The following is a 115,343-nucleotide window of genomic DNA, read 5'->3' as shown; positions in this document are numbered from 1 at the left end:
GGTGACGAGTAACCGATGACAGATGACAGCTGACAGATTTCAACATCTGTCAGCTGTCATCTGTTTACCGTTGGCTGGCTTCCGTTCGCGGGCTCCTGTTCGCGGACTTCCCTTCGCGCGAGCAGTCGTCCGGCCGCCCGCCCGCCCCCTGTCAGCCGCCCACCGCCCGCATCCGCTCCGGCCGGCACAACGCCAGGTAGGCCGCCGTCGCCAGCACCCCGCAGACCAGGACCACCAGCGCCAGCAGGACCGCCGACGGCCGCCCGCCGAGGCTGCTCAGCGGCGCGACCACCGCACCGCACAGGAAGTTGCCCGTCCCCAGCAGCGCCGCCGCGGTCCCCGCCACCTGCGGCTCGACCAGGCCGAGCGCCTGGGCGGCGGTGTTCGGCAGCAGCACCCCCAGGCTGCCCATCATCACGAACAGCGGCGGGCAGAACCCGGCCAGCCCGAAGTCCCACACCGTGGTCAGCAGCACCAGCGCCACCCCCGCCGCGACCGCCGCCGCGAGGCTGCCCAGCATCAGCGCCCGCTGGGTGAAGCGCGGCGCCAGCAGGCGCCCGTTCACCTGGGTCATCACCACGATCGCGAACGAGTTCAGCCCGAACAGCAGGCTGTAGGTCTGCGGCGAGACCTGGTACACGTGCTGGAGCACCGTCGACGACCCGCTGATGTAGCCGAAGAGCGCCCCGAAGGCCAGGGAGCTGGTCAGCGCCAGGCCGAGGAACGGCAGGTTGCGCAGCAGCCGCCCCATCGTCCGCAGGGCCGCGCCCACCCCGCCGCGGTCCCGGGTCTCCGGCGGCAGCGTCTCGCGCAGCATCCCGAACGAGACCAGGGTGAGCAGCAGCCCGAGCGCCGTGAGCACGCCGAAGGTGCCGCGCCACGAGGTGAACCGCATCAGCTGCGCACCGATGATCGGGGCGAGGATCGGTGCCAGCCCGGATATCAGGGCGATCGAGGCGAGGAAACGCAGCAGCGCGACGCCCTGGAAGCGGTCCCGGGAGACGGCCCGTCCGATCACCAGACCGGCGGAGCCCGCCGCACCCTGGACGAAGCGGGCGGCGATCAGCACCGGCAGGTTCGGCGCGACCACGCACACCACGCTGGACAGGGTGTAGAGGACGAGCCCCGCGAGCAGCGGCAGGCGGCGCCCGTAGCGGTCACTGAGCGGCCCGAAGAACAGCTGCCCGACCGCGACCCCGAACATCGAGAAGGTCAGGGTGAGCTGGACGGCGGCCGGCTGGGCGGCCAGGTCGTCGGCGATCGCGGGCAGGCTCGGCAGGTAGAGGTCGGTGGTGAGCGGGCCGAGCGCGGCGAGGCCGCCGAGGACGGTGATCACGGCCCCGCCGGTACGGGCCCGGCCGACGGCGGGCGCGGGTGCGGGCTCGCCGGGTGTGTCGGAGGCGGCGGAGGTTGCGGCAGTGGCGGCGGACGCGGGGGCGGCAGCGGCGGCAGCGGTCGACGTGTCGTCGGTGGGGCCGACGGTCGGGCCGGGCATGGTTCTCCTAACGGACGGGCGGGCGCGGGGTTCGTTCGCGCTCCGTCCTACCGCAGCACCGTCCGGTTCCGACAGCGGGGGTGCGTGCTGTTCGACCGTGCGGGCGTGTACGGGCGGCTCGACCGCCGCCGGTTTCCCGCCCGCGCACGACGGCGGCCCGCCCGCACCCTCCGGTGCGCGACGGGCCGTTCGCTTCCCTGCCGGGAGTGCCCGGCAGTGCCCCGCCGTGCCCGGCACTGCCCCGGGGTGCCCCGGCGCACCCAGGCGTGCCCCGGAGCGGGCAGGGGCCGCCGGGGCGGGTCGGCCGGGCTCAGCGCTTGGCGACCTGCTCAGCGCGCAGCGCCGCCTGCACCGCCGCGCCGTCCTGCCAGGCGTAGAGCTGGTTGCCGCTCAGTGCGACGTTGTAGTGCCCGCAGGTGCCGGTGGCCTTGGAGGCGACGTTCTCGGGGAACCAGCCGGCCTTGAGCGACTCCGGCACCGGGTGCGCGCTCTTGCCCGGCAGCCCCGCCGTGCAGCCCACGGGCAGCCGCCCCTCCGGGAGGGTGGCGCGCAGCAGGCGGTCGTCGCCCGTGGTGGACATCAGGTACTTCACCCCGGAGGCGTTGTCGGGCAGCCAGTCCGGCATCGACCGGCGGTCCGCCTTGGCCTGGGTGCCGGTCTCGTAGGAGGCCTGCTGCTGGTGGTGCTCGTCGTACCAGTCGGACACCCGCGGGCCGATGGCCACGGCCGCCACGGCGACGGCCATGCCGGTGCCCGCGACCCCCAGCGCGACCTTGCTCACGATGCCCTTCATGCCCGACTGTCCTCTCCGTGTCGTGACGGGTGCGGCCGCGGCCGCTCGTCTCCACTGTCGGCGGCCACCCCCACGGCGCCACCGGGCCGGGCGGCGGCTTCCGCCGTCCGGTGTAACCATCGTGGCCCGTCCCGACCCGTCGGATCGTCACCACCAGGTCGAGATCTCGTCTCCGACCCACGGGGTATCTCCTCCACCTTCAGGCGTACGTCTTTCGGCGGAGACCCCCGGAGACCCCCAGAACCGCGGCTCCGGGCCCCTCGGGTTCGGGTACGTGCCACTCCGGCGCTCAGGTTGGCATGCCCGGGTCGAGCACGGCCCGAGCCCCGATCGAGCCTCGCTCAAGCCCGGCGGTACCGCAGCCCGGCCTGCTGCACCCGGAGCACCGGCGCACGGCTCGCGCCCGCCGGCACCGCTTGCGCACCGGAGCCTCCCGCACGGCTCGCGCCCGCCGGCACCGCTTGCGCACCGGAGCCTCCCGCACGGGTCGCCTCCCGCGCCGGGCCGTTCCGCGCCGGGCCGTTCCGCAGTGGTCGCCGCCCGGAGCGCCCGGGGTCAGTGCGACGCCGCCACCACGGGCCGGGCCACCGGGAACGGCCGGCCGTCGAGGGTCCAGTGCGGGTCGATCGGGCGCAGCAGGGAGGCGTACACCTGCGCGGCGACGTCCGGGTGGCGGATCTCGCCGGCGGGCGGACCGGCCGGGATGTCGTGCCCCGCGCAGGCGACCCAGGCCGTCCGCTCCTCGACCGTACGGCCGCCGTGGCCGCCGGCGTCCACGTGCCCGTGGTCGGTGACGACGATGACCGTCCACTGCTCCTCGGCGTGGGTCGACCGGCCGCGGACGGCGTCCAGCAGGCGGCCGAGGCGCTCGTCGGCGGTGCGCATGGACGCGCGGTACTCGTCGCCGCAGCCCAGGAAGTGGGCGGTCTCGTCGACGGCGCCGAGGTAGACGAAGGAGGCCTCCGGGTCGGCGGTGCCGAGGACGTGGACGGCCTCCCGGGTGACCTCCTCGTCCACCGCTTCCCAGGCCTCGGGGGTGTCCTCGGCGGGGGCCACGTAGGACAGCCGGCCGGGGGCGCGGAACAGCGGGCCGCCGGACTCGTTGATCATCAGCGGGTCCCAGCCGGCCGCGACGAAGGTGCGGCGGCGGTCGCCGCGCGCGAGGCGGGTGGCGAAGTCGGGGAACACGTCGAGCCGGTTGCCGCCCAGGTGGTTGCCCCAGACCCCGTGCTTGGCGGGCTCCACGCCGGTCACGATGGTGGCCCAGCACGGTCCGGACATGGTGGGCGTGGTATCCGCGACGGTGACCGGCACCAGGAACCCGGCCTCGGCGACCTCCCGCAGGCGCGGCATCGGCACCTGCGCCAGGTAGTCGTGGCGGACGCCGTCGATCCCGACGACGAGCACGCGGGGGCGGGGCCACTGGGCAGCGGACATGGCGGGGGTTCCTTTCGGTCGTGCACACCCGGCCGCGCCCGCCGAGGGCGCCGCCGACCGCGCCATGCTTCACCTGCCGCCGTACCGGCCGGCGTCGCACCGTCGAACGGAAGGTGTCCGCGGGGTGTCGGAAGCGGAGGGTCCGCAGGTGGGCTGCCGGTGCGGGGCCGACGGGGTCAGCCCGCCGCCGGGCGGAACTCGTGGACGACCTCGATGCGGCCGACGAGGTGCCGGTTGAACTCCTCCAGCTCCTCGGCGGGCACCCAGAGCTCGAGGATCGTCCGGCCGCCGGCCTGCCGCACGGGGTAGCGGGCGAGGAAGGCGGTGTCGACCTCGAAGCGGGTGACGTAGCCGACGCCGGAGGCCGGCACGTTCCAGTCCCGGGCGATCCGGATCGCGTAGTCCTCGTCGAGGACGGGGTAGAAGATCGGCTGCTCGGGCAGGCGGGGCGGCCAGGCACGCCGGTCGGCCGCCACGACCAGCGCCAGCTCCTCGGGGCCGGTGGGGCGCCAGAGGGTGGTGGTCGGGGGCGGCGTGGGGGTGTACGGGCCGGTGGACACGACGGGGACGGTAGCCGGGCCGCGACGGGCCCGGCCACCGGTTTTCCCGGCCGGGCGGTCCGGGCGGCGGCCCGTCAGCGGTAGGCGGCCTCGCCGGTGATGGCCTCGCCGAGGACCAGGGTGTGGATCTCGCTGGTGCCCTCGTAGGTGAGCACCGACTCCAGGTTGTTGGCGTGCCGCAGCACCGGGTACTCGGTCGTGATGCCGTTGGCGCCGAGGACGGTCCGGGCGCTGCGGGCGATCTCCAGCGCGGTGCGGACGTTGTTGAGCTTGCCGAAGCTGACGTGCGGCGGGCGGGCCGCGCCCTTCTCCTTGAGCCGGCCGATCCGCAGGGCGACCAGGTAGGCCTTCTCGACCTCCAGCATCATCTCGACCAGCTTCTGCTGGGTCAGCTGGAAGCCCGCGATCGGGCGGTCGAACTGGATCCGGCTCTTGGCGTAGTCCAGAGCGGCGGTGTAGCAGTCGCGGGCGGCGCCGACGGTGCCCCAGAGGATGCCGTAGCGGGCCTCGTTGAGGGAGGAGAGCGGTCCGCGCAGGCCGACCACCCCGGGCAGGACGGCGTCGGCGGGCAGCACCACGTCGTCGAAGGCCAGCTCGCTGGTGACGGAGGCCCGCAGCGAGAGCTTGCCGTGCACGTCGGTGGCGGTCAGGCCGCGGGTGCCGCGCTCGACCAGGAAGCCGCGCACGCCCTCCTCGGTCTGCGCCCAGACCACGGCGACGTCGGCGATGCTGCCGTTGGTGATCCACATCTTGGTGCCGGACAGCACCCAGTCGCCGCCCTCGCCGCCCTTGCGCACCGCCCGGGTGCGCATGTTGGCCGGGTCCGAGCCGAAGTCCGGCTCGGTGAGGCCGAAGCAGCCGATCAGTTCACCGGCGGCCATGCCGGGCAGCCAGCGCCGCTTCTGCTCCTCGGAGCCGAAGGCGTGGATCGAGCGCATGGCGAGCGAGCCCTGGACGGAGACGAAGCTGCGCAGCCCCGAGTCCGCCGCCTCCAGCTCCATGCAGGCCACCCCGTACGCCACCGCGTCGGCGCCCGCACAGCCGTAGCCGTCGAGGTGCATGCCGAGCACACCCAGGGCGCCGAGCTCGGGGGCGAGCTCGCGGGCCGGGAAGGCCCCGCGCTCGAACCACTCGCCGATGTGCGGGCGGATGCGCTCCTCGGTGAACCGGCGGACGGTGTCGCGGACCAGCCGCTCCTCGTCGGAGAGCAGGTCGCCGACGGCGAGCAGGTCGGCCGGGTCGATCCGGGTCGGCTTCGCCATGGAGACTCCTTGTACGGTCGGCGGAACGCGGAATACCGGCGAGTATTCCGCACCCGGCCATCTGGCGGACCGGCACGAACGAGTGAGGATGACGACATGTCCGACGGCACGTACACGGTCGCCGAGGCGACGGCCCAGGAGTTGGACGGAGCGGCGGAGGAGTTCGCCGGGCTGCTGGTGGAGACCGTGCACGACGGTGCCTCGGTCGGGTTCCTCGCCCCGTTGCCACCGGACGAGGCGGCGGCGTGGTGGCGGACGCTCGGCCCGGACGTCGCGGCCGGCCGGCTGGTGGTGTGGACCGCCCGGCACCGGGCCGACGGACGGCTCGCCGGCACCGTGCAGCTGCGGCCGGCCACCGCCGCGAACGGCCGCCACCGGGGCGAGGTCGCCAAGCTGATGGTGCACCCGGCGGACCGCGGGCACCGGCTGGCCGGGCGGCTGCTGGCCGCGCTGGAGGAGCGGGCGGTGGAGCTGGGCATCCGGCTGCTGGTGCTGGACACCGAGACGGGCAGCCCGGCCGAGCGGCTGTACGAGGGGGCGGGCTGGACCCGGGTCGGCTCGGTGCCGGACTTCGCGGCCGACCCGACGGGCGCGCTCCGGCCGACCACCATCTTCTTCAAGTCGCCGTCGGGCCAGGGGCAGGAGAAGGTCTGAGACGGACCGCGAAGCCACGGGAGCAGGAGCAGCACATGGCACGTTGGGCGCTGGTCGTCGAGGAGACGGTGGGTACCGGCAACGACCGGACCTGGGGCAGCAAAGTGCTCGCCGAGGTCGAGGGCAGCCGCGAGGAGGCCGTCGACGAGCTGAGGCGGCTCGTCCCCTCCTACACTCCGCAGCACCCCTTCAACAGCCGTCGGCGGACGCTGCTCCGGGACGGGGACACCTACCTGCTGATCTCCCAGGGGAGCCTGCGCGACTACCACTGCGTGTTCAGGGTGTGGGAGCTGCTGTGGGACAGCAAGCGGCCGGAGGTGCAGGCGGATCGGCTGGCCGAGGGGGACGGGGAGTACGGGGGCGCCGCGAACGGATGACGGCCGACGGGGCCACGGCTAACGGATGACAGCTGACAGATTTCAAACTCTGTTATCTGTCATCCGTCGGCTGTCCGCTGTCATCCCTCGCCCCATCCCGCCCAGGCGCGCCCTACGTCAACAGGCCGTCCAGGAAGGGGTTCCCGAACACCCGGTGCGGATCGTGGCGGTCCAGCACGGCGACCGCCTCGTCCCAGCCGGGCCCGCCGCCGGCCCGCAGGCTGTCGGGGATGACCCGGCCGATCAGGTCGGGATCGGCCCAGCCCGCGGTGTCGGTGTAGGCCCAGCCCTTGGACCATTCGACCCGCAGCCCGGCCCGGGTGCCGTCGAAGGTGCGCAGCAGCCACTGCTCCGACTCCCTGGCGAAGCGCTCCAGCCCGGGCGTGCCGGGGAAGGCGAGCACGTCCAGCCAGACGGCCGTGTCCCACGCGGGGCGGTCGGCGCGCGGGCGCAGCGCGGACAGCAGCGGGGGCCGGGCGCCGGGGACGCCGCAGGAGGCCGGGTCGTCCAGGCCGGTGACCCGGATCTCCACCGCTCCGTTCACCGGGAACTCCCCCCTGGCACGGTAGGCGGCGAGCAACTCGCGGTAGTAGGCGGCGAATTCGCTCACCACCCACTGGAGGTCGGCGCGCCTGGTGAGGATCGCGTAGCCGTTGGCGGTGACCCGCAGGGTGGTCGGGCGGACGTAGTGGAGCAGGGCGCGGGAGGGGCCCCAGAGGTCGGAGTGGAGTCCGCCCGCGAGCAGGTGGGTGAGCACGTCGCCGCCGAGCAGCCCGCGCAGCAGGTCGCCGGAGAGCAGGAGGTCGGTGAGGTCGCCGGTGAGCCCCAGCTTCGCGACCAGGTACTGGAGTTGGCCGAACAGCGGGGCCGAGGCCCAGGCCCCCTTGACGATCTCCCCGGCGAGCCGGGCGACCGGTTCCGGGATGCTGTCCGAGAAGGGGTAGTTGTAGGGGTGGTCGACGGCGAGGGAGGCGATCGGCTTGGTCGGGGTGATGGTCCAGGTCTTGAGCCAGGGGTACTCGGTGTAGGCGAACCAGATCGCCTCGACCCGGCCGTCGCGGTCCACGAAGTCGGCGAGGGTGCGCGGGCCTCCCCCGCCGCCGGGGATGCCGCCCAGCACTCCCCCGGGGACACCGCCCCCACCGGTGCCCGGCCCGGCACCTGCCCCCGGGCCCGGGCGGGCGAAGAGCTCGCTCGCCGGGATGTCGAGCCGGCTGACGCAGCGCAGCGGGCGGTCGGCGCCGGCCCGCAGCACCACCTCGGTGAGGAAGGCGCGGCCCAGGTGCACGAGGAAGGCCGCGCTGTCGGCCTCGGAGCGGTCGAGGGTGCGCAGCGTGTAGCGGCCGGTGGACGGGTCGAGGACGACGGCGGTGAGCCGGACCACCTGGTTGCTGACCGAGCCGTAGCCGTGCCCCTCCGGCCGGACCTCCCCGGCGGCCGGGACGGCGGTGCCGTGGCCGCCGATGGCGAGCACGCCGCCGACGGTGATCTCGCCGGGGGCCGGGCAGGCGGTCAGGCCGAGGCCGCGGTCGGCCAGGTGGGCGAGCAGGGCCTCCATGGTGGCGCCGGTCTGCACCCGGACGGTGCCGGGCGAGTCGGCGCTGATGGCGGTCAGGTGCCGACTGGTGTCCAGGAGCAGGACCCTGGCGCTCTCCGGGGTCCCGGCGGCGACGGTGAGCGGCGCCCAGGTGTGCCGGTAGCCGGAGGCGCGCAGCCGCCAGCCGTTGGCGTGCGCCCAGTCGGCCAGGGCCGGGACCTCCTCCGGGGTCCGGGGCGCGCAGGTCCACAGCTGGTCGGTGCGGATCTCGCCGGACCAGTTCTGGAAGACCCGCTGGTAGAGCTCGGTGCCGGCGGGCAGCCCGGGCGGTACGGGCGCGGCGGCCGCGGCGCTGTCCGGGCCGATGGTGCCGCGCAGCAGCCAGGCCGCGCCGCCGAGCAGCGCCGACGCGCCCAGCAGTCGGCGCCGGGTGAGGCCGCCGGGGGTGCTCCGCCCGGCTCCCTCCGGGTCTTCCGGGCCATCCGGGCCTTCCGAGGTGGCGGCGGCCTCCGTACGGGCGTCCGCCCGGGTCCTGGTGGGCGCCACCCCCTCCGCTGCCGCCCCGACGCCGGTTCCGCCCGTCGGACCGCGTCCTGTGGTCATCCGTCCGTCCCCCTCGCACTGGTCGCCCGGAGCCGGGCTGCGGCGATCCGGGCCGGCCGGATTCCGCCCGGCCCGGTCTGGAGCGTAGGGAGGGGTGCACGACCGTTTGAGGCGCCTGCCGCCGATCTCACTCCTTCGGGTGAGATCGGCCCGGTCTTCGCCCGGATCCCCCTCCAGGCCCTGCTCTTCTCCGGGGCTCGCTTGCCCACGTCCTCGGCGGTGCATAGGTTGATCATGGTCGTCCCGCTCCGCCCCGCTTCGCGCCCGCCCAAGCCCGTCCCGTTCCGTTCCGCCCGCCGCTGGAGGCCCTGCCGTGCCCTCGTCCGCGAACCCGCCCGTGCCCGCGCCCCCGGCGCCCCGGGCGGCCGGAGGCCCCGCGACCGGACCGCTGACGGTCGCCGTCGCCCAGCCCGTCTGCGCCCCCGCCGGCCGTCCGGAGACGGTGTCCGACAACGTCGCCCGGCATGCCGAGGCGGTGCGGGAGGCCGGCACCCGGCTGGTGGTGTTCCCCGAGCTGTCGCTGACCGGCTACGACCTGGCCGCACCGGCCGTCGACCCGACGGACGACCGCCTCGCGCCGCTGGTGCGGGCCTGCGCCGAGGCCGGTGCCGTCGCCCTGGTCGGGGCACCGGTCGTCGAGCCGGACGGATGCGAGTCCATCGCCACGCTGGCGGTCTCCGGGGACGGCGCCGAGGTCGTCTACCGGAAGATGTACCTGCACGGTGCCGAGGTGAACCGTTTCACCCCCGGCGGGGAGCCGGTCGTCCTGGAGCTGGACGGCCTGCGGCTCGGCCTCGCCGTCTGCGCGGACGCCTCCGAACCGGCACACGCCGAGGCGACGGCCGCGCTCGGCATCGACGCCTACGTCGCCTCCACCCTCTACGGCCCCGGCGCCGCGCAGGCCGAGCGCCGGGACGGCCACGTCCGCGACCGGGCCGCCGCCCACGGGGTCTGGTGCGTCCTGTCGACCTGCGCCGGGGCCACCGGCGAGTACCCGGACAGCTCGGGCGGGTCGGGCGTCTGGGCCCCCGGCGGCAGCCGCGTCGTCCAGGCCGGTACCGCCCCGGGCGAGCTGGTCCGTGCCGAACTGGTCCCCGCCGGGTCGGTCCCTGCCGGGTCGTTCCCCGCCGATCCGGTGCGCGCCCAGCCGGTGCACGCCGAGCCGGTCCGGCAGTAGCGGCGGGCCCGCGGCCCGCCCCGACGACGGGTGATCCGGCCCCGGCTCGGAACCGGATCACCCCGATCGGAAATACCCGGGCCCCGCTCGCGGCTGTGGTGGTCGAAGATCCGTCCCGGGCCCCGTCGGGGCCGTACAGGAGGTGCAGCGCGCGATGGGTGGCGAGCGGGAGCAGTCGCAGGAGTACCGGATCGAGCACGACTCGATGGGCGAGGTCCGGGTGCCGGCCGACGCGAAGTGGCAGGCGCAGACGCAGCGGGCGGTGGAGAACTTCCCGGTGTCCGGACAGCGGCTGGAGCGGGCGCACATCGCCGCGCTGGCCCGGATCAAGGCCGCCGCGGCCCGGGTGAACGCCCGGCTCGGGGTGCTGGAGGAGGACACCGCGGAGGCGATCGCCGCAGCGGCCGAGGAGGTCGCGGAGGGGCACTGGGACGACCAGTTCCCGGTGGACGTGTTCCAGACCGGCTCGGGCACCTCGTCCAACATGAACACCAACGAGGTGATCGCCACCCTGGCCGGGGAGCGGCTGGGCCGGCCGGTCCACCCGAACGACCACGTCAACGCCAGCCAGTCGTCCAACGACGTCTTCCCGTCCTCGATCCACATCGCCGCCACCGCCGCCGTCACCCACGACCTGGTCCCGGCGCTGGAACACCTCGCCGAGGCGCTGGAGCGCAAGTCCGCCGAGTTCGCCCGGGTGGTCAAGTCGGGCCGCACCCACCTGATGGACGCCACGCCCGTCACGCTCGGCCAGGAGTTCGGCGGCTACGCGGCGCAGGTGCGGCACGGGCGGGAGCGGCTGCTGGCCACCCTCCCCCGGGTCGCCGAGCTCCCCCTCGGCGGGACGGCGGTGGGCACCGGCATCAACACCCCGCCCGGGTTCCCGGCGGCCGTCATCGCGGAGGTCGCCCGTGCCACCGGCCTGCCGCTGACCGAGGCCAGGAACCACTTCGAGGCGCAGGGCGCCAGGGACTCCCTGGTCGAGCTGAGCGGCCAGCTGCGCACGGTGGCGGTCGGGTTCACGAAGATCGCGAACGACCTGCGGTGGATGGGCTCCGGTCCGCGCACCGGGCTCGGCGAGATCAACCTGCCGGACCTCCAGCCCGGTTCGTCGATCATGCCGGGCAAGGTGAACCCGGTGCTGCCCGAGGTGGTGCTGATGGTGGCGGCCCAGGTGGTGGGCAACGACACGACGGTCACCCTGGCGGGCGCGAGCGGCAACTTCGAGCTGAACGTGATGCTCCCGGTGATCGCCCGCAACGTCCTGGAGTCGGTGCGGCTGCTCGCCAACAGCGCCCGGCTGCTGGCCGACCGGACGGTGGACGGCATCACCGCCAACGTCGAGCGGGCCCGGGAGTACGCGGAGTCCTCGCCCTCGGTGGTGACCCCGCTGAACCGCTACATCGGCTACGAGGAGGCGGCGAAGGTCGCCAAGCAGGCGCTGGCCGAGCGCAAGACGATCCGTCAGGTGGTGCTGGAGCGCGGCTACGTCGAGCAGGGCAGGCTCACCGAGGAGCAACTGGACGAGGCCCTGGACGTGCTGCGGATGACCCACCCGTAGCGGGAGCCCGGCCGCAGGACGTGCACCGGGGCGCGGGTCCAGGACATGCGCCGGGGCGCGGGCACGGCACCTCGTCGGGGCGCGGGCCCAAGGCGTGCGCCGGGGCGCGGCGGGCGGTCACGCCCTCCGCGCCCCGACACGGGCTGCGGGGAAGATCAGCCCTTGGCGCGACCGGCCCGGCCGCGCCGCATCGATGCTCCGTTCGACGTCATGGTCGCCATCGAGAGCGCCGCGAGACCGAGCAGGAACATCACGGCGCCCACGATGATGCAGGTCACGATGTTCTTGCCGTGTGCGACGGACCCGGAGACGACCCACGGGGAGATGATCGTCCAGACTCCGAGCGCGGCGGCCGCCCAGGCCCGCGCATGGGTGCGCTCGTAGGCCGATCCGTAGCCGGCCATCAGGGCCGTGTAGGCCAGACCCACGATCAGGCAGGTCACGGTGAGGGTGCTGTAGGCGGTGAAGCCGACGATCCATGGCGATGCCGCCAGGAAGAGGCCGGCCAGGACTGCCAGGGCTTCGACGCCCTGGGCTCGGGGGGTCGAGGTGACCCGCTCGTAGCGTTCGCGCAGTTCGACGATGTCCGGATGGTGCTCCATGCCCGTGGTCGGGATGTGGGTTGCCACCGATACCACCTCCTGTGGTCGGGACCCGGTAAGGCGCTTGTCCCGTACCCATTCTGGCGCTTATCGACCGTTTTGCACCTGATGGTACGGATTGCGCGATAACCATCCGATCACGCCGGTGAGCTGCGTCTCAACCGGCCGGGTCGCCATTGCCTATGCAACTCGTTGCATAGCAGGATGCGGGCCATGGCACTGGAGCACGCGATCCTCGTCTCGCTGCTGGAGCAGCCCGGCTCCGGCTACGAGCTGGCCCGGCGGTTCGACCGCTCGATCGGTCGCTTCTGGACCGCCACCCACCAGCAGATCTACCGGGTGCTGCGGCGGATGGAGGCGGACGGCTGGGTGGCCGCGCAGGAGGTCGCCCAGGACGGGCGCCCGGACAAGAAGGTCTACTCGGCGGCCGAGGCCGGACGGGCCGCGCTGGCCGACTGGCTGCGCGAACCGGTCGAGCCGGAGACCGTCCGGCACGAGCTCGCGGTCAAGATCCGGGCCGCCGCCTTCGACGACCCGGCCGCGCTGATCTCCGAGGTCGAACGGCACCGCGAGGGCCACGCCGCCCTGCTCGCCCGCTACCTGCACGGCGAGCGGCGCGACTTCCCCGACGACGACCCGCTCGACGCCCGGCAGCAGCTGCAGCACGTGGTGCTGCGCGGCGGCATCGAGTACGAGCGGATGACCCTCGCCTGGCTCGACGACGTGCTCGCCACCCTGCGCCGCCTCGCCGCCGCACCGCCGACGGGCTGACGGCCGACCGGCAAGCCACCGCGACGGCTGACCCACGGCCGACCGGCTGGCGGCCGGCCTCCGCTGCCCGCCCGCCACTCCTCACACCCTCGACCCCGGGAGTCCCTCGATGCTCTTCAACCCGCGCAGCTACGACCCCGCCCAGTTCGACGAGCCGACCCGCCGGCTGCTGCGTGCGACGGTGGACTGGTTCGAGTCCCGCGGCAAGAAGGCGCTGATCGACACCTACATCGACCGCAGCTGGTACGCCGACTTCCTGGACTTCGCCGCGAAGGAGGGCCTGTTCGCGGAGTTCCTGACCCCCGCCGCGGCCGACCCCGACAAGCGCTGGGACACCGCGCGGATCGCCGAGCTGAACGAGATCCTCGGCTTCTACGGCCTCGGCTACTGGTACACCTGGCAGGTCACCATCCTGGGCCTCGGCCCGGTCTGGCAGAGCGGGAACGAGGCCGTCCGCGCCCGCGCCGCCAAGCTGCTGGCCGAGGGGCACGTCATGGCCTTCGGCCTCTCCGAGCGCACCCACGGCGCCGACATCTACTCCACCGACATGATCCTCACCCCGGACGGCGAGGGCGGCTTCACCGCGACCGGCTCCAAGTACTACATCGGCAACGGCAACGTGGCCGGGCTGGTCTCGGTGTTCGGCCGCCGCTCCGACGTCGAGGGCCCGGAGGGGTACGTCTTCTTCGCCGCCGACAGCCGGCACGACGCGTACCACCTGGTCAAGAACGTCGTGAACGCGCAGATGTACGTCAGCGAGTTCCGCCTGGAGGAGTACCCCGTCCGCGCCGAGGACGTGCTGCACACCGGCCAGGCCGCCTTCGACGCCGCGCTCAACACCGTCAACGTCGGCAAGTTCAACCTCTGCACCGCCTCGATCGGCATCTGCGAGCACGCGATGTACGAGGCCGTCACGCACGCCTCGAACCGGGTGCTGTACGGCAAGCGGGTCACCGACTTCCCGCACGTCAAGCGGGAGTTGACCGACGCGTACGTCCGCCTGGTGGCGATGAAGCTGTTCAGCGCGCGGGCCGTGGACTACTTCCGCACCGCCTCCCCCGAGGACCGCCGCTACCTGCTGTTCAACCCGATGACCAAGATGAAGGTCACCACCGAGGGCGAGAAGGTCATCGACCTCATGTGGGACGTCATCGCCGCCAAGGGCTTCGAGGCGGACACCTACTTCGACAAGGCCGCCAAGGACATCCGGGGCCTGCCGAAGCTGGAGGGCACCGTCCACGTCAACCTGGCACTGATCCTCAAGTTCATGGGCAACTACCTGTTCGCCCCGGCCGACTACGCCCCGGTGCCGACCCGCCTGGACGCCGCCGACGACGCCTTCCTGTTCCGGCAGGGCCCGGCGCGCGGCCTCGGCGCGATCCGCTTCCACGACTGGCGCGCCGCCTACGACCGCCACGCCGCACTGCCGAACGTCGCCCGCTTCCGCGAGCAGGCCGACGGCTTCTGCGCGCTGCTGCTCGAGAACGCGCCGAGCAAGGAACAGCAGGCGGACCTGGACTTCCTGCTGGAGATCGGCCAGCTGTTCGCGCTGGTCGTCTACGGCCAGCTGGTGCTGGAGCAGGCCGAGCTGACCGGCCTGGACGCGGACGACCTGGACCGGATCTTCGACGCGCTGGTCCGCGACTTCTCCGCGCACGCCACCGAGCTGCACGGCAAGGCCTCGGCCACCGAGGAGCAGGCTGCCTGGGCGCTGGCGAACGTCCGCCGCCCGGTCGCCGACCCGGCGCGGGACGCCCGGGTGTGGGCGCGGGTCGAGGCGCTCTCCGGCGCGTACGAGATGCGGCCGTAGGGCGGGCCACAGGACCCCGGGGGTGCCGGTCGGCGGGCCGGCACCCCCGGTTCACCTCTCCGGGGAGGCCCGGCCGTCGCCGAGGCCCGTGTCGCGGGCCCGGGCGACCGCCTCGGCGCGGTGGCGACGTGCAGTTTCTCCAAGATGTGGGTGATGCGGTTGCGGACGGTCTTTTCCGCGACCACCAGCTCCCGGGCGATCCGCCGGTTGTCCAGCCCGCTCCGGCGGTGACGTAGAGGGCGTGCTCGACGCCGTCGGCGGCCACCTCGGCGCTCCGGCCGGGGGGCGAGTCGTTGCAGGCCGACGCCGCCCAGCGGCCCGGCGAGCAGGCGACCCGGCAAGCAGGCGGCCGGGGTCGACGGCGCCTCGGCGGTGCAGGTCGGTGAGGACGGTGCCCGACATGACGGGCGCTCCTTCCGGTCGCGGGCGGGCTCTTCGGCCCGCCGCCGGTTCCACCGTGCGCCGCCCCGCTCCCGTCCGCGTCCCGGCCCCGCCCCGCCCCCCCACTGCTCGACGCCCCGTCCCCGTGCGCGCCGCCCCCTCCCGGCGCCCGAGGCGGCGCTCTCGGCGACGACCGCCCCGAGCCGGCCGGAAGGACGTACGGTGGAAGCGGAGGCCGTGTCATGCACGTCACCGGAACCCACTTCACCCGTTTCTCCGACCGCACCGACGCGGGCCGACGGCTGGCCGCGCGCCTGGGCCACCTGGGCGGTCCCGACACCGTGGTCGTGGCGCTGCCGAGGGGCGGCGTGCCGGTGGCCGCCGAGGTCGCCGCGGCGCTCGGGGCGCCGCTGGACATCTGCGTGATCCGCAAGCTCGGCGTGCCCCGCCAACCCGAGCTGGGCATGGGCGCGATCGGCGAGGACGGCGTCCGGGTGCTGAACGAGCAGGTCATCCGGCTCGCCTCGGTCACCGACCGGCAGCTGGCCGAGGTGGAGCGGAGCGAACGCGCCGAGCTGGCGCGCCGGGCCCGCCGCTACCGGGGCGACCGCCCGCCCACCGACCTGCGCGGACGCACGGTGGTCGTGGTGGACGACGGCATCGCCACCGGATCGACCGCCCGGGCGGCCTGCCGGATCGTCCGGGAGCGCGGCGCGGCGAGGGTGGTGCTCGCGGTGCCGGTCGCGCCCACGGACTGGGCCGAGCGCCTGGAGGAGGTCGCCGACGAGCTGGTCTGCGTGGACACGCCGTCCCCGTTCTACGCGATCGGTGAGTTCTACGCCGACTTCTCGCAGACCGAGGACGCGGAGGTGCTGCGGCTGCTGGCCGCGGCCCGTCAGGACCCGCCCGAAGCCCCCGCCGGGGTCGACCGCGAGCTGCCGCTGCCCGTCGCCGGGGTCCGGCTCACGGGCCGGCTGACCGTCCCGGCCGGCGCGCGCGGGGTCGTCCTCTTCGCGCACGGCAGCGGCAGCGGCCGGCACAGTCCGCGCAACCGGCACGTCGCCGAGCACCTGAACCGCACCGGGCTGGCCACGCTGCTGTTCGACCTGCTCACCGAGGCCGAGGAGCCCGACCGGCGGAACGTGTTCGACGTGGCGCTGCTGGGCGGCCGGCTGAGCGCCGTCGCCCGCCGGCTCGGTGCGGCGGCCGACGGCCCGGACGCCGCCGTGCCCGAGACCCGGGGCCTGCCGATCGGCCTGTTCGGCGCCAGCACCGGCGCCGCGGCCGCGCTGCACACCGCCGCCGAACTGGGCCAGGAGGTGCGCGCCGTGGTCTCCCGGGGCGGCCGCCCGGACCTCGCCCCGTCCGAGACCCTGGCCCGGGTGCACGCCCCGACGCTGCTCGTCGTCGGCTCGCTGGATCCCGCCGTGCTCGACCTCAACCGGCAGGCCCGCAGCCGGCTGCGGTGCGAGACCGGGCTGGCGGTGGTGCCGCACGCGACCCACCTGTTCGAGGAGCCGGGCGCCCTGGACCGGGTCGCCGAGCTGGCCGCGGACTGGTTCGTCCGCCACCTCCCGCGCCCCACCGGCCCCGCGAGCGCGTGACCGCCCCATTGCGCATACGTCGTGCTCCACCCCCGGTCGGCAACGCATTTTGCCCAGCGGGAGGCGGGATTTCCTGACCAGCTTGTACACATTGAGCAGTCAAAAACCGACCTGTTGCCCAACCCCTCCGACAGGAGCAAGCTCTCCGCAACCACACCGCCCACCCGTTCGCGGTGCGGTCGCGATCCAGCGGAAGCCTCGACGGCGAGGCCCGAAGTGGAGGAACGAGCGATGACCCCGCAGACCCCCGCCCTTGAGTTGACCCCCGAGGAGCGCGAGGCCGGTCTTGACGCCGACCAGCTGCGCCGCCTCGTCGGCCTCGTCGAGCACGACGCCGCCGCCGACCCGTTCCCGGTGACGGCGCAGGACGCGGTCGTCTTCGTGGTCGGCAACGCCACCCAGACGGCCCAGTTCTACCAGGTCGTCTTCGGCATGGAGCTGGTCGCCTACTCCGGCCCCGAGACCGGCCGCCGGGACCGCAAGGCCTACGTGCTCCGCTCCGGCTCCTGCCGGTTCGTGATCAAGGGCGGCGTCCAGCCGGACAGCGCGCTCCTGGACCACCACCGCCGCCACGGCGACGGCGTCGTCGACCTCTCCCTGGAGGTCCCGGACGTCGACAAGTGCATCGAGCACGCCCGGGCGGCCGGCGCCACCGTGCTGGAGGAGCCGAACGACGTCTCCGACGAGAACGGCACCGTGCGCCGCGCGGCGATCGCCACCTACGGCGAGACCCGCCACACCCTGATCGACCGCTCCCGCTACCACGGCCCGTACCTGCCGGGCTACGTCGTCGCGGAGAGCCGGGTGACCCACCCGGAGGGCTCGCCCAAGCGCCTCTTCCAGGCCCTCGACCACGCCGTCGGCAACGTCGAACTGGGCCGGATGGACGAGTGGGTGGCGTTCTACAACCGCGTCATGGGCTTCGTGAACATGGCCGAGTTCGTCGGCGACGACATCGCCACCGAGTACTCCGCCCTGATGTCCAAGGTCGTCGCCAGCGGCAACCACCGGGTGAAGTTCCCGCTCAACGAGCCGGCCATCGCCAAGAAGAAGTCCCAGATCGACGAGTACCTGGAGTTCTACACCGGCCCCGGCTGCCAGCACATGGCGCTCGCCACCAACGACATCCTCACCACCGTCGACGTGCTGCGCTCGCGCGGCGTGGAGTTCCTCAACACCCCGGACGCGTACTACGACGACCCGGAGCTGCGGGAGCGGATCGGCAAGGTCCGGGTGCCGATCGAGGAGCTGAAGAAGCGCGGCATCCTGGTCGACCGCGACGAGGACGGCTACCTGCTGCAGATCTTCACCAAGCCGATCGGCGACCGCCCCACCGTCTTCTACGAGTTCATCGAGCGGCACGGTTCGCTCGGCTTCGGCAAGGGCAACTTCAAGGCGCTCTTCGAGTCCATCGAGCGCGAGCAGGACCGACGCGGCAACCTGTGACCCTCGGAGAGCTCTGACGAACGGTCGAGGAGGACCACGGAGATGGCGTACTACCGGCAGCTGGGCAGCATCCCGCCCAAGCGGCACACCCAGCACAGCACCCCCGAAGGCGGGCTGTACTACGAGGAGTTGATGGGCGAGGAGGGGTTCTCCTCGGACTCCTCGCTGCTCTACCACCGGGGCATCCCCTCGGCGGTGGTCAACGCGGTGCCGTGGGAGCTGCCGGACCAGTCCACGGTGCCCAACCATCCGCTCCTCCCCCGTCACCTCAAGCTGCACGAGCTGTTCGCGGACCAGGACTGGAAGTCCGCGGACGTCGTCGGCAGCCGCCGGCTGGTCCTCGGCAACGGCGACGTACGGATCTCGTACGTCGCCGCCGGGGCCCCGAGCGAGCTCTACCGCAACGGGCTCGGCGACGAGTGCGTGTACGTGGAGTCCGGCTCCGGCACCGTCGAGACGGTGTTCGGCTCGATCGAGGTCGGACAGGGCGACTACGTGATCGTCCCGCGCGCCACCACCCACCGCTGGGTGCCGGCCGGGGACGAGCCGCTGCGCGCCTACTGCATCGAGGCGAACAGCCACATCACCCCGGTCAAGCGCTACCTGTCCAAGTACGGGCAGCTGCTGGAGCACGCGCCGTACTGCGAGCGGGACTTCCGCGGGCCGGTCGGGCCGCTGGTCGTGGACGCCCCCGGGGACGTCGACGTCCTGGTGAAGCACCGCGGCCCGAACGGCATCGCGGGCACCCGCTACACCGTGCCGCACCACCCCTTCGACGTGGTGGGCTGGGACGGCTGCCTGTACCCGTACGCCTTCAACATCAGCGACTTCGAGCCGATCACCGGCCGGGTCCACCAGCCGCCGCCGGCCCACCAGGTCTTCGAGGGCAACGGCTTCGTGATCTGCAACTTCGTGCCGCGCAAGGTGGACTACCACCCGCTGTCGATCCCGGTGCCGTACTACCACGCCAACGTGGACAGCGACGAGGTCATGTTCTACTGCGGCGGCGACTACGCGGCCCGCAAGGGCTCCGGCATCGGCCAGGGCTCCGTCTCGCTGCACCCGGGCGGGCACACCCACGGGCCGCAGCCGGGGGCGTACGAGCGCAGCATCGGCGTGGAGTTCTTCGACGAACTGGCCGTCATGGTGGACACCTTCCGCCCGCTTGAGCTCGGCGAGGGCGGCCGGGCGAGCGAGGACGCCGGCTACGCCTGGACCTGGGCCGGTCGGGGGCCCGGGCGATGAGCGCGCTGCCTCCGGGGGGCATCGTCCCCGAACTGTTCCGCGGGCTGTTCGACGACGCGGCGGTGTTCCCGCCCGGGAACCTGCCGGTGGCCCAGGCGGTGCCCGCGCACCGGGCGCACCGCGCGGCCTGGTACGCCGAGGCCGTCGGCCCGTTCCTCTGCGGGGCGGGCCGGCTCGGCGAGTTGGCCGCGGTGGTCGCGAACTCCCCGGCGGCCGCAGGGGACTCCGCCGACTCGGGCGCCGCCCGGGGCGCCGCGGCGGTGACGGCCGCCGCGGCCGAGGGGGGCCCGACGGGGGCGAACGGCGAGGCGGCGGCGGGCGACGGACCGCTCAGGGTCGGGCTCGTGCTGCCGGGGGGCAGCGCCGAACTCGCCCCGGCGCTCGCCGCCGCCGCGCCGTTCGAGCTGGCCGGTGTCGAGCTGGCCGCCCGGGACGCCGCCGAGGCCGTGGCGGCGCTGGACCGGCTGCTGCCGCCGCACGTCCCGGCCGCCGTCGAACTGCCGCGCGAACTCCTGCGCGGGGACGGGCTGGACGCCGCCCTGGACGTGCTGGTGGACAGCCCGTACCGGGCGAAGTTCCGCACCGGCGGGCTGGTCGCCGAGGCGTTCCCGGACGAGGACGAGCTGGCCGCCTTCCTCACCGGCTGCGCGCGGCGCGGACTGCCGTACAAGTGCACGGCCGGGCTGCACAACGCCGTCCGGCACACCGACCGGGAGACCGGCTTCGAGCACCACGGCTTCCTCAACGTGCTGCTGGCCGCCCGGGAGACCGACCGGGCCACCGCCGCGGCGGTGCTGGCGGAACGCGACGGCGAGGTGCTGGCCAAGGCGGCCCGCGAACTGACGGAGCATCAGGTCGTGGCGATCCGGAACTCCTTCACCGCGTTCGGCACCTGTAGCATCGCCGAGCCACTGGGCGACCTGGCCGCGCTCGGCCTGCTGTCGCCGCCCAGTCAACCGCACCAGGAGGACCGTTGAGCACCACCCCCAGCAGCCCGAGCAGCTGGCTCGCCGGCGCGCAGGACTCGCCGTTCGGCGTGCACAACCTGCCGTACGGCGTCTTCACCTCGGCCGACCGGCCCGGACAGCGCCGGATCGGCGTGCGCGTCGGGGACTTCGTGCTGGACGCCGGGGCGGCCGCCCGCGCGGCCGGCGCGCCGTCGGCGCTGCTGGACGCGGACTCGCTCAACCCGCTGATGGCGGCGGGGCGCCCGGTCTGGACCCGGGTGCGCGCGGACCTCACCACCTGGCTCACCGACGAGTCCTACCGCGAGGCGCTGACGCCGGCGCTGCTGCCGGTCGGCGAGGTGGAGCTGCACCTGCCGTTCGAGGTCGCCGACTACGTCGACTTCTACGCCTCGGAGCACCACGCCACCAACCTGGGCCGGATCTTCCGCCCGGGTTCGGAGCCGCTCACCCCCAACTGGAAGCACCTGCCGATCGGTTACCACGGACGGGCGGGCACCGTCGTGGTCTCCGGCACGCCGGTGGTGCGGCCGCACGGGCAGCGCAAGGCGCCCGCCGACGCGGCGCCGTCCTTCGGGCCGTCGCGCCGGCTGGACATCGAGGCCGAGGTGGGCTTCGTCGTCGGCACGCCGTCCGAGCTGGGCCGGCCCGTCGTGCTGGACGACTTCCGCGAGCACGTGTTCGGCGTCTGCCTGCTCAACGACTGGTCGGCGCGCGACATCCAGGCCTGGGAGTACGTGCCGCTCGGCCCCTTCCTCGGGAAGTCCTTCGCGACCTCCGTCTCGCCGTGGATCGTGCCGCTGGACGCCCTGGAGCACGCCCGGGTCACGCCGCCGGAGCGGGACGTCGAGCCGCTGGCGTACCTGGACGACCGTGGCCGCGAGCCGTGGGGCCTGGACCTCTCGATGGAGGTCCGGCTGAACGGGCACCCGGTCTCCCGGCCGCCGTTCGCCACCATGTACTGGACGGCGCAGCAGCAACTGACCCACATGACCGTCAACGGGGCCTCGCTGCGCACCGGTGACCTGTTCGCCTCGGGGACGGTCAGCGGGCCGGAGCGGGACACCCGGGGTGCGCTGATCGAGCTCACCTGGAACGGCGAGGAGCCGCTGAAGCTCCCGGACGGGACGACCCGGACCTTCCTGGAGGACGGCGACGAGGTGACGATCACCGCCACCGCGCCCGGGCCGGACGGTGCCGTGATCGGCTTCGGCGAGGTCACCGGGCGGATCCGGGGCTGAGGACCCGGAGGCCGCGGGCCCAGGAGCACTGCTGACAGGCGACAGCCGACAGATCACAGCCGACAGCTGACAGATTTCATCATCTGTCAGCTGTCGGCTGTCGCCTGTCAGTCGTTCCCCCGCCGCCGTCCGCGATCCACCCGCCCCGCCCGGCCCTGCCTACAGCCGAGACCCGCCGGTGGCGTCGACCACCCGCCCGGTCATCCACCGCGCGTCGTCCGAGGCGATGAAGGCGACGACGTCCGCGATGTCCTCCGGCGCCCCGACCCGCCCGAACGCGGAGACCGAGGCCGCCTTCGCCCTCTCCTCCGGATCCCGCAGCCACTCCGCGTTGAGGTCGGTGTCGATGATTCCCGGCGCCACGGAGTTGACGGTGATCCCGCGCGGCCCGAGCTGCTGGGCCAGGTTGAGCGAGAAGGTGTCCAACGCACCCTTGGTGGCGCCGTAGGCCATGATCTCCGGCATGGCGATCCGGGCCAGCCCGCTGGAGACGTTGATGATCCGGCCGCCGTCGCGCAGCCGCTCCAGCCCGTGCTTGACGACGAAGAAGGGCGCGCGGACGTTGACCGCGAACAGCTCGTCGAACTCCTCCTCGGTCAGGCCCGCGAGGTCGGAGCTGCGCCCGATCCCAGCGTTGTTCACGATGATGTCGACGCCCCCGGCCGGCTCGTACTCGGCTATCCGTGCGTCGAAGGCCTCCCACAGCGCGACGGCGTCGCCGTGCCGCCCCAGCGCGGCCGGCAGCGCGAAGGCCCGACCGCCGTCCACACGGATGCCCGCCACCACCTCCTCCGCCGCCGCGACGTCCCGGGCGTAGCCGACGGCGACGGTGGCACCGTCCCGCCCGAGTCGGCGGGCGATGGCCCGCCCGATGCCCCTGCTGCCGCCCGTGACCAGCGCCGTCCTGCCCTGAAGCCTGTGCCCACCCATGGCCGATCCCCTCCTGCTGCACTCCGGATATTTCTTGAGCGGCCGCTCAAGAAAGACGCTAGCACACTCTTCTTGAGTGAATGCTCTAAAATTCGACGCATGACAGAGCCACGCACGGCGCCGACGGCGTCCGGAGACGGGGCGGGCACCGCGCCTGCGGCCCCCAGGCGCGGCCGACCGCCCGCCTTCGACCGGGCCGAGGCGCTCGCCGCGGCCACCCGGTTGTTCTGGCAGCTCGGCTACGAGGCCACCTCCATCGCCGACCTCACCGCCGCCATGGGCATCCGCCCCGGCAGCCTGTACGCCGCCTTCGGTGACAAGCGCGCCCTGTTCGAGGAGGTGGTCCGCCACTACGGCCACTCCCCCGCCGGCGCGTTCGCGGCCGTCGCCCTGGCGGAGGAGCCCACCGCGTACGGCGCCTTCGCCCGCATCCTGCGCGAGGCCGCCGCCGTCTACGCCGACCCGTCGCATCCGGCCGGCTGCCTGGTGATCTCCGCGGCCACCAACGTCACCCCGCAGGACGCCGCGGTCCAGGACCGGCTGCGCGAGCGGCGCAACCGGAACCTGCGGACCTTCGAGGAGCGGCTGCGCCGGGCGCAGCAGGACGGCGAACTGCCGCCCGAGGCCGACCCGAAGGCGCTGGCCGCCTTCGTCGGCACGGTCCTCCAGGGCATGTCCCAGCAGGCCAGGGACGGCGCCACCGTCGCCGACCTGACCCGGACCGCCGAACTCGCCCTGCGCGTCTGGCCCTGAACTGCGAACCACGGAGCACGGAACCACGGACCACGGACCACGGACCACGAACCGCAGAGCACGAACCGCGGACGTCGATCGGGGACGCCGATCGGGGACCGGGAACCGCAGCCGCGCACCCGCCCCGGCCCGCGCGGCCCGGTGATCCGAACGCCGCGCCGCCCCCGGTACGGTGGACGCCAGGATTCCGGCAGGGTCCAGGTCGAGCATCACCGAGGAACGGGAGCGGGCCCGATGAGCACAGGGACGGCGGAGGTCCAGGCCTTCCTGGACGGTGGCGTCGGACGGCTGGTCCTGAACCGCCCGCGGGCGCTCAACTCGCTGACCCACGGCATGGTCAACGCCCTGCGCACCGCCCTGGAGGACTGGGCCGCGGACGACCGGATACGCGCCGTCGTACTGACCGGCGCCGGTGAGCGCGGCCTGTGCGCGGGCGGCGACATCCGTGCGATGCACGACCAGGCCAAGGCGGGCGGGGCCGACGCCCGCGCGTTCTTCCGCGACGAGTACCGACTGAACGCGCTGATCGCCCGCTACCCGAAGCCGTACGTCGCGGTGATGGACGGCATCACCATGGGCGGTGGCGTCGGTGTGTCGGCCCACGGCGCGGTGCGGATCGTCACCGAGCGCTCCGTCGTCGCGATGCCCGAGACCCGCATCGGCATCGCCCCGGACGTCGGCGGCAGCCGTCTCCTCGCCCGCGCCACCGGCGAGTTGGGCACCCACCTGGGGCTCACCGCGGCCTCGATGGGCCCCGGCGACGCCCTGCTGTGCGGGTTCGCGGACCACTTCGTACCCTCCGCGCGCATCCCGGACCTGCTCTCCGCCCTGGGCGGGGACGGCGCCATCGGCGCCGGTGCCGCCGCCACGGCCGCCGCTGCCGTCACCGCGGTCGTCGGCGCCCACGCCGAGCCCGCGCCGCCCGCCGAACTGGAGGCCCGGCGCGCCTGGATCGACGCCTGCTACGCGGCCGACACCGTCGAGGAGATCGTCGACCGGCTGCTGGACTCCGGTGTCCCGGAGGCGAAGGAGGCCGCCGAAGCCGTCCTGGCGAACTCCCCCACCGCCGTGAAGACGACCCTGGCCGCACTGCGCCGCGCCCGTACGCTCCCCTCGCTGGAGGCCGTGCTCGACCAGGAATACCGGATCTCCTGCGCCATGCTGGAGGGCCACGACATGGTCGAGGGCATCCGCGCGCAGGTGATCGACAAGGACCGCACCCCCCGCTGGAAGCCCGCCACGCTCGCCGAGGTGACGGAGGCGGACGTCGCCCGCTTCCTCGCCCCGCGCGAGGGCGACGAGCTGGGCCTCGCCTGATCCCCGCCCCCGTACGCCACCGGCACCCCCGCACCCCACCGGCACCCCTGGAGCCCGCATGAACGTCCCTGCCCCGCAGCCGTCCCCACCAGCGGCCCCGGACCCGCTGTCCCGGGTGCCGCTGGGCGAGCAGGTGCGCGGACTGCTGCTGGAGGGGTTGCTGAACGGCCGCTGGCAACCCGGGGACCGGATCGTCGAGCGGCGCCTGGCCGCCGAGTTGGACGTCAGCCAGGCGCCCGTGCGGGAGGCGCTGCGGGCGCTCCAGGCGCTCGGGCTGCTCGACGCCGAGCCCAATCGCGGCGTGCGGGTGCGCGAGATCGGCCCGGCCGAACTGCACGAGGTCTACCAGGTGCGCGCCTCACTGGAGCGGCTCGCCGCCGAGTCGGCGGTGGTCCGACTGGCCGGGGACACCAGCGCGTTGGAGCGGCACGCCGAGCGGATGGCGGCGGCCGCGGCGGCCGGCGACGCGCTCGGCCAGGCCCGGCACGGGGTGGCCTTCCACCGCGAGATCGTCGCCGCCTCCGGCAACGGGACGCTGCTGCGCACCTGGGAGGGCCTCGGGGTCGAGGTGTGGACGGTGCTGTCACTGCACCGGATCCGCCCGGAGCTGCACGAGAACGCCGCCGACCACGGGCCTTTGATCGACGCCTTCCGGCGGCAGGATCCGGGGGTCGGTCGGCTGCTCGCCGAACACGTCCTGGCGTACGCCCGAAGCGAGGACGACCTCCGGACCACGACTGACGGCTGACGGCTGACGGCTGCGCCTCCCGCGCGGCCGCCCGGCCCTGGCATGAAGTTCGTACAACAATGATCGATCATCGCTCAAATTACCCGCCAGTAGCGGTTGACGCACCGTCCACTCGCTCTCTACCGTCCAGATAGTTCCATGAAGAGGAATGCTATTCCGCATCTCGGAATTAGCACCCTGAAGCGCACCGTGAAGGGGAACGACCCGTGTCCCAGCTCGACCAGCTTCCCGACCACGACCCCGAAGAGGTCGCGGAGTGGCGCGCGTCCCTCGACGCCGCCCGCGACTTCGGTGGTCCGAACCGCGCCGCCCACCTCCTGCGCCGCCTCGTCGAGCACGCCGAGTCGCAGCGGCTCGACGTCCCTCCGCTGCTGGACACCCCGTACGTCAACACCATCCCCACCGCCGCCGAACCCGAGTTCCCCGGGGACGAGGAGATGGAGCGCCGGATCACCGCGTGGAACCGCTGGAACGCCGCCGCCATGGTGACGAGGGGCAACCATCGCGGCGGCCTCGGCGGCCACATGGCCACCTACGCCTCCGCCGCCTGGCTGTACGAGGTCGGCTTCCAGCACTTCTTCCGCGGCAAGGAGGCCGACGGCTCCGGCGACCAGCTCTACGTGCAGGGCCACGCCGCCCCCGGTGTCTACGCCCGCGCCTTCCTGGAGGGCCGGATCTCCGAGGCCCGGCTGGACCGCTTCCGCCAGGAGGCCGCCGGCGACGGCCTGCCCTCCTACCCGCACCCGCGCCGACTGCCCTGGTTCTGGGAGTTCCCGACCGTCTCGATGGGCCTCGGCCCGCTCTCCGCGATCCACCAGGCCCGGTTCAACCGGTACTTGAGCGCACGCGGGATCAAGGACACCTCCGGCTCGCACGTCTGGGCCTTCCTCGGCGACGGCGAGATGGACGAGCCCGAGTCCACCGCCGCACTCGCGCTGGCCGCCCGCGAGGGCCTGGACAACCTCACCTTCGTCGTCAACTGCAACCTCCAGCGCCTGGACGGCCCGGTGCGCGGCAACGGCAAGATCGTGCAGGAGCTGGAGCGCCGGTTCCGCGCGGCCGGCTGGAACGTGGTCAAGTCGCTGTGGGGCCGGGCCTGGGACGAGCTGCTCGCCCGCGACACCACGGGCGCGCTGGTGCGCCGGCTGGGCGAGGTCCCGGACGGGCAGTTCCAGACCTACGCCGCCTCGGACGCCGGGTACGTCCGCGCGCACCTCTTCCACGGCTCGCCCGAACTGCGGGCGCTCGCCGACACCGTGGACGACCACCTGCTGATCGAAGCCGTTGCCACCTCCCGCGGCGGTCACGAGCCGCGCAAGGTGTACGCGGCCTACCGCGCGGCGCTGGAGCACCGGGGCGCGCCCACGGTCGTCCTGGTGCAGACCGTCAAGGGCTGGACGCTCGGCCCCGGCTTCGAGTCCCGCAACGCCAACCACCAGATGAAGAAGCTCTCCGGAGCCGAGTTCCGGGCCATGCGCGACCTGCTGGAACTCCCCATCCCGGACAGCGCGTTGAACGATCCGCTGCCGCCGTACGCGCATCCCGGCCCGAACTCCCCGGAGGCCCGCTACCTGCGCGAGCGCCGCGCCGCCCTGGGCGGGCCCGTGCCCACCCGCCGGGTGCGCTTCACCCCGCTGCCCACGCCGCCCGCGAAGCCCTTCGAGACGCTGTTCAAGGGCTCCGGCGCGCAGGAGATCGCGACCACCATGGCCTTCGTCCGGCTGGTCAAGGACCTGATGAGGGACGAGGCGACCGGCCACCGCTGGGTGCCGATCGTCCCGGACGAGGCGCGCACCTTCGGCATGGAGTCGCTCTTCCCGAGCGCCGGGATCTACTCCCCGCTCGGGCAGACCTACGACCCGGTCGACCGCGACCAGCTGCTCCACTACAAGGAGTCGGCGACCGGCCAGATCCTCAACGAGGGCATCACCGAGGCCGGTTCGATGGCCTCGCTGACGGCCGCAGCGACCTCCTACGCCACCCACGGCGAGCCGGTCGTCCCGTTCTACATCTTCTACTCGATGTTCGGCTGGCAGCGCACCGCCGACCAGATGTGGGCCCTGGCCGACCAGTTGGGCCGCGGCTTCCTGGTCGGCGCCACCGCCGGGCGCACCACCATGACCGGCGAGGGCCTGCAACACGCCGACGGCCACTCCCCGTTGATCGCCTCCACCAACCCGGCCGCACTCTCCTACGACCCGGCGTTCGGCTTCGAGGTGGCGGTGATCGTCCGCGAGGGGCTGCGCCGGATGTACGGCTCGAACGAGCGGCACCCCGACGGCGAGGACGTGTTCTACTACCTCACCGTCTACAACGAGCCGCTGCCGCAGCCCCCGCTCCCGGCCGGCGAGGAGGTGACGGAGGGCATCCTGCGCGGCCTCTACCGCTACCGCACCGCGGACACCGCGGGACTGTCCACCGACCTGCCCGCCGACCCGCCGCGGATCCAGCTGCTCGCCTCCGGCACCGCCGTGCACTGGGCCCTGACCGCACAGCGACTGCTCGGCGAGGAGTGGGGCGTGGCGGCCGACGTCTGGTCCGCGCCGTCCTGGACGGAGCTGCGCCGCGAGGCGCTGGACTGCGACGCGGCCAACCTGGCGCAGGCGGCCGCCGGCACCGGTGAGGCCGCCCGCGTCCCGTACGTGACCAGGGCACTGGCCGGGGCGCCCGGCCCGGTGCTGGCGGTCAGCGACTGGATGCGCGCCGTCCCGGACCAGATCCGCCCCTGGATCGAGCAGGACTGGACCTCGCTGGGCACCGACGGCTTCGGCCTCTCGGACAGTCGGGCGGCTGCTCGGCGGCACTTCGGGGTGGACGCCGAGTCGGTGACGGTCGCGGCGCTGGCCGCGCTGGCCCGCCGGGGCGAGGTCAAGGCGGAGACCGTACGGCTGGCGGCGGAGCACTACGGCGTGCGCTTCTGACCCGCCCGGCCGCCGCCCCTCCGCCGGCTGGTGACCGGTGTCTCGCACACCGAGACTGGCGCGAGGCGGGGCGCGTCGTAGATCGTTGGGTGGTCAGGGCGCGCCCACGGGCGCCGAGCAGCGGAAATGGGAGTCGACGGCGATGACCGACACCGAGACCTACGAGACGATCCTGGTCGAGCGCAAGGGCCGGGTGGGGCTGATCACGCTCAACCGGCCCAAGGCGCTCAACGCGCTCAACACCCGGCTCATGAACGAGGTGGTCGCCGCCGCGACCGCCTTCGACCGGGACCCGGAGATCGGCTGTCTGGTGATCACCGGCTCGGAGAAGGCCTTCGCGGCCGGCGCCGACATCAAGGAGATGCAGGACAACCGCTTCCCGGACGTCTACCTGGACGACTGGCTGGGCCCGTGGGACCGGCTCGGCGCCCTGCGCACGCCGATCGTCGCGGCGGTGGCCGGGTTCGCCCTGGGCGGCGGCTGCGAGCTGGCGATGCTGTGCGACATCCTGCTGGCGGCGGACACCGCGAAGTTCGGGCAGCCGGAGATCAAGCTCGGGGTGATCCCCGGCATCGGCGGCTCCCAGCGGCTCACCCGGGCCGTCGGCAAGGCGAAGGCCATGGAGCTGTGCCTGACCGGCCGGATGATGGGCGCCGAGGAGGCCGAGCGGGCCGGGCTGGTCTCCCGGATCGTCCCGGCGGACCAGCTGCTGTCCGAGGCGCTGGCCACTGCTGAGACGGTCGCGGCGATGTCCGCCCCGGCCGCGATCATGATGAAGGAGAGCGTCAACCGCGCCTTCGAGACGACCCTCGCCGAGGGCGTCCGCTTCGAGCGCCGGCTCTTCCACGCCGCCTTCGCCACCGCGGACCAGAAGGAGGGCATGGCCGCCTTCGCCGAGAAGCGCGCGCCGGAGTTCCGCAACCGCTGACGGCGGCGGGCGGCAGGTGGGCAGGTGGGACAGGTGGCGAGCGGCTGACCGCTGAATGACGGGTGACGGATGACAGCTGACAGATTTCAGATGATGAAATCTGTCAGCTGAATTCCTCCCCCACCGCGACCGTGTTCAGCCGGGCGAGCCCGCTGCGGGTCGCGGCCACCACGATCTGGTCGCCCGGGGCGAGCCGCCGGGTGCGGTCGGGGAAGTTCCACTGGAGCTGCCCGCCGTGGGCGGCCCGCAGCGCGATCACCCGAACGCCCCCCGGGTCCTCCAGGTCGTGCCGGTTCAGCCCGATCAGCCCGCTGCCGTCCTCCACCCCCAACTCCGCGATCAGCAGCACGTGCCGGAGCACCGACAGCGTCCCGCGCACCTCACGCCCCATCAACGCGGCCGCGAAGGCGGGCGCGGCCAGGTAGGACACCGACCGGGAGGCCGCGTTGTCCAGCGTCCGGTAGAAGTGGCTCGCGAAGTCGTCGTCGAACAGCCGCACCACCACCCGGACCTCCGGGTTGCCGTGGCGCGCCTCCAGGGCCGCCTCCAGGTTGGTGGCGTCGTCGCCGCTGACCGCCACCACCGCCCGGCTGTGCTTCAGCCTGGCCCGGCGCAGCTGCTGCTCGAACGGTCCGTCGCCGATCACCACCGGGATCCCCAGCGCCCGCACGGCGGAGATGCCGCGCGCCTGCGGGTCCCGCTCCATGCAGACCACCGGTACGCCCATGGCGTGCAGTTGGGTCGCGACCCGGGTGCCGACGTTGCCGAGGCCGACCACGATCACGTGGTCCCGGGTGCCCGCCCCGGGGTTGCGCGGCTGCCCGCGCCGTCCGGATGCCAGCACCTCGACCGCGATGGCGGTGGCGACCGGCGCGAAGGTGATCCCGCAGATGGTGATCACCACCTGTGCGACCCGTTGCCAGAACCCGCCGGTGCCCGTCCCGGCGGAGATGTCGGCGAGCTGGTCGGGTTGGGCGGCGCCGGCCAGGTCGAGCAGCGCGATGTAGACGGTCCAGCCGAAGTTCCGGTTGAGGTACCAGAGGACGCCGAAGGCCAGCAGCACCGCCGCGGTCGCGGTGAGCAGCACCAGGCGCATCCGGGCGCTGGTGAAGAAGCGCATGGTGTCGAGCAGCCGCCAGCGCAGCCGTCGCGACCAGCCGATCGGCTCCCGGGGCTCGATCGGCAGCACCTGGAGCGCCGCCCTGCTCCCCGACTCCGGTGCCGGGGCGGCCTCGGCCGACGGCGCCGGATCGCGCCGCGCGGCGCCGGGCCGCACCGGCCCCTGGTCTCCGAACTCGGCGGCGAGCCGGACGAATTCGGCCGAGTCGCCCTGCTGCTCGGGCAGCAGCCTGATCCTGCCGAGGTCCTGGCGGTCGATCTGGTCGGCGACCACGCAGAGCCGGTCGGAGGTGATGTCGTCGTCGAACGCGACGTGCAGGTAACGCCCCTCGATCTCCACCGAGTTGGGCCGACCGAGCGCCGCGGCGGCGAAGGCCGGGGCGGCGGTGGCGGAGCCGGAGAGCGCAGCGCCGTTCCTGAGCAGCAGCTCGATGTTCTCGCCGAGCCGCTGGTTGAACATCCGGAACACGATGCGGATGTCCGGGTTGTGGTTCTGGGCGCTGAGCGCGGCGTGGATGTTCTCCTGGTCGCTCCCCTCGACCAGGGCGAGGCCGCGTGCGGTGCCGACGGACACCGCGCGCAGCGCCTCCTCGGTGATGCCGGCGTACTCCACGACTGCCGCGACGCCCGGGAGTTGCTCGATCCGCGGCGCGTGGTCGCGGGTCCGGTCGGCGACCAGGACGACGACCGGGACCTCGTAGTGCTCGACGAGTTCCAGGACCAGTCGGTGCGCCAGCGCGTTGCCTCCGCAGACGACGTAGTGCTGGCTGATCGACTCGACCGGAGGGGTCCCCCACCCTTCAGAAGTCATACTGACGGAAGATATCGACGGCAGATGTCCGGGGGATGACGTTCCGGCGACCGCGGCGGATCCCCCGAACGGCCGTATCCGCCGCGCCGTCCGGCCGTGGCCCGGCGAGGCTGGGGTACGTTCCCTGCCCGCCAGCCGGCCGACCCGACCTCACGCGTCCTGCGTCGTCACCCGACCAGCCCGCCCCGGTCCCCCGTCGCCCGGCATCACCCCGAGGAGTACGCCACCGTGGCCCCTCCGATCATCACCCCCGACGGCACCCCGGTCCAGGGCCCGCTCGGACTGCTCGCCAAGGCCGCCTGGCAGGTCCTGCTCGTCGCCGGACTCGCCTCGCTCGCCCTCGGGATCGTGGTCTTCGCCTGGCCACGGGAGACGCTCCTGGTGGTGGGCGTGCTGTTCGGCCTCTACCTGCTGGTGATCGGCATCGTGCAGCTGGTCGCCGCGTTCGGCACCCACTCCACCACCGCACTGCGGGTGCTGGCCTTCATCAGCGGCGCGATCTGCGTGCTGCTGGGCCTGCTCTGCTTCCGCAGCGCCGTGCAGTCCCTGCTGCTGCTCGCGCTCTGGATCGGGATCGGCTGGCTGTTCCGCGGCATCACCCAGCTCGCCGCCGCACTCTCCGACCCCCTGATGCCAGCCCGCAGCTGGCAGGCCTTCACCGGTGTGGCCAACACCCTGGCCGGCGTGCTGCTGATGGTGTGGCCGGTCGGGTCGGTCACCGCGCTGACCGTGCTGGCCGGGTGCTGGCTGGTGATCCTGGGCCTGGTCGAGATCGTGACGGCGGTCCAGGTCCGCGGCCGGGCCAAGCAGATCCCCTCGGGGGTCTGACGACCGGTGCGCCGAGGCCGGGCCCCGCCGGGGCACGGCCTCGTGGCCGCCCGGGCCGGCTCACGGACGCGGGGCGTAGCCGATCCGGAAGGTGGCGGCCTCCAGCCGCTCCGGGCCGAGCCGGACGTCGGTCAGCCGCTCGGCCAGCGCGAACGCGGCCGCGCCGCACAGGTCGTGCGTCTCGGTCTCCAGGTCGAAACCGCAGGCGGTCAGCAGCTCGGGCACGCCCGGGGCCTGCGCGTCCGTACCGTCCCGCTGACCGGGGAAGAGCGGCTCGAAGTGGAGCCGCCTGGTGCCGTGCTCCCACCAGTGGAAGTGGTCGACCGCCATGGAGTTGCGGAAGTGCGAGACCAGCCGGGTGCCCTCGCCGAGACGGGGGACGAGCTCGTCCAGGGCCCCGAGGTAGCCGAACGGTTCCACGCTGAGCGCCCAGCCGTCGAGCTCGGTGACGGCGACGAACAGGCGGTCGTCGCCCGGGGCCGACGACGGCCCGGCCGCCCCTGCCGCCCCGGCCGCCCCGTTGTCGGACGCTTCCTGGTCCCGGTCCTCGCCGTCCTCCTCGCCCTCCTCGCCCTCCCCGTCCTCGAAGGACTCCCAGGCCGCGACCACGGCGTCCAGCCCGGTGACCTCGCGTCCGGGCAGGGCGTCGAAGCGGCGCAGCAGCTCGCCGGCGGAGATCCCCTGGACCTGGGCGAGGCAGTAGGCCTCGCCCAGGACGGGGTAGCGCTGCTCGAACCAGGTGTAGTCGGTGGCGTGTGCGGTCATGGCGGTGATGCTGCCAGACGCCTCGGACAGTGCCCGCCCGCGGTCGTCACAGCCAGACCGGCTCGTCCGTTCCCCAGCGGCCGGGCGGACGCGACCAGTCGGCGGGCGCCCCGTCGTACCCGATCGGTGGCAGGGCGTGGCGCAGCCGCCCGTACGCGGAGTCGGCCACGGCCAGCCACCGGGCGGGATCGTACGGCTCGGTCGGGGCCTCCTGCGGCACCTCCGGTTCGATGCCGTGCAGCAGCCAGGAGGCCGTGCCGGCCAGGGAGAAGCGCAGGTGGCGGCCGCCGGGGCGACGGGTGCGCTGATCGGTGAGGGCGCGCAGGACGGCGGCGGCGACGAGGTAGCCCGTGCCGTGGTCGAGGGCCTGGGCGGGCAGCACGCCGGGGCGCCCGTCGGCGGCGGCCTCGTGGACGGCGATGCCGACCCCCGCCTGGACCAGGCTGTCGAAGCCGCGCCGTCCGGCCCAGGGGCCGGTCCAGCCCCAGGCGCAGAGCTGGGCGAGGATGAGGTCCGGCCGACGGGCGAACAGCGCGTCGGGAGCCAGGCCGTGGGCGTCGAGGGCGCCGGGGCGGTAGCCGGAGACCACGACGTCGGCGGTGGCGAGCAGGTCCTCGAAGGCGGCGCGGTCGGTCGGCACGGCGAGGTCGAGGCGGGTGGAGCGCTTGCCGAAGCCGGTGTCGGCGTGGGCGTCGTCGGCCTCGGGCAGCCGGGGCGAGTCGACGCGCAGGACGTCGGCACCGAGCAGGGCGAGGGTACGGGTGGCGACCGGTCCGGCGATCACCCGGGTGAGGTCGAGCACCCGGACCCCGGCGGCGGGTCGGTCCGCCGGCGCCGCACCGAGCGCCCGGACCGGCGCGCCCCCGGCCCCGGCACCGGTCTCCAGGTGCTCCACGAGGGGGAGCTCGGCCGGACTCACCGGCGCGACGGCCACCGCGAGCGCCCCCGCCGCATAGGCGCGCTCCTGGATCCGCTCGGCCGGCAGCCCGCCGAGCACCTCGGCGAGCTGGTCGGGCCCGGCATCCGCGGCCAGCCCCAGGGCGGAGAGCAGCCGGGCGCGGTGGTGCGGGTAGTTGGCGTGGGTGCGCACCCAGCCGTCGGCTGCCCGCCAGAAGCCGGAGTGCGGGGCGAAGGCGACGGGCGTACGGCCGTCGACCGTCAGGTGCCGCTCGCTGACGAAGGCGGTGGCGACGGCGCCCTGGTCGACCCGGACGGCGGGAACGGGCCCGCCGGAGCGGTGGGCGGCGAGCTCGGCGGCGGCCAGCGAGCAGACGGCCACGGTGGCCCGGGCGAGCCGACGCACCGGCAGGCCGGAGGGCAGGACGTCCTCCGGCCCCTGGAAGGCCACCCGCTCCACCAGCTCGGGCCGTCCGCCGAGAGCGGCCCAGGCGTGGGCGGTCGGGTGGTCGTCGGCTCCCGCGGCTCCCCCGGTCCTACCGGCGGTGCTCCCTGTGCTCCCTGTCGTTCCGGTGGTGCTCCCGGTGCTCCCGGTGCTCCCGGTGCTCCCTGTCGTTCCGGTGGTGGCCGCCGGCAGCGAACGATCAGTCATGTCCGGCATTCTGCTCCCGTTCTCAGGCGCTCGCCGTGACCCCCGCCACCAGCATCAGCAGCACCGCCGAGACCACGGTCATCCTGCGGGCCGCCCGCGGGGTGCCGCCGAACCGGCCGCCCAGCCGCCCGCTGGCGTGCGCGACCAGCCCGTACACCACCGCACAGGCCAGCACGTTGAGCGAGCCGAGGGCGAGCACCTGCCCGCCGACCGGCAGGGCGGCCGCCGGGTCGACGAACTGCGGCACCAGGGAGAGGTAGAGCAGCAGCCCCTTGGGGTTGAGCAGCGCGGTCAGCATGCTCTGGCGCAGCACCGTCGCGGTGGGCTGCGGCCTGGGCTCGGCCAGGGCGGCGGCGCCCCCGTCCTTGCGCAGCGCCAGCAGCATCATGACGGCCAGCACCAGCAGGTACGCGGCGCCGGTCAGCCGCAGTACGGGCAGGGCGGCCGGGACGGCGCGCAGCGCGGCGGCCAGGCCGGCGCTGGAGAGCAGGGTGTGCACGGCGTACCCGGCGCAGACCCCGCCGACCGCGGTCAGCGCGGCGCGCCTGCCCTGGCCGAGGCCGCGGGCGGCGATGTAGAGCCAGTCGGGGCCCGGGGTGCAGACCAGCAGCAGGTCGACTCCGAGGAAGAGGAGGAGGGAGTGGGTGTCCATGGGCGTGGGCGTGGCCTGTCGTGCTCGTCGCGGTAGGGGGGGTCCGGCGGATGCCGGCCGGGTGGCCGACGGAACCGCCGGGGCGCCCGGCGGTGGGCCGGGCCGACGGATCCGCCGGGGTGCCCGGCGGTGGGCCGGGTGGCCCCGACTCGGGGCACGGGCGCCCCGGCGGCCGGTGCGGTCACTGAAGGTAGTCGGAGGGGGCTGGCACGCGATGGCGACTTTTCGCTGGTCGGAGCGGCGGTTTGGCAGGATGTTGCGCCATGGACCGAATCGACCGCAGAATCCTCCGCGAGCTCCAGCAGGACGGGCGGCTGACCAACACCGAGCTGGCCTCCCGGGTGGACCTCACCCCGTCCCCCTGCCTCCGGCGGGTGCGCCAACTGGAGCAGGACGGCGTGATCCGCGGCTACCGGGCGGTGCTGGACGGCGCGGCGGTCGGGCGCGGGTTCCAGCCCTTCGTGACGATCACCATGCGCCACGAGGACCAGGTGACGGTCGCCGAGTTCGAGCACCGGGTGGCCGAGCTGCCGGAGGTGGTGGAGGCCCACCGGCTGTTCGGCGAGCCCGACTACCTGCTGCGGATCGCGGTGGCCGACATCGCCGCGTACGAGCGCTTCATCACCGACGTGCTCTCCGGCCTGCCGGGCATCGCCCAGGTCAACTCGCACCTGACGATGAAGCAGGTGAAGGCCGACCGAGGCCTGCCGGTGGGCGGGTAGGGTGCGAACGGGGGCCTGCGCGGCCGCCCGTACGGGGGCAGAGCGACGCGCTGCGACATGGGGGCTGAATTGCGTGTGATCCGCCGTCTCGACCTGGGGTACTTCGTCCGGCCGGCCGCCGAAGCGGGCAGCCCCGAGCCGCGCGTGGAGCCGGTGCTCGCGTACCTGGTCCGGCGTCCGGAGGGGCTGTTGCTGTTCGACACCGGGATCGGCGGCGGCGAGCCGCAGACCGAGGCGCACTACCGCCCGGTGCGCCGCCCGCTGACGGAGGCGCTCGCCGCGGCCGGGGTCGCCCCCGCCGACATCGACCTGGTGGTCAACTGCCACCTGCACTTCGACCACTGCGGCGGCAACCCGCTGTTCGCCGGCACGCCCGTCCTGGTCCAGGCCGAGGAGCTGGCCACCGCCCGGCGCGGCGGGTACACCATCGACGGGCTGGTCGACTTCCCCCGCGCCGAGTACCGCGAGCTCGACGGCGAGGTCGAGGTGTGGCCCGGTGTGCGGGTGCTTCCCACCCCCGGCCACACCGGGGGCCACCAGTCGCTGCTGGTCGACCGCCCGGGCAGCGGTCCGGTCCTGCTGGCAGGCCAGGCCTACGACTTCGCCTCCGAGTACGGGCAGGCGGTGCTCGCGCGCCGGGCGGCGCGCGAGGGCGTGGCCGCGCCGCTGCCCGGGTACCGGCCCTGGCTCGACCGGGTGGCCGAGCACGAGCCGCACCGGGTGCTGTTCGCGCACGACCACGCCGTCTGGGAGCCGACCGGCCGGTAGTGCTTCACCGGGGGGCCGGTCGCACCGGGTGGCCGGTCGGGGCCGTCCGCGGGGCCTGCCGCCGGAGGGCCGCCGCACGTCGACGCAGCCCGTGGCCGAACGGCTCGGGGGCGGTCACCTGCGGTTGCGGCGGTTCATGACGTCCGGGCGAAGTAGTGGCCCTCGTCCAGGTCCTCGATGAGGCCGGGGCGGGTCGGCCGCCAGTCGAGCAGCTCGCGGGTCAGGGTGCTGGAGGCGGGCTGGTCCACGGCGAGAATCCGGCCCAGGAAGCCGAAGTCCTCGGCCGGGACGGAGGCGGTCGGCAGGCCGAGGTGGCGGCCGATCACTTCGGCGATCTCGCGGACCGGGACGCCCTCGTCGGCCACGGCGTGCAGCGTCGATCCGGCAGGGGCCTGTTCGAGTGCGAGGCGGAACAGGCGGGCGGCGTCCCGGACGTGCACCGCGGGCCAGCGGCCGGTCCCGTCGCCGACGTAGCCGGAGACCCCCTTCTCCCGTGCGATGGCGACGAGTTGGGCGATGAAGCCGTGGTCGCCGTCGCCGTGCACGGTCCGGGGCAGGCGCACGACGGACGACCGCACGCCGCGTGCCGCGGCGTCGAGTGCGGACCTGGCGTTGGCGTCCCTACCGGCCGCGGGTGAGCCCGGGGCGGAGGTGTCGTGCTCGGTCGCGGTCCGTCCGGGCACGGCTGCGGTGCCGGCGGTGACGACCAGGGGTTTGCCGGTGCCTTCCAGTGCGGCGGCCAGCGCGTCGATGGCGCGGGCGTCGGCCTGTACCGAGGCCTCGAACCGGGTGAAGTCGTGGATGAACGCGAGGTGGACGACGCCGTCGCAGTCGGCGGCCCCCGCCCGCAGGGTGTCCAGGTCGTCCAGATCGCCGCGCAGGACCGCGGTTCCAGCGGAGGCGAGGGCGGCCGCCGAGGAGTCGGACCTGGCGAGAGCGAGCACCTGGTGACCTGCGCCGATGAGTTCGGGGACGACGGCCGAGCCGACCCAGCCGGATGCGCCCGTGACGAATACCCGCATGGCGGGACCTCCCAAGAGTGATGACAGGTTCTGTCATCACCATAGCGGTGACGACAGGCTGTGTCATCACATAGACTCGCGGCATGGGTCGATGGGAGCCGAACGCGCGGGGCCGACTGGCCCAGGCGGCGCTGGAGCTGTACGCCGAGCAGGGGTTCGAGCAGACCACCGTCGGGGAGATCACCGCGCGGGCCGGGCTGACCGAGCGCACCTTCTACCGGCATTTCGCCGACAAGAGGGAAGTGCTGTTCTCCGGTTCGGAGACGGTCAAGGAGCTGCTGGCGCAGACCATAGCCGACGTGCCCGCCGTGGCCTCGGCGATGGACGCGGCGTGCGCGGCCCTCGAAGCCTTCGGCGCCCGGCTCCAGGAGAGTCCCGAACGGGTCAGGCTGCGGAATTCCGTCGTGTCGGCCAACGCGGAGCTGCGCGAACGCGAGCTGATCAAGCTCGCCCACCTCGCCGAGACGATGGCCGCCGCGCTGCGCGAGCGCGGCACTCCCGAGCCGGCTGCCAGCCTGGCCGCCGAGACGGCGATCGCCGTGTTCAAGGTCGCCTTCGCACGCTGGACCGACGAGCCGGACCGATCGGACCTGCCGGGCGTCCTCCGGGCATCGAGGCAGGAGCTCGGGAACGTCCTCGCGGAACGGGCGAGGGCCTGAGCCGCCGGTGCACGCCCGGTGCGAGCGGCCCAGGCCTCGCCTCCCCGCACCCCCGGCGTCCCGTCCTGCTGTGCCTCCGGCCCGGCCCCTTCGAGGCCGGATCCGGCGACGGATCCGTGCGGGCCCGGCCGCGTCCCGGTGGGCCCGCACGATCGTCGACTCGACCACCGGTCCGCACCCGGTGCGCAATCCCGTCGATCACCTGCCGGCGCTCGCCCACCGGCCACAACGCCTGAGGGTGACCGGCGGGAACGGCCGCAACCGTTCCCGGCTCGGCACCCGTCAGGTCTCCCCGCCCCGTGCCCGGACCGGACCAGGACCCGGACCAGGACCCGGACCAGGGCCAGGAGCAGCGAGCACGCCACGTCCCAGCCGGCCGGTTCCCCGGCCGCATGACCGCATGGTCGTGCGGCCGGAGCCGCGCGCTCCAGGACCAGACGGGACCAGCTGGAAGGGAACCAGCTAGAAGGTGAAGCGCAGGGAGCGGACCCGGTGGTCGAAGCTGGACGGGACGAGCTCCGGCTCGCCGACCGACCGCACCTCGGGCAGCCGGGTGAACAGCTCGCGGAACAGCGTCGTCATCTCCTGCCGGGCCAGGTGCGCGCCGAGGCAGTAGTGCGGGCCACCGCCGCCGAAGCCGAGGTGGGCGTTGGGCGTGCGGGTGATGTCGAACGCGTCCGGGTCGGGGAAGACCTCCTCGTCCCGGTTGGCCGAGCCGTAGAAGAGGGCGACCTTCTCGCCCGCGCGCAGCAGCGGACCGCCCGGACCGCCCAGCTCGTGGTCCACGGCGAGGGTCCGGTTGAACTGGATGATCGGCGTGGCATGGCGGACCATCTCGTCCACCGCGCCGCCGAGCCGCCCGTCGAGGTCCTCCAGCAGCAGGGCGCGCTGCTCGGGGTGGGCGGTCAGCAGGTGCAGCCCGTGGGCCAGCGCGTTGCGGGTGGTCTCGACCCCGGCGACCAGCAGCAGGCTGAAGAAGGCGCCCAGCTCGCGCCCGGTCAGCCGACGGCCGTCCACGTCCGCGGTGACCAGCGCGGAGATCAGGTCCTCCTCCGGCCGGCGCCGGCGCCGGCGGCCGATCCCGGCGACGATGCCCTGCATCCGGGCGAGCGCCCTCAGCCCGCGCCCGGGCCCCCGGAGCCGACGGCGCAGCGGACGGGCCACGCCGATGTCCTCGGAGCTGCGGTTGACCAGGTCGAGGATGGTGCGGCGGGGCTGCTCCGGGATGCCCATCATGGTGCAGATCACCTGGAACGGAAGCTCGGCGGCGACCGCCGTCACGAAGTCCTCCGGCCGCTCCCGCTCGATCCGGTCGACCAGCTCGGTGCTGATCCGCCGCACGTCCTCCTCGACCCGGTCGAGCAGCCGCGGAGTGAAGGCCCGCGAGACGATCCGGCGCAGCTGGGCGTGGCGGGGGTCGTCCAGGTTGACCATCGAGTCGCCGAACAGCACCCGGACCCAGCGGGCGGGGACGGGCGTGGTCACGCCGGGGCCGCTGAGGAAGACGGCGGGGTTGCGGCTGGCCTCGACGACGTGGGCGTGGCGGACCAGGGCGTGGAAGCCCCGGCCGGTGGCGCGGTCGCCGAAGTACACCGGGGCGGGGCGGCTGCGCAGTTCGGCGAACGCGGCGGCGCGCTCGGGGGCGGGCAGCTTCCAGAAGCCGGGAGCGGCGAGGTCGACGGAGGCGGGCCCGGTGGCGGAACCGGCGGACTCGTCGGACCCGGCGGCGTCGGCAGCTTCGGGAGCTTCGGCGGAGTCGGTGGCTTCGGCTTCGTCGGCTGTCTCGGTGTCGTCGGCCGTCTCGGTCTGGGCAGTGGCGTCGGTCGGGTCGGCCGAGCCGGCGGGCTCGGCGGGCTCGGTCTGCCCGGCGCCGTCGGTCTGCTCGACGGCCCCAGCGGCACCGGTGGACTCCGTGGACTCGGCAGGCCCCGCGGATTCGGCTGCTTCGGCGGCCTCAGCCGGCTCCGCGCTTTCGGCCTGTCCGGTGGCCTCAGCCGGCTCGGCGGGCGCGGTCGCCTCCGCCGGTCCGGCGGGGCGGTTAGGTTCGGCGGCTGCGCCCTCGGCGGTTCCAGCCGCCTCGGCTGCCTCGGCCGCCTCCGCAGCTTCGGCCCGGGCCTTCACCCGCCTCGGGGCCGTCGCCTGCTGTGGGACGGTCGGCTCCGTGGGGGCAGCGGACTCGACACTGTCGGCAATGGGCGCCGAGGTATCCGTCGGGGTCTCCAAGGCCGGACCTCCCTGCTTCTGAACGGCATCGTCCCGATACGTACCGTACGGGGTGGTGCACATTAAGTGAGCGCGGGGTGCGTGCTGTCAAACCGCCCCGATGGTCGTACGAGCCGTTGTTCCGTCCGGCAGGACGGGCTTCGGGGACGGCGGCCGGGCATGGTCTCACGGCACGGATCCGGCCATCACCGGAGGGTGCGGTACGGCCCGGGCAGGGCGGGTGCGACGATGAGTGCCATCGTGACGACCGACCGGATCCGCCTGCTGCGCGCCGTGGTCTTCGCCGCGCTGTGCGTGGCGATGGCCGCCACCGCGCACGTCGCCATGGCCGGGGCCGGGGTCTCCCCCGCGGTACTGGCCGGCGGGTTCGGGGCGGTGCTCGTGTTGACCTGGCTGCTCGCCGGGAAGCGGCGCGGGCTCGGGGTGATCAGCCTCTGGATGGTCGTGGCGCAGACCGCGCTGCACCAGCTGTTCGAACAGGCCGGGATGGCCTCCCGAGGGGGCGGCGGCCTCGGCCGGCTCGCCACCACGGACTGGGCGGCCCTCCTGCTCTGCAACCCCGACCGGGCGCCCGGCGGCCTCTCCCCGGTGGAGCTGGCCCGGATGGCCGGCATCGACCCGGACGTCCCGCCGGCCACCGACCACGTGCGGCCGACGGCCGGGGCCCACCACGCGGCACCGGACGCGACCGTCCTGGACACGGGGCTGCCCGGGATGGCGGGGATGCCCGCCGGCCCGCACGTGATGCCCGACGGGACGGTCCACGGCGCCCTTTCGTACGGCACGGCGCAGGACCTGACGGGCACACCGGCGCACGGACCGGCGCACGACATGGCGCACGGAATGGCCCACGGCATGTCCGCGGGGATGGCCGCCGCCCACGTGCTCGCTGCGCTGGCGTGCGCGCTCCTGCTCTGGCGCGGTGACGCGGCGCTGGTGCGGCTCTTCGACCTGCTCGGCGCGCTGGGCTCGGTGGTCGCGGGGGCGCTGCTGCTCCCGCTGCTCGCACTGTTCGCGCGCCCCGTGGGCTTCCGGGCGCCGGCACCGCCCCGCCCGGCCGACAGCCGGGCCCGACCGCCCCTGTCGGTACTGCTGACGCATGCCGTGGTCCGGCGCGGGCCGCCGGTGTTCGCCCCCGCCTGCTGACGCGCCTGCCGCTCCTACGCCTCGATCCGGTCCTTCCGGCCAACGGGACGCCCGCGGCGGGCAGGTCGCCCTGCCGTACGGCCGCGCCCCGCGCCGCCGTGCCGCCAGGGTGCGGGCCCCGCGTCCGCCGCCGCGCCTCCTCCGGGGGGTGGCGTGCCGCGCCGGTGCCCACGGACGCCGACGGTGCCGCGCTGCGCGGCGCCGCTCCCCGCCTTCTCCCGGGACCTTTCCCATGCCTGACTTCGACGGCGCACCGGCTGCGGCCCGCGCCACCCTCCCGCCGTTCCCGCTCCCCCGGACGCTCCGACCGCGTCCGCCGCACCCCCCGCGTCCGGCGCATCCGGCGCATCCGGCGCTTCCGCTACGGCTGCCCCGCCTCCGGCCCGACAGCCCGTGGACCTTCCTGGGCGCCGCCTTCCGGCCGGTCCCCGTCCAGCCGGGCCAGCAACCTGGCCGACCAGGCGGGCGAGGGCCCGTCGGCGGCACCCGCCCGCACCTGGTCGCGCAGCCGTTCGGCCCGGGCCAGCCACTCCCGGCAGCCGGCGCAGCGCGCGACGTGCCCGTCCAGCCGGGAGCCCGGCAGGCCGCTCGGTTCGCCGTCGAGCCGGGCCGACAGAGCGGTACGAAACTGCGCGCATCTCATATGACCATCGTCCCGCACGCCCGGATTGCCGGGACCGACCGGGTGGGGGGCCGCCGTGGATGACGAACAGCTCACCGCGCTGGCCCTGACCGCCCGCTCCGGCCGGGCGACCGACGTCGAGGCGTTCGTCCGGGCGACCCAGCGGGACGTCTGGCGCTTCGTCGCCCACCTGACCGACGTGCAGTCCGCCGACGACCTCGCCCAGGAGACCTTCCTGCGTGCCCTGCGCGCCCTGCCCGCGTTCGCCGGGCGCTCCTCGGCCCGCACCTGGCTGCTGTCGATCGCCCGGCGAACGGTGATCGACCGGTACCGGATGGCCGCCGCCCGGCCGCGCTGCGCGGCGCTGCCGGACTGGCAGGAGGCGGCGGAGCGGCAGATCGGTGCACCGCCGGCCGGTTTCGAGGACGGCATCGCGCTCGACGACCTGCTCGACCGGGTGCCTGCCCAGCGGCGGGAGGCCTTCGTGCTGACGCAGGTGGTCGGCCTGAGCTACGCCGAGGCGGCCGAGGTCGCCGGCTGCCCGGTGGGGACCGTCCGGTCCCGCGTCGCCCGGGCCCGGGAGGAACTGGTGGCACGCCTGCGCGCCGCCGAGGCCGGGGAACTCGCGGCCGCCAGCTGAGCGGCCGGAGGGGCGGGGGGCTGCGGACGGTCGGCAGCCCGTCAGTCCGACAGCCGCGACAGCGCACGGCTGACGGCTGACGGCTGACAATCGACGGCGAACAGGTGACAGAGGACAGAGGACAGAGGACAGAGGACAGATAACAGATGACAGATTTCGAAATCTGTCATCTGTTCGCCGTTCGCTGAACCCCGCCCCCCGATAAATTCCCCCACCTGTTCGGAACCGGATCCCCCGCGCCACCGACTGCTGTACCGGACCCCGCCGCCGAGGCGGCATCCGGTCCGGCAGCTCGGGAGACGGAGGGACTTCATGACGGCGCAACCCGGTCCGCCCGCCCCACATCTGACAGAACGTCAGCAAGCGACGGTCGACCGCTGGAGCCTGGTCGTCGCCGCCGGCCTGCTGTCCTTCGTCGCGATGCTCGACATGAACGTGGTCAACCTCGCGCTCACCGACATCTCGGCCGGCCTGCACGTCTCCCCCGGAGTCGCCCAGTGGGCCGCCCTCGGCTACCAACTCCCGCTCGTCGCCCTGCTGCTGCCCGCCGGGCGGTGGCTGGACCAGGTCGGCACCCGCTCGGCCCTGCTGCTCGCGCTCGGCTGCTTCGCCCTGGGCAGCGCGCTGGCCGCCTGCGCCCCGTCGGCCGGCTGGCTGATCGCGGCCCGGCTGTTCCAGGGCGCTTTCGGCGCCGTGCTGTTCGTCCTGATGCCGGTGCTCGCCGCGACCTCCGTCCGGCCCGAACTGCGCGGCCGGGCGATGAGCGTGCCCGCGACGCTCGGCCCGCTCGGCGCCGTCACCGGGCCGGTGGTCGGCGGCCTGCTGCTGGACCACCTGGGCTGGCGGGCGGTCTTCCTGGTGAAGCTCCCGGTCTGCCTGGCCGCCGTCCTCATCGTCCGGCGCCACGCCCCGCGCCGGGGCGGGCTGCGGCCGCCCGACCGCTCCTCGCTCGGCGACGCCGCGCTGATCGGTGCCGCCGTGGCCGCCGTCCTGCTCGGGCTCACCCTGGCTCCGCAGTCCCCGTGGTGGCTGCTGCTGCTCCTGCCCGCCGTACCGCTGGTGCCGCTCTGGCTGCGCCGCCCGGGCGGGCGGCCGGTGGCCGAGGTGCTGCGGGCCGCCGGGACCACCCGGGCCAACGCCTCGGTGCTGGCGCTCGCCGCCGGCTTCGCGGCCTGCCACTACCTGCTCGCCCAGCACCTGCGCGGCCCCCGGGGCGAGAGCGCCACCACCACCGCGCTCACCATGCTGGCGTTCCCGCTCGGCATGGTGCTGGCCGGACGGCTCGGCGGCCGACTGGCCGACCGCTGGGGCGCCCGCCCGACCGCACTCACCGGCGCCGCCGTCACCACCCTCGGCCTGGCGCTGCTCGTCCCGCTGGACGCCGGGTGGTCCGCCCCCGAGGTCGCCGCGCGGCTCGCCCTCGCCGGTGCCGGGATGGGCCTCAACGGCGGCCCCACCCAGGCCCTGGTGATGTCCGCCTCCCCTCCCGGGAAGCTCGCCACCGCCGGCTCCGCCGTCCAACTCGCCCGCAGCCTCGGCTTCGCGCTCGGCCCGGCCCTCGCCACCGCCGCCGCGCTGGGCGGGACCCGCGACACCGCAGCCGCCCGCGCCGGGATCGGCCTCGCCGTCCTCGTCGCGGCCACCGCCGTCGCCCTCCTCGCCCTGCACCGGCGGCCCCGCCCCCGCCCCCGTCCCCGCCCGGACAGCGGTTCCTGACGGCCCGCCCGCCCGAAGACGCACCCACGCCTGACCCGACCCCCGCACCGCCCCCTGCCCCCGCACCGCCACCCGACCCCGCACCGAAGGACCTCCTCGGATGACCGACACGATCCTCCCCGCCCCGGCCGCCACCGACGGCGCCCCGCGCTGCCCGTACGCGCACGGCCCGCTCCCCTCCCCCGTCCCGCTCCACGGCCCGGAGTACAAGCGCGACCCGTACCCGCTCTACCAGCGGATGCGCGAGGCCGGGCCGGTGCACCGGGTGGAGTTCCCGAGCGGCATCCACGCCTGGCTGGTCACCGGCTACCAGGCGGCCCACGCGACCCTCAACGACCCGCGCCTGGGCAAGAACCACGCGCTGGGCAACGACAACTGGCGCCGACTCGCGTCGATCATGCCCGAGCCGCAGCGCTCCCAGCTCCAGGTCCACCTGCTCCACCAGGACCCGCCCAAGCACACCTCGATGCGCCGGCTCGTGCTGGACGCCTTCGCCCCGCGCCGGGTGGAGTCGCTGCGCCCCCGGTTCCGGGAGCTGGCCGACGCGCTGGTGGACGCCCTGCCGGAGTCCGGCGGGGCGGACCTCGTGGCCGGCTTCGCGGCCCACTACCCCTTCCGGGTGCTCGCCGAGGTCATCGGCCTGCCCGGCGACCTGGCGGCGCGCTTCGACCGGGACTGGGGCAAGGTGGTCCAGCCGGTCGGCCCGCAGGACCCGGGGCGCCCCGCCTACGAGGCCCGGCTTCGCGGCCTCCAGACGTACATCGCGGACGTCGTCGCCCGCAAGCGCGCCGACTGCCGGGACCCCGGCTGGGTGGCGGAGGAGGACCTGCTGGGCCGGCTAGTCGCCGCCCACGACGCCGGGGAGTTGAGCCGCGCCGAGCTCGACTCGATGGTCTTCCAGCTGCTGGTGGCCGGGCAGGAGCCGGTCACCAACCAGATCACCACCATGCTGGTCACCCTGCTGCGCCACCCCGAGCAGCTCGCCCGGCTGCGCGCGGCCGTCGACGAACCCGGGCGGCTCGCCCGGGCGGTCGAGGAACTCCTGCGCCACGACGCCGCGTTCGAGCTCACCACCTGGCGGTTCTTCGCCGAGGACAGCGACCTCTTCGGCACCACCGTCCCGGCCGGTGACTCCGTGATCGTCTCGCTCTGCGCCGCCAACCGCGACGAGGCGCAGTTCCCCGGCGCCGACCGCCTCGACCTCGACCGCTCGCCCAACGCCCACCTGGCCTTCGGCCACGGCGTCCACTACTGCCCCGGCGCCGCGCTGGCCCGGGCCGAGCTCCAGACCGCCCTGGCGACCCTGCTCACCCGGCTGCCCGGCCTGCGCCCGGCGGAGGCACCCGGCGACGGCCTGGCGGACCTGGCCTGGATCCCCGCCGTCCTGGCCCGCGGGGTGAACCGGCTGCCGGTCGCCTACGACCACCGCCGCTGACTGCGCCCGGGCACCGGGAGCAGCCGGCACCGCCCGTCCGCAGCCCCTACCGAACCACCTTCCGTGGAGGACCCACCATGCCGCCCGTCGGCACCGCCCCCGCCGCCGTCACCGACGCCACAACGGCCGTCGCCACCACCAGCAGCACCGCCACCAGCACCGCCACCAGCACCGAGGCGGCGGCCCGGACCGACCGGCCCTCGGCCGAGCGGCTCGCCGCCCGTGTCCTCGGCCTGCTGCTGCCGCACCGCCGCGCCTCGGACCCGGAGTTCGACGCCCGCCCGGAGCACTTCCCGCTCCAACTGGCCCAGCTGGCGGACTTCATCGCCGTCGGCGAGCCGATCGTCCTCACTCTGCCCGGCTTCCCCTGCAAGTCGCCGAACCCGGCGAAGGTGCTCGGCCACCTGCCCGACGAGGGCGAGCGGCTGTCGCTGACCTTCCTGGACGGGCTGTGCGCCGGGATCGGCCGCCTGTACGCACCCGGCGCCCGCATCCTGATCTGCTCGGACGGGCACGTCTTCGGCGACCTGATCGGCGTCCCGGACGACCGCATAGACGCCTACTCGGACGCCCTGACCGCCATGATCGCCCGCGAGGGCCTGCACCGCCTCGACACCTTCGACCTGCGGGCCGTCCTCGGCGACCTCCCGTACGACGAGAAGCGGGCCCGGGTGCACGCCCGGTACGCGCCGAGCGTCGCGGAGCTGCGCGAACAGGTGCTGACCGAGGAGGAGACGTTGCGGCTCTACCGGGGCATCACCCGCTTCCTCACCGAGGACACCGTCGGCTTCCCCGGCACCCGGTCCGCCCTCCAGCGGGAGTGCCGCCGCCGCGCCTACGGGGTGATCCAGCGCAGCCGGGCCTGGGGCGAGCTGATCGCGGAGCACCACCCGCGGGCCGTCCGGCTCTCCATCCACCCGCAGCCGGCCGGGGCGGCCAAGTTCGGCATCCGGCTGCTGGCGGCGGCCGACTCGTGGACCACCCCCTGGCACTCCGCCGTGCTCCACCGCGCGGACGGCGGGCGGGAGTTGCTGCGCAGCGACGAGGCCGCCCGGCTCGGCCGACTGGTGCTGCGGGACGGCCGGCCGAGCCACTACGAGGGCTGCTGAGGCCCAGGCCCTGCCGCCCTGCCGGGTGCCAGAGCGGCACGGCGGCAGGGCGGCGGGACGACGGGGCGGCAGGTCAGCGGACCGGAGCGGTGGCCGCCTCCGCCACCGGGGCACGGTGGTCGAAGGCGATCAGCGGGTCCCCGGTCAGCGGGTGGTCGACCACCGCCGCCCGCACGCCGAAGACCTCGGCCAGCAGTGCGGCGGTCAGCACCTCGCGCGGCGCCCCGGAGGCCACCAGGGCGCCGCCGTGAAGGACGTGCAGCCGGTCGCAGACGGACGCGGCGGCGTTGAGGTCGTGCAGGGCCACCAGGGTGGTGCGGCGCTGCTCCCGGAGCAGGGCGAGCAGTTCGACCTGGTGGCGGACGTCCAGGTGGTTGGTCGGCTCGTCCAGCACCAGGACGTCCGGCTGCTGGGCGAGCGCCCGGGCGAGCAGCACCCGTTGCCTTTCGCCGCCGGACAGTTGGGCGAACCGCCGGTCCACGGCCTCGGCCATGCCGACCCTGGCCAGCGCCTCGGCGGTGATCCGCCGGTCCTCGGCGTCGTCGGCCGCGAAGGCCCGCTTGTAGGGCGTGCGGCCCATCGCGACCACCTCGCGGACGCTCAACTCGAAGTCCCCGCCGCGCTCCTGGGGCAGCGCCCCGACGTGCCGGGCGGACTCGGCGGGCCGCAGCTGCGCCAGGTCCCGCCCGGCCAGCAGCACCCGGCCGGCGCTCGGGCGCAGGTGGCGGTAGACGGTGCGCAGCAGGCTGGACTTGCCGCTGCCGTTGGGGCCGACCAGTCCGGCGATCTCCCCCTCCTCGGCGATCAGGTTGGCCCCGGCCAGCACCGTCCGGCCGGCCAGGGCGACACTCAGGTCCTCGACGGCGATCCTCAACTGCGCTCCAGTCGTCGGTCCAGCAGGTAGAGCAGGGTGGGGGCGCCGAGGACGGCGGTGACCACGCCGATCGGCAGCTCCTGGCCTTCCAGGGCGGTGCGGGCCACGGTGTCGACGACCACCAGCAGCAGTGCGCCGGTCAGCGCGGACAGCGGCAGCAGCCGCCGGTGGTCGGCGCCGACCAGCAGCCGGCACACGTGCGGCACCATCAGCCCGACGAAGCCGATCGCCCCCGAGACGGCGACCAGCACCCCGGTGAGCACGCTGGTGACGACGAAGACCTCGCGGCGCAGCCGGGCGACGTCCACACCGAGTCCGGCGGCCGTCTCGTCGCCCATCAGCATCGCGTTGAGCCCCCGGGCGCGGGCCTGGAGCAGGGCCAGCCCGAGCGCCACCGCCGCGACAGGGACGGCGAGTTGGGCCCAGACGGCGCCGCCGAGGCTTCCCATCAGCCAGAACAGCACACCCCTGGTCTGCTGCTCGTCGCGGGTCTGCAGGACCAGGTAGCTGGTGAGGCCGCCGAGGAACTGGGCGATGCCGATGCCGGCGAGGACCAGCCGCAGCGGGGAGAAGCCGCCGCCGCGCCGGGCCATCAGCCAGACCAGCGAGAACGCGGCGAGCGCGCCGGCGAACGCCGCCAGCGAGACGGTGAGGCCGAACGCGCTGCCGAAGGAGAGCGGGAGGCCGAGGGTGGTGCCGAGGACGATGGCGGCGACCGCTCCGAGCGAGGCGCCCGAGGAGATGCCGAGCAGGTAGGGGTCGGCGAGCGGGTTGCGCACCAGGGCCTGCACGGCGGTGCCGACCAGGCCGAGCCCGGCGCCCACCACGGCCGCCAACAGGGCGCGCGGGACGCGCAGTTGCCAGACGATGAGGTCGCGGGTGCCGGGTTCGGGAGCCCGGCCGGAAAGCCGGCGGACGACCACCGACCAGACCTCGGCGGGCGGGACGTCGACCGAGCCGAGCGAGACGGCGGCGGTCAGCGCGAGCACCAGGGCGGCGGCGAGGACGGCGGCCAGCGGCCCGGCCCGCAGAATGCGGGCCGGGCGGGCCTGGCGGACTTCACCGCGCTCCGTACGGGCGGCGGCCGAGGTCACCGGCTACTGCCCCTTCTCGGCGAGGCCGGGGGCGTTGACGAGGTCCGGGTGGACGGTGGCGGCGATCTGCCGGACGGCGTCGGCGTTGCGCACGCCCGCGATGGTCGTCACCTCGGAGCCGAGCCGCACGAAACGCCCCTCCTGGACGGCCTTCAGCCCCTGGGTCGCGGGGAAGCCCTTCAGGAAGGCCTCGGCCTCGTCGAAGGCCTTGCGGGTGGCCTCCTCGCTGCCCCGGTTGCGCACGGCCAGCTGGATCCAGTCCGGGTTCCTGGCGACGACCTCCTCCCAGGAGCCGGGCTTGAAGTCGGCGTCGCAGTCGGCGAACACGTTGCGCGCCCCGGCCTGGGCGATCACCGCGTTGGCGACCTGCCGGCCGCAGACCGCCACCGGCTGCTTGGTGCCGGCGTCGTAGTCGAAGACGAAGTAGCTCGGCCGCTGCGCCTGCGGCACGGCGGCGAGCGCGGTGCGGACCTCGCCGAGCTGCTTCTCCATCCCGGCCACCAGCTCCTCCGCCCGGGCGGCGGTGCCGGTGACGGCGCCGAGCCGGCGGACGTCCTCCTCGATCGCGGCGAAGTCGGTGCGCGGCGCCTTGGCGGCCTTCGGCGTCCCGGCGCAGGCGGTGGAGAGCAGGTACACGTGCTGGATGCCGGCCGCCGCGTACTCCTCCTCGCTCGGCCCGGTCGCACCGCCGCCCATCATCGGCATCGCGCCGAAGGTGTCCACGTACAGGTCGGCGCCGGAGCCGAGCAGCTTCTCCTTGGGGATGCCCTTGTCCCCGAGCGCCGGCACCCTGGCGCCCTGCTCGGCGAGATCGGCGGGCAGGGTTCCCTTGCCGGGCGGGAAGCCGGTGCCTATCACCCGGTCGCCCGCGCCGAGCCGGAGCAGCAGCTCCAGGCCCGCGGCGTTGCTGGTGACGATCCTGGCGGGCGCCTTGGCGACGGTGGTCTCCCGGCCCGCGCAGTCGGCGACCTTGACGGGGAATCCGCCGCCGGGCTCGGGCCGGACGGAGACGGCGCCGCTCGGTCCGCCCCCGGCCCCGCTTCCGCAGGCCGTGGCGAACAGGGCGACGGCGGCCGCGATTCCGCAGACGACGCGAGGACGCATGACAAGTCTCCTGGTCGGTGGTGGTGCTGGGGGACGGCACCGGGTGGTCGTGCCGGGGCCCGTGCTGCGGACCCGGACCAGGTAGTCGGACGGCCCCGGCGACGGGTTCCCGACGATCCGTGAGCCGTCCCGTCTCCTGCCCCGTCCCCGGTCCTGTCGCCGGTCCCGCCGCTGCGCGCCCGGCTGCTCGGGCCGGGCCGGGCCGCCGGCCGTAGGCTGGCCCGATGGCCGACCCCACCGCCCCGCGCGACGACCTCGACCACCCCGTCCGGCTCGGGCCGCGCCCGCCCCGCCGGGTGGTCTCGCTGGTGCCCTCGCTGACCGAGGCACTCGCCGCCACCGCCCCCGGGCTGCTGGTGGGCGCCACCGACTGGTGCAGCCACCCCGCCGGCCTGTCCGTCGCCCGGATCGGCGGCACCAAGAACCCGGACGTCCCGCGCGTCGTCGCGCTCGCCCCGGACCTCGTCGTCGCCAACGACGAGGAGAACCGGCGCCCCGACCTGGACGCGCTGCGGGCGGCGGGCGTCCCGGTCTGGGTCACCGACATCCGTACCCTGGACGACGCCTTCCGCTCCCTGCACCGGCTGCTCACCACCGCCTGCGGGCTGCCCCGGCCGGGCTGGCTGGACGAGGCCCAGGCGGCCTGGGCCCCCGTCGGGCACGGCGGCGCGGGGGCGGCGGCCGAGGGGCCCCGGGCCGTCGTGCCGATCTGGCGCCGCCCGTGGATGGTCCTCGGCCGCGACACCTTCGCCGGGGACCTGCTGCGCCGCCTGGGCCTGCGGCTCGTCCACGCCGACCACCCCGAGCGCTACCCGGCCATCCCGCTGCCCGAACTGCTCTCCTGCCGGCCGGAGTTGGTCGTCCTCCCGGACGAGCCATACCGCTTCACCGCCGAGGACGGCCCGGAGGCCTTCCCGGACACACCGGCCGCGCTGGTCAGCGGACGGCACCTGACCTGGTACGGGCCCTCGCTGGTGACCGCCCCGACCGTGCTGCGGCAGGCCCTCGCCTGGCCGCTCGGCCCGAGCGGCGGCCCGGGCGGCGGCCGGGGCCGCACCTAGGGTCCGTCCGGTCGAGCGGTCGGCGCAGGATCGCGGATCAGGAAGGACCGGCCCCCGCGTACTCCAGCGGCGGCGCGATCGCCTGGGCGTCCGCGCCCTCGCCCACCCACAGGCCGATCAGGAACGCCGCCGTCGCCTCCAGCAGGCCCGCCCGATCGAGCCCTCCTCCGTCGACCGGCACGCAGCCGAGGTCGCGGACGAGCTGTCGGACGGTCTCGACCGCCGGTGCGTCGTCACCGCAGAGCGGCACCAGGAGCGGGCGTCCGTCGAAGACGGGCGGGGTCCTGCCCCACACGCTCTCGTGGCAGAGGTTGAACGCCTTGACCACCGACGCACCGGGCGCCGCGGTCGCGATCCGCTCGGCGGCCGAGGGCCCGCCCCTCGTCTCGAGGGCGAAGCCCGGCGCCACCGGGTTGGTGCAGTCGACCAGCGTCCGCCCCCGTACCGCGTCCGCCAGAGCGGACACCACACCGACCGCGGCCGCGTACGGCACGGCCAACAGCACCGCGTCCCGGCCGTGCTCGGCCGCCTCCCGCAGCGTTCCCGCCCGTCCGCCGATCCGGTCGGCGAGCGCGGCGGCGCGGCCCGTGTCGCGGCCGCCCACCAGCACGTCGTGGCCGGCCCGCACCCACTGCGTGCCGAGCGCCCGCGCCATGCTTCCCGTGCCGGCAATCCCGATCCTCATCCTGTCCGCCCTCCGTGCGACGACCTGTCCGTCAGAATCGGGACGACACTAGGAAACCGCTCGGGCACCATCTGGTAAGTGACCACTGACCACGGCTTCATCGCCGACTGCCGAGCCCGGCTCGCCTTCGATCTGCTCGCCAACACCTGGAACGCCGTCGTGGTGTGGGCGCTGCGCGAGGGGCCCTCGCGGCCCGGTGACCTGCGCGAGCGGATCGGTGGGATCAGCCCCAAGGTGCTCACGGAGACGCTGCGTCGGCTCCAGTTCAACGGCCTGGTGGAGCGCCGCGCGTACGCCGGGTCGCCGCCGCGCGTGGAGTACGCCCTCACCGGGCTGGGGCGGACGCTGCTGGAGCCGGTGGAGGCGTTCGGCGTCTGGGCCTTCGAACACGGCGACGACGTGATGGCGGCCCGGGAGCGGGCGGAGGCTGCGGAGGACCCCCGCGGTTGACGCCCCCGGCGCGCGGCCCGGCGACCGACCGACCAAGGACACGCCGGGAACGCGGCAGGGCCCGGGACGCGTGCTCGCATCCCGGGCCCTCGGCCGTGCGGCCGTACGGCGTCAGCCGCGCGCGGCGGTGACGGCGGCGCCCAGCGCTTCCTTGATCCGGGGGCCGAGGCGGGCGAAGCCCAGCTCCTTCATGGCCGCCCGCAGCAGCTCCTCGTCGGTCCGCCCGACACCGTCACCGTCGACCCAGCGCACGACGGCGAGCAGTTCGTCGGCGGAGTAGGCGGTCACCGGCCGACCGGGCGTGAAGTCCGGCTTGGCGGGACGGGCATCGGCCTCGGGCTCGGGCTCGGCTGCGGGGGCCTCGGCAACGGGCTCCTCGGCAGCGGCCTGGGGCTCGGGCTCGACCGCGGGGGCTTCGGGCTCGACCGCGATCTCGCCGGCAGGCTCAGCCGCTCCGGTCACCGACTCGACGGCCTCGGCAGCCGCCTCCTCGACGGCGGGCTCCGCCACGATCGTCTCGGGCTCGTCGACAACGGGCTCCTCGGCGACGGCCTCGGCCTCGGCCTCGGCAACCGGCTCCGCGATCGCGTCCTCAGCGGCAGGCTCCTCGGCTTCGACGGCTTCGACGGCTTCGACGGTCTCCGCGGCCGGAGCGGTCTCCGGCTCCGCCTCCGCCGGGGTCTCGATCTCGGCCTCGGCCTCGGCCAGGGCGGCGGTCGCGGCGGCCACCAGGTCGTCGGCTGCCGGGGAGGGGGCCGGGAGGGAGACCACGGCAGCCGGGGCCTCCTCCTCGGCCGGCGCCACCGCCGACTCCTCGTCAACGGCACCCGCGTCCGACGCCGACCCGGTCTCGGCCTCGGGCTTGTCCTCAGCCACGGGCTTGTCCTCAGCCTCGACCTCGGCTGTGGCCTCGGTCTCCGCAGCGGCCGCCCCGGCCACCTCGGCCTCCTCGGCGTCCTCCACCGGAGCCGTCACCGCGGCCGGCGCCTCCTCGACCGACCCGTCCCGCTGTCCGCCGGCCAGTGCCTGCAGAGCGGCGGCCTCGGCGTCGGCCCCGTCGGCCTCGGCATCGGTCCCGATCCCCTCGACCGTGGACTCCCCCGCCTCGGGCTCCTCGACCGCGGGCTCCTCCGCACCGCTCTCGCCAGCGGTCTCGACCACGGCGTCAGCCGCGTCCTCGACGGCCTCTGCGGCGACCTCTACGGCGGTCTCCTCGGCAGCCGCCTCGACGGTCGCCTCGGCAGTCGCCTCCTCCGGCGCCGCCTTCTCCGCAGCGGGCGCCTTCGCCGCCAGCCCGTCCCGCTGCCCGGCCGCCAGCGCCTGACGCGCCGTGTACGCGGCCTCGGCGGCGCGGCGGTCGGCCTTGGCGGCGGCGAGCTCGGCGAGCAGGTCGGCGAGGCCGGCCTCCTCCAGGCCGGTGCGCAGCCCGCGGATGGTGGGCAGGCGGTAGAGGGTGCCCTCGTCGGCGGCGAGCCGCTCGACCAGGTCGATCAGCTCGGCGAAGGGCAGCCCGTCCAGGTCGTGGTCGGGCAGCAGGCGGGCCAGGCCGCGCAGGCCGGTGTTGATCGTCTCGAAGGCCTGGGCGGTGCGGTCGACCAGGGCGCCGTCGGTGGGCACCCTCGGGAGGGTGCCGGCCGGGGCGAGCGCGGCCCAGGCGCGGCGCTCGACCTCGGCGGAGGCGAGGGCCTCGTGCAGGTCCTCCCGCCGGACGCGGCGGTCGGTGGCGAGCGCGAGGGCCTGCTTGCGCAGCGAGCGGCCGCGCAGCCAGGAGAGCTTGACGCCGTGCTCGCGGCGCCAGGCGCTGTCGGCCGTGGCGGCGGCGAGGGCCTCGAGGTCGGCCTCGTACGCGACGGGGAGGAGGACGGCGGACGTCCGGTGCACCCGCTGGAGCATTTCCACCAGCAGCGCGGTCTTGGCGACGGTGCCGGGCTCGTCCAGCTTGACGTCGGCGACGAGGGCGAGGACGGCGTCCCAGGTCTGCTGGAGGTCGCTGCCGCGCAGTTCGGCGAGGGCCGTGGAGGCCGCGCGGGCGTCCTCCGGGGTCGCGACGGTGTCGACGGCCGCATACCAGGCGTGGGTCTCGGCGGTCAGCGTGAAGGCCCCGAGCTCGGCGTAGCGGCCGAGGTCCTCGCGGAGGTCGGGCTCCGCGGCGGCGTCCTGGGGGTCCTTGACGTCTGCGGCGTCGGCGACGTCCGCCGGGTCGGCTGCGTCGGCGTTGCGCGAGTGAAGCACTGTCATGTGAGGTCCGGTTCTGGGCGACGGCGGCGGGGCTGGCGGCGAGGGGGCGGCGGACCGGTTGCGCGGGGTCGTCCCTGGGCGGGGCGGGGGGCGCGCGGTCGGGCTGCCGGTTGTGGAGGCCCAGAATACGGGTGCCCGTTCGAGCCTTGCACGCACCCACCGCCGCGACGGGCGGGTGTCGTGTGCCATACCGCCCGCCCGGCCGCCAGTCGGGCGGTCCACCCGGGTGGTCCGGCGTTGCGCCGGTCGCGCTCCCGGATTGGTCCGGACGGGTGGCTCCGGCGCTCTCCCGGCCCCACCGGCCCCGCCTGTCCCACCGCGCCCTGCCCTCACCCCGGCCCCTCCCGCCGCGCCTCGCCGGGCGGCGGCCCGGGGCGCCGCCCGGACCGGCGGCCCCGCTCCGGCGGCGCCTCCCGGCCGCCGAGCCCCCGCGCCGGGTGCCGCGCCGGGTGCCGCGCCGGCCGCGTCCTGCCGAGCGGCGGACGGTGCCCGGCCCGGCCGAGGGCGTGCAGGTCGACCGGCGCGAGGTACTCGCCGAGCGCGGTGCGGTGCCACCACGCGCCGGTTTCCCGCAGTTCGCGCCAGGAGGTGAACCGGTAGAGGTAGAGGGTCGCCCGGACGTGGGTCGGCGGGGCGTCCGGGAAGGGGTTGTGGCGCAGCAGGCGCAGGGTGGCGCGGTCGCCGGACAGCAGGCGGGCGACGAAGGGCAGGAACCAGGGGCCGGCGTAGGCGGGCGAGATGCCGGCGAACCACATCAGCCAGTCCAGCCGCAGGTGGTAGGGCGCGAACTGGCGCGGGCGCCGGCGGACGTCGCCGGGCTTGCCCTTGAAGCCGTACTCGCGCCAGACGGTGTGCGGGGTGAGGACCGTCTCGTCGGTGCCCTCGACCACCACCTCCTGGCGGATCCGGTTGATGCTGCCGAAGGCGCCGTAGGTGTTGACCAGGTGCAGCCGGTTGAAGGAGCGGTTCATGGCCTGGCCGCGCGAGACCATGTTGCGCACCGGCCAGTAGCTGAGCACCACCACGCCGACGGTCAGCGCCGTCACCAGCGCCTCGTACCAGAGCGGCGCGCCGGGGTACGCGCGGGCGTGGACGGGCAGGCCGAGGCGCGCCGGCTGTACGGCGGCGAGGGCGAGGACGATGGTGAGCCAGTTGAGCCACGCGAAGTTGCCGGAGGCCACCAGCCAGAGCTGGCTGACGAGAACGGCGCAGGCCGCGTAGCTCGCGACCGGCTGCGGCAGCAGCAGGCCCACCGGGACGACGAGTTGGACGACGTGGTTGGCGGCGGCCTCCACCCGGTGGAGCGGGGCGGGCAGGTGGTGGAAGAACCAGCTGAGCGGTCCGGGCATCGGCTGGGTCTCGTGGTGGTACCGCAGGCAGGTGAGGTCGCGCCAGCAGCTGTCCCCCCTCAGCTTGATCAGTCCGGCGCCGAACTCCACCCGGAAGACCAGCCAGCGCATCAGCCACAGCACCGGGGCGGGCGGGGCGGTGTCGGCGTTGCCCAGGAAGGCGGCGAGGGAGCCGGCTTCGAGCAGCAGGGACTCCCAGCCGAAGGAGTACCAGGTCTGTCCGACGTTGACGATGGAGAGGTAGAGGGCCCAGAGCACCGCCCACAGCAGGATCGAGGCCCAGAGCGGGACGGCGTCGCCGAGCCCGGCCGCGACGGCGGTGGAGAGGGCGGCGCCGCTCCACGCGACGGCGGCGAAGAACCGGTCGCTGTAGTGGAGGTGGAACAGGCCGGGTGACCGGCGGAACGGGACCCGGGCGGTGAACCGGGGCACCGGCAGCATCCCGTCGGCGCCGATCAGTGCGCGGAACTGGGCGGCGGCGGCCAGGAACCCGATCAGGTAGAGGGCGGCGAGCAGGCGTTGGACGAGCAGCCGGCTCAGCCAGTAGTCGGGGGCGGCGAACCAGTCCATCCAGTCCATGCGGCCCATGCCTACCATCCGGCGCCCCGGGCGCGGGCCCGGCGGGGGCGGCAGGACGGGGACGGTTCACCCGCTCGGCCCGGGCCGCGGGCGCGGGAACGGCGTCGGGGCGGGCCCCGGCGCACCCCCGGCAGGCTCTCGGCAGTTCTCGGCAGCCCTGCGGTGGGGCTACGGCGGCCCTGCGGTGGGCCTGCGGCAGCCCTGCGGTGCGGCTGCGGCGGCCCTGCGGTGAGGCTGCGCGATCCGGGGCGGGGCCGGCTCCGGGGCGGGGCCGGCTCCGGGGCGGGGTCCTCTCCACGGGGGTGAGAGGCGCCCCGCCGCGGCGGTGGTCGGTCCGCACCGGCGGGGTTCAGCCGGGCAGGCCGGGACCGGCCTCACCGGCGAGGGCCGAGCGGCCGGGCACCGGGGCGCCGCTCTGCTGGAGCCGGTCGACGAGCAGGGCGGCCAGCGTGCCGAGCTCCTCCTCGGTGCGGGACTGGGCCGTGATGTCCATGCCGACGGTGAGGACGCCGTTGATCCGGCCGGTGAGCGCGGCCCGCAGCGGGGTGCAGGTGAAGCTGAAGACCTGCCGGCCGCGCTGGACGTCCGGACGGGCGGCCTGCATCCGGACGTCGTCGAGGACGGCGGTGCGGCCGGTGCGGTACGCCTCCACGACGGTCTGTTCGAGGCCGGCGGCGCCGAGCTGCGGGTACGCGGCGCCGATCGTCCCGTACGCCGCGGGCGCGCCGAAGGTGTCGGTGTGCTGGGCGTTCGCGTAGCGGATCTCCTGGCTCGGGCCCTCGGTGAGCATGATGGGGTACGGCGAACCGTCGAAGGCGGCGAACATCTCCTGGCGCTGGGCGAGCAGGCTGTCGCGCAGCCGGATCTCGGAGAGCAGCGCCTCGGCGAGGTGCTGGATGTCGCTCAGCCGTTCGCGCCCCCACTGCCGGGGCTCGCGGTCGAGCACGCACACGGTGCCGATGACGGTGTTGGTGTCGTCGACGAGCGGGGCGCCGAGGTAGGCGCGGACGCCGAGTTCGTCCACCACCGGGTTCCCGGCGAACCGGGGGTAGGCGAGGATGTCGTCGAGGGCGAGGGGAGAGCGCTGGGCGACCACGTGCGGGCAGAAGCCGTGGCTCAGCGGCATCTCCCGGGTGGGGAGGTCGAAGGCGATGCCGCGGTCCGCCCAGGACGATCCGTTCTCGGCCGTGGCACCGGCCGAACTTGGCGGGATGTAGAGCCCCCGGAACATCTGGCGTTCGTCATTGATGAAGTTGACCATCGCGATGGGAGCGCGCGTGATACTGGCTGCCAGGTGGGCGAAGCGGTCGAAGGCCTCGTCCGCGGACGGGTCGTTGAGCCCAAGGCCGCGCAGCCTGCGGGTTCGCGCGGACTCCCCGGAGGCACCCGGGAACTGGCCTTGAGTGCTCATCACATCTGTCATGGCGCACATGTAACCAGACATCAGAACGGCCGGGCGGTACCGATCGAGCGTTCTTCCGTCTTGCCGATGGCCCGTCAAAACCGCACGTGAACGACCGGTCGACGGACCGTCACGGAAGCGGAGATCGATTCCCGTCCGGGGCCCGGGCGAAACCCCCTCCGGCCGGGATGGGCCGAATCGCGCCAATCCAAGATCGACTCTGGGATGCCCCGGTACCCCATACAACAATGAGCCCTGCCGAAGACACGGACGGTGCCCGTCGCCGGGACACCGCCCGGTGACGCATGCGCCGATCGCACCGGGGCGACCGGCCGGAACTCCGCACCCCCACCGCCACCCCCGTGGGGGCCGCCGGAGCGGCATCGACGGCACGGACGGAGGCACGGCACCGCACGCATCGAGAGGACCGGAGCAATGGCGATGGACTACTTCACCGACGACCGTCACGAGGGCCTTCGTGCCGAGGTCCGTGACTTCGCGGAGAAGGAGGTGCGTCCGCGGGTGGCCCGGATGGAGGCCGAGCGGACGATCGAGTTCGAGCTGGCCCGGGAGATCGCCCGCCAGGGCTGGATCGGCGTGACGATCCCCCGGGAGTTCGGCGGCCTCGGCCTGGGGCACGTCGCCAAGACGGTGATCATCGAGGAGCTGGCCCGGGTCAGCGGGGCCGCGGGCTCGATCGCCCAGGCCTCCCAGCTGGGCGTGGCCAAGGTCCTGCACTACGGCTCCCAGGCCCAACGCCGCACCTGGCTGCCGAAGTTCGCCTCCGGGGAGTGCCTGCCGACCATCGCCGTCACCGAGCCGGAGTCCGGCGGGCACGTGCTCGGGATGACCGGCACCGCGGTCCGCGACGGCGACGAGTACGTGCTCAACGGCCGCAAGTGCTTCGTCGGCAACTCCCACATCGGCGACGTGCACGGCGTGGTCCTGCGCACCGGCCGGGGCAGCCGGGGCCTGTCCGCCTTCCTGGTCGAGAGCGACCGCCCGGGCTTCCGCACCGGCTCCCCCGGGTCCCAGAGCGGGCTGTACGGCTTCAGCTTCGGCGAGATCCTCCTGGAGGACTGCCGCGTCCCGGCGGCCAACCGGCTGGGCCGGGAGGGGCAGGGGCTGGACGTCGCCTACTCCTCCTCCACCCTCTACGGCCGGATCAACCTCGCCGCCGTCGCGCTCGGCATCCACACCGCGATCGTCGAGGACACCGTGCGGTTCGCCGAGGGGCGCGTGCTGTACGGCCGACCGATCAACCGGCTCCCGAACATCATGCTCAAGCTGGGAGAGATGCAGTCCCGGCTGATGACCGCCAGGCTCGCCGCCTACCACGCCTCCCACCTGCTCGACCACGGCCGCGCCTGCGACGCCGAGCTGATGAACGCCAAGCTCGTCAACACCGAGTACGCGCTGGACTCCGCGCGCAACGCCATGGAGATCCACGCCGCCCGCGGCCTCCAGCCCGAGTTCTCCGTCGAGCGCTACCTGCGGGACGCCACCCACGTCTACCCGCCGGCCGGCACCTCGGACGTCCAGCGGCTGCGGCTCGGGCAGTTCGCCTCGGGCACGTACGGCAAGCAGTGGTCGGCCGAGCTGTCCGCCCTGACCAGCTGGGCGTGGAACGAGCTGTCGGCCCAGCGGGAGGCTCCGGCGGAGAAGCCACCGGGGTTGGGCGGACGGGTGCTGCCGATGCCGCTGGCGGGCTGACCGCCGCTCCGCCGCCGCACTTGACCTGTTCCTGACCGGTCTTCCGGGGGTGCCTCCCGGCCGCCGAAGGCCTTCGGACCGGTCGGTCCGGCGGCCGTGAGCTGCGGCGATGCGTCGGCGAACGGTCGGACAGGCGGGCCGCGCCGGAGCCACCGGCCGTACCCGCGCGGGCAGTTGATGTTGCGCCCACGGCCCCCGGGGCTGGTAGCGTGCCAGCCGTCGGCGGCCGTGCCGCACCCCGCCGGGGCCGAAAGGCAGCACGCCACCGGCTCCGGCAGATCCCGGCCCCGACTCCCTGAAGCCCGGCCGCGCCGTACGGGCCGGCCCGCCGTACGGACCCGCCGGTCCGGACCGGCGGGCCGGTCCCCGCGGGGCGGCCCTGCAGCAAGGAACCAGATGCCAGGCATACCGGCCCCCCGCCCGGGCCACCGCGCCGGCCGGTCCGGCTCGCTCCGCAGCCCGCTCCTCGGCCTCGTGCTGCTCCCCAGCCTGGGCCTCGCCGCCGCCTGGGGCTACGCCGTCTACCTGCTGCACGGCACCGGGCAGCGCACCGCGCTGCTGGCCGGCAGCGCGGCCGTCGCGGCGGTGCTGCTGACCAGCCTGGTCCGCGGCGTCCGGACGGCGTGGTCGCTGTCCGCGCGGCTGTCCGAACTGCGCGCCGGCACCGTCGCCCTCGCCCGGCGGGAGATCCCCGAGGTCGTCGAGCGGCTGCGGGCCGGGGTGCAGGTGCCCGCCCCGGCCGCCTGGGCGCCGCCCGGGCGCACCGGCGACGACGTCCAGCAGGCCTCGGAGGGCCTCGCCGCCGCCCGGCAGGCCGCGGTCGCCGCGATCGTCCACCAGGCCCAGGGCCGCGAGGGCACGAAGAAGGTCTTCCTCAACATCGCCCGGCGCACCCAGATCCTGATCCACCGGCAGATCAGCATGCTGGACGCGCTGGAGCGCGAGCACGAGGACCCGGAACTGCTGCGCGAGCTGTTCAAGGTCGACCACCTGGCGACCCGGATGCGGCGCAACGCCGAGAACCTGGTCATCCTCGGCGGCGCCCTGCCCGCGCGGCGCTGGCACAAGGCCGTACCGGTGGTCAACGTGCTGCGCAGCGCCGTCTCGGAGACCGAGAACTACTCCCGGGTCGTCGTCCAGGCCGTGCCGCGCGTCTCGCTCGACGGGCAGGCCGTCGCCGACGTGATCCACCTGGTCGCCGAGCTGATCGAGAACGGCACCACCTTCTCCCCGCCGTACACCCAGGTGCAGGTCTGCGCGAAGGCGGTCCCCGAGGGCCTGTCGGTCGAGGTCGAGGACCGCGGGCTCGGCATGACGGAGGAGGAGTACCGACGGCTCAACGAGTACCTGGCCGACCCTCCTGAGCTGGACGTCTCCGCCCTCGGCGACGACCTGCGGCTGGGCCTGTTCGTCGTAGCGCGGCTGGCTGCCCGGCACGAGCTCCGGGTCGCCCTGCACCCGTCCCCGTACGGCGGCACCCGGGCCGCGGTACTGGTGCCCTCGGCGCTGCTGGAGCAGGCCGGGCAGCCGTCCGCGGTGCCCGGCCTGCCGTCGGGGGCCCGGATCACCCGGGCTCCGGCGGCCGACGGGCCCGCGGGGGCGGGTGGGGGGCCGGTGCCCGGGGGCGGGGGTGGCGCCGGGGCCGACGGGCTCGGCCGGGGCCCGGCGGCTCCGGGACCCTTCGGCGCGCCGGGGGCACCGGCCGTCCCCTACGGCGCGGGCGGGGCGGCGGGCCCGGGCGGCGCGGGGGCCGACGGGACGGGCGGTGCGACGGACGGCGGGACGGGCGGCGCGACGGACGGAGGTGGCGGCGGTAAGGGGGCCGGCGGGCAGGCCGGGGCACCCGCCGACGGGGGCCTGGCGGTCGGTGCCGAGATCCCCGGACTGCCGGGCGCCGTGGTGGTGCCCCGGCCCGTGCCGCCGCGCATGTACGACCTGTCGGGCGGCCCCGCCGGGGGCCGCGGCACGGCGGCGCCGCCCGCCGAGGGCCGGGGCTGACGCGGCGGGCTCACCGGTCCGCCGGACCGGCGCCTGGGCCCGCCTCGGGCCTGGGGTCTGGGGCGCCGGGCCTCAGGCGCCGGCGTGGACCGGGTGCAGGTCGGCGAGCGACTCGACCAGCGGGGCCAGCTCGGGCACCTCGGTGGCCTCGGCCAGCGTCGCCTCCAGGGCGGCGTCGTGCACCGGGCGGGCGGACGCCAGCAGCTCGCGGCCCTCGGCGGTCAGCTCGGTGTAGATGCCGCGCCGGTCGTCCACGCAGAGGAACCGGCTGAGCAGGCCGCGGTCCTCCAGGCGGCTCACCAGGCGGGTGGTCGCACTGCTGCTCAGCGCCGCGGCGCGGGCCAGCTGCTGCATCCGCATGTGCCAGCCGTCCTGACGGGAGAGCGCCTCCAGCACGGTGTACTCGACCACCGAGAGCTTGAACTCGGCCTGGAGCGCCTTCTCCAGGGCGGTGTCGATCATGGCGTGCAGCGCGGCGAGCGTCCGCCAGCCCCGGGCCCGGATCTCGGCCGCATCGTCGCGGATTCCCATGACTCGCCTACCCTTCCGTCGCGTTGCTCGTGCCGTGTGCCGGACGAGGCGCCGCGTGCGCCCTCGGGGAGGCTCTCCCGGCAGGTCCCGCCCCGTGGGTCGTCCTCCCCCAAGTATGCCAGCAAACGCCGAATACCGGACTGTACAAGTAGTTCGGCTTATGGTCGGCGGCTCCTCACCCCTCCCCGGACCAGGCCGACGCGCACAGCGCCGTGCCCAGTTCCTCCAGGTAGCAGGCCGCGGTCAGCCAGGCGGCGGCGAAGCCCTCGTGATCGTCCGTGACGACCCGGCCGAAGACGTCACGCCGCCGGTTGCCCGCGGCGCCCCGCAGACCGTCGAGGAGCTCCGCGGCGGTGGCCAGGCCCGCGGCGTGCAGCAGGCCGCGATCGGCCACGGCCGACGCCTCGCTCGGGGCGAGCGCGTGCCGGCCCGTGGTGACCGTCTGCTCGACCCGGCGGCCGAGCACGTGGACCGGCGGGCGGTACGGCACCGGGGCGGTCGCGCCGTGCACCTGACCGTCCGCCTGGTCGGGGGCCGGGCCCGGCGCGGTACCCGGTGCCGGGCCCGGTACCGGGTCGTCCGGTGCCTCCGGCCCGGCGGCGGAGGCCGTCGCGGGCGCCGCGAGGTCGGCGGTCTGGAGGCGTTCGAGGCCGAGGTTGACCCGTCCCGCCCGGTCGGTGCGCGGAGCCAGCGGGTCGGGGGCGTCCGGCGGGGTGCCGATCGCCAGCAGGCGCAGCTCCGGACGGTCCGCCCGCTCCAGGCGCCCGACCACCCGCAGCCGCAGGCCCGGCACGGTGGCGAGCAGCGCGAGGTTCGCCCGGAACGGCAGGTCGGGGTGCTCGTGGGCCGGGCGCAGGACGATCACCGGCCCGCCCGTCGTGCCGCGCGCCAGCAGCTGCGGCGCCCCGTCCGGCCCGGGGGCCGTGCCCAGCAGGGTGACGTCCAGGAACAGCAGGTCGCTGCCGGCCGGGCGGCTCTCGTACGGCAGCTCCTGCACCGCGAGCGCCCGGGCCACCTGGACGGCCACCGGCTCGGACCAGAGCCGGGTGGCCGGCTCCGCCGTCCAGGCCGCGCCCGTCGCGCTGACCGCCCGGACCGAGGCCCCGGCGCCCAGGCGGCCACCGGTGGACCTGGTGGCTCCCTGGACGACCAGGCCGGCCCGGCTGAACTCGCGGTGGCTGAGCGCGGTGTCGCCCAGCCGGACCGTCCGGTTGCCCGCCCGGACCGCCTGCGGGGCGGCCGCCGCCGCGTCCTCGTGCGGCATCACCTCGGCGATCGTGCTGAGCCTCCCGTCCGCGTCCACCGCCCAGCTGACCGCACCCGCGTGGGTGGCCGTCAGCACCGGCTCGGCGAACAGGCCGTAGAGCCGCAGACCGCCCTCCTCCCGGTAGGCCTGGCGCGCGGTGCCGCGCAGCTCGGGGGCCGGCGCCTGACCGGCGGCCAGCGCGGTGGTGAGGACGAGCAGTTCGCGCAGCCCGTCCACCAGGTCCGCCAGGCGGTGGTCGGGAGCACCGGAGCGCGCCGCCCGGATCCGGGTCGTGACGGTGACCGCCGCCGCGGCCGGGCGGTGCAGGCCCGCCAGCCGGGCCCGGTGGGCGGCCCGCAGCAGCTCGGCCTGGGAGACGGCCCCGGCCCCGCTCACCCCGGCGGCCAGGACGGCCGACGCGGCCCGGTGGAGGTGGCGGACGGCGGCGAGTTCGGCGGCCGTGAGCGGCTCGGGCGCTTCCGGGGTTCCCGGGGCCTTCCGGGCTTCCGGGGCTCCGGGCGCTGCCGTGCCGTTGCCCGTCCCGTTCTCCTGCCCGGGCGCGGGGCGGGCAGCGGACCGGGGGTCGGGCCCTGGCTCGGGCTCGGGCTCGGGCCCTGGCTCGGGCCCGGCATCGGCGTCGGCGAGCGGGCAGAGCGTCACGGCGGCGGCCCGGTGCACACAGGCCGGGGCGAGCAGGCACCCGCAGCGGACGTCGGCCGCCGCGGCGACCACCCCGCCCGGAGCGTGCAGCACCAGCACCGTCTCCTCGTCCACCTCCACCCGCCAGGCGTCGCCCTCCCGGGCCCCCGGGCGCTGCGCCAGTTTCTCCGCCGCGGTGTCCAGCCGCTTCTGCAACCGGGCACTCAGCCCGGCCACCACCTCGGCGACCACCTCGGGCCGCACGCCCGGCCAGTCGTTCGTCCGCGCCGTCACGCTCATCGCACCTTCTCCCCCACCCAACGGGCCAGTTCCAGCGGGCTCAACGCCGCCACGGGCATGCCGGCCGCGACCAGCCGGCCCGCGACCGCCTTCGAGTAGCGGGCCGTCCCGGTGTCGTCCAGCGCCGCGCAGCCCAGGACGTGCACGCCCGAGTCCACCAGGGCCCTGGTCTGGGCCAGCAGCCCGCCGACCGGCCCGCCCTCCTCGAAGTCGCTGACCACCGCGACCAGCGTGCGGGACGGCACCGTCACCAGCTCCCGCGCGTAGCGCAGCCCGCTCGCGATGCTGGTGCCGCCGCCCACCCGCACCTCCAGCAGCAGGCCCAGCGGGTCGTCCACCCGCTCGGTGAGGTCCACGACCTCGGTGGAGAAGGCCACGAAGTGGGTGCTCAGCGAGGGCACTCCGGCCAGGATCGCGGCCGTCAGCGCGGCCCACACCGTGGAGGCCTCCATCGACCCGGACACGTCCACGACCAGGATCAGCCGCCAGTCGTTGGCCTGCCGCGCCCTGGTCCGGAAGACCGGGCGCTCGGGCACGATGAGGGTCCGGCCGTCCGGGCCGGGGCGGGCGGTGGCGAGGTTGGCCCGGATCGTCCGGTCCAGGTCCAGCCCGCCGCCCGGGCGGCGGGAGGGGCGCGGCACGGCGATCCCGGTCAGGGCCGGGCGCAGCCGCGTGGCCAGCTCCCGGCTCAGCTCGTCCACCAGGCGCCGCACCAGCGGGCGCAGCCGGGCCAGGCGGGCCTCGGGCAGCCCGCCCGCGTGGTCCAGCACGGTGCGCAGCAGTTCGACGGACGGGCGGACGGCGGACGGGTCGATCGTCTCCAGGACGTCGGTCCGGCCCTGGGCGACGGCGGCGGCCAGCACCTCCTCGCGCACGCCGGGGCCGAACAGCGACTCCAGCTCCTCGGCCCACTCCCGCACACCGGGGTAGGGCGCCTCGCGGCCGCCCCGGCTGCCCCGGCTCTCCAGGCCCGGGCCGGAGCCCTCGCCGTGGCCGCTGCCGTACAACTCGTCCAGCGCGGTGGCGAGTCGGGCCCCACGGCCGGTCAGGCCGCCGGGGCCGGGGCGGCCGAGCAGCAGCCGCCAGCGCTCGGCGGGGGCGAGGGCCGGGGCCGCGTCGGCGGCCTGACCGCCGGCGCTGGTCGCGGGGGCGGGGGCGGGTGCGGTCGCGGGGGTCGGCCGTCCCGGGGCCGCGGGCACCGGAGTCGGCGTCGTACTCGGGCTCGGGTCGGGGGTCGGCGTCGGCGTCGGCGTATCGGCCGGGGGTGCCGCGGGTGCCGGGACCGGCAGGCCCCGGCGGGCGAGTGCCGCACGCGCCACGAGGTCCGCGCGCACCCAGCCGGCGAGCACGGCGGGGCCGGCCTCCTCGGGCAGGGCGGCGAGCCGGGTGCCCAGGCGCTCCTCGACCAGGGCCAACAGCCGGTCGCGGGCGGCCGGGCTGAGCGTGTCGAACCCCCCGCGCAGCGCGGGCAGGCGGTCCAGGAAGGCCTCGTCGGGCAGCGAGGTGACCCTCTCCAGCACCGGCTCCAGCGCCTGCGGCGCGGAGTCGAACAGGCCCTCCGCGGCCGTCAGCAGCCCGACCAGCGACCGGCCGAGCGCCTGCCGCGCCTCCGGTGCCGTGGCGCCGTCCACCCAGGAGGCGGCCCGGCCGCCCAGGGCCTCGGCCGGCTCCTGGCCGAGCAGCACCCGCACCGCACCGGCCGCGCCCCGCACCAGCGGGCTCCCCCGCTCGGCGAGTTCGGCCAGCACGTACGCCAGCCGCACCCCGCCGAACCGGTCCGCCCGGCGCACCAGTTCCACCAGGGCCCGCGCGTCCTGCGGGTCGTCCGACCCGCCCAGGCCCTCCAACTGCCGTACGGCGGCGACGGTGAGCAGCTCACCGGCGGCGGCGAGCACGGGCGGGCCCTGGGGTGCGCGGAGCGGGCGGGGGCCGCCCTCGATGGCGTGGCGGCCTTCGTCGGTCGACTCGTCGGCCTGCTCGCCACCGGGGGCGTTCTCGCCACCGGGAACACCGGGAACGCGGAACTCCGTCGCGAAGCGCTGGTGGGCTGCCGACGCCTCACCGGCAGCGGGGACCACGGGCGGCTCCGCACCCCGCGCGGCGGGGCCGGCGTCACCGCCACCGGCAGCCACCCCGCCATCCGGAACACCGGGAACACCCTGCGCCGCGAAGCGCTGGCGGGCGGCCGACACCCCGGGAGGAGCCGAGCCCGCGTCACCGGCAACCGGGGCGCAACCGGCCACAGGACCGTCACCACCCGACACACCCGGGCCGCTCTCACCGACCACCGGCCCCTGACCCGACCGGACGTCGCCCACGGAAGCGTGACGGCCGTCATCAACCGACCCCTCGGCCACCCCGCCACCGGAAACACCGGGAACACCGGGAACACCCGGCGCCGCGAAGCACTGGCGAGCTGCCGACACCCCGCCACCGGCGGCCCCGGCCTCCTCCCCTCCCGCCGGGGCGTGGCCCGGGAAGTGGCCGGCGGCCAGCCGGTCGAGGAGGGCGAGGGCGTCCAGGAGCTCGGGGAGGGTGGCGGCGGCGGGAAGGACGGTGGTGAGCTGGGCGAGCCGGGCCTCGGTGAGGGCGGGGAGCGCGCAGGAGGCGGCGGCGGCCAGGCCGTCGATCACCTCGCGCGGGGTCGGCTGGTCGGTGAGCCGGGCGCGCAGCGCGCCCTCCGCCGCCTGGGCGGGGGTGACGCCGCGGGTGCCGGCGACGGTGAGCATGGCCGCGGTGGCGGGCGTCCAGTGCAGGCGCCAGCGGGTGCCGAGGGTCTCGGTGCCGCCGGCGCCGGTGCCCGCGACGGGCTCGCCGTAGGGGACCTCGCAGGCGGCGAGGCGGTGTAGGAGGACCTCACGGCGGCGGTCGAGGCCGCTGCGCAGCGGGTCGAGGCGCAGGTCGCGCGGACCGGGGTCGGCGGGGCCCGGGAGGCCGAGGCCCGCCAGCAGGGCCTCGACGGCGGGGGCGAGTCCGCTGCGCGGGGCGGCGGGGGTGGGGCGGCCGGTGCGCGTCCCGACCAGCACCTGTTCGAGGGCGCGGGCGACGGCCCGGCCGCGGCCGAGGGGCTCGCCCTGCGCCAGGACGGTCTGCACCGCTTCGAGGAGTTCGCCACGGCCGGGTGCGGCGTGCCCGCGCAGCCGGGCGAGGTCGCCCGCGAGGCGGACGATCTCGCGGGCGTCGGCCGGGCCGCTGGGGTGGTCCTGGGCGCGCAGCGCGGCGCAGATCCGGACGGCGGTGGCGGTGAGCGCCTCGGCGAGGCGTTCCGGGTCGCCGCCGGCGTCCAGGACGGTGTGCTGCCACTCCGGGTCGCGGATGCCCGCCGGGTAGCCGGAGCGGGCGTCGAGCAGCGGGTAGGTGTACGGGATCAGGGACAGGACGTGCCTCGGGTCGTCCGGGTGCGGCGGCTCCTCGGTGGAGAGCGGACCCTCCAGCAGGGCGGGGGCGTGGAAGGCGCCGACCACGGCGGCGACCCGGCGCCCGCCGGCCGCGGCGTCCCGGATCCGGGCCCGCATCCAGGCCTCGCGGCGCAGGTCGTACGGGTCGACGCCGGGGCCGTTCTCGGCGTCCCGGCGCAGCGCCCAGCCGACCAGCAGGGCGGCGCGCCGGACGGCCTCCGGGGTGGAGCCCGGGGCGGCCGTCTCGACCAGGCGGTCCCACAGGTCGTCGTCGGAGTCCCGGCCGGTCAGGCGGCGGCGCAGCGCGTCCGCGACGCCCGGCCGCTCCGGGCCGCCGTCGGTGCGCCCCCGCTGCCCGGCCCGGGCGGCGCGGTGGGCGAGCGGGAGGTCGCAGGCGACGGCCTCCACCCCGTTGCGCCGGGCCCAGCGCAGGGCTGCGAGCTCCGGGGAGAAGTCGGCGAACGGGTAGAAGGCGGGCCCGGCGGCCTCCTCGGCCCCGGCGGGGGCCGCCGCGAGGGCGACCGGGGCCGAGGTGGCCTCCTCGGCGAGCCAGCCCAGCCAGGGCTGGAACTCGGCGGGCAGCTCGACCAGGACGGCGTCCGGCCGGGCGGCGTCGAGCAGCGCGGGGACGACCGCGCTGAGGGACGGCGCGTGGTGGCGCACGCCGATCAGGTGGGGCCCGGGGCCGCCGGTGCCGGAGGCGGCCAGCCGGCCGGCCTCGGCCCTGAGCGTCCGGTCCGCGCCGTCCGGGCGGGTGGTCTCCGCGCTGCTCATCGGATCAGGCCTCCAGTGCCGAGCGGAGGTCCCACAGGGTGCGCCAGGTGGCGGCGCCCTGTTCGGCGCGGCGGCGGACCGGGCCGTCCCAGTAGCCGAGCAGCCGGGCCGCGTCGGACGGCTCGTCCTTGCGGACCACGCCGAGGAGTTGGCCGGGCAGCCGGCCGAGCAGGTCCCCGCCGTCGGGCAGGTAGGCGGCGCTGACGCCGAGCGCGGTGGCGACGGAGACCGCCTCGGCGGTGCTCATCACGGTGGACGGGCGTTCGACGTCCCAGCCCTCGGTGGAGCGGCCGGTGCGCAGGTCCCGGAAGGCGGTGACCAGCGCCTCCAGGACGGCGTCGTCCACCGCGTAGGCGGCGCCGGCCCGCGCTACCGCGGCGGTGGACTGCCGGCGGACCAGCTCGACCTCGGCGGCGAGGCTGCCGATCGGGCCGACCGTCTCGAAGTTGAACCGCCGCTTGAGCGCCGCGGACATCTCGCTGACGCCCTTGTCCCGCAGGTTGGCGGTGGCGATCAGGGTGAAGCCGGCCGCGGCGTGCAGCTGCCCGTCCGGGGTGCCGGCCAGCTCGGGGACGGCGATCCGCCGCTCCGAGAGCAGCGAGACCAGGGCGTCCTGCACCTCGGGCAGGCAGCGGGTGACCTCCTCGACCCGGGCGACGGCGCCGGTGGTCATCGCGGTGAGCACCGGCGAGGGGACGAGGGCCTCGCGGCTGGGCCCCTTGGCGAGCAGCAGGGCGTAGTTCCAGCCGTACTTGAGCTGGTCCTCGGTGGTGCCGGCGGTGCCCTGGACGGTGAGCGCGCTGCTGCCGCAGACGGCGGCGGCGAGCAGCTCGGAGAGCATGGACTTGGCGGTGCCGGGCTCGCCGACGAGCAGCAGGCCGCGCTCCCCGGCGAGGGTGACGACGCAGCGCTCGACCAGGGCGCGCTCGCCGACGAACTTCGGCTCGACGACCAGGCCCCTGCGCCCGGCCTTGAGCTTCTCCCCGCCGCTGCCCATCACGAAGGTGACCACGGCGCGCGGGGTGAGGCGCCAGCCGGGCGGGCGCGGGCCGCTGTCGTGGGCGGCCAGGAACTCCAGTTCGGCGGCGTACTTCTCCTCGGGCGGGACGGTCTGCCGGGTCGCGACCGGGGGGACGGGGGTGGTCGTGCTCATCGGCGGGCCTTCCTGCGCGTGCTGGTCTGGAGCTGTTCGTAACCGGGGGCGTCGCCGTCGACCGTCCGCTGCCAGGCCCGGGCGAACAGCTCGGGGACGGGCATCGGGACGGACACGGGCCGGTGGGTGTGCACCTCGTACAGGCCCGCCTTCCATGTCTCGACCGGCAGGGCGGGCGCCTTGGCCTCCTGCCAGCCGCCGGGCAGGAAGAGGCTGCGGCCGGCCCGGGCCCGCTTGGCCTCCAGCACCAGGCCGCTGGCGGCGAGTTCGACGCGGGCCTTCTTCAGCCGGGCGGGCTTCCAGCCCGTCCAGCGGGCGGCGTTGCGGTCCGTCGGGTCCGGCAGGGCGAGCAGCTGGAGGTAGAGCGCGGCCGCGTCCTCGCCCAGGCCGTGCCCGCGGGACACCTCGGCGACCAGCTCGGGGACGGACAGCTGCGGGTTCTGCAGCCAGGCCGGGCCCTCGCCGGGGGCGGCCTCGCCGGGGGTGACGGTGACCGCCGCCGCCAGCCGTTCCGGCTCGCCGCACAGCACGGCCTCGATGGCGGGCCGCTCGGCGTGGTACCAGTAGCTGTCGGTGAGGCCGCCGATCAGGTCGAGCAGCGGGTCGTCGGGGCCGGTGAGGACCGCCGGGCGCAGCCAGATCCGCTCGTACCTCTGGTGCTGGGGCATCAGGACGAGCGCCGGGCCGCAGCGGACCATGCCGTCCGGGTCGGCGCCGCCCTCGGCGGGCAGGCCGAAGCGGGTGCGCAGGACGGGGGCCAGCGGCTTGCCCTTGACGGTGGTGGTCACGTGGAGGTCGAGCAGCAGCTCCGGGTCGGCGAGGCGCTCGCGCAGCGCGGTGGCGGCGGCGGGCAGCAGCGGGCGCAGCGGGCTGTCGGCGGGCAGGTGGTAGGCGAGCCAGCGCAGTGCGGCGACGGTGGAGCCGATCCCGCCGGTCTCGGGGACGGCGGCGCCGTCCTCGGCGAGCAGCCGGGGGCCGGAGCCGTCCTCGTCGGTGACCCGGAAGCGGGTGCGCCCGGTCAGCCAGGGGGTGCGGGCGGGGTTGAGCACCGACTCGACGGCGTCGATGGACACGCCCTGGACGGTGGTCAGGGCCTCCTCGGGGAGGGTGACGAGCCGTCCGAACCGCCGGATCCACTCCTCGGCGCCGGCGGCGAGGTCGGGGCCGTCGGTCCACAGGGTCTCCGGGTCGGCGGGCAGCAGCGCGCCCCAGACGGCGAGGAGCCCCTCGTGGTCGTGCCCGCGCAGCCACGTCCGGGCGGCCTTGAACTCGGCGGACCTGAAGCCGGATCCGGCGGGCGGTGTCGGGTCCGTCCAGTACAGCAGGCCGGCCGGCGGGCTGAGCACCAGCGCGGAGCGGGCCGTCCCGATGCCGGTGAGGTCGCTGAAGGCCTCGGCCCTGGCGCGGTCCCACGGGAGGGCGCCGCGCAGGGCGGCGAGCCGCCCGAACCGCTCCGTCCAGGCGGTGTCGACCAGTTCCTCGGTGCCGCGCTCCGCCACGGTCGTGAAGTGCGCGACCGGCCCGAACCGGCCGCTCGGGTCGTGGTCGACGGCGCGCCAGTACACCGTGCCCTGGGTGTGCTCGCGCAGGTACCCGACGATGACGACGGTGCGCTCACCGTGCCGCAGCACCTGGCCCTGGCGGCGCGGGACCGCCCGCCCGCCGCTGGCGTTCACCGCCGTGGGGACCTGCTCGGCGAGGGCGATCTCGCGCAGGGTGGCGCCGCGGTCGGCCAGCGGGCCCTTGGTCAGCTCGTCGATCAGCAGGACCAGCGAGGAGCGGTGGGCGGGCTCGGTGAACGGCGCGGCCACCGCGTGGGCCAGCGCGTGGACCCGGCCGAGCAGGCTCAGCCAGCCGTGGCTGCCGTCGGCGCCGCGCAGGGTGACGGTGGCGGGGGTGCTCCAGCCCTCGCCCTCGGCGGCGGGCGGGGCGGCCAGCACGGCGCGGACGGTGCGCAGGTTGTTGAGCACCCGGTAGTCGTCCCCGGAGCCCCAGCTGCTGCCGAAGCCGACGGTGTCGGCCAGTACGGCGCGGACGGCGTCGCGCAGTTCGTGGTCGCGGCCGTGCTCGGGCCGCCACTCGGCTTCCGCGGCCGGCGTCGGGCGCGCGGCCTCCGGCTGCGGGAGGAACCGGGCGGCCCTGGCCAGCAGGTCGGCGGCGGTGCGGGCGAGCCCCGCGACGCCGGCCAGCAGCCGGGGGTGCCCGATGCCGGGCAGGATCGCGCCGACCTCCGGGACGGGCAGGGCCCGGTGCGCCCTGCTGTCCTGGGCGAGCGGGCGGCGCACGCCCTGGACGGTGAGCCAGCACCGCTCGTCCTCGGGAGCCGGCTCCGGGTCGACCGGCCAGGCGGCGTCGATCAGCCGGGCGGCCTGCTCGGCGGTGACGGCGCGCAGAGCCGCCGAGCCCGCCTCGTCGCGCGGCCGCAGGGCGTGCCAGTGCGGGTAGGGCGGCACGAGCGGAGTGCCGGCGGCGGCGAGCTCGCCGGCCCGGCCCGGGTGCAGGTCGGCGGTGCGGTCGGCGCGGCCGGTGGAGTCGGGCAGGTTGAGCGAGAAGTGCTCGTCGCCGGTGCGGCTGACCATCGGGGCGGCCGCGCCGGGCAGGCGCAGCCGGCCGACCGGGACGGTGTCCGTGTGCTCCTCGGTCGGTGCCTTCACGATGCGCTCGCCGTCCGCCGTGAAGGTGGTGACGGCCTTGCCGGGCTCCGTCCTGACCCAGTTGCCGAGCACCGTGCCGTCGGTGCCCAGCGGTGTGCCCTCCAGGCCGGGCCGGAGCGGCAGCAGCCAGGTGCTGCGCTGGACCAGGCGGCCGGCCGCGGCGGTGGCGGCGATCACCGGCGGCTCGGAGGCGCGGCCCAGGGCGCCGGTGGCCGGGTCGAGTTCGCGCAGCACGGGGGTGCCGTCGGAGGCGTGGCGCAGCGTCCAGTAGCCGGTGCCGTCGCCGAGGACGCGGTGCTCCTGGGGCATCCGGGTGTCGCCGGCGTGCACCGGGCGTTCGCCGGTGGTGCGCCCGCCGCCGGGCAGTTGGAGGGACGGCGCCTCGGGCCGGCGGTTGCGGTAGTAGTAGCCGACGATGGTCTGGCCCTCCAGCTCGAACCGCTCGTCCGGGCGGCTGGACCAGTACGCGAGCTGCTTGCCGTCCTCCGGCCAGACGACCAGCAGTTCGCCGTCGACCAGGCGCAGCCTGGTCCGGGGCGCGGGCCCGGTCACCCGCAGGGTGTGCTCCAGCACGATGCCCTCGGGGCCGACCACGACGGCCCGGTCGCGGCGGGCGAGGATCAGGTGCGGCCAGGCGTCCTCGACGATCAGCTCGCCGAGGCCGGTGTCCAGGCGGGGGACGGAGTACTGCGGGGCGTCCTCGGCGGGCGGGTCGGCGAGCTTCCCGAGCGCCTCCTCCAGGGCGGGCCAGCCGAGTTCGTCCAGGATGCCGGCCCGCAGGGCGTCGGCGAGCAGCGTGGCGACGTCGAGGGCGGCGATCCGCTCGGCGACGGCCGGGGCGACCTCCCGGACGGCGTGGCTGTACTGGCCGAGGGTGCGGAGCAGCTCGGCGGCGCCGGCCAGGCCGCGGGCGGCGGACAGTTCCCCGGCCCGCTCCTCGGCCCACTCGGCGAGCAGCTCGTTCAGCAGCGGCAGGGCGGCCGCCCCGCGCTTGACGGCGGTGTCCCACACCACCGGGGTGGCCCGGCGCAGCAGCGGCCGGTAGCGCTCGTCGGCGGTGAGGGCGGGGCTGTCGGGGCCGCACTGGGCGACCCACGGGCGCAGGTCGAGGCCGAAGCCGGCGGGCGGGTCGGCGACCGGGACGCCCGCCGTCAGCAGGAGGTCCAGCAGGTCGATCCGGGTGTTGCTGGCGCGGATGCCGGTGTGGAGGTCCACCGGGACGGCGTCGGCCTTCAGCCGCTCGACCATCCGGCCGGCCAGGGCGAGGGTGTCCGGGCAGGTGGGCCGCGGGCCGCGCCAGCCCCGGCCGTGGTGGTTGCACCAGCGCTGGAGCCAGGCGGCGGCCGGTTCGGCGCCCTCGGGCCGGGGGCCGGTGAGCAGCTCCTCGGCCCCCGTCTCGGCGAGCAGCGCCAGCCAGGCGGTGTCGTGCGCGGCCGGGTCGGCGGAGTTCGGGTCGGGCAGCAGCTCCAGCAGGCGGGCGCGGACCGCGGTGTCGGCGCGGCCGAGCTCGACGAGCGCGCCGTGCCAGGACTTCCAGAACGCGGCGGGGGCCCGGTTGACCGCCGGGGAGTCCAGCAGTTCGGCGAGCAGCGCCCGTTCGTGCTCGGCGCGGTCCAGCCCGGCGGCCCTGATCAGGGCGCGGGCGTCCTCGGCGACCCCGGCGTACGGGGCCATGCCGGCCGCGGAGCGCTCGGTGCACAGCTGGCGGAAGCGCTGCCAGGCGGTCAGCGGGTCGAGCCGCTGGGCGAGCTCCTTGACGTACTGGCGGAGGGACTTGACGGTGAGCGCGCCGGCCAGGGCGAACTCCAGGAAGACGGCGCGCAGCCGCTCCTCGTCGACCGCCAGGCCGTGGGCGCGCTCGGCCTCGCGGGCCTTGCCGAACCAGGCGGCGGCGTACGTCCGGTTCCCGTGGCCGAGGAAGATCCGGCCGACCTCCTCGCAGAAGGTGGGCAGGAAGTGCGGGACGGCGCGGCCGAGGCGGCCGGCCAGCTCGTCGAAGCCGTCCTTGGCGGCGCCGGGCTTGGCGGCGGCCTGGCGGGCCAGCCGCTCCATCTCCTTGACCAGGGCGAGCGCGTGGTGGCCGTTGGCCGGGTCGTGGACCAGCGCCCAGGCGGGGAAGCCGAGCGCCTCCTGACGGACCTGGCCGACCTCGGCGGGGGCGCCCTGCGGCGCCAGGCCAAGGAAGTCGAGGGCGAGGTCCTCGGCCGGGCCGAGCGCGCCGGGGACGAGCCGGACGATCCGGCGCCCGTCGAGTGCGGGGTGGGCGTAGCCGCGGGCGGTGAGCACGTCGGCGGCGCTGTCGGGGCGGCCGGCGTCGGGCAGGGTGCCGGCCGGGAGCACCGCTCCGGCGTCGAGCAGCTCCTGCGGTGTCGCGGTGCGGCCGGCGCCGGCGGTGGTCGTGGTCGTGGTCAGGCCGGTGGCGGTCATTCGGCGTCCTCCCCCTGGATGGTGCGGCCGGCGTACAGGGCGGCGGCCATCCGCATGCCCTCGGACCAGGCGACCGGTCCGACCTCGGTGAGCGGCAGGGCGCGGCCGTCGGGGCCGGCCCAGCTGAGCGCGCCCGTCTCGCACGCGTCGTACTCGTAGTAGTCGCCGACCCAGACCCGGGCCTCGACGGAGCGCCCGCCCTCGGTGACCGACTGGACGGCGGAGCCGCCGCGGACCCGGCAGCCGAGCCGGGTGCAGCGCCCGACCAGCTCGCGCAGCTCCCGGTAGCGGCCGCCGGCGTAGGTGGTGACCTCGGTGCCGACGGGCGGCTGCGCGGGCCGGTGCCAGACCTCGCGGTAGAGCTGCTGGACGCGCTGGGAGACACCCAGCTCGACGGCGAACTCGCGCAGCTCGTCGAGGTCCTGGAGCAGGACGGGGTGCGGTATCAGCACCTCGCCGTCGGTGAGGCGCACGGTGTCGCCGTCGAGGTCGACCAGGCCGAGGCCGCGCTCGGCGTCGGCGCCGCGCAGGAAGCCGGCCACCGAGCCGTCCGTCGCGGTGACCACGCGGTCCTTCAGGACGCCCTGCCAGGCCTCGTCCGCCCAGACGGCGGTGAGCACGGCGGCGGGCACCGGCAGCGAGCGGACCATCCAGCGCTCGACGTCCTCCAGGCAGTCGCGCTCGTGCGCGGCCAGCCACTCGGCGAGCTGCTTGAGCTGGAGGACCACCCGGTCGTCGCCGAGCTTCGACGGCAGGGACCTGAGGTCGCGGCCCGCCGCGTTGCGGCACACCACCCTGCCCTCCCCGTCGAGCGCGACGCGGTACCCACCCGCGTCCGTCTCCACCCATGCCACGGCCGTACTCCTCCCACCGGGAAACACCTGTCGATCGCCTGCTGACCAGCGATGCGAGGAACGTAGCGAGGCCCACTGACAACGCGAGGGGCGCGGTGAAGTCGAGCCGGGACATGGAGAATTCAAACCCCTCGAACGAGTGAGCGAAGGAATGGAAAAGGGCGGGGCGGCTGCCCCCACGCAGCCGCCCCGCCCGCCTTCTCCGCTCCGACCGCCCCGCTCGCCCCTCCGCCCCGCTCGTCCCTCCGCCGCGTCGTCAGCCCAGCGGCGCCCGGGGCACGATCACCGGCGCGCCGTCGCCCGGCGCCGCCAGCACATGGCTGTCGATGTCGTACAGCGCCCGCACCAGCGGCGCGTCCACCACCTCGCGCGGCGGCCCGCAGGCCACCACCGCGCCGCCGCGCAGCGCCACCAGCAGGTCCGCGTAGCGGGCCGCCGCCGCGAGGTCGTGCAGCACCATGACCACGGTGCGCCCGCCCGCAGCGACCCGGCGGACCAGCTCCAGCACCTCCACCGCGTGCCCGAGGTCGAGCGCGCTGGTCGGCTCGTCCAGCAGCACCACCGGGGTGTCCTGGGCGAGCACCATGGCGAGCCAGCAGCGCTGGCGCTGGCCGCCGGAGAGCCGGTCGAGCCGGCGGTCGGCGAGCTCCTCCACGCCGGTGGCGCGCAGGGCCTCGGCGGTCAGCCGCTCGTCCTGCGCGGACCACTGGCGGAACAGCCCCTGGTGCGGGTGCCGGCCGTAGCGGACCAGCCCGGTGACGGTCACCGCCTCCGGCGCCTGCGGGCTCTGCGGCAGCAGCGCGACCCGGTGGGCGGCCTGGCGCGGACGCAGCCGCCACACGTCCTCGCCGCCGACCAGCACCCGCCCGCCGTCCGGCCGGTGCAGCCGCGCGACGGACCGCAGCAGGGTGGACTTCCCGCAGCCGTTCGGGCCCACCACCGCCACCACCTGCCCGGCCGGGACGGTGAGGTCGACGCCGCCGAGCACCGGGCGCCCCGGCCCGTAGCCGGCGCTGAGACCCTCGATCGTCAACTCCATGGCAGCTCCCCCTGGCCGGTGCGCGCTCAGTTCCCGCCCAGCGCCTTGGTGAAGTCGCCGATCACGACGTCCGCGGCGAGCGGGCCGCCCCGGGTGGACCAGACCGAACCGTCCACGGTGACGGTGTGGTTGTTCTTCACCGCGCCGAGCTCCTGGTAGGCGGGCTTGGACTGGACGTCCTTGAGGGCGGCCTTGCCGTCGTCGGTCAGGGTGGACAGGAACAGCCAGTCGCCGTCGATCTCGCCCAGCTTCTCCAGGCTGAGCGCCGGGCTGTGCGCGTTGCCGTCCTTGTCCTGCGCGGCCGGTCGGGTCAGGCCCATGTCCAGGGCGACGCCGCTGGCGAACTGCTTCTTCTCCATCCAGCTCGGGCCGGTGGGGTTCCAGCGCACGATGGAGACGGCGGCGCCCTTGTTCGCGGTGAGTCCGGCGCCCGCCTTGGCGGCCTTGGCGTCGTAGTCGCCGATCACCTTGTTGGCCTGGTCGAGCTTGTTGACGGCGTTGCCGATGCCCCGGAAGGCGAGCTTCCAGTCGTCGGTGGGGGCCATGGTGACCAGCGTGGCGGGGGTGATCTCGCGCAGCTGCTTGAGCACCTGCTCGTCCTGCATGTCGCCGGCCAGGATCAGGTCGGGCTTGGCGGCGATCACCTTGTCCATCACGGGCTGGAGCAGGTTCCCCACCACCGGGACGCCCTGCACCCTGTCCTTGAGGTACGCGGGCGGCTCGGCCAGCCCCTGGCCGTTGGTGATGCCGACCGGCTTGACGCCGAGGGCGAGCACCGCGTCCAGGTCCTCCTGGGTCAGGGTGACGACCCGCTTGGGCTCGACGGGGACCTCGACGGCCTTGCCCGTGGCGTCCTTGACGGTCCGCTTGCCGCCGGCCGCGCCGCCGCCCGCCGCGTCCGCCGCCGGGGAGGAGGGCGCGGAAGAACCCGAGGACGAGGAGCCGGAGGAGCCGCAGCCGGTGAGCAGGAGCGCGGCCGCCCCGGTGACGGCCAGCGCCTGGGCCGCACGGCGGCGGACGGGGCTGAGCGGGCGACGGGCGAACGGCATGGGTGCCTCCGGGCAATGGTGGTACGGGAGTTGAGCGGCGTCCGGGCGGACCGGCGGGACGGGGGTGCCCCGCGGGACGGGCTCGGCCATTAGGTTAGCCTTACCTTATGACATTGTCGCAAGCCGGCGTCCCCACGGCGCCCCCCGACAGCGCGCCGGACTCGCCGCCACCGGGCCGCGGCCGGCGCCCCGAGGGCGCCCGCCCCACCTGGCCTGCCGTCACCGCGGCGCTGGTGCTGCTGCTCGCCCTGGCCGCGCTCTCGCTGTCGGTCGGCGCCGGGGAGGTCGGCCCCGGGCGGGTGCTGGACTACCTGCTGAACCGCGACGGCGCCCGCGCCGACGGCCGGCTGGCCCTGGTCGTCGGCGACCTGCGACTGCCGCGCACCCTCACCGCGCTGCTGGTCGGCGCCGCGCTCGGGGTCGCCGGGGCCCAACTCCAGTCCGTCACCCGCAACCCGCTGGCCGAGACCGGCCTGCTCGGTGTCAACGCCGGCGCCTCGCTGGGCGTCGTGCTCGGCATCGCCGTGCTCGGGGTGCAGACCTCCTTCGGCTACCTCGCCTTCGCCTTCGGCGGCGCCGTGCTCGCCAGCACCGTCGTGCTGCTGGTCGCGAGCACCCGCGGCGGCGGCTCGCCGATGCGGCTGGTGCTCGCCGGCTCCGCCGTCGCGGCGATCTTCCGCGGGCTCACCGACGTCCTGATCGTCAACTCCCCCGAGGCGTACGAGCGCTACCGGGTGTGGGTGCTCGGCTCGCTGGCCGGGGTGGAGGGCTGGACGACGCTGCGCCAGCTCGCCCCGGTGCTCGGCGCCGGCTTCCTGCTCGCCGCCCTCACCACCCGGCCGCTCACCGCGCTCGCCCTCGGTGACGACCTCGCCCGCGGCCTCGGCCACCGGCCCGGCGCCATCCGGGCCGCCGTCGCCGTCGCCGTCACCCTGCTGACCGCCTCTGCGGTGGCGCTGGCCGGGCCGGTCGCCTTCCTCGGCCTGCTCTCCGGGTTCCTCGCCCGCACCCTCGCCGGGCCCCGGGTCGGCCGGCTCACCGTGCTCGCCGCGCTGTTCGGCGCCGCCGTGCTGACCGGCTCGGACGTGCTCGCCCGGGTGGTGGCCCGGCCCTTCGAGGCGCCGGTGTCGGTGATCGTCGCGTTGATCGGGGCCCCGGCGCTGATCGCGATCGTCCGCTCCCGGCACTCCGCCGCCCTGGCCATGGGCGACCGGACCGAGTCCGCGCCGCCCGCCGCGCGCCGGGCCGAGCCCCCGCCCCCCAGGCCCGACGTGACGCTGCGCTACGGCGCCTGGTCGCTGCTGCTACCGTACCGGGCCCTGCTCGCCTCCCTCGGTCTCGCGGCGGCCCTGCTGGCCGCCGTGGTGGTCTCGGCGCACGCAGGGCAGAGCGAGCTCGACCTCGCCCGCACCTTCCGGGCGGTGTTCGGTTACGGAGACCGGCTGGACGTGCTGCTGGTGCAGAAGTTCCGGCTCGGCCGGATCGTCGCCGGGCTCGCCGCCGGGGCAGCCCTCGGCCTGGCCGGCTGCCTCACCCAGACCCTCGCCCGCAACCGCCTGGCCACCCCCGAGCTCCTCGGCGTCAACGACGGCGCCACCGCCGCCGTGCTGATCTCGGCCGGCACCGCGGGCACCTTCGGCGCCTGGTGGGCCGGGCCGCTCGGCGCGCTGGTCGCCGTCCTGGTCGTCACCCTGGCCTCCGGCGGGCTCGGCGCGCGCGGCTACCGGGTGCTGGTGGTCGGGCTCGCCATGTCGGCGCTCGCCTCGGCCGTCATCCAGGTCGCGATGGCCCGGCGCTCGCTCAACTCGGCGAGCTCGCTGTACATCTGGACCAACGGCAGCCTCAACGGCCGCGATCTCGCCGTCGCCGCGCCCGTCCTGGTCGGGCTGGCGGTGCTGGTGCCGCTCGCCCTGGTGGCGGCCCGGCGGCTCGCGGTGCTGCGCTTCGACGACAGCGTCGCCTCCGCGCTCGGCGTCGACCCGGGCCGGGTCCGGCTCGCCTGCCTGCTGCTGGCCGTCGCCCTGGCCGGGCTGGCCGTCGGCGTCTGCGGCCCGGTCGGCTTCGTGGCCCTGGCCGCGCCGGTGATCGCCGGACGGCTGGCCGGGCCCGCGCGGGTGCCGGTGCTCGGCTCCGCCCTGACCGGCGCGCTGCTCGTCGTGCTCGCCGACACGCTGGGGCGGGTGCTGTTCGCCGGGGTGGAGATCCCCGTCGGCATCGTCACCACCGTGCTCGGCGGCCCCTTCCTCCTCTGGGTGCTGCTCGGCCGCAAGGGCAGCCCGTCCTGAGCCTCTTGGAGTCAACGCTGTGGAATCCCCGCTCGTCGTCCTCGACCCCGAGGACCCCGCCTACCGCCTGGTCACCTTCACCCACCCGGGCGGCGACTGCGACGGCGTGCTCGCCCTGCTGCACACCGTCACCGACAAGGACCGCCACGCCGGGGACCTGACACCACATCTGATGAAGCGTCAGGCCGACGGCAGCTGGGCGATCACCTACCGGCTGCGCGCGGACCACCGCGCCTCCTACCAGCTGTACCCGTTCCGCGGCGAGGCCCCCGGCACCACCCGCCCGGACTGGCTGCGCGTCCTCGACCAGGCCCGCCCCGACCCGTACGACACCGAGCCCCGGCTGCCCGCCCGCGACGGCCGCCACCCCTCCTCGGTGCTCAGCCTGCCCGCCGCCCCCGCGCAGCCGTACGTGCGGCGGCGCGAGGGCGTGCCGCGCGGGCAGACCCTCGCCCGCACGGTGGCCGGGCGGCGGGTGGACGTCCACCTCCCGGCCGGGCACCGGGCGGACGGCGGGCCGTACCCGGTCGTGGTCCTGCTGGACGGGGAGATGTGGGGCGAGGTGCTCGCCGTCGGCGACACCCTCGACAACCTGGCGGCGGACGGCGCGATCCCGCCCACCGTCGCCCTGCTCGTGCACACCATGGGCCCCCGGCGGCCGGACGACCTGAGCTGCAACCCGGCCTTCGTCGACCTCCTCGCCGACCGCCTCCTCCCCTGGGCCGCCGCGGAGTTCGGCGCGAGCGGGGCGCCGGCCGACACGGTCGTCGCGGGCCAGAGCGCCGGCGGCCTCACCGCCGCCTACGCCGCCTACCGCCGCCCGGACCGCTTCGGCAACGCACTCTGCCAGTCCGGCTCCTTCTGGTGGCCCGACGAGACCGAGTTCGACGCCGGCAGCGAGTGGCTGACCCGCCGCTTCGCCGCCGAGGAGCGGCGCCCGGCCCGTTTCTGGATCGAGGTCGGGCTCCAGGAGTGGATGCTTCTCGGCCAGAACCGCCACCTGCGCGACGTGCTGACCGCGCGCGGCTACGACCTCGCCTACCGCGAGTTCAACGGCGGGCACGACTACGCCTGTTGGCGCGGCGGGCTGGCGGACGGGCTGGCGGCGCTGCTCGGCCGGGCCGGCGGTTCCCGGCCGGAGCCGCCGACGGCTGCCTGACCAGCGCCGGCGCGTCACGTCCGAAACGCCTCCGCCGGCCCGGCCCCCGCCGGGCCGGCGGTCACCCGTAGGGATGGTTTCGGTCGATTCGCACACATCCCAAGAGTGGGGCGCCTACCGTCGAGGACCACACCGGATGACCTTGGGGGTCAGCGATGAACGCGTCCTCGTCCGCCACGCCGCCGCCGATGTCCTGGCGGTACTGCGGCAACCAGATCAAGCTGTGGCGCACGCGTGCCGGCGTCAGCCGCGACGACCTGGCCGCCGAGGCCGGGTACAGCATCGAGAGCCTGCGGTCGATGGAGGCGGGCCGGCGGAAACCCTCGCTGCACGTGCTCCAGGTGGCGGACGACATGTGCGACGCGAAGGGGATTCTGGTGGCGGGGGCCCAGTTCCTGGTGCCGGAGAAGTACCCCCACTTTGCCGAGGAGTACATGCGCTACGAAGCCGAGGCCATCGTCATCCATTGGTTCGAAGCGCTGCTCATTCCAGGACTCCTTCAGACCGAGGAGTCCGCTCGGGCCCTCCTCAATGCGCACTGGCCGCCGCTCGATGACGAAACCATCGAGGAACGCGTTGCGGCGCGACTCGCGCGCCAATCCGTCCTGACGACCCAGACGAAGTCGTTCAACTTCCTGATCGGCGAAATGCCGCTCCGAAGCCCCCTCAGTACCGGAGAAGCCCACAAGCATCAGCTCCTTCACCTGTTGACCGTTGGGGGAGCACGTCACATCGTTATTCAAGTCGTACCAAGCGCGGGCTCGCACCCGGGATTGAATGGCCCCTTCATCCTGCTCGACAACCCGGAGCACCAACGGCTGGCGTACGAAGAAGGACAGGCAATGGGTCTGCTCCACTCTGAGCCCGGGAAGGTAAGCCTTCTGAGCCAACGCCATGCGATGATCCTCCAACGGGCCCTCAACCCCGAGGACTCGGCTGCTTACATCGCCAAGTTGGCGGAGGATCTATGAGCACCGAACTGACCTGGTTCAAGTCCAGCCACAGCGGAACCGAGGGTGGCGCCTGCGTCGAGATCGCCCTCGTACCCGGCGCCGTCCGCGTCCGGGACTCCAAGGACAAGGCTGGCCCCCAGCTCGCCTTCACCCCCGAGGCGTGGGCCGACTTCGTCTGCTTCGCCCGCGCCGCCACCCCCGGAGCCGGCCAGTCCCGATAGGGAATCAGCCCGGGCGTGCTCCGAATCCGAGCCTACGGTGCGGACCGCACCGTAGGCTCGGCGGACCGATGTGGATGGAGGGGTCGGGCGCACGGGTCATGTGCTGGGTGCCCGAGGTGTTGGCCGAGGGCGGCCGGGGTGGCTTGTCCGGCGATCCGGGCGGGCACCAGACTCGGGGCCATGGCGACTGATCGAACCACCCGGACCGTCGGGGCCGGCGTCGGGCTCGTCCACCTCCAGACGGGGGCGGGGGCCCTGCCGACGGCCTTCGAGGTGCCCGTCCGGGTGCTCTCGGTGGCCGCGTTCCTCGGCATCGTCGGGGTCGGGCAGTGGTGGGGCGGCCGAGAGGAGCCACCAGACCGCCCCGCCGGCCCCGCCGGCCTCCTACGGCGGCCCGCGGTGCGCGTCCTCGGCGGGGCGGTGGCGCTGTGCTGGGCCGCCGGTCTGGCGCTCGCCCTCGGCGGCGCCCCGGCGGCCGCCGCCGGGACGGCCGCCGGGATCGTCCCCGGGGCGCTGCTGCTGGGCTCGGTGTGGTGGTGGGCCGCCCGGCCCCGGCGCTCCGTGCCCGGGCGGCCCACCCGCTGAGGGCTCAGTCCTCCGGCGGCGGGCCCGGGGCCTCGGCCGGGAGCCGGAGCGCCAGCAGGGCGCCGGCGGCGACCAGGGCGGCGGTGAGCAGGAGCGCGAGCCGGTACGGCCCGGCGCCCGTGCCGTCGCCGAGCGCGGCGATCAGCGCGGCGGTGGCGGCGATGCCGAGGGCTCCGCCGAGGGTGCGCAGGATGGTGAACAGGCCCATTGCCCGGCCCATGGCGGGGCCGGGGACGTCGGCGAAGCCGGCGATCTGGACGGTGAGCACGGCCGTCCCCAGGACCAGGCCGACGCCGAACATCAACGCCCTCACGGCCCAGGGGTTCTCGGCGAAGCCCAGGCCCGCGAGCACCAGCGCCGCGAGCAGCAGCCCGGGCACCGCGAGGCGGCGCGGGCCGAGCCGGGGCAGCAGGCGGTCCACCACCTGCGAGGCGGCCATCAGGCCGAGCGCCTCCGGGAAGACGCTCAGCCCGGCGTCCAGCGCCGAGGCACCGCGCGCGGCCTGGACGAGCAGCGGCAGCGCGAACAGGGCGCCCATCAGCCCGGCCGAGGTCAGCAGCGCCAGCCAGCTCGCCGCGCCGAAGGTCCGGTCGGCGAGCAGCCGCAGGTCCACCAGCGGTTCACCGGCCCGCAGTTGGTGCCGCACCGCGGCGCCCAGCAGGGCCAGGCCGAGCAGCCCGCCGAGGGCCACCCCCGGGGAGGCCCAGCCGTGCGCGGGGCCGAAGCCGAGCGCGTAGGTCAGCAGGCCGAGGCCGGGGGTGGCGAGCAGGAAGCCGGTGGTGTCGAAGCGGCCGGCCGGGGGCTCCTGCCCGCTCCGCAGGCCGATCACCCCGACCAGCACCGCGGCCGCCCCGATCGGCACGTTGACCAGGAACAGCCAGTGCCAGGAGAGGTGTTCGGTGAGGAAGCCGCCGAGCGGCGGCCCCAGTGCGGGCATCAGCGCGGTCGGGACGATCAGGACGCGGCCGAGGCCCGCCCGCTCGTGCGGGGCGAAGGCCCGGAACAGCAGCGTCATCCCGACCGGGGTGAGCAGCCCGCCGGCCACCCCCTGGACGGCCCGGGCGGCCGACAGCGCGCCCAGGCCGGGTGCCGCCGCGCAGAGCGCGGAGGCGAGGGTGAAGACGGCGAGCGAGCCGAGGAAGACCCGCTTGACGCCGTACCGGTCGCCGAGCCAGCCGGCCACCGGCAGGCCGAGGGCGAGGCCGACCAGGAAGGCCGTCTCCACGGCGTTCGCCGCCGAGACCGGCCGGCCGAAGTCCTCGGCGATGCTGAACAGCGCGGGGTTGACGATGGTCGAGTCCAGGCCGTTCATGCACATCGCGGCCGTGTAGACGACCACCACCGCGGCGCGCCCCGCGAGCAGGGGGCGCGCCGGGGCCCCGACCGCCGGAGGGGTCACAGGGTGGTCCAGTGCGTGCGGACCCACTCCAGGGCGGCGGCCCGCTCGCACGGCCCGTGGGCGGTGCTCCAGCCGGCCGGGACGGCGGCGAAGGCGGGCCACAGGGAGTGCCGGCCCTCGGGGTTGACGAGCACGAGGAACTCGCCGTCGGCGTCGAAGGGGTTGGCGGGGGCGTCACTCATCGGTGGTCTTCTCCATCGTGGGTCCGGTTGTCGGACTGCTTGAGGTGGTCGGCGATCACGCCCGCGATGTGCGCGATCGGGGCGGGCAGGGTCATGTCCTTGTGCGAGCAGGCCACGTCGGTGTTGTCGATCCGGCCGGACACGTACGGCTCCCAGAGCTCGGGCACCAGGGTCTCGTCGATGGTGTCGACGGTCGCCCGGAAGAACAGCACGTCGCCCTCGAAGCGGCGGTGGTCGTAGCCGCGCACCAGGTGGTTGGTGTTGAGGTAGATGCCGTTCAGCGCCGCCACGGTGGCCTCGTCGAGCCCGGCGAGCGGACTGCCCTCGCGACGCAACAGCTCGGTGACGGCGCCGAGTTCGAGCGGTCGGCCGTCGAGGTCCGCGGGCCCGAAGCCGCCCATGGTGAGCAGCGCCTCCAGCGCCTCGGCCTGGTCGGGGACGGGCAGCTCGCGGAAGCCCTCGGCGGGGTAGGCGTCCAGGATCGCGAGCAACTCGACTTCCTGGCCCAGCTCCTGGAGCCGGACGGCCACCGCGTGGGCGATGATCCCGCCGGTGGACCAGCCGAGCAGCCGGTACGGGCCCTCGGGTTGGACCTCGCGCAGCCGGTCGGCGTAGTGCGCGGCCAGCTCCTCCAGCGTGGCGGGCAGGGGGAGCCCGGCGGTGGCGGCGCCGACGCCCTGGGCCTGGAGGCCGTAGATCGGCACCTCCCCGGGCAGGTTGCGGATCAGGCCGGTGTAGCACCAGCTGAGGCCGCCGGCCGGGTGCACGGCGAACAGCGGGCGCTGCCGGCCCGGGGCGACGGGCCGCAGCGGGAGCAGGACGTCCAGGGCGTCGGTGTCGGGCGCGCCCTCCGCGAGGGCCGCGTCCAGGGCGGCCACGGTGGAGGCCTGGAACAGCGCGCCGATGCCGACCTCCAGGCCGAGCACCTCGCGGATCCGCCCGGCGAACCGCACGACCAGCAGCGAGTGCCCGCCGAGGGCGAAGAAGTCGTCCTCGACGCCGACCGCGGCCACGCCCAGCACCTCGGCGAACAGCTCGCACAGCTGCTGCTCGCGCGGGGTGCGCGGGGGGCGGCCGGCGCCCGTCGCGGGGGCCTCGGGGGCGGGCAGGGCGCGGCGGTCGAGCTTGCCGTTGGCGGTCAGCGGGAGGCGGTCGAGCAGGACGACGGCGGACGGCACCATGTGGGCGGGCAGTCCGGCGGCGGCGTGGGCGCGCAGGTCCTCCGGCGACGCACCCGCGGCCGTGGCCGGGCCGCCGCCGGCCGCGGCCACCGCGTAGCCGACCAGCCGCCTGTCCCCCGGCACGTCCTCGCGGACCACCACGGCGGCGTCGGCGACGGCCGGGTGGGCGGCCAGCACGGCCTCGATCTCGCCGAGTTCGATCCGGAAGCCGCGCAGCTTGACCTGCTGGTCGGCGCGGCCGAAGTACTCCAGGACGCCGTCCGGGCGGCGCCGGGCGAGGTCCCCGGAGCGGTACATCCGGGTACCGCGCTCGCCGAACAGCTCGGCGTACGGGTCGGCGACGAAGCGGGTGGCGGTCAGCTCGGGGCGGCCGAGGTAGCCGCGCGCCAGGCCCGCCCCGGCCACGTACATCTCGCCGGTGACGCCGGGCGGGACGGGCTGGAGGTGCCGGTCGAGGACGTAGACCCGCAGGTCGGGGATGTTGACGCCGATCGTGCTGCTGCTCCCGGCGGCGGCGCTCGCCCGGTCCAGGGCGATGTACGAGACGTGCACGGTGGTCTCGGTGATGCCGTACATGTTGACCAGCACGGGCGCGTTGTCGGCGTGCCGGTCGTACCAGTCGTCCAGCCGGGCGAGTTCGAGCGCCTCCCCACCGAACACCACGTAGCGCAGGGCGAGTTCGCTGCCGGGGCGGTCCCGGTCGGCGGCGCTGAGCTGGTAGAAGGCGGACGGCGTCTGGTTGAGCACGGTGACCCGCTCGCGGGCGAGCAGGTCGAGGAAGGCCGCCGGGTCGCGGCTGACCAGGTGCGGGACGACGACCAGCCGGCCGCCGTGCAGCAGGGCGCCCCACAGCTCCCAGACCGAGAAGTCGAAGGCGTAGGAGTGGAACAGCGTCCAGACGTCCTCGGCGCCGAAGCCGAACCAGTGGTCGGTGGAGCGGAACAGCCGGACCACGTTGCGGTGGGTGACGGGCACGCCCTTGGGGCGGCCGGTGGAGCCGGAGGTGTAGATGACGTACGCGGTGTCCTCGGCCCGCAGTGGACGGGTGCGCTCGTGCTGCGCCAGCGGGACGGCCGGGAAGGCGGCGGGCTCGGGGCCGTCGACCAGGAGTTGCCGCACCTCGTGGGCGGGCAGCCGGGGCGCGGTGGCGCGGTCGGTGAGCAGGGCGGCCGGGGCGGCGTCGGCCAGCATGTAGGCCAGCCGGTCGGCCGGGTAGTCCGGGTCGAGCGGCAGGTACGCGGCGCCGGACTTGGCCACCGCCAGCAGGGCGACGACGAGGTCGAGCGAGCGCGGCAGGGCGAGCGCGACGATGGTGCCGGGGCCGATGCCCTCGGCGGCCAGCAGCCGGGCCAACCGGTCGGCGCAGGCGGCGAGTCCGGCGTAGTCGAGCTGTTCGTCGCCGTAGCGGACGGCCACGGCCGTCGGGTGGGCGGCGGCGGCCGCCTCGAAGAGCTCGGGCAGGGTGGCGCCCGGGTGGGAGGCGGCGGGGGCACCGGCGGGAGCGGTGTTCCAGTCCACCAGGGCGCGCTGCCGCTCCTCGTCGCTGATCAGCGGCAGCAGGCCGATCGGGGTGTCGGGGGCGCTCGCGGCGGCGGCGAGCAGCCTGGCCAGGCGCTCCGCGAGGGCGGCCGCGGTGGCGGCGTCGAAGAGGTCGCTGCGGTACTCCAGGAAGCCGCCGAGGCCGCCGCCGGGCAACTCGCCGGCGTTCAGGGTGAGGTCGAACTTGGCGGTGCCGCTGGGGATCGCGGCGATCTCGGCGGTGAGGCCGTCGCCGAGGGCGACCGGCTCGTCCGGGCGGCTCTGCCAGGCGAGCATCACCTGGAACAGCGGGTGCCGGGCGAGCGAGCGGGCCGGGTTGAGCTCCTCGACCAGCCGCTCGAAGGGCAGTTCGGCGTTCTCCTGGGCGTCGAGCACGGTGGCGCGGACCCGGGCGAGCAGTTCGCGGAAGGTCGGGTCCCCGGAGGTGTCGGTGCGCAACACCACCGAGTTGACGAAGTAGCCGACCAGCGCGGCGGTCCGCTCGTCCTCGCGCCCGGCCACCGGGGTGCCGACCGGGATGTCGGTTCCGGCGCCGTGCCGGGTGAGCAGGGCGGCGAGCCCGGCCTGGACGGCCATGAAGACGGTGCTGTCGGCGGCACGGGCGAGCCCGGCCAGGGCGGAGTGCGCCTCGGCCCCGAGGGCGAAGGGCACGGTGGCGCCGTCGTGGCCGGCGACGGCCGGGCGCGGGCGGTCCAGCGGGAGCTCCAGCTGGTCGGGCAGCCCGGCGAGCGCGGCGCGCCAGTGCTCGGTCTGCCGGACGGCGAGCGGGCTCGGGGCGTCGGTGGTGCCGAGCCGCTCCTGCTGCCAGACCGCGTGGTCGGCGAACTGGACGTCCAGCGCGGGCAGTTCGGGCTCCCGACCGGCCGTCCTGGCGGCGTAGGCGGCGGCCAGGTCGCGCAGCAGCGGGGTGGTGGAGGCGCCGTCGCCGGCGATGTGGTGGAGCAGCAGGAGCAGGGTGTGCCGCGGTGCGCCCTCGACCGGCTGCGGCGCTCCGTCGGCGGGCTTCGGGGCGCCGTCGGCGGGCTGCGGGGCGTCGGTGGGGGCAGCCGGGCCGGTGAACAGCGTGGCACGCAGCGGCGGTTCGGCGGACAGGTCGAAGGCGTAGCGGACGGCATCGGACAACTCGCTGGTGCCGTCGTGCAGTTCGACGGCCGTGGGCGGCAGGATGCGCTGGTACGGCGTGCCGTCCGGCTCCTCCCCGTAGACGGTGCGCAGGACTTCGTGCCGGGCCACCAGGTCCCCGAGGGCGCGGGTGAGGGCGGCGCGGTCGAGCGGGCCGGTGAGGGTGAGCGCGAACGGGATGTTGTAGGTGGGGCTGGGGCCTTCGAGCCGGTGCAGGAACCACAGGCCGCGCTGGGCGGGCGAGAGCGGCATCCGCTCGGTGCGCGGCACCGGCACCGGGCCGGCGCCGCGCTCGGCCACGGCAGCGCCCGTGCCGGGGGCGTCCGCGCGGGGGGCCTCCGCGAGCAGGGCGGCGAGCCCGGCCGGGGTGGGCCGGCGGAACACGTCGGCGAAGCCGACCGGGGCGGCGAAGGTGTCCCGCAGCCGGGCGGCCAGCCGGCCGGCGAGCAGCGAGTGGCCGCCGAGGTCGAAGAAGGAGGCCTCCCGGCCGGGCGCCCGGGGCAGGCCGAGGACCTCGGCGAACAGGCCGCAGACCAGTTCCTCCTCGGGTGTGGCGGCCGCCGTGCCCGCGGCGGTCTCGGCGGGCTCGGGCAGGGCCCGGTGGTCGAGCTTGTCGTGGGCGGTGCGCGGCAGTTCGTCCAGCAGCAGGACGGCCGCCGGGACCATGTGCGCGGGCAGCCGGTCGGCGAGCGCGGCGCGCAGCCCGTCCGGGTCGGGCGCGCTGCCGCTCGCCGGGACGGCGTAGCCAAGCAGCCGCTTGCCCTGCGGGCCGGGGCGGGCGACCACCACGGCCTGGGCGACGCCCGGCAGTTCGGCGAGGACGGCGGCGATCTCGCCCGGCTCGATCCGGAAGCCCCGGATCTTCACCTGGTCGTCGGCCCGGCCGAGGAACTCCAGGGTGCCGTCGGGGCGCCGCCGGGCGAGGTCGCCGGTGCGGTACATCCGGCTTCCGGGGGGGCCGAACGGGTCGGCGAGGAAGCGTTCGGCGGTGAGGTCGGGGCGGCCGAGGTAGCCGCGGGCCAGGCAGGCGCCGGCCACGTACAGCTCGCCGGTGACGCCGTCGGGCGCGGGGCGCAGCGAGTTGTCCAGGACGTAGGCGCGGGAGCCGCGCACCACCCGGCCGCTCGGGGCGCCGTCCGGGCCCGGGGTCCAGGCGTAGGCGTCGACGGTGGTCTCGGTCGGGCCGTAGAGGTCGACGGGGTGCAGTCCGGGGACGGCGGCCAGGCGCTGCCAGAGGGCGGGCGGGGTGGCCTCGCCGCCGACCACGAGGACGGACGGGCGGTGCCGGCCCTCGTCCAGGATGCCTTCGGCAAGCAGGACTTCGAGGTAGGAGGGGGTGAGGTCGAGGTAGTCGATGCGCTCGCGGTCGAGGTGGGCGGCGAGCGCGGCCGGGTCGCGGTAGGTGGCGTCGTCCAGCAGGTGGAGCTCGTGGCCGTGGACCATCCAGAGCACCGGGTCCCAGGAGGCGTCGAAGGCGAACGAGGCGCTGTGGGCGACGCGCAGCCGGTCCCGGCCGGTGCGGCGCACGGCGGGGGCGACGTGGTCCTCGCCGAGGCCGGCGTACAGGTTGGCCAGTGAGGCGTGGGTGACCACCACGCCCTTGGGGCGGCCGGTGGAGCCGGAGGTGTGCAGAATGTAGGCGGGCTGGTCGGGCCGCGGGGCGGGCAGGGCCGGGGCGGTGGCAGCGGGCTCGTCGTCGTGCACCTCGTCCGGCCGGAGGGTGGGCAGGCCGGCGGGCAGGCCGAGCCCGGCGAGGTCCGCGGCGGCGCCGATCGCGCAGACCGGGCGGGCGTCGGCCAGGACGGCGGCGAGGCGCTGCGCGGGGTGGGTGAGGTCGAGCGACACGCAGGCGCCGCCCGCCTTGAGGACGGCGAGCATCGCGACCAGGGTGCCGGTGCCCCGCGGCAGGGCGATCGCCACCGGCGCGCCGGCCCGTACGCCCCGGGCGGCCAGCCGGCGGGCGAGCCGGTCGGCGGCGGCGTCGAGCTGCCGGTAGGTCAGCGCCGTCGAACCGGAGCGGACGGCGACGGCGTCCGGGGTGCCGGCGGCCCGGGCGGCGAACAGCTCGGGCACGGTCCGCTCGACCGGGGGCTCGGTACGGCCCTCGGTGGCGCGGCGCAGGGCGTCCGGGTCGAGCAGGTCGATCCGGGCGATCGGCGCCTGCGGGTCGGTGAGCAGCAGGTCGGCGAGGGCGTCGAGGTAGCGCAGCAGGCCGTCGCGGTGGGCGGCGAGGGAGGCGGCGCCGTAGCGGGCCGGGTCGGCGTCGATGGCCAGGCGCAGCGCGCCGTTCGGGCCGGGCGAGATGTTCAGGGCGAGGTCGTCGACCGGCCCGGCGGCGAGGTTGCGGACGGTGCCGGGCAGGCCGGCCAGGTCGAGGTCGCCCTCGAAGGCCTTGATGTTGACCATCGGTCCGAACAGGGCGCGGCGGTCGCCGGTGCGGCCGAGGTCGCGGCGCAGCTCCTCCAGCGGGTAGCGCTGGTGGCGGCGGACGGAGCGCAGCTCGCGGACCACGGCGCGCAGCAGGGCGTCGGCGCTGTCGGCGGGGCGGACGGCGAGGCGCAGCGGGAGCACGTTGGCGGCGGCGACGGGGGTGCGCAGGGCGGCCGGGCCGCGGCGGTTGGCGAGCGGAAGGCCGAGGACGACGTCCCGGGTGCCGGTCAGGCGGTGCAGGTAGCCGGCCGCGGCGGCGAGGAGCAGTTCGGCCCAGGTGGCGCGGACGGCGCCGGCGGCGCGCTCCAGACGGTCGCGGGTGCCGGCGGGCAGCTCGGCGGTGAGGCGGATCGAGGTGGCGGGGGCGGGCGGTGCGGCGAGTGCGGCGGGCTCGGGGGCGCCGGGGAGGGTGGCCGGGGTGTCGGCGTCCGCCATCCGGGCGGTCCAGTGGGCGCGGTCGGCCTCGTACTCCGCGCTCTCGCGGTAGGCGGCCTCCTCGGCGGCGGCCTCGGCGAGCGTGGCGAAGGGGTTCGGCGCGGGTTCGGCGCCGGTGGTGCGGGCGGTGTAGAGAGCGGCGACCCGTTCGCCGAGGAGGGTCAACGCGTAGGCGTCGACGGCGAGATGGTGGATGCGGCGGTACCAGATCCGGCGGTCGTCGGCGAGCCGGACGAGCGCGTGGGTGAACAGCGGGCCCGCGGAGAGGTCGGCGGGGCGGGCGAGGTCGGCGCGCATCCAGGCCTCGGCCGCGGCGTCCGGATCGGCGGCCGCGCGCAGGTCGAGGCGGTGCAGCGGCCAGCGGCCGGCGGGGCGCAGCCGCTGGCGGGGGGTGCCGTCCGGGCCGGTGACGACGACGGCGCTCAGCGCCTGGGCCTCCTCCACCGCCTGCCGCAGGGCGCGTTCGAACCGGTCCTCGTCGAGCGGGCCGGTGATCTCGACGGCGTCGCCGGTGTTGTAGAGCGGGCTCGCCGGGTCGAGGGCCTGGAAGTACCAGATGGCGGCCTGGGCCGCGAGCAGGGGGATGTCGGCGGCCTGGGGTTCGACGGTCTGGCTGTCGGCGATCTGGGTTTCGGCGGCAGGCATGGGGTGGAGAGCTCCTCGGGGATCCGGAACGCCTTACTTAGGTTAGCCTAATCTAACTTCATCGGAACTGGTCAACGGCCCTGCGGGCCCGAGGCCCTGACACCCCGGAGACGCGCCCATGCCCCCGACCGAGAACCGGCCCCAGACCCGGACCGGAGCCCCGCCCGGCCCCGGTGCCGACCGCCTCGCCACGGCCCGGCAGGCCGTGCGCGACCGCGTCCACGCCCACCGCGGGGAACTGCTCGCGCTCAGCCGCCGGATCCACGCCCACCCCGAGACCGCCTTCGAGGAGCACCTGGCGGCCGCCTGGTGCACCGACCTGCTGCGCACCCACGGGTACGCGGTCACCGCTCCCGCCCACGGCCTGGCCACCGCCTTCGACGCTCGCCTCGGCACCGGGCCGGTCACCGTCGCACTGGTCTGCGAGTACGACGCCCTGCCCGGGCTGGGCCACGCCTGCGGGCACAACCTGATCGCCGCCGCCGGGCTCGGCGCGGCACTCGGGCTGGCCCCGTACGCGGACGAACTCGGGCTCACCGTACGGGTGATCGGCGCGCCGGCCGAGGAGCGCGGCGCGGGCAAGGCGCTGCTGCTGGAGGCCGGGGCGTTCGACGGGGTGGACGCGGCGATGATGGTCCACCCGTGCCCCGTCGAGGTCGCCGACTTCCGCTCCTTCGCCCTGGGCACGCTGTCCGTCCGCTACACCGGGCGTGCCGCCCACCCGAGCCTCGACCCGCACCGGGGGCGCAACGCCGCCGACGCGCTCACCGTCGCCCAGGTCGCGATCGGGCTGCTGCGCCAGCAACTCCCGCCGCACTGGCGGGTGCACGGCATCACCACAGCGGCCGGCACCGCGCCGAACCTGATCCCGGACAGCGCGAGCGCCGAGTACGAGATCCGGGCCTCGGCGGCCGAGGACCTCGCCGAACTGCGCTCCCGAGTCGAGGACTGCTTCCGTGCCGGGGCGCTCGCCACCGGCTGCGAGGTGGAGCTGACCCGGCCCGAGCCGGACTACCTGGACATGCGCTCCGACGCCCGGCTGCTGACGCTGTGGCGGGCCAACGCGGCGGCGCTCGGCCGGCCGGAGCCGGTCGAGAGCGGCCCGTTCGCCTGCACGGACATGGGGAACGTGTCGCACGCGGTGCCGTCGATCCATCCGGTGCTGGACATCACGGGCGGCGCCTGCGCCCCGCACGAGGCGGCATTCGCCGAGGCGGCGGTGGGCGCGAAGGCGGAACGGGCCGTGCTGGACGGCGCGGTGGCGATGGCGTGGACGGCGGCGGACCTGGCCTCGGAGGCGGGCGCGGGTGCGGGTGCGGGTGCGGCGACGGGCGGGCCGCGCTGACCGACGGGGGAACCGTCGACGGATTTCAGCGAACAGATAACGAAATCTGTTCGCTGAAATCTGTCTTCTGAAATCCGTTCGCCGCACGGCGTCACCCGGCTCCCCTGCCCGCCCTCACCCGCCGAGCAGCACCCCCGGTGCCACCCGCACCGCCGTGACGCCCAGTTTCCGCACCAGCGCCCCGACCTCGCCCTGCTGCCGCGGGTCGGCGAGCACCACCGCCGCCCCCGTCCGCAACGGCCACAGGTACTCCCAGAGCGGCAGGCCCAGCTGCAGCACCCGGTCGCCCGGCCCGAGCGGGTGGGCCGCCTGGAGCTCGCGCACCCGGCGGTCCGCCTCGGCATGGGTGAGCCGGACGGCCGTCGGGTGCCCGCCCGGCCCGTACCCGACGCACAGCAGGTGGTGCGGGGTGAGCGCCCGGGGCGGATCGGTGGGCAGCTCGCCGTCCGTCTCCAGCCCGGCCAGCGCCCCCGGCACCCCCTCCCCCAGCACGCAGACCGGCGCGTTCTCCGCGAGCAGCCGCTCCCGTCGCCCGGGCGTGTCCGTCGGGTCCAGCGGGAGGTAGGCCGCGCCGGACTTCGCCACCGCCAGCAGCGCCGTCACCAGCTCCGCCGGCCGCCGCAGGGCCGCCAGGCCGACGACCGCGCCCGGCCGTGCCCCCCGGGCGGCCAGGGCGCGCGCCAGCCGGTTGGCCGAGGCGTTCAACTCCCGGTAGCCGACGGTCTCCCCGGTCGCGAGCACCAGCGCCGGCGCCTCCGGCGTCCGCGCCGCCTGGGCCTCGACCGGCCCCACCGCGGTGGTCGCCGGGTAGCGCACCGTCCGGCGGGGTAGCACGGGCAGCCCCGGTGCCTCGGGGTACCCGGGAAGCCCGGACGGCCCCGACGGCATGGACACCCCCGACGGCATGGACGCCCCGGGCGGCATGGACGACCCGGACGGCACCGCTCCCAGGAGCGCGCTCCGGAGCACCTCACCCACCCCCGCCGCCGTCACGCCGCGCCCAGCAGCCGGGCCCAGGCCTCGATCGCCGGGCGCTCCGCGAGCTGGACGAACGCCACCTCGGCGCCCTCCTCCTGCCAGCGCGCGGCGAGCGCCATCAGCCGGATGGAGTCCAGCCCCCAGTCGACCAGGTTCTCGTCCAGCGGGATCTCCGCCGGGTCCTCCCCGAGCAGGTCGGCGACCTCGGCCCGGATCCGTTCCACCGTGAAGTCCGCGCCGCTCACTTGCCGCCCACCCCTTCGAGCTCCGCCGCCACACCGAGCGCCCCGAGCACGTCCCGGGCCGTGGCGACCACGCCGCAGCGCCCGGCCACCCAGGCCAGCGCGCCGCGGTGCTCCTCGGGGCCGAAGTCGGCGACCGCGTCGGCCACCACGAAGGCCCGCACGTCCTGCATCCAGGCGTCGCAGGCGGTGGCCTGCACCCCGATGTGCGCGTACACGCCGGTGATCACCAGCTGGTCCCGCCCCTGCTCGTGCAGCAGCCGGGCCAGCTCGGTGCGCACGAAGGCGCTGTACTTCCACTTGGTGAGCACGGTGTCGCCCGGGGCCGGGGCGACGGCGTCGGCAATCGCGGTGGCCCGCGGGTCGTCCGGGATGCCCGGGCCCCAGAAGTCCTGCTGGAGCCCGCGCTCGGCCGGGCTCTGCCCGCCCCGCTGCGCCGAGTACACCACGGGCACCCCGGCGGCCCGCGCGGCGGCGGTCAACGCCGCGACGTTGCCGAGCAGTTCGGGCACCGGAGCGGCCTCGGCGTCGAAGGCGTCCAGGAAGTGGTTCTGCAGGTCGTGCACCAGCAGCACGGCACGCGCCGGATCCACCGTCCAGGCGACCCGGTTGGCGGGCAGCTCCTCGGCGGCGGGCATGGGATAGCGGGGAATGCGGGGCAGGCCCACGGTGGTGTTCCTTAGCTAGACGGGGGGACCGGAAGGGTCAACGGGCGGTCAGGGAAGCGGCGATCGCGGCGCGCAGGTCCTTCTTGCTGACCTTCCCGATCCCGGTGGCGGGGAAGGCGGCGACGAACTCGACGCGGTCCGGCACCTTGTACTCGGCGAGTCCGCGCTGCCGCACGAACCGCTTCAACTCGACACCCTTCGGCGGCTGTTCGCGGTGTTCGGCGCGGAGCACCACGTAGGCGCAGGTGCGCTCGCCCAGGTACGGGTCGGGCATCGACACGACCGCCGCGTCGTGCACCGCGGGGTGCGCGAGCAGGTGGTTCTCGATCTCCTCGGCGGCGACCTTCTCGCCGCCGCGGTTGATCTGGTCCTTGGCGCGCCCCTCGACCACCAGGTGGCCGGTCGGGGTGCGCCGGACGAGGTCCCCGGTGCGGTAGAACCCGTCCGGCGTGAAGGACGCGGCGTTGTGCCCGGGCGCGTTCCAGTAGCCGCGGATGGTGTACGGGCCGCGGGTGAGCAGGTGGCCGGTGGCACCGTCGGGCAGGTCCCGGTCCTGGTCGTCCACCACCCGGACCTCGTCGTCCGGCGAGATCGGCCGGCCCTGGGTGGTGGTGACCACCTCCTCCGGGTCGTCCAGCCGGGTGTAGTTGACCAGTCCCTCGGCCATCCCGAACACCTGCTGGAGCGTGCAGCCCAGCACCGGGCGCACCCGGCGGGCCGCCTCCTCGCTGAACTTGGCGCCGCCGACCAGCAGCACCTCCAGGCTCTCGTAGCCGCGCGCGCCGCGCTCGGCGGCGTCCAGCCAGAGCAGCGCGAGCGGCGGCACCAGTCCGGTGATGGTCACGCCCTCGCGCTCGATCAGCGGGAAGGCCGTCTCCGGGGCGGGCTGCGGGCAGAGCACCACCCGGCCGCCCGCGTACAGCGTGCCGAGCGAACCGGGCGAGCTGAGCGGGAAGTTGTGGGCCGCGGGCAGCACGCACAGGTACACGCTGTCCCGGTCCTGCCCGCACAGCTCGACCGAGCCGCGCAGCGAGTAGATGTAGTCGTCGTGGGTGCGCGGGATCAGCTTCGGAACGCCGGTGCTGCCGCCGGAGAGCTGGAGGAAGGCGACGTCCCCGGGCCCGGGCCCGCCGCCGAAGGCCTCCGGGCCGGGCCCGTCGCACGGCACGTCGGCGAGCCGAACGTGCTCCCCCGGGTCCTCGCCGGCCACCAGCACCAGGCGCAGCGCAGGGTTCTCCGCCCGTACCCGGTCGGCGAGTTCGCGGTAGTCGTAGCCGCCCTCGACGGCCGGCACCACGTACGCCGCCGCGCCGGTGAAGGAGCAGAAGTACCCGATCTCGGCGTACCGGTGGGCGGGCAGCGCGAAGACCGGCAGCGCGCCGATCCGGAACAGCGCGAAGACCACCTCGAAGAACTCGGCGGCGTTGGGCAGCTGGACCACCACGCGGTCCCCGGCGCGGATGCCGCGGGCGAGCAGCCCGGCGGCCATCCGGTCGGCCCGGCGGTCGAGTTCGGCGTACGTCCAGCGGCGCTCCGCCGAGGCGACCGAGTGGCCGCCCGGATCGACGACGGCGGTCCGCTCGCCGTGCGCGGCGGCGCGCTCGCGCAGCATCCGACCGAAGGTCTCGCCGCGCCAGTACCCGGCGGCCCGGTAGCGCTCGGCGTACTCGGCGGGGTACGGGGTGAAGCCCGCCCGGACGGTCTCCAGCGGCGTCACCGGGCCACCCCCGCGGCATCCAGGAACGTACGGAACTTGGCGCTGGTCTCGGCGAGTTCGGCCTCCGGCCGGGACTGCTCGACCACACCCGCGCCGGCGTACACCCGCAGCGTCCGCCCGTCCGCCTCGGCGCAGCGGATGGTGACCACCCACTCGCCGTCGCCGGTCGCGTCCTCCCAGCCGACCATGCCGGTGTAGAGGCCGCGGTCGAAGGGCTCGACCTCGCCGATCACCCGGCGTGCGACGTCCGTCGGCGTGCCGCAGACCGCCGGGGTGGGGTGCAGCGCGCAGGCCAGCTCCAGGGCGGGGACGGTCGGGTCGGCCAGCTCGCCGCGGATCGTGGTGGCCAGGTGCCACATCGCGGCCGTCCGCACCAGGGTGGGCCGTTCGGGCACCTCCAGGGTGCGGCAGTACGGCGCCAGCGCCGCGCGGATGGCGTCCACCACGACGGCGTGCTCGTGCAGGTCCTTGGGCGACTCCAGCAGGGCGGCGGCCCGCCGGACGTCCTCGCCGAGGTCCTCGCTGCGCGGCACCGAGCCGGCCAGCGGGTTGGCCAGTACGGCCGTCCCCCGCCGGGAGAGCAGGAGTTCGGGGCTGGCGCCGACCAGGGTGCGGCCGCCGCCGGACGGGACGGCGAAGGTGTAGCCGCCCGGGTCGCGCCGGGCCAGCCGCTGCAGGACGGCGGGCAGGTCGACCGGCTCGGCGGCGCTCAGCTCCAGCGTCCGGGCCAGCACCACCTTGCTCAACTCGCCGCCGCGCAGCCGCTCGACGGCCGCCGCGACGCCCGCACCGTACGCCTCCGGCGCGGGCACGGGGGCGACCTGCCAGTCGGCCTGCCCGGCCGGCGGGGCGGGCAGGGCGATCAGCGGGTCGTCGCGTAGCGCCCCGGCGGTGCGCACCCGGGCGGGGACGGCCAGCTCGATCCGGCTGTCCCGGTCGAACGCCACCGCCCCGACCACCAGCGGCCGTTCGATCCCGGCGCGGCCGGCCTCGGCCAGCGTCTCGGCGACCCGCACTGTCAGTGGCCGCCCGTCCTGCGGCACCCGGGCGTGCACGCCGGAGCCCAGCAGGGTGCGGGTCGGCGAGGCGAAGAACGCCTCGTCGGCGCCGGCCCGGTACTGGCCGAGCAGTCCGCTGGCCGCGCCGATGACGGCGTGGTCCGGGCCCTCGGCGGTGACGGTCGCCGGGGCGGGGGGCCCGGCGGGTATCGGCCCGGCAGGGGCGTGGTGCACCGTGGTCACGGCGGGTTCTCCAGTCTGGGACGGTTCTACGGGAGGACGAGGAGGAGGTGCGGCGGCGGAGCGCTCAGGCGCGCAGCGTCGCGCCGCCGTCGACGTACAGGTCGTGCATGGTGATGTGGCGCGCGCGGTCGGAGGCGAGGAACACCACCGCCTCCGCGACGTCGGCGGGCGCGGCGATCCGGCCGAGCGGGATGCCGACCCGCCAGGCCGCCGGGTCGCCCTCGATCACCCGGCGTTCGGCCGCCTCGGCGTCCTCGCCCCACAGCGCGCGCTGCATCTCGGTGTCGGTCGAGCCGGGTGACACCACGTTGCACCGCACCCCGGACCGGGCGAGTTCCAGCCCCAGGCAGCGGGTGAACATGGTGGCCGCCGCCTTGGACGCGGCGTAGGCGGCCATTCCGGCCCGCGGCACCCCGGCGGCGTTGGAGCCGACGGTGACGATCGCGCCGCGCCCGCGTTCCGCCATCCGGCGGCCGACGGCGCGGCCGGTGTGGAAGACGCCGGTGCTGTTGACGGCGAAGGTGTCCGCCCAGTCCGCGTCGGTGAGTTCGACGACCGCGGCGGTGCGCAGGATCCCCGCGACGTTCACCAGTACGGCGAGCGGCCCGAGTTGGCGCTCGACCGACTCCACGGCCTCGTCCACGGCCCGGGCGTCCGAGACGTCCAGCGGGTACGGCCGCACCGACGGCAGCTCGGCCGCCAGGGCGTCGAGCCCGCCGGGATTGCGGTCCACCGCCGCGACGACGGCTCCCTCGGCCACCAGCGCCCGCACCACGGCCGCGCCGATGCCCTGCCCGGCCCCGGTGACCATCGCGACGGCACCGGCGAATTCGGACTGTTGCTGCACAGGACATCCCCTCCGACCAGCAAGATTAGGCAAGGCTAACCTAACACAGCTGTTCGCCTGCGCCGAGTGCCTGTGCGAACGTCAACTCGCCCCGACGGACCGACCGGGGGCGGCGGGGTGGCACGGATGCGGACACGGACACCGGGCACCGGGCACGACGAGGCCGCCCGACCCCGGACGGGTCGGGCGGCCTCGGTGCACCGCGGTCGGCGGTGGCCTCCGGCGCCACCCGCACGGGCGGCGAGGGCGTCGGAAGCGGAACGGTAAACAGGGAACGGTGAACGGAGATCCGGAAACGGGGGCCCGGGAACGGGGTGGGGGAACGGGGCAGGGAACGGGGTCCGGGCGCGCACCGCCAGGGCACGACGAGGTGCTGACGGCCTGTCAGCTCCCGCCGTCCGAGCGGCGGGCGCCCTCAGTGCGCAGCGGCGGGGGCCGTCGAGGCCTTGGCGGGTGCCTTGGCCGGAGCCGTGGGCGCCTTGGGCGGGGCCGTGGCGGCGGTGGAGGCCGTCGAGCCGGCGGGCGGGGCGGCCGGGGCGGAGCCGGCGGGCGGGGCGGCCGGGGCCGGGGAGAGGCCGGTGCAGCCGCGCAGGCCGTCACGGCGCCTGAGGGCGGCCTCGGCCGTGGCGCCGGTGACCGGCTGGGGGATGCCCTTGTCGTCGATGGTGGCCGGGGTGAAGGCCTCGCCGGTCACCTTGCCGTCGGCGGTGAGGGTGAGGGTGGTGACGCCGGTCTCGTTGGAGTTCGCGTAGTTGGAGGTGCCGTACCAGAGGAAGTTGCCGAAGCCGTACCCGATGTAGGTGTCGCCGAGCATGCCCGAGCCGACCATGGTGTGGGCGTGGGTGCCGACCACGGCGGTGGCGCCGGCGGCGGCGAGCTTCCTGGCGATGGCGGTCTGCGGGCCGGTCGGGCAGGCCTTGCCCTCGTCGCCCCAGTGCAGGTAGACCAGCACCACCGGGGCCTGCTGCTTCGCCGCCTCCACCGCCTTGACCAGCGCCGGGGCGTCCAGCGCCGAGGCTATGCCGGGCTTGTCGGCGCCGGCCCGCCACTTCTGGTTGGTGAGGTCCTCGACCTGGCTGGCGGCGACCACCGCGACCTTCACCCCGCGCACGGTGGTGACGTACGGGGCGTACGCCTCCTTGGCGTTGCGCCCGACACCGACGACCGGGATCGGCGAGGAGTCCTTGGCGGCGAGGGTGTCGGTGAGGCCGTCGGCGCCGAAGTCCACGGCGTGGTTGTTGGCCATCGAGACGACGTCGACCCCGGAGTCCTTGAGCGCCGACAGCGCCTTGGGCGAGGTGCGGAAGGTGTACGTCTTGGGCTCCGGGGCGCCGCGCCCGGTGATCGCGGTCTCCAGGTTGAGGACGGACAGGTCGGCGTCCGCGAGGGTGCGGGAGATCGGGCCGAGCGCCTGCTCGGGCGCCTGGACGGCCAGCCGGGCCCCGGTGCGGCCCTCGAAGTGGACGTCCCCGGCGAAGGCGACGGTGATGGTGCCGTCGGGCCGGGGCGGGGCGCTCTTGCCCGCGGCCGCGCCGGTGGGCGTCCCGCCCGGCGCCGGGGACGTGCCCGGCGGGACGGCGGCCGCGGAGGCCGGGGCCGGGTCGGGGTCGTCCGGCCCGCAGGCGGCGACGGCGGTCAGTCCGACGAACAGCGCGACGGCGGCCGCGGCACGGCGCATGAGTGGATCCCCCCAGGATGATGCAAGAGCGGTCAGCCTACGCCACCGAATCACCACCGTTCGGACCCGAGCCCGCAACACTCCGGCCACGAACGCACAGGACGACCCCGGCCCCCAAGCCGACGGCGACCACCCGGCCTGGCCGGCCAGGCCGGCCAGGCCGGGGGCGGTGCTCCGGGCCCGTCCGTCCCAATCGCCCCGCCCGACCCGGCCACCACGTCCCTGGCGCGCGGGCGGGAGGGCGCGCAGCGTGGTGTAAGGAAGGGGGTCGCACCGAGGCCGGGAGGTGTGAGGTGATGGGTGCACGTCCCGTGGAGCACCGGATCGTGGTCGGGATCGACGGCTCCGACCCGTCGAAGGCGGCGCTGCGCTGGGCGGTCGGCCAGGCCGTGCTGACCGGGGCGGTCGTCCACGCGGTGGCGGCCTGGGAGTACCCCTCGCTGTACGGGTGGTTCGCGCCGATGGTCGACGACGGCTTCGAACGGACCGCCCGCCGCACGCTGAGCGCCGAGATCAACGAGATCCTGGGCCCGGACCGCCCGGTGGAGGTCCGGGAGAGCCTGGTGCTGGGCCACGCCGCCGAGGTCCTGCTGGAGGCGGCCGAGGGGGCCGACCTGCTGGTGCTGGGCAGCCGGGGCCGGGGCACCTTCGCCCGGACGCTGCTGGGCTCGGTGTCCACCCGGTGCGCGGTGCACGGGGTGTGCCCGGTGGTGATCGTCCGCGCCGACGGGACGGCGGCCGCCCCGCCGGGCACCGTTGCCGTCGGCGGCGGTGCCGAGCAGCCCGCCCCCGGAGCCGTGCGCACCAAGGACTGGCAGCTCACCCTGCACGTGGTCGAGGACGAGGACACCACCCGGGTGCACGCCGTGCTGGACGCCGACGGCGACGTGCTGCACAGCGACGCGCTCTCCCGCCGCAACCCGCGCGACGCCCCGGCCCCGGAGGTCGGCGACGAGTTCGCGGTCGGCCGCGCCCTGGTGGACCTCGGCCACCAGTTGCTGCGGGCCGGCGTCCACGGCGCCACCGGGCCCGCGGAGGAGTGAGCCCCCGGCCGTGGGAGGCGGGAGCCGTCTTGGCGCGGGCGGTGGACCGGGGCGCGGGAGATAGGCCATGGCGCGGGCGCTCGGCCATGGCGCGGGCGCTCGGCCATGGCGCGGGCGGCGGGGTCCTCGTGTGGGCGGCGCCCGGCCGGGTGCGCCATGCTGGATCACCGCTGGACTCATCGCTAAACCACCGCTGGACTCGCCGCTGGACCGTGGACCACCCGACCCCCGAGCACCGCCCCCGCCGCCCCGCCCCGACCGGAAGAGCCGCGCCCCCATGGACACCACCCCGGCCCCCGAGGCCCCCGCCCCGGACTTCACCCCCGACGAGCGCGCCCGGGGCCGCGCGCTGCGCCGCGCCCAGCTGCCGTGGGCGCTGGGCGGGCGGCTGGCGGGCCTGGCACTCAGCCTGCTGCTCGGCCTCACGCCGGCCGGCGCAGCCCTGGTGACCGCCGTCGGCGGCTGGTTCGGCGGTTCCCGGACGGCCGGGGTGCTGGCCGGCGCGGCTGCCCTGGTACTGCTCGGCCAGGCGCTGCGCCTGCCGTTCGGCGCCGGGGCCCGGACGGTCCGGGCCCGGTACGGACTGGTGACCCAGGGCTGGGCCGGCTGGGCGCTGGACGCCGTACGCGGCCTCGTGCTCACCCTGGCCCTGGCCCTCCCGCTCGCATGGGGGCTGTTCGCCCTGACCGCCCGGTCGCCGCAGCGCTGGTGGCTGCCGGGGGCGGGCGCGGCGGCGCTGCTGGCGGTCGCGCTGTCCTTCCTCCACCCGCTGCTGATCGAGCCGGTGTTCAACCGCTTCTCCCCGATGCCCCCGGGGGAGCTTCGCACCGCGCTGCTGGCCCTGGCCGGGCGGGACGGCGTCCGGGTGCGGGACGTCCTGGTGGCGGACGCCTCCCGCCGCACCACCGCGCTCAACGCGTACGTCTCCGGCTTCGGGGCGACCCGCCGGATCGTCGCCTACGACACCCTCCTGGCCACCGCCGAGCCGCGCGAGGTGGAGCTGGTGGTCGCGCACGAGCTGGGCCACGTCAAGCACCGGGACGTGCCGCTCGGCACCGCACTGGGGGCGCTCGGCGCGGCCGGCGCGGTGGCCGTCCTCGGGCTGCTCGCCGGCTGGCGGCCGCTGCTGGACGCCGCCGGGGCGACGGATGCGGCGGACCCCAGGGCCCTGCCGCTGCTGGCGGCGCTCGCGGCGCTGTTGGGCGCGCTGTCGGGCCCGCCGCAGTGCGCGGTGAGCCGCCGGATCGAGGCCAGGGCGGACCAACACGCGCTCGAACTGACGGGGGATGTCGGACAGTTCGTGGCCATGCAGCGCAGGCTCGCGGTGGCGAACGTCTCCGATGTCGACCCGCCGCGGGTGCTTGAGCTACTGTTCGCCACTCACCCGAGTGCGACCAGCCGGATCGCCGCCGCCCGCGCCTGGCAGACCGCACCGGGGCGGCGGGCGCCGGAACGGCGCGCGACCCCGGGCAGATCCGTTGTATAGTGCAACAAAAATCGAGGAGGTAGGAACGCCGTGCCCGGCCGCCAGTCGTCCATCGAGACCATCCAGCGCGAGCTGACCGCCTTCGCCCGCCGCGCCCGGCACAAGGCCTCCCAGCTGCACCCCGACCTCTCGCTGGTCACCTACAGCATCCTCGACCTGATCACCGAGCGCGGCGGCTGCCGGGCCGCCGACGTGGCCGCGCACTTCATGCTCGACAAGTCCACCGTCAGCCGCCAGGTCACCGCCCTGGAGAAGCTCGGCCTGCTGGCCCGCGAGACCGACCCGGACGACCAGCGCGGCCAGATCCTGCGCGCCACCGAGGCGGGCCTCACCCTGCTGCGGGACGCCAACGAGCAGCGCCGGCTCTCCTTCACCGCGCGCTTCACCGACTGGTCCGACGAGGACGTCGCCCGCTTCGCCGACTACCTGGCCCGCTACGGCCAGGAGGGCTGACCGGGACGCTCGCGGGGAGGACCGTCCCTCCCGGCGCGGACCATCGCTCCCGGCGCGACCTTCCCTCCGGGTGCGGGCCGCCGCCTCCACGGTGTACAGAGGAGGAGTGCCCCTCCGGCAGCGTCCCGATGCGCCGCACCCGCCGCACCCGCCGCATCCCCCCGACCGCCGCCGCGCCCGGCTGCCCGACCGCCGGGTGCTGACGGCGCTCACGCTCGCGCTGATCGTGCTGATCGCCGTGGTCGACGTCCTCTCCCCGCCGGACATCCACCTCGGCCCGCTGCTGATCGTCGCCCCCGCCCTCACCGCCTCCTTCGCCGGCCCCCGGGCCACCGCCTGGGTCGCCGCGCTCGCGTTCGCCGCACTGACCGTCATCGGCGCCGCCCGTTCCAGCCTGACCAGCGCGAACATCGAGACCCAGCTGAGCGCGCAGCTGATCGTCTCGGCGCTGATCGTCGGGCTGCGGGTGCTGCGCGACCGGCACGAACGCGAGCTGGCCCGGGTGCGCTCGGTCTCCGAAGCCGCCCAGCGGGTGCTGCTGCGCCCGCTGCCGGAGCGGATCGGCCCGCTGCACCTGGCCTCCGTCTACCTGGCCGCCGAGGCCGAGGCGCAGGTCGGCGGGGACCTGTACGCGGCCGCCCGCACCGCCACCGGCACCCGGCTGCTGGTCGGCGACGTTCGCGGCAAGGGGCTGTCCTCGCTCGGCGACGCGGCCCTGCTGCTCGGCGCGTTCCGGGCCGCCGCCCACCTGCACGCCGAGCTGCCCGACCTGGCCGCCTACCTGGACGGCAGCGTCAGCTGGGACCTCGCCCAGCTCGCCGAGCAGTCCCGACGGGAGCGCCGGGACCGCCAGGACCGCCGGGAGCGGCAGGCGCGGTCCGTCCTGCCCCTGCCGCCGCCCGAGGCGCCCGCCGAGGAGAGCGGCGAGGCCGGCGAGTCGTTCATCACCGCCGTCCTGCTCGACATCCCCGACGACGGCTCCGCGGTCCGCCTGATCGACTGCGGCCACCCGCCCCCGCTGCTGCTGCGCCCCGACGGTGTCACCGCCCTCGCCGCCCCTCACCCCGCCCCGCCGCTGGGCCTCGGTGAGCTCGCACCGCGGCGGTACGAGACCGAGACCTTCCCGTTCGGGCCCGGCGACCGGCTACTGATCTACACCGACGGGGTGATCGAGGCCCGGGACGCCCAGCGGCGCTTCTACCCGCTCACCGAACGCGTCACCGCCTGGCGCGCCGAGACCCCCGCCGCCCTGCTCCAGGGACTGCGCCGCGACCTGCTCGCCCACGTCGGCGGCCGGCTGGACGACGACGCGGCCATGGTGGTGGTCGAACGGCTGCCGTGAGGTGGGAGGCGGGGTGAAAGGCGGCCGGTCCCTCCCCCGTCCGGCGCGCCCTCGCGCTACGGCCGGTACGGCAGCTGCGGCACCTCGAAGCAGTTCGCGGTCATCGACGGCACCTCCGTCACCCAGCCGCCCTGCCCGCCCAGGGCCGCGTCCTGCCAGCGGGCGACGTTCAGGCAGGCCCGGGTCGGGCCGGTGGGCGGCGGCTGCGGGACGAAGGAGGCGGGCAGGATCAGCCCGTGCGCGTCGTACGGCTCGGGGCGGTTCATGAACGCCTCGACGCAGGCGCGGGTCGGCGCCGCGCCGCAGGAGTCCAGCGCGTCCGTCAGCCACTGCGCGCCCGCCCAGCCCTCCAGCTCCCAGGCGGACAGCCGGTCGGCCCGGTCCGGCTGGTAGCGGGCCATCGCGGTCCGGAAGGCGCGCACCGCCGGGACCTGCTCGTCCTCGTAGTTCTGGCTCGACGAGGTCGCCCACAGCGCGTTGCGGCAGTTCGGGGAGGAGGCGTAGTCCGTGCGCACCGTCTCCGACCAGTTCTGCACGGTGGTGACCTTCGCCGCCACCGTGACACCGGCCTCGTCCAGCGCCCGGCACAGCGCCGCGTTGCCCCGGGAGTCCATCGCGTCGAACAGCAGCTGCGAGCCGTCGGCGTGCACCGCGGCGGCCACCGCCTGGAAGTCCGGCAGCGCGAAGTCCACCGTCTGGAGCAGCACCCGGTACCCCTCGGCCTCCAGCCCCGCCTTCAGCTGTCCGGCGTAGCGGGTGGAGTCGGCCTGGTTGTAGGCGACCACGGCGGCGCTGGTCGCGCCCAGCCGCTGCCGGAAGAAGCGGAACACCTCGGTGCTCTGGTAGAGCGTCCCGTTCCAGCCGACCGACCGACCGTCGCGCGGGGCGGAGCTGCCGTAGATCCCGTACAGGTGCGGCCAGCGGTCGTACTCCGTGCCGACCGGCTGGCCGCCGACGTCCGGCACCGCCTTGCCGCTCACGTACGGGGCGCCCGCGTAGTCCAGGACGCTGCCGCTGACGAAGGCGAAGACGTGGGCCTGGTCGATCAGCCGGTGCACGCAGTCCTGGTTGCCGACGCCGCTGCCGCCGTCGTCGCAGGTCACCAGCCGGACGGTCCGGCCGTGCAGGCCGCCGCGGTCGTTGAGGGCCTGGAAGAAGGCCTGGGCACCGTAGTGCGGGCCGCTGAACACCTCGCTGCCGACCGGGCTGGTCAGCGAGGTGACCAGCCCGATCCGGATCTCGGTGGCGGTGACCCCGGTGTCGGAGGCCGGGTTGGCGCCCCCGGTCGCACCCGTGGCACCGGTCGCACCCGTCGCCCCGCCGGTGCCGGTGCCGGTGCCGGCGGCCGGGGCGGTGGGGGTGGGGCGGGCCGTGAAGGCCCCGTCGGCCAGCCGGGTGCCGCAGCCGGCGAGCAGCGCGAGGGCCAGCAGCAGGACGGCCCGGCGGCGCGACGGGGCGGTCGGCCGCATCCGGTCAGCCGCAGCCGGGGATCGGGGTGGCGCTGGCGCCCCCGGCCTGGGTGAGCAGGCCGCACAGGGTCGACCGGGACACCTTCCAGGTGCCGCCGTCCAGGACGGACCGGCCGCTCGCGCTCGGCTCCACCACGTTGCCCTGGAGCGAGAGCGAGTAGGTGACGGTCGCGTCGCTCGCGTCGGTGAACGCGACGTCGTCGACCTTCGCCTGCACCTGCCCGACCCGCGGGTCCTGGGCGAAGCCCTGGAGCACCGGGAGCAGCACGTCACCGCCCTGGAGCAGCTTGGCCTTGTCGGTGATCGGGGTGGCGGGGTCGAAGAACTTCTCCCAGTTGGCGGTGATCTCCGCCTTGGCGGCGGCCGGGTCGGCGGGGGCGGTGCCGGTGGCCGGTGCGGCCGTGGCCGCCGGGGAGGTCGCCGCCGGCGACGTGGCCGCCGGGGAGGCGGCCCCGGGCGACGTGGCCCCGGAACCGGACGTGCCGCTGCTACCGCACCCCGCCGCCGCAGCCGCGAGCAGCAGGGCGAGCAGCGCGCCCGCCGTCCGTAGCGTCCGGCCACCGGCCCCGGGGGTGCCGCTTCCCGTCAGGTGCATGGGTCTTCCCTCTCGACTGCGCCGCCCGGGGCCCCGCACGCGGTGTCCCGGATGCTGTTCCAGGCCGTTCCTGGAAACGTCTCACCTGACACCATGAAGGCGGATCCATGGACGCATCGCATTCCGACGGAGAAATCACCCGTACATCCCCCGAGGGTTCCCCCGTCCGGGACGGGTCCCTCCGGAGCGGGTTCCGGGACGCGTTCCGTCGGCGCCGGCCCGTCCGGGCGGGCCGCTCGGGCCGCTCGGGCCGCTCGGGCCGGGAGTGGGCGGGCTGGCTGCTCGCCGCCGTCGGGGCCGTGCTGTGCGTGCTCGGCTGGTACGGGGCCTCCGGCGAGCGGTTCGTCGAGCAGCAGGTGCCCTACCTGGCCTCGTCCACCATCCCCGGCGCGGCGCTGATCGTGTCCGGGGCCGTGCTGGTCGCGCTGCGGCCGCCGCCCGCCCCGCCCGGGCACCCGGACCTGACCGACCGCCGGGTGGAGCGGCTGTACGAGCTCCTGGTCGAACCGGACCCCGGGCCGGCCCCGCCGGGGCCGGTCGGCCGTTCCGCCGGACCCGACGCGTCCGCCGCGGCCGCCGCTTCCGCCGCTTCCGAGGAGCCGGCCGGGACCGACGGGGCGGGCGAGGCGGCCGCGGCCCGCGGCGCCGGGTGGCTGGCCGTCCCCGGAGGGACCCGGTACCACCGGCCGGACTGCCCGCTGGTCACCGGCAAGGAGCAGGCCGCGCCCGTGGGCGCGGAGGCCGTCGGGGCCCGGGGCCTGACGCCCTGCCCGCTCTGCTCACCGGCCCCGACCGGCCCGGGCCCCACCCGTCCGGACGAACCCACCCCGCCGAGCGGCTGACCGCCCATGACCGCGACGACCTCCGCCATCCTCACCGGGCCCCTCACCGGCCTCACCGGCCTCACCGCCGCCCCCGGCTCCTTCGGCCTCACCGTCGACCTCGCCCTCGCCGGGCTCACCGTCGGCGCCGCTGCCGCGCTCAGCGGCATCGGACTGGTCGTCTGCCACCGCGCCACCGGGGTGCTCAACATCGCCCAGGGCGCCCAGGCCATGGCCGTCGCCTACCTGCTGAGCGACCTCGTCGTGGTGCGGCACTGGCCGGTCTGGCCCGCCGTCGCCTGCTGCCTGCTGGTCGTCGCCCCCGCCCTCGGCGTGCTGCTCGACCTCCTGGTCTACCGACCGCTGCAACGGCGCGGCGCCGGCCCGGCCGAGACGATGGTCGCCGGGATCGGCGTGTTCGTCCTGCTCATCGGCCTGGCCGTGCTGCTCTGGGGCCCGGCGCCGCTGGCCGGCGCGCCCTCACCGCTCGGCGGCGGCCCGCTCCGGCTGCCCGGCGGGCACGGGCTGCGGGCGGACACCGTCGCCCAGCTCGCCGCCATCCTGGTGCTCGGCCTCGCCGTCCACGCCACCACCCGGTGGACCGGCTTCGGCCTGCGGCTGCGCGCCGTCGTCGACGACCGCCGCCTCGCCGCCCTCACCGGGATCGACGCCGACCGGCTCTCCGCCGTCGGCTGGGCCTTCGGCACGTTCACCGCCGGACTGGTCGGCGTGGCCCTCGCGCCGTACCTGCTGCTCGACCCGTACGGGCTGCCGCTGCTGGTGATGGAGACCATGGCCGTCGCGGTCGCGGCCCGGCTGCGCAGCATTCCGGTCGCGGTCGCCACCGGGCTCGGGCTCGGCATCGCCCAGGCCGAGCTCACCCGGCTGCGGCCGGCCGGGCAGCTGCTGCCGCTGGTCGAGGCCGTGCAGGCCAACCTGTTCGTGGTCGCGCTGCTCGCCACCGCCCTGCTCGCCGGGCCGGGCATCACCGGGGAACGCACCCCGGCCGGGGAGGCCCTCCCGCTGGCCCGCCGACCGGCCGGTGGCGGACGGCCGGCGGGCGCCGTCTGCCTGGTGCTGCTCCTGCTGCCGCTCGGCTTCCGGGGCCACGACCTGCGCGACGCCCTGCTGGTCCCCGCGCTCGCGCTCGTCCTGCTGTCCGTCGTCGTGGTCACCGGCTACGGCGGGCAGGTCTCGCTCGGCCAGGCCGGCTACGCGGGCCTCGGCGCGATCGGCACCGCGCTGCTGATGTCCGGCCGCGTCCCCGGCCTCCCGCCGCTGCCCGCCGTCCCCGCGCTGCTGCTCGCCGTCCTCGCCACCGCCCCGCTCGGCCTGCTCACCGGATGGCCCGCGATCCGCCGGCGCGGGCTCGCCCTCGCCCTGGTCACCTTCGCCGTGGGCACGGCGATGAGCCGGTTCGTCTTCGAGCAGCCGTACGCCACCACCGGGCTCGTCCTCGACCGCCCCTCCTTCCTCGCCGGGGACCGCGCCTTCTACCTCGCCGAACTCCTCCTCCTCGGCCTCGGCCTGCTCACCGTCCGCGCCCTGCACCGGGGGCGCCTCGGCCGGGCGCTGACCGCCGTGCGGGACCACGAACCGGGCGCGGTCGCCGCCGGCGTGGACGTGCCCGGCCTCAAGCTCCTCGCCTTCGTCGCGGGCGCGGCCCTGGCGGCCCTCGGCGGCGGGCTGATGGGCCTCGCCGGGCGCGCCTTCGACCCCACCGCCTTCGACCCGGTGCGCGGACTCCTCTGGTTCGCCACCGTCGTGGTCGCCGGCGCCGACAGCGCCCTCGCCGCCGTCCTCGCCGCCGCGCTCCTCGTCGGCCTCGACGCCAGCACCGCCACCGGCGTCTCGGCCCTGGCCGTCGGCGCCCTCGCCGCGGCCATCGGCCGCCTCCCCGGCGGCCTCGCCGCCCTCCCCCTGCCCCACCGCCGCCCACCACCGACGCCCCCGCTCCCTCCGACCCGCCTCACTCCGACGGGCCGCCGCCTCCGGGAGGCCCTGACCGCGCGGAACGCACCGCGCTGACCCTGAGCACGACGGCGCAGCCGCGCATCCGTGAGGCCACGCAGTCGCGCAGCCGCGCAGCCGCAGCCGCCCCGTGACACGGCGAGGAGCACCGCATGAGAGAGGCAGTCATGACCACCCGCTCCCCCTCCGCTCGTACCGGCGCCGCGCCCCCGCCGCCCGGCCGGGCCGTCCCGCGCGGCAAGGCCGCCGCAAGCCACCGGACGCGCGAGGCACGGCCGTGAACGCCCCCGCCCGGCTCACGGCGCGGGGCGTCGTGCGGCGGTACGGGGGGATCGAGGCGGTGGGCGGGGTCGACCTGGTGGCGAGGGCGGGGCGGATCACGGCGCTGGTCGGGCCCAACGGGGCGGGGAAGAGCACGCTGTTCGACTGTCTGGCCGGGACGGTGCGGCCCGATCGCGGGCGGGTGCTGCTCGGGGGCCGGGACGTCACCGGGCTGCCCGCGTACCGACGGGTGCGGCTGGGGCTGGCGCGGACCTTCCAGCAGATCGCCGTGTTCCCGACCCTCTCGGTGGCCGACAACGTACGGGTGGGCGCCGAGCAGTACGGGCGGCGGGTGGACGCCCGGACGGTGGCCGAGCGGTCCGCCCGGGCACTGCGGCTGACGGGGCTGCGGGAGCTGGCCGCCGAGCCGGCCGGGGGCCAGCCGACGGGGGTGCTGCGGCTGGTGGAGTTGGCACGTGCGCTGGCGGGCGGGCCCCGGGTGCTGTTGCTGGACGAGCCGGCGGCGGGGCTCGACGCCGTGCAGACGGCCCGCCTGGTGTCCGTGCTGCGCGGCCTCGCCGGGCGGGGCCTGGCGCTGCTGCTGGTCGAGCACGACGCGGAGTTGGTCGCCGAACTGGCCGATGCGGTCTACGCCATGGCGCAGGGCCGGGTGGTCGCCGCCGGTCCGGCCGCGACCGTCCTCGCCGACCCCCGGGTCGCCGGCGCCTGGGGGGCCGCCACATGAGGGCGCACCGCCTCAACCCCGGGGAGGGTTGATGCCCGTCGAAGCCGCCCTGCGGGCCGCCCGGGTCCGCTACGGCCCGTTGGAGGCGCTGCACGGCGTCGACCTGGACTTCCCGTCCGCAGCCGTCACCGTCCTGCTCGGCCGCAACGGCGCCGGACGGACCAGCGCGCTGCACGCCCTCGCCGGGGTGGTGCCGCTGGCGGGCGGGCGGGCGCTCTGGCGGGGCCGGGACGTCGGCGGACTGTCCGCCCACCAGCGGGCGCGCCGGGGGCTGGCCCTGGCCCCGGCCGAGCGCGGGGTGTTCGGCTCGCTGACCGTGGCCGAGAACCTGGACCTGGGCGGACCGGGGCGCGCCGGGGTGCTGGAGCTGTTCCCGGAGCTGACCGCCCTGCTGGGCCGCAAGGTCGGCACCCTGTCCGGCGGGCAGCAGCAACTCGTCGTCGTGGGACGGGCCTTGGCGGCACGCCCCGCTCTGCTCCTGCTGGACGAGCCCGAGCGCGGCCTGGCCCCCGCCGTCGCCGCCCGGCTGCACGCCCACCTGCTGGCGTCGGCGGCCGCCGACGGACGCACGGTCGTGCTCGCCGCGCAGGCGCTGCCGCGCACCCTCGCCGGGGCAGCGGTGGTGCACGTCCTGCACCGGGGCGAGGTGGTCTTCTCCGGCGAGCCCGGGGAGGGCCCGCCAGGCCGGATCCCCGCCCTGCCGTACCCCGACGGCCTTACGTTCCCATGACGTTCGGATGACCTTTCCCTTCCCCCTGTCCCACTCTGTCGATCCCGATCGACACGGGTGCGGCCATCGTCACGACCGGTAAGCAGTCCGCGAACAGCCTCGCCGAGACCGCCAGGACCTTCGGACCCGTCGGGCACTGGCTCGACAACAGCCACACCGCCGCCGACACGATGTCGGCCTGGGCCTGCGGCCCCGCACTGAAGGACTGCGCCGACGCCTGGCAGGCCCACGTGAAGTCCGCGGTCGACCAACTCAACCTCCAATCACAGCAGTTGAATGATTCCGCGCTTTCCTACGACCAGGCCGACCGGGAGTACCCCCGCCGTCTCGGCGCGGCCCTCGGCGACCTCGGCGGGACGGCGAGCCGGGCAGCAGCCGTGACGATGACCATCGCGGCGCTCAGGGCCGCCAACAGCATCGACGTCGAGGCGGCCGCGGCCTACTGGCCGGCCCTGGGCAAGCAGGCTTGGCAGGCCGTCAACGACACCCACGCCGACGGTGTCGACCCGCTCAAGGACACCTGGAAGGACAAGGTCGGCGAGGCGGCCGGCCGCAAGCTCCGGGAGCAGGCCCGGACCCTGGAGGCCGGTGCGGACGTCATGCGCGGCGTCGTCATGGTCCTGGACGGGCTGGGCGCCAGCATCACCCGGGCGAAGATCACCCTGAACTCCGCCCTGGACACGGCCCGGCAGTACGGCCTGACCGTCGACGAGACCACCGCCACCGCCACCGTCCGCGGCAGCGGCGGCGCGGCGTCCTCGAACGACACCGTCGTGCAGGGAGTCGGCGCGAGGCTCCAGGAGGCCCTACGCGAGGCCGAGCAGGCCGACCGGCCGGCCGCCGCCGAACTTCGCAAGCTTGCCAGGGCGACCTGCGAGACCGACCCGCGCAAAGCCCTGGACCAACTCCGGCGCGAGGCCTCACAGACCGAACTGTCCATGTACACCGGGGACATCCGCAGCGGCGACGACCCCCGGCTGGTCGCCGGCTGGTGGCAGGCGCTGCCCGACAACCAGCGCAAGCAGCTCATACTCTCCGACCCCGTGACCCTCGCCAGCCTCCCGGGCATCCCCGAGGACGTCAAGGCGGACCAGCGCGGTGGGCCCGACGCCAAGTACGACCGGGTGAAGACCGTGCGGTGGGCGCTGGACCGACTTCGCCTCCGAGGCACTGCGCCAGGGCGGCATGCACGCCAAGTGGGACCAGTGGTGGTGCTGGCGCGGGGACGACACCTGGGGGCGCAGCACGGCGCTCCCCCGGTGGCTCCGGGCGGGCGGACCCCTGCTGCTCGGCTGCCTCGCGTGGGCGTGCAGTGTGCCGACGCTCGCCGCGGACGGTGACACCCACGCGCTGGTGAGCCGCTGCCGGGACAGCCCCGGCGCGCCGGCGCCCGTCCTGCCGCTGGCCCGGGCGGGACTGGCGCTGGGCGTCGCCACGGTGTGCTGGGGCGGCCTGCAACTCGCCGCCGCCCCCGGCGCGGGTGGTCCAGGACCGGGCCGACCCACGTCCTGCTGTGCGCCCTGCTGCCATTGGCGGCGATCGGGGTGCCGTTCCAGTACGCCCTCGCCGGGACCGCCGCGCACGACAGCGGGCCGCAGCGGAGCAGCTGCTTCGGGCAAGGCGCCGTGGACGGCGGGGCCGGTGCCACGGTCGGTGCCACGACGGAGGCGGAGGCCGAGGTGCCGGACGAGGCGGAGGGCGCGGCCGAGGTCGAACATGCTGGGGCTCCTTTCCCGGGGGCCCGGACGGCCCCCGCTTCTGGTGCCCCAACGATGACCCCGATCCCGCCTCTCGCACATGTACCGAACGGCACTGCCTGAGCAGCAGATCCCCGGTGGCCCCTGCCGATCGGCAGGGGCCACCGGGGACGATGCGATCACCGGCGACAACGTGATCACCGGGGACCACGGAGGCACGACGGCCCGCGGCGGGGTGGCGCGACCACTCGCGGCAGGACCGCTCCCGGCAGGCCCTACGGGCGCCAGAGGTAGGGCGTCGTCGTGCTCACCCAGGCGAAGCCGAGGCGCTGCAGGATGGGCCGGCTCTGGTCGCTCGCGTCGACCTGGAGGTACTGGTAGCCGAGCTCGGCGGCGAGCCGGGCTCGGTGGGCGACGAGGGCGCGGTAGATGCCCCGGCCGCGCCAGTCGGGGGCGGTGCCGCCGCCCCACAGCCCGGCGAACCCCGTGCCCGGGATCAGCTCCATCCGGGCGCCGCTGACCGGGCGGTCGCCGGCCATCGCGACGACCAGACTGACCGTCTCGGTGCCGTTCCGCAGGTGGTCGAGCAGCCGCTCGCGCAGCCCCGGATGCTCGGCGCCGAAGGCCTGTGCGTGGGCCTCCGTCAGCAGCTCCACCCCCGCCGCGTCGGTCACCGTGAGCAGCCGAATCCCCGCGGGCAGGGCGGCGTCGGTCGGCAGGTCCGCGATCCGGGCGATCATCAGCGCCTCGTCCGGCTCCGCGACGAAGCCGGCCGCGAGCAGGCGCTCGCCGAGGTCGGCGGGGCGGTCGTGGGAGTAGGCCTTCCACTCGAACTCGCGCCCCAGCCCGGCGAAGTGGCGCACCTGCGCGGCGATCGCGGCGTCCGCCCCGGCCTCGTCCAGGCCCGACCAGACCACCCCGTTCCAGCCGTGCTCGGACCCCACCTGCCGGATCACCGCGCCGTCGTGCTCGATGCGGCAGCCGGGGTCGGGCGGCGCGTTGCGCCGGAGCCGGTCGTCGAACAGGGCGAGCAGGTCATCGTGTTCCATCCGCCCACTCCAGCAGAGTTCGGGCGCACGCACCACCGGGTTTCCGCACCACCGGACTTCCGCACCACCGGGTTTCCGCACCACCGGACTTCCGCACCACCGGGTTTCCGCACCACCGGCCGCTCCATCGGGTTCCTGCCCCGGCCCCGGACCGCGCTCCCGGCGCCGAACCCGCGCCGTGCGCCCGGCGAATGCCCGTCACCGCCCCCTCCGCGACGGAGGCGCGCACCGGCGGTGGCCCGCCGCACCAGCTACTGCGCCAGGTACCCGCCGTCCACCGGCAGCACCACCCCGGTCACGAAGGACGCGTCGTCGGAGGCCAGGAACAGGACGGCCGCCGCGACCTCGGCCGGATCGCCCAGCCGCCCCATCGGGTGCAGCTTCTCGATCGCCGCGAGGTACTCGGTGCCGCCCGGCTCGTCGTACAGCCGGGCGACGCGCTCCGTGGTGATGGTGCCGGGTGCGACGGCGTTGACCCGGATGCCGCGGTCGGCCCATTCGACGGCGAGGTGCTTGGTGAGCCCGGAAGCGACGAACTTGGCGGGCCCGTACACCGCCTGGCCGCGTTGCCCGGCCTCGCCGGAGATGGAGGACAGGCAGACGATCGAGCCGCCCGGCCGGTCCTGCGCGGTCATCGCCCCGATCGCGTACTTGCAGGTGAGGAACATGCCGCGGCCGTCCACCGCCATCACGTGGTCCCAGTCCTCGGCGCTCGCCTCGGTGATCTCCATCAGCGGGATGATCCCGGCGTTGGCCACCAGCACGTCCAGCCGCCCGTGCCGCTCGACGGCGGCCGTCACCATCCGGCGCGCGTCCTCGTCCGAGGCGACGTCACCGACCACCGTGCTGACGGCCTTCGGGAAGCGCTCGGCCAGCCGGTCCAGCCCGGCCGCGTCCAGGTCGGTGGCGACCACCGAGGCGCCCTCCCGGACGAAGCGCTCGGCGACGGCCCGTCCGATGCCACTGGCCGCACCGGTCACCACGCAGGAGCGGCCGGCCAGCCGTCCGCCCTCGGGGCTCCAAGCGTTCTCAGTCACCATGGCGCGACCCTACCCAGCGGGCGGGCGGCCCGAGGGACCGTTCGGCCGGTGCGCCGGATCCGACCGGTCGGCGGCTCAAAACCGGCGCACCAGGAGGCCGGAGAGGCCGGGAGAGGACCACACCGGCTCGCGACCGGCACGCGACCGGCACGAACAGCTCCCCCGAACGACGGCAGCGGCGGGGGGGGGGCCCCCCCCCCGGCCCCCCCCCCCCCCCGGGGGCCGGCGGGGGGCCACGCCCCCCCCGGCGGGGGGCCCGCCGGCGCCCCCGGGC

89 protein-coding genes are annotated in these 115,343 nt (G+C 75.7%); 45 read left to right on the top strand and 44 right to left on the bottom strand.

Annotated elements, in window-relative coordinates; all coding sequences use genetic code 11:
- Positions 1-151: 151 nt before the first annotated feature.
- From ACH5AR_RS01135 to ACH5AR_RS01115, 5 genes are all read right to left on the bottom strand, one after another.
- Entirely contained in the window at positions 152-1,495 is a 1,344-nt protein-coding gene (locus ACH5AR_RS01135; RefSeq protein ID WP_396299251.1) for a multidrug effflux MFS transporter, read from the bottom strand.
- Positions 1,496-1,805: 310 nt separating this feature from the next.
- Complete coding sequence (locus ACH5AR_RS01130) at positions 1,806-2,288, bottom strand: hypothetical protein (RefSeq protein WP_396299250.1); 483 nt, start codon at positions 2,286-2,288, stop codon at positions 1,806-1,808.
- A gap of 555 nt (positions 2,289-2,843) precedes the next feature.
- The gene (locus ACH5AR_RS01125) at positions 2,844-3,725 is read right to left on the bottom strand and encodes an alkaline phosphatase family protein (RefSeq protein ID WP_396299249.1); all 882 of its coding nucleotides are present in this window, start codon (positions 3,723-3,725) and stop codon (positions 2,844-2,846) included.
- Between the two features lie 176 nt (positions 3,726-3,901).
- Positions 3,902-4,285 (bottom strand): ADP-ribosylation/crystallin J1, encoded by a 384-nt coding sequence (locus tag ACH5AR_RS01120; RefSeq protein WP_396299248.1) that lies wholly within the window; start codon positions 4,283-4,285, stop codon positions 3,902-3,904.
- Positions 4,286-4,359: 74 nt separating this feature from the next.
- Positions 4,360-5,547, bottom strand: coding sequence for an acyl-CoA dehydrogenase family protein (locus tag ACH5AR_RS01115; RefSeq protein ID WP_396299247.1), 1,188 nt, complete (start codon positions 5,545-5,547; stop codon positions 4,360-4,362).
- 96 nt (positions 5,548-5,643) lie between these two features.
- Here ACH5AR_RS01115 and ACH5AR_RS01110 point away from each other — a divergent pair, with 96 nt between their 5' ends.
- Both ACH5AR_RS01110 and ACH5AR_RS01105 read left to right on the top strand, forming a co-directional pair.
- The gene (locus ACH5AR_RS01110; protein WP_396299246.1) at positions 5,644-6,201 is read left to right on the top strand and encodes a GNAT family N-acetyltransferase; all 558 of its coding nucleotides are present in this window, start codon (positions 5,644-5,646) and stop codon (positions 6,199-6,201) included.
- A gap of 35 nt (positions 6,202-6,236) precedes the next feature.
- The gene (locus ACH5AR_RS01105; RefSeq protein ID WP_396299245.1) at positions 6,237-6,578 is read left to right on the top strand and encodes a hypothetical protein; all 342 of its coding nucleotides are present in this window, start codon (positions 6,237-6,239) and stop codon (positions 6,576-6,578) included.
- A gap of 112 nt (positions 6,579-6,690) precedes the next feature.
- Here the strand turns inward: ACH5AR_RS01105 and ACH5AR_RS01100 are convergent, their stop codons facing one another.
- On the bottom strand, positions 6,691-8,718 hold the full coding sequence (locus tag ACH5AR_RS01100) for a cholesterol oxidase substrate-binding domain-containing protein (RefSeq protein WP_396299244.1): 2,028 nt from the start codon (positions 8,716-8,718) through the stop codon (positions 6,691-6,693).
- Between the two features lie 313 nt (positions 8,719-9,031).
- Between ACH5AR_RS01100 and ACH5AR_RS01095 the strand changes: the two genes are divergently transcribed.
- Positions 9,032-9,895 carry a carbon-nitrogen hydrolase family protein gene (locus ACH5AR_RS01095; protein ID WP_396299243.1) on the top strand — a complete coding sequence of 288 codons (864 nt, stop codon included), beginning with the start codon at positions 9,032-9,034 and terminating at the stop codon, positions 9,893-9,895.
- Positions 9,896-10,049: 154 nt separating this feature from the next.
- Positions 10,050-11,456, top strand: coding sequence for a class II fumarate hydratase (locus ACH5AR_RS01090; protein WP_396299242.1), 1,407 nt, complete (start codon positions 10,050-10,052; stop codon positions 11,454-11,456).
- A gap of 155 nt (positions 11,457-11,611) precedes the next feature.
- Here the strand turns inward: ACH5AR_RS01090 and ACH5AR_RS01085 are convergent, their stop codons facing one another.
- On the bottom strand, positions 11,612-12,085 hold the full coding sequence (locus tag ACH5AR_RS01085) for an SPW repeat protein (RefSeq protein WP_396299241.1): 474 nt from the start codon (positions 12,083-12,085) through the stop codon (positions 11,612-11,614).
- Positions 12,086-12,271: 186 nt separating this feature from the next.
- Between ACH5AR_RS01085 and ACH5AR_RS01080 the strand changes: the two genes are divergently transcribed.
- The 7 genes from ACH5AR_RS01080 (at position 12,272) to fahA (ending at position 21,521) form a co-directional block, all read left to right on the top strand.
- A complete protein-coding gene (locus tag ACH5AR_RS01080) occupies positions 12,272-12,829 on the top strand; it encodes a PadR family transcriptional regulator (protein ID WP_396299240.1) in 558 nt (185 codons plus the stop codon).
- Positions 12,830-12,938: 109 nt separating this feature from the next.
- The gene (locus ACH5AR_RS01075) at positions 12,939-14,639 is read left to right on the top strand and encodes an acyl-CoA dehydrogenase family protein (protein WP_396299239.1); all 1,701 of its coding nucleotides are present in this window, start codon (positions 12,939-12,941) and stop codon (positions 14,637-14,639) included.
- A 623-nt stretch (positions 14,640-15,262) separates the two neighbouring features.
- Complete coding sequence (locus ACH5AR_RS01070) at positions 15,263-16,624, top strand: phosphoribosyltransferase family protein (RefSeq protein ID WP_396299238.1); 1,362 nt, start codon at positions 15,263-15,265, stop codon at positions 16,622-16,624.
- Between the two features lie 231 nt (positions 16,625-16,855).
- Entirely contained in the window at positions 16,856-18,070 is a 1,215-nt protein-coding gene (gene hppD / locus ACH5AR_RS01065) for a 4-hydroxyphenylpyruvate dioxygenase (RefSeq protein ID WP_396299237.1), read from the top strand.
- Between the two features lie 42 nt (positions 18,071-18,112).
- Entirely contained in the window at positions 18,113-19,315 is a 1,203-nt protein-coding gene (locus tag ACH5AR_RS01060; protein WP_396299236.1) for a homogentisate 1,2-dioxygenase, read from the top strand.
- Entirely contained in the window at positions 19,312-20,292 is a 981-nt protein-coding gene (locus tag ACH5AR_RS01055) for a hypothetical protein (RefSeq protein ID WP_396299235.1), read from the top strand. Before ACH5AR_RS01060 ends, ACH5AR_RS01055 begins: the two co-directional genes overlap by 4 nt.
- Positions 20,289-21,521, top strand: a complete 1,233-nt coding sequence (gene fahA, locus ACH5AR_RS01050; protein WP_396299234.1) for a fumarylacetoacetase — start codon at positions 20,289-20,291, stop codon at positions 21,519-21,521. Before ACH5AR_RS01055 ends, fahA begins: the two co-directional genes overlap by 4 nt.
- A 159-nt stretch (positions 21,522-21,680) precedes the next feature.
- Here fahA and ACH5AR_RS01045 read toward each other — a convergent pair whose 3' ends face one another.
- Positions 21,681-22,451 carry an SDR family oxidoreductase gene (locus ACH5AR_RS01045; RefSeq protein ID WP_396299233.1) on the bottom strand — a complete coding sequence of 257 codons (771 nt, stop codon included), beginning with the start codon at positions 22,449-22,451 and terminating at the stop codon, positions 21,681-21,683.
- 99 nt (positions 22,452-22,550) lie between these two features.
- On the opposite strand from ACH5AR_RS01045, the gene ACH5AR_RS01040 reads away from it, so the two are divergent.
- The 5 genes from ACH5AR_RS01040 to ACH5AR_RS01020 all read left to right on the top strand — a co-directional run bounded on the left by ACH5AR_RS01040 (position 22,551) and on the right by ACH5AR_RS01020 (position 29,118).
- A complete protein-coding gene (locus ACH5AR_RS01040; protein ID WP_396299232.1) occupies positions 22,551-23,204 on the top strand; it encodes a TetR/AcrR family transcriptional regulator in 654 nt (217 codons plus the stop codon).
- A 234-nt stretch (positions 23,205-23,438) separates the two neighbouring features.
- Positions 23,439-24,521, top strand: a complete 1,083-nt coding sequence (locus tag ACH5AR_RS01035; protein WP_396299231.1) for an enoyl-CoA hydratase/isomerase family protein — start codon at positions 23,439-23,441, stop codon at positions 24,519-24,521.
- Between the two features lie 58 nt (positions 24,522-24,579).
- Positions 24,580-25,269: a GntR family transcriptional regulator gene (locus ACH5AR_RS01030; protein ID WP_396299230.1), complete on the top strand. Its 690-nt coding sequence runs from the start codon at positions 24,580-24,582 to the stop codon at positions 25,267-25,269.
- A 206-nt stretch (positions 25,270-25,475) separates the two neighbouring features.
- Positions 25,476-28,190 carry a pyruvate dehydrogenase (acetyl-transferring), homodimeric type gene (aceE, locus tag ACH5AR_RS01025; RefSeq protein ID WP_396299229.1) on the top strand — a complete coding sequence of 905 codons (2,715 nt, stop codon included), beginning with the start codon at positions 25,476-25,478 and terminating at the stop codon, positions 28,188-28,190.
- A 142-nt stretch (positions 28,191-28,332) separates the two neighbouring features.
- Entirely contained in the window at positions 28,333-29,118 is a 786-nt protein-coding gene (locus ACH5AR_RS01020) for an enoyl-CoA hydratase (RefSeq protein WP_396299228.1), read from the top strand.
- 103 nt (positions 29,119-29,221) lie between these two features.
- Here the strand turns inward: ACH5AR_RS01020 and ACH5AR_RS01015 are convergent, their stop codons facing one another.
- Positions 29,222-31,048 carry an NAD-binding protein gene (locus ACH5AR_RS01015; protein WP_396299227.1) on the bottom strand — a complete coding sequence of 609 codons (1,827 nt, stop codon included), beginning with the start codon at positions 31,046-31,048 and terminating at the stop codon, positions 29,222-29,224.
- Positions 31,049-31,276: 228 nt separating this feature from the next.
- Between ACH5AR_RS01015 and ACH5AR_RS01010 the strand changes: the two genes are divergently transcribed.
- Positions 31,277-31,876, top strand: a complete 600-nt coding sequence (locus ACH5AR_RS01010; RefSeq protein ID WP_396299226.1) for an HdeD family acid-resistance protein — start codon at positions 31,277-31,279, stop codon at positions 31,874-31,876.
- Positions 31,877-31,936: 60 nt separating this feature from the next.
- On the opposite strand, the gene ACH5AR_RS01005 is transcribed toward ACH5AR_RS01010, so the two are convergent.
- The 3 genes from ACH5AR_RS01005 to ACH5AR_RS00995 form a co-directional block, all read right to left on the bottom strand.
- Entirely contained in the window at positions 31,937-32,641 is a 705-nt protein-coding gene (locus ACH5AR_RS01005) for a DUF6461 domain-containing protein (protein WP_396299225.1), read from the bottom strand.
- Between the two features lie 46 nt (positions 32,642-32,687).
- Positions 32,688-33,989 carry a CoA transferase gene (locus tag ACH5AR_RS01000; protein ID WP_396299224.1) on the bottom strand — a complete coding sequence of 434 codons (1,302 nt, stop codon included), beginning with the start codon at positions 33,987-33,989 and terminating at the stop codon, positions 32,688-32,690.
- A 223-nt stretch (positions 33,990-34,212) separates the two neighbouring features.
- The gene (locus tag ACH5AR_RS00995) at positions 34,213-34,842 is read right to left on the bottom strand and encodes a LysE family translocator (RefSeq protein ID WP_396299223.1); all 630 of its coding nucleotides are present in this window, start codon (positions 34,840-34,842) and stop codon (positions 34,213-34,215) included.
- 263 nt (positions 34,843-35,105) lie between these two features.
- On the opposite strand from ACH5AR_RS00995, the gene ACH5AR_RS00990 reads away from it, so the two are divergent.
- Both ACH5AR_RS00990 and ACH5AR_RS00985 read left to right on the top strand, forming a co-directional pair.
- Entirely contained in the window at positions 35,106-35,564 is a 459-nt protein-coding gene (locus tag ACH5AR_RS00990) for an Lrp/AsnC family transcriptional regulator (RefSeq protein WP_396299222.1), read from the top strand.
- A 57-nt stretch (positions 35,565-35,621) separates the two neighbouring features.
- Positions 35,622-36,332: an N-acyl homoserine lactonase family protein gene (locus ACH5AR_RS00985; protein ID WP_396299221.1), complete on the top strand. Its 711-nt coding sequence runs from the start codon at positions 35,622-35,624 to the stop codon at positions 36,330-36,332.
- Between the two features lie 134 nt (positions 36,333-36,466).
- Here the strand turns inward: ACH5AR_RS00985 and ACH5AR_RS00980 are convergent, their stop codons facing one another.
- A complete protein-coding gene (locus ACH5AR_RS00980) occupies positions 36,467-37,354 on the bottom strand; it encodes an SDR family oxidoreductase (protein WP_396299220.1) in 888 nt (295 codons plus the stop codon).
- Between the two features lie 83 nt (positions 37,355-37,437).
- Here ACH5AR_RS00980 and ACH5AR_RS00975 point away from each other — a divergent pair, with 83 nt between their 5' ends.
- The gene (locus ACH5AR_RS00975; RefSeq protein ID WP_396299219.1) at positions 37,438-38,013 is read left to right on the top strand and encodes a TetR/AcrR family transcriptional regulator; all 576 of its coding nucleotides are present in this window, start codon (positions 37,438-37,440) and stop codon (positions 38,011-38,013) included.
- A gap of 462 nt (positions 38,014-38,475) precedes the next feature.
- Here ACH5AR_RS00975 and ACH5AR_RS00970 read toward each other — a convergent pair whose 3' ends face one another.
- Entirely contained in the window at positions 38,476-39,663 is a 1,188-nt protein-coding gene (locus tag ACH5AR_RS00970) for a cytochrome P450 (protein ID WP_396299521.1), read from the bottom strand.
- Positions 39,664-40,464: 801 nt separating this feature from the next.
- Between ACH5AR_RS00970 and ACH5AR_RS00965 the strand changes: the two genes are divergently transcribed.
- Positions 40,465-41,382, top strand: a complete 918-nt coding sequence (locus tag ACH5AR_RS00965; protein ID WP_396299218.1) for a hypothetical protein — start codon at positions 40,465-40,467, stop codon at positions 41,380-41,382.
- A gap of 361 nt (positions 41,383-41,743) precedes the next feature.
- Here ACH5AR_RS00965 and ACH5AR_RS00960 read toward each other — a convergent pair whose 3' ends face one another.
- Positions 41,744-42,025 carry a zf-HC2 domain-containing protein gene (locus ACH5AR_RS00960; protein ID WP_396299217.1) on the bottom strand — a complete coding sequence of 94 codons (282 nt, stop codon included), beginning with the start codon at positions 42,023-42,025 and terminating at the stop codon, positions 41,744-41,746.
- A 55-nt stretch (positions 42,026-42,080) separates the two neighbouring features.
- Between ACH5AR_RS00960 and ACH5AR_RS00955 the strand changes: the two genes are divergently transcribed.
- From ACH5AR_RS00955 to ACH5AR_RS00940, 4 genes are all read left to right on the top strand, one after another.
- The gene (locus tag ACH5AR_RS00955) at positions 42,081-42,644 is read left to right on the top strand and encodes a sigma-70 family RNA polymerase sigma factor (protein ID WP_396299216.1); all 564 of its coding nucleotides are present in this window, start codon (positions 42,081-42,083) and stop codon (positions 42,642-42,644) included.
- A 312-nt stretch (positions 42,645-42,956) separates the two neighbouring features.
- Positions 42,957-44,360, top strand: coding sequence for an MFS transporter (locus ACH5AR_RS00950; RefSeq protein ID WP_396299215.1), 1,404 nt, complete (start codon positions 42,957-42,959; stop codon positions 44,358-44,360).
- Between the two features lie 100 nt (positions 44,361-44,460).
- Entirely contained in the window at positions 44,461-45,795 is a 1,335-nt protein-coding gene (locus ACH5AR_RS00945; RefSeq protein WP_396299214.1) for a cytochrome P450, read from the top strand.
- A gap of 77 nt (positions 45,796-45,872) precedes the next feature.
- Entirely contained in the window at positions 45,873-46,904 is a 1,032-nt protein-coding gene (locus ACH5AR_RS00940; RefSeq protein ID WP_396299213.1) for an L-tyrosine/L-tryptophan isonitrile synthase family protein, read from the top strand.
- A 73-nt stretch (positions 46,905-46,977) separates the two neighbouring features.
- Here the strand turns inward: ACH5AR_RS00940 and ACH5AR_RS00935 are convergent, their stop codons facing one another.
- The 3 genes from ACH5AR_RS00935 to ACH5AR_RS00925 all read right to left on the bottom strand — a co-directional run bounded on the left by ACH5AR_RS00935 (position 46,978) and on the right by ACH5AR_RS00925 (position 49,976).
- Positions 46,978-47,778 carry an ABC transporter ATP-binding protein gene (locus tag ACH5AR_RS00935; RefSeq protein ID WP_396299212.1) on the bottom strand — a complete coding sequence of 267 codons (801 nt, stop codon included), beginning with the start codon at positions 47,776-47,778 and terminating at the stop codon, positions 46,978-46,980.
- Complete coding sequence (locus tag ACH5AR_RS00930; RefSeq protein ID WP_396299520.1) at positions 47,775-48,812, bottom strand: FecCD family ABC transporter permease; 1,038 nt, start codon at positions 48,810-48,812, stop codon at positions 47,775-47,777. Before ACH5AR_RS00930 ends, ACH5AR_RS00935 begins: the two co-directional genes overlap by 4 nt.
- Before the next feature lie 63 nt (positions 48,813-48,875).
- Positions 48,876-49,976, bottom strand: coding sequence for an ABC transporter substrate-binding protein (locus tag ACH5AR_RS00925; protein ID WP_396299211.1), 1,101 nt, complete (start codon positions 49,974-49,976; stop codon positions 48,876-48,878).
- 224 nt (positions 49,977-50,200) lie between these two features.
- On the opposite strand from ACH5AR_RS00925, the gene ACH5AR_RS00920 reads away from it, so the two are divergent.
- Positions 50,201-51,037 carry a helical backbone metal receptor gene (locus ACH5AR_RS00920; RefSeq protein ID WP_396299210.1) on the top strand — a complete coding sequence of 279 codons (837 nt, stop codon included), beginning with the start codon at positions 50,201-50,203 and terminating at the stop codon, positions 51,035-51,037.
- Positions 51,038-51,074: 37 nt separating this feature from the next.
- Here ACH5AR_RS00920 and ACH5AR_RS00915 read toward each other — a convergent pair whose 3' ends face one another.
- Positions 51,075-51,722 carry an NADPH-dependent F420 reductase gene (locus ACH5AR_RS00915; protein WP_396299209.1) on the bottom strand — a complete coding sequence of 216 codons (648 nt, stop codon included), beginning with the start codon at positions 51,720-51,722 and terminating at the stop codon, positions 51,075-51,077.
- Positions 51,723-51,800: 78 nt separating this feature from the next.
- Between ACH5AR_RS00915 and ACH5AR_RS00910 the strand changes: the two genes are divergently transcribed.
- On the top strand, positions 51,801-52,172 hold the full coding sequence (locus tag ACH5AR_RS00910; protein ID WP_396299208.1) for a winged helix-turn-helix transcriptional regulator: 372 nt from the start codon (positions 51,801-51,803) through the stop codon (positions 52,170-52,172).
- 111 nt (positions 52,173-52,283) lie between these two features.
- Here the strand turns inward: ACH5AR_RS00910 and ACH5AR_RS00905 are convergent, their stop codons facing one another.
- From ACH5AR_RS00905 to ACH5AR_RS00895, 3 genes are all read right to left on the bottom strand, one after another.
- Positions 52,284-54,410, bottom strand: a complete 2,127-nt coding sequence (locus ACH5AR_RS00905; protein WP_396299207.1) for a hypothetical protein — start codon at positions 54,408-54,410, stop codon at positions 52,284-52,286.
- A gap of 329 nt (positions 54,411-54,739) precedes the next feature.
- Positions 54,740-56,329, bottom strand: coding sequence for a lipase maturation factor family protein (locus ACH5AR_RS00900; RefSeq protein ID WP_396299519.1), 1,590 nt, complete (start codon positions 56,327-56,329; stop codon positions 54,740-54,742).
- Between the two features lie 358 nt (positions 56,330-56,687).
- Complete coding sequence (locus tag ACH5AR_RS00895; RefSeq protein ID WP_396299206.1) at positions 56,688-57,749, bottom strand: GAF domain-containing protein; 1,062 nt, start codon at positions 57,747-57,749, stop codon at positions 56,688-56,690.
- Between the two features lie 426 nt (positions 57,750-58,175).
- Here ACH5AR_RS00895 and ACH5AR_RS00890 point away from each other — a divergent pair, with 426 nt between their 5' ends.
- Together ACH5AR_RS00890 and ACH5AR_RS00885 are read left to right on the top strand one after the other, a co-directional pair.
- Complete coding sequence (locus ACH5AR_RS00890; RefSeq protein ID WP_396299205.1) at positions 58,176-59,453, top strand: acyl-CoA dehydrogenase family protein; 1,278 nt, start codon at positions 58,176-58,178, stop codon at positions 59,451-59,453.
- Positions 59,454-59,849: 396 nt separating this feature from the next.
- Positions 59,850-61,451, top strand: a complete 1,602-nt coding sequence (locus tag ACH5AR_RS00885) for a sensor histidine kinase (protein WP_396299204.1) — start codon at positions 59,850-59,852, stop codon at positions 61,449-61,451.
- A 72-nt stretch (positions 61,452-61,523) separates the two neighbouring features.
- On the opposite strand, the gene ACH5AR_RS00880 is transcribed toward ACH5AR_RS00885, so the two are convergent.
- The 8 genes from ACH5AR_RS00880 to ACH5AR_RS00845 form a co-directional block, all read right to left on the bottom strand.
- Complete coding sequence (locus ACH5AR_RS00880) at positions 61,524-61,982, bottom strand: MarR family winged helix-turn-helix transcriptional regulator (protein ID WP_396299203.1); 459 nt, start codon at positions 61,980-61,982, stop codon at positions 61,524-61,526.
- 175 nt (positions 61,983-62,157) lie between these two features.
- On the bottom strand, positions 62,158-64,167 hold the full coding sequence (locus ACH5AR_RS00875) for a hypothetical protein (protein ID WP_396299202.1): 2,010 nt from the start codon (positions 64,165-64,167) through the stop codon (positions 62,158-62,160).
- Positions 64,164-68,339, bottom strand: coding sequence for a DUF5682 family protein (locus ACH5AR_RS00870; RefSeq protein ID WP_396299201.1), 4,176 nt, complete (start codon positions 68,337-68,339; stop codon positions 64,164-64,166). The genes ACH5AR_RS00875 and ACH5AR_RS00870 overlap by 4 nt, the downstream gene beginning before the upstream one ends.
- 4 nt (positions 68,340-68,343) lie before the next feature.
- Entirely contained in the window at positions 68,344-69,492 is a 1,149-nt protein-coding gene (locus tag ACH5AR_RS00865; RefSeq protein WP_396299200.1) for an AAA family ATPase, read from the bottom strand.
- Complete coding sequence (locus tag ACH5AR_RS00860; protein ID WP_396299199.1) at positions 69,489-74,573, bottom strand: hypothetical protein; 5,085 nt, start codon at positions 74,571-74,573, stop codon at positions 69,489-69,491. Before ACH5AR_RS00860 ends, ACH5AR_RS00865 begins: the two co-directional genes overlap by 4 nt.
- On the bottom strand, positions 74,570-75,427 hold the full coding sequence (locus ACH5AR_RS00855) for a DUF4132 domain-containing protein (RefSeq protein ID WP_396299198.1): 858 nt from the start codon (positions 75,425-75,427) through the stop codon (positions 74,570-74,572). The genes ACH5AR_RS00860 and ACH5AR_RS00855 overlap by 4 nt, the downstream gene beginning before the upstream one ends.
- Before the next feature lie 256 nt (positions 75,428-75,683).
- Positions 75,684-76,466 (bottom strand): ABC transporter ATP-binding protein, encoded by a 783-nt coding sequence (locus ACH5AR_RS00850; RefSeq protein WP_396299197.1) that lies wholly within the window; start codon positions 76,464-76,466, stop codon positions 75,684-75,686.
- A gap of 26 nt (positions 76,467-76,492) precedes the next feature.
- A complete protein-coding gene (locus tag ACH5AR_RS00845; RefSeq protein ID WP_396299196.1) occupies positions 76,493-77,515 on the bottom strand; it encodes an ABC transporter substrate-binding protein in 1,023 nt (340 codons plus the stop codon).
- A gap of 107 nt (positions 77,516-77,622) precedes the next feature.
- Between ACH5AR_RS00845 and fhuB the strand changes: the two genes are divergently transcribed.
- The 5 genes from fhuB (at position 77,623) to ACH5AR_RS00820 (ending at position 82,718) form a co-directional block, all read left to right on the top strand.
- Positions 77,623-79,800: a Fe(3+)-hydroxamate ABC transporter permease FhuB gene (gene fhuB / locus ACH5AR_RS00840; RefSeq protein ID WP_396299195.1), complete on the top strand. Its 2,178-nt coding sequence runs from the start codon at positions 77,623-77,625 to the stop codon at positions 79,798-79,800.
- A 19-nt stretch (positions 79,801-79,819) separates the two neighbouring features.
- A complete protein-coding gene (gene fes / locus ACH5AR_RS00835; protein ID WP_396299194.1) occupies positions 79,820-80,959 on the top strand; it encodes an enterochelin esterase in 1,140 nt (379 codons plus the stop codon).
- Positions 80,960-81,114: 155 nt separating this feature from the next.
- Positions 81,115-81,930: a helix-turn-helix domain-containing protein gene (locus ACH5AR_RS00830; RefSeq protein ID WP_396299193.1), complete on the top strand. Its 816-nt coding sequence runs from the start codon at positions 81,115-81,117 to the stop codon at positions 81,928-81,930.
- Positions 81,927-82,133: a DUF397 domain-containing protein gene (locus ACH5AR_RS00825; RefSeq protein ID WP_396299192.1), complete on the top strand. Its 207-nt coding sequence runs from the start codon at positions 81,927-81,929 to the stop codon at positions 82,131-82,133. Before ACH5AR_RS00830 ends, ACH5AR_RS00825 begins: the two co-directional genes overlap by 4 nt.
- A 180-nt stretch (positions 82,134-82,313) precedes the next feature.
- Complete coding sequence (locus ACH5AR_RS00820; RefSeq protein WP_396299191.1) at positions 82,314-82,718, top strand: hypothetical protein; 405 nt, start codon at positions 82,314-82,316, stop codon at positions 82,716-82,718.
- Between the two features lie 4 nt (positions 82,719-82,722).
- Here the strand turns inward: ACH5AR_RS00820 and ACH5AR_RS00815 are convergent, their stop codons facing one another.
- From ACH5AR_RS00815 to ACH5AR_RS00805, 3 genes are read right to left on the bottom strand one after another with little or no spacing between them, the layout of a single operon-like run.
- Positions 82,723-84,117, bottom strand: a complete 1,395-nt coding sequence (locus tag ACH5AR_RS00815; protein ID WP_396299190.1) for a DHA2 family efflux MFS transporter permease subunit — start codon at positions 84,115-84,117, stop codon at positions 82,723-82,725.
- On the bottom strand, positions 84,114-84,299 hold the full coding sequence (locus tag ACH5AR_RS00810; protein WP_396299189.1) for an MbtH family protein: 186 nt from the start codon (positions 84,297-84,299) through the stop codon (positions 84,114-84,116). The genes ACH5AR_RS00815 and ACH5AR_RS00810 overlap by 4 nt, the downstream gene beginning before the upstream one ends.
- Positions 84,296-91,651, bottom strand: coding sequence for an amino acid adenylation domain-containing protein (locus ACH5AR_RS00805; protein ID WP_396299188.1), 7,356 nt, complete (start codon positions 91,649-91,651; stop codon positions 84,296-84,298). Before ACH5AR_RS00805 ends, ACH5AR_RS00810 begins: the two co-directional genes overlap by 4 nt.
- 118 nt (positions 91,652-91,769) lie before the next feature.
- On the opposite strand from ACH5AR_RS00805, the gene ACH5AR_RS00800 reads away from it, so the two are divergent.
- Positions 91,770-92,996: an amidohydrolase gene (locus ACH5AR_RS00800; protein ID WP_396299187.1), complete on the top strand. Its 1,227-nt coding sequence runs from the start codon at positions 91,770-91,772 to the stop codon at positions 92,994-92,996.
- 114 nt (positions 92,997-93,110) lie between these two features.
- Here the strand turns inward: ACH5AR_RS00800 and ACH5AR_RS00795 are convergent, their stop codons facing one another.
- From ACH5AR_RS00795 to ACH5AR_RS00765, 7 genes are all read right to left on the bottom strand, one after another.
- On the bottom strand, positions 93,111-93,812 hold the full coding sequence (locus ACH5AR_RS00795; protein ID WP_396299186.1) for an AMP-binding protein: 702 nt from the start codon (positions 93,810-93,812) through the stop codon (positions 93,111-93,113).
- Between the two features lie 173 nt (positions 93,813-93,985).
- On the bottom strand, positions 93,986-94,219 hold the full coding sequence (locus ACH5AR_RS00790) for a phosphopantetheine-binding protein (protein ID WP_396299185.1): 234 nt from the start codon (positions 94,217-94,219) through the stop codon (positions 93,986-93,988).
- On the bottom strand, positions 94,216-94,884 hold the full coding sequence (locus tag ACH5AR_RS00785) for an isochorismatase family protein (protein ID WP_396299184.1): 669 nt from the start codon (positions 94,882-94,884) through the stop codon (positions 94,216-94,218). Before ACH5AR_RS00785 ends, ACH5AR_RS00790 begins: the two co-directional genes overlap by 4 nt.
- Before the next feature lie 37 nt (positions 94,885-94,921).
- Entirely contained in the window at positions 94,922-96,601 is a 1,680-nt protein-coding gene (locus ACH5AR_RS00780; protein ID WP_396299183.1) for a (2,3-dihydroxybenzoyl)adenylate synthase, read from the bottom strand.
- Complete coding sequence (gene dhbC / locus ACH5AR_RS00775) at positions 96,598-97,842, bottom strand: isochorismate synthase DhbC (protein WP_396299182.1); 1,245 nt, start codon at positions 97,840-97,842, stop codon at positions 96,598-96,600. Before dhbC ends, ACH5AR_RS00780 begins: the two co-directional genes overlap by 4 nt.
- A gap of 64 nt (positions 97,843-97,906) precedes the next feature.
- Positions 97,907-98,689, bottom strand: coding sequence for a 2,3-dihydro-2,3-dihydroxybenzoate dehydrogenase (locus ACH5AR_RS00770; protein WP_396299181.1), 783 nt, complete (start codon positions 98,687-98,689; stop codon positions 97,907-97,909).
- Between the two features lie 415 nt (positions 98,690-99,104).
- Positions 99,105-100,367 (bottom strand): CapA family protein, encoded by a 1,263-nt coding sequence (locus ACH5AR_RS00765; protein WP_396299180.1) that lies wholly within the window; start codon positions 100,365-100,367, stop codon positions 99,105-99,107.
- A gap of 296 nt (positions 100,368-100,663) precedes the next feature.
- On the opposite strand from ACH5AR_RS00765, the gene ACH5AR_RS00760 reads away from it, so the two are divergent.
- From ACH5AR_RS00760 to ACH5AR_RS00745, 4 genes are all read left to right on the top strand, one after another.
- Positions 100,664-101,410, top strand: a complete 747-nt coding sequence (locus ACH5AR_RS00760) for a universal stress protein (RefSeq protein ID WP_396299179.1) — start codon at positions 100,664-100,666, stop codon at positions 101,408-101,410.
- Between the two features lie 277 nt (positions 101,411-101,687).
- Complete coding sequence (locus tag ACH5AR_RS00755) at positions 101,688-102,896, top strand: M48 family metalloprotease (protein WP_396299178.1); 1,209 nt, start codon at positions 101,688-101,690, stop codon at positions 102,894-102,896.
- Positions 102,897-102,926: 30 nt separating this feature from the next.
- Entirely contained in the window at positions 102,927-103,349 is a 423-nt protein-coding gene (locus tag ACH5AR_RS00750; RefSeq protein WP_359904334.1) for a MarR family transcriptional regulator, read from the top strand.
- Between the two features lie 181 nt (positions 103,350-103,530).
- Complete coding sequence (locus tag ACH5AR_RS00745; RefSeq protein WP_396299518.1) at positions 103,531-104,691, top strand: PP2C family protein-serine/threonine phosphatase; 1,161 nt, start codon at positions 103,531-103,533, stop codon at positions 104,689-104,691.
- Between the two features lie 56 nt (positions 104,692-104,747).
- Here ACH5AR_RS00745 and ACH5AR_RS00740 read toward each other — a convergent pair whose 3' ends face one another.
- Both ACH5AR_RS00740 and ACH5AR_RS00735 read right to left on the bottom strand, forming a co-directional pair.
- The gene (locus ACH5AR_RS00740) at positions 104,748-106,160 is read right to left on the bottom strand and encodes an ABC transporter substrate-binding protein (protein ID WP_396299177.1); all 1,413 of its coding nucleotides are present in this window, start codon (positions 106,158-106,160) and stop codon (positions 104,748-104,750) included.
- A 4-nt stretch (positions 106,161-106,164) separates the two neighbouring features.
- The gene (locus ACH5AR_RS00735) at positions 106,165-106,755 is read right to left on the bottom strand and encodes a hypothetical protein (protein WP_396299176.1); all 591 of its coding nucleotides are present in this window, start codon (positions 106,753-106,755) and stop codon (positions 106,165-106,167) included.
- Positions 106,756-106,862: 107 nt separating this feature from the next.
- On the opposite strand from ACH5AR_RS00735, the gene ACH5AR_RS00730 reads away from it, so the two are divergent.
- The 6 genes from ACH5AR_RS00730 to ACH5AR_RS00705 all read left to right on the top strand — a co-directional run bounded on the left by ACH5AR_RS00730 (position 106,863) and on the right by ACH5AR_RS00705 (position 112,623).
- Positions 106,863-107,597 (top strand): hypothetical protein, encoded by a 735-nt coding sequence (locus ACH5AR_RS00730; protein WP_396299175.1) that lies wholly within the window; start codon positions 106,863-106,865, stop codon positions 107,595-107,597.
- A gap of 6 nt (positions 107,598-107,603) precedes the next feature.
- On the top strand, positions 107,604-109,604 hold the full coding sequence (locus tag ACH5AR_RS00725; protein WP_396299174.1) for an ABC transporter permease: 2,001 nt from the start codon (positions 107,604-107,606) through the stop codon (positions 109,602-109,604).
- A 95-nt stretch (positions 109,605-109,699) separates the two neighbouring features.
- Entirely contained in the window at positions 109,700-109,828 is a 129-nt protein-coding gene (locus ACH5AR_RS00720) for a hypothetical protein (RefSeq protein WP_396299173.1), read from the top strand.
- On the top strand, positions 109,825-110,553 hold the full coding sequence (locus ACH5AR_RS00715) for an ABC transporter ATP-binding protein (protein WP_396299172.1): 729 nt from the start codon (positions 109,825-109,827) through the stop codon (positions 110,551-110,553). Before ACH5AR_RS00720 ends, ACH5AR_RS00715 begins: the two co-directional genes overlap by 4 nt.
- A gap of 31 nt (positions 110,554-110,584) precedes the next feature.
- Complete coding sequence (locus tag ACH5AR_RS00710; protein ID WP_396299171.1) at positions 110,585-111,283, top strand: ATP-binding cassette domain-containing protein; 699 nt, start codon at positions 110,585-110,587, stop codon at positions 111,281-111,283.
- Positions 111,284-111,453: 170 nt separating this feature from the next.
- Entirely contained in the window at positions 111,454-112,623 is a 1,170-nt protein-coding gene (locus ACH5AR_RS00705) for a hypothetical protein (RefSeq protein WP_396299170.1), read from the top strand.
- A 632-nt stretch (positions 112,624-113,255) separates the two neighbouring features.
- On the opposite strand, the gene ACH5AR_RS00700 is transcribed toward ACH5AR_RS00705, so the two are convergent.
- Both ACH5AR_RS00700 and ACH5AR_RS00695 read right to left on the bottom strand, forming a co-directional pair.
- Positions 113,256-114,029, bottom strand: a complete 774-nt coding sequence (locus ACH5AR_RS00700; protein ID WP_396299169.1) for a GNAT family N-acetyltransferase — start codon at positions 114,027-114,029, stop codon at positions 113,256-113,258.
- A 251-nt stretch (positions 114,030-114,280) separates the two neighbouring features.
- Entirely contained in the window at positions 114,281-115,069 is a 789-nt protein-coding gene (locus tag ACH5AR_RS00695) for an SDR family NAD(P)-dependent oxidoreductase (protein ID WP_396299168.1), read from the bottom strand.
- Positions 115,070-115,343 lie beyond the last annotated feature (274 nt).

Origin of the sequence: Kitasatospora sp. NPDC018619 (genome assembly GCF_044391605.1) — a bacterium.
In the GTDB taxonomy this organism is placed as follows: Bacteria; Actinomycetota; Actinomycetes; order Streptomycetales; family Streptomycetaceae; genus Kitasatospora.
Note: the sequence above shows the minus strand (reverse complement) of the source record. Positions and strands in the feature narration are given on the sequence as shown.

Coding starts and splice junctions, on each gene's coding strand:
- ACH5AR_RS01105 (WP_396299245.1), top strand. CDS start 6,237: ATGGCACGTTGGGCGCTGGTCGTCGAGGAGACGGTGGGTACCGGCAAC.
- ACH5AR_RS00800 (WP_396299187.1), top strand. CDS start 91,770: ATGCCCCCGACCGAGAACCGGCCCCAGACCCGGACCGGAGCCCCGCCC.
- ACH5AR_RS00925 (WP_396299211.1), bottom strand. CDS start 49,976: ATGCGTCCTCGCGTCGTCTGCGGAATCGCGGCCGCCGTCGCCCTGTTC.
- ACH5AR_RS01035 (WP_396299231.1), top strand. CDS start 23,439: ATGAGCACAGGGACGGCGGAGGTCCAGGCCTTCCTGGACGGTGGCGTC.
- ACH5AR_RS00825 (WP_396299192.1), top strand. CDS start 81,927: ATGAGCACCGAACTGACCTGGTTCAAGTCCAGCCACAGCGGAACCGAG.
- ACH5AR_RS00900 (WP_396299519.1), bottom strand. CDS start 56,329: ATGGACTGGTTCGCCGCCCCCGACTACTGGCTGAGCCGGCTGCTCGTC.
- ACH5AR_RS00885 (WP_396299204.1), top strand. CDS start 59,850: ATGCCAGGCATACCGGCCCCCCGCCCGGGCCACCGCGCCGGCCGGTCC.
- ACH5AR_RS01075 (WP_396299239.1), top strand. CDS start 12,939: ATGCTCTTCAACCCGCGCAGCTACGACCCCGCCCAGTTCGACGAGCCG.
- ACH5AR_RS01090 (WP_396299242.1), top strand. CDS start 10,050: ATGGGTGGCGAGCGGGAGCAGTCGCAGGAGTACCGGATCGAGCACGAC.
- ACH5AR_RS00985 (WP_396299221.1), top strand. CDS start 35,622: ATGGGGGCTGAATTGCGTGTGATCCGCCGTCTCGACCTGGGGTACTTC.
- ACH5AR_RS00950 (WP_396299215.1), top strand. CDS start 42,957: ATGACGGCGCAACCCGGTCCGCCCGCCCCACATCTGACAGAACGTCAG.
- ACH5AR_RS00875 (WP_396299202.1), bottom strand. CDS start 64,167: ATGAGCGTGACGGCGCGGACGAACGACTGGCCGGGCGTGCGGCCCGAG.
- ACH5AR_RS01005 (WP_396299225.1), bottom strand. CDS start 32,641: ATGACCGCACACGCCACCGACTACACCTGGTTCGAGCAGCGCTACCCC.
- ACH5AR_RS00880 (WP_396299203.1), bottom strand. CDS start 61,982: ATGGGAATCCGCGACGATGCGGCCGAGATCCGGGCCCGGGGCTGGCGG.
- ACH5AR_RS00755 (WP_396299178.1), top strand. CDS start 101,688: ATGGACACCACCCCGGCCCCCGAGGCCCCCGCCCCGGACTTCACCCCC.
- ACH5AR_RS00700 (WP_396299169.1), bottom strand. CDS start 114,029: ATGGAACACGATGACCTGCTCGCCCTGTTCGACGACCGGCTCCGGCGC.
- ACH5AR_RS01020 (WP_396299228.1), top strand. CDS start 28,333: ATGACCGACACCGAGACCTACGAGACGATCCTGGTCGAGCGCAAGGGC.
- ACH5AR_RS01080 (WP_396299240.1), top strand. CDS start 12,272: ATGGCACTGGAGCACGCGATCCTCGTCTCGCTGCTGGAGCAGCCCGGC.
- ACH5AR_RS00850 (WP_396299197.1), bottom strand. CDS start 76,466: ATGGAGTTGACGATCGAGGGTCTCAGCGCCGGCTACGGGCCGGGGCGC.
- ACH5AR_RS00975 (WP_396299219.1), top strand. CDS start 37,438: ATGGGTCGATGGGAGCCGAACGCGCGGGGCCGACTGGCCCAGGCGGCG.
- ACH5AR_RS00995 (WP_396299223.1), bottom strand. CDS start 34,842: ATGGACACCCACTCCCTCCTCCTCTTCCTCGGAGTCGACCTGCTGCTG.
- ACH5AR_RS01110 (WP_396299246.1), top strand. CDS start 5,644: ATGTCCGACGGCACGTACACGGTCGCCGAGGCGACGGCCCAGGAGTTG.
- ACH5AR_RS00960 (WP_396299217.1), bottom strand. CDS start 42,025: ATGAGATGCGCGCAGTTTCGTACCGCTCTGTCGGCCCGGCTCGACGGC.
- ACH5AR_RS00915 (WP_396299209.1), bottom strand. CDS start 51,722: ATGAGGATCGGGATTGCCGGCACGGGAAGCATGGCGCGGGCGCTCGGC.
- ACH5AR_RS00965 (WP_396299218.1), top strand. CDS start 40,465: ATGAGTGCCATCGTGACGACCGACCGGATCCGCCTGCTGCGCGCCGTG.
- ACH5AR_RS01115 (WP_396299247.1), bottom strand. CDS start 5,547: ATGGCGAAGCCGACCCGGATCGACCCGGCCGACCTGCTCGCCGTCGGC.
- hppD (WP_396299237.1), top strand. CDS start 16,856: ATGACCCCGCAGACCCCCGCCCTTGAGTTGACCCCCGAGGAGCGCGAG.
- ACH5AR_RS00870 (WP_396299201.1), bottom strand. CDS start 68,339: ATGAGCAGCGCGGAGACCACCCGCCCGGACGGCGCGGACCGGACGCTC.
- ACH5AR_RS00820 (WP_396299191.1), top strand. CDS start 82,314: ATGGCGACTGATCGAACCACCCGGACCGTCGGGGCCGGCGTCGGGCTC.
- ACH5AR_RS00805 (WP_396299188.1), bottom strand. CDS start 91,651: ATGCCTGCCGCCGAAACCCAGATCGCCGACAGCCAGACCGTCGAACCC.
- ACH5AR_RS00905 (WP_396299207.1), bottom strand. CDS start 54,410: ATGACAGTGCTTCACTCGCGCAACGCCGACGCAGCCGACCCGGCGGAC.
- ACH5AR_RS00725 (WP_396299174.1), top strand. CDS start 107,604: ATGACCGCGACGACCTCCGCCATCCTCACCGGGCCCCTCACCGGCCTC.
- ACH5AR_RS00890 (WP_396299205.1), top strand. CDS start 58,176: ATGGCGATGGACTACTTCACCGACGACCGTCACGAGGGCCTTCGTGCC.
- ACH5AR_RS00765 (WP_396299180.1), bottom strand. CDS start 100,367: ATGCGCCGTGCCGCGGCCGCCGTCGCGCTGTTCGTCGGACTGACCGCC.
- ACH5AR_RS01015 (WP_396299227.1), bottom strand. CDS start 31,048: ATGACTTCTGAAGGGTGGGGGACCCCTCCGGTCGAGTCGATCAGCCAG.
- ACH5AR_RS01135 (WP_396299251.1), bottom strand. CDS start 1,495: ATGCCCGGCCCGACCGTCGGCCCCACCGACGACACGTCGACCGCTGCC.
- ACH5AR_RS00720 (WP_396299173.1), top strand. CDS start 109,700: ATGAGAGAGGCAGTCATGACCACCCGCTCCCCCTCCGCTCGTACCGGC.
- ACH5AR_RS00865 (WP_396299200.1), bottom strand. CDS start 69,492: ATGAGCACGACCACCCCCGTCCCCCCGGTCGCGACCCGGCAGACCGTC.
- ACH5AR_RS00895 (WP_396299206.1), bottom strand. CDS start 57,749: ATGAGCACTCAAGGCCAGTTCCCGGGTGCCTCCGGGGAGTCCGCGCGA.
- fhuB (WP_396299195.1), top strand. CDS start 77,623: ATGACATTGTCGCAAGCCGGCGTCCCCACGGCGCCCCCCGACAGCGCG.
- ACH5AR_RS00740 (WP_396299177.1), bottom strand. CDS start 106,160: ATGCGGCCGACCGCCCCGTCGCGCCGCCGGGCCGTCCTGCTGCTGGCC.
- ACH5AR_RS01030 (WP_396299230.1), top strand. CDS start 24,580: ATGAACGTCCCTGCCCCGCAGCCGTCCCCACCAGCGGCCCCGGACCCG.
- ACH5AR_RS00940 (WP_396299213.1), top strand. CDS start 45,873: ATGCCGCCCGTCGGCACCGCCCCCGCCGCCGTCACCGACGCCACAACG.
- ACH5AR_RS00920 (WP_396299210.1), top strand. CDS start 50,201: ATGGCCGACCCCACCGCCCCGCGCGACGACCTCGACCACCCCGTCCGG.
- ACH5AR_RS01040 (WP_396299232.1), top strand. CDS start 22,551: ATGACAGAGCCACGCACGGCGCCGACGGCGTCCGGAGACGGGGCGGGC.
- ACH5AR_RS01125 (WP_396299249.1), bottom strand. CDS start 3,725: ATGTCCGCTGCCCAGTGGCCCCGCCCCCGCGTGCTCGTCGTCGGGATC.
- ACH5AR_RS00945 (WP_396299214.1), top strand. CDS start 44,461: ATGACCGACACGATCCTCCCCGCCCCGGCCGCCACCGACGGCGCCCCG.
- ACH5AR_RS00860 (WP_396299199.1), bottom strand. CDS start 74,573: ATGACCGCCACCGGCCTGACCACGACCACGACCACCGCCGGCGCCGGC.
- ACH5AR_RS01045 (WP_396299233.1), bottom strand. CDS start 22,451: ATGGGTGGGCACAGGCTTCAGGGCAGGACGGCGCTGGTCACGGGCGGC.
- ACH5AR_RS00810 (WP_396299189.1), bottom strand. CDS start 84,299: ATGAGTGACGCCCCCGCCAACCCCTTCGACGCCGACGGCGAGTTCCTC.
- ACH5AR_RS01130 (WP_396299250.1), bottom strand. CDS start 2,288: ATGAAGGGCATCGTGAGCAAGGTCGCGCTGGGGGTCGCGGGCACCGGC.
- ACH5AR_RS01055 (WP_396299235.1), top strand. CDS start 19,312: ATGAGCGCGCTGCCTCCGGGGGGCATCGTCCCCGAACTGTTCCGCGGG.
- ACH5AR_RS00990 (WP_396299222.1), top strand. CDS start 35,106: ATGGACCGAATCGACCGCAGAATCCTCCGCGAGCTCCAGCAGGACGGG.
- ACH5AR_RS01070 (WP_396299238.1), top strand. CDS start 15,263: ATGCACGTCACCGGAACCCACTTCACCCGTTTCTCCGACCGCACCGAC.
- ACH5AR_RS01100 (WP_396299244.1), bottom strand. CDS start 8,718: ATGACCACAGGACGCGGTCCGACGGGCGGAACCGGCGTCGGGGCGGCA.
- ACH5AR_RS00710 (WP_396299171.1), top strand. CDS start 110,585: ATGCCCGTCGAAGCCGCCCTGCGGGCCGCCCGGGTCCGCTACGGCCCG.
- ACH5AR_RS00695 (WP_396299168.1), bottom strand. CDS start 115,069: ATGGTGACTGAGAACGCTTGGAGCCCCGAGGGCGGACGGCTGGCCGGC.
- ACH5AR_RS00735 (WP_396299176.1), bottom strand. CDS start 106,755: ATGCACCTGACGGGAAGCGGCACCCCCGGGGCCGGTGGCCGGACGCTA.
- ACH5AR_RS00730 (WP_396299175.1), top strand. CDS start 106,863: ATGGACGCATCGCATTCCGACGGAGAAATCACCCGTACATCCCCCGAG.
- ACH5AR_RS01060 (WP_396299236.1), top strand. CDS start 18,113: ATGGCGTACTACCGGCAGCTGGGCAGCATCCCGCCCAAGCGGCACACC.
- ACH5AR_RS00980 (WP_396299220.1), bottom strand. CDS start 37,354: ATGCGGGTATTCGTCACGGGCGCATCCGGCTGGGTCGGCTCGGCCGTC.
- ACH5AR_RS00705 (WP_396299170.1), top strand. CDS start 111,454: ATGTCGGCCTGGGCCTGCGGCCCCGCACTGAAGGACTGCGCCGACGCC.
- ACH5AR_RS00760 (WP_396299179.1), top strand. CDS start 100,664: ATGGGTGCACGTCCCGTGGAGCACCGGATCGTGGTCGGGATCGACGGC.
- ACH5AR_RS00830 (WP_396299193.1), top strand. CDS start 81,115: ATGAACGCGTCCTCGTCCGCCACGCCGCCGCCGATGTCCTGGCGGTAC.
- ACH5AR_RS00845 (WP_396299196.1), bottom strand. CDS start 77,515: ATGCCGTTCGCCCGTCGCCCGCTCAGCCCCGTCCGCCGCCGTGCGGCC.